The sequence below is a fragment of the Streptomyces sp. NPDC029122 genome (assembly GCF_055569445.1).
Window position 1 is genome coordinate 25,603 of sequence record NZ_JBVHWK010000019.1, and the last position, 98,011, is coordinate 123,613.

The following is a 98,011-nucleotide window of genomic DNA, read 5'->3' on the forward strand; positions in this document are numbered from 1 at the left end:
CCGACCCTCCTTCCCCCACACGACCCTCTTCCGCCCTCGCCCGGGAGCCGCACTGATGCGTCGGCGGGGGCGCGTCCGTGGCGCCCCCCCTCGGCCCCCCCCCGGCCCGCCCCCGAGCGGGTGTCACTCCGCCTTCGCGGCCTCCGGCTGCCAGGGCGGGGTCTGGCCCCAGGACCAGACGGGGACCTTCGCCGCGTCCACCGGCGGCGGGTTCGGGCCCGAGTAGATCAGGGCCATCCGGGTGCCCCACTCGATGTAGTAGACGAACACCGCCCGGAACTCCGGGTCCGCCGGCAGGCCGACCTCGTCGGCCGTGTCCAGCAGCAGGTCCACCCAGCGGCGGCGCTGCCGCTCGGTGATGCCGCGCCCCAGGTGCTTGGTGGCCATGTGCTGGTGGCCGCCGTGGTGCGCCGAGTACGCGGCGGGGCCGCCGAAGACCTCCCCCAGCCAGGCCGCGACGTGCTGGGGGTGTTCCGAGTCCATGCCCGCGAAGACCGGGGCGAGGACCTCGTCGCGCAGCGCGTGGGCGTAGAAGACGCCGGTGAGCCTGCGCAGGGCCTCCGCCCCGCCCATCCACTCGTAGATCGTGGGAGTCGTGCTCATGACTGTCCGGCGGCCTTCCCCGGACCCGCCACGCCGGTCACGAGGTAGTGCTGCATCTCCTCGATGGCCGTCACGTACGGGCGGATCGCGCTGAAGAACGCCGGGAAGTGCTCACCCTTGCGGAAGCCGTTCAGGTGGGCCTCGATCGAGGTCCAGCGGATGCGGAGGATGTAGCGCTCCTTCTCCTCCTCGCAGCGGGCCAGCTCGTAGTCGACGCACTCGGGCGACGCGGCCAGGGCCTCGGAGGCCCTGGCGTACGCGTCCTCGAACGCCTGCTGGTCCTGCGAGGCGATCCGGTAGCGGATGTACTCGACGGTGGTGGTCATGGATTGCGTGCCTCTCCCTGGGATCAGGTCGTCCCGGCTACCTTTCCGCGATCATGCGCACCCGGACAGGTTTTCCGTCACTCGGACCGCGACTTCTGGATGTCCGGGCCCTGGGCGCGGACCTGCCACACCTTGTCGAGGGAGTCCCGCAGCTCGCCGAGCCAGGCGTCGGCGTTCTCCCCGACGAGGCGTACGCACCAGGCCAGGGCGTCGGCCCGGCTGCGCGCCACGCCGCCGGCGACCAGGGTGTCCAGCACCTGGCGCTCGGACTGGCGCAGCCGGGTCATGACGGGGACGGCGAGGTGGGTGAAGAGGACCGTCTCCCCGCCCGACGTCACGCCCCAGGCGACCTTGCGGCGGTAGAGCTCCTCCGCCTCGCGGGCCACCTCCATCCGCCGTTCGCGGGTGCGCTCTCGGAACTCCTTGACCGACTCGGACGCCGGGACGCTGCCGACGACCGTGATCTCCTCCCGGTCGACCGTGACCGAGACGAGTGACTCGTAGACGTCCGCCGGCAGGCGCTCGGCGAACCACGCACGGAGCTGCTCGCTCTGTTCGGCTGTAATCATGTAATCAACGTTGCATCGGTTCTCCGCGTGATCGCAAGGCTCCGGCCGTTCGCCCTCGGCGTCAAAGGACCGCCGCGGCGCGCTCAGCCCATCGAGCGGTAGCGGTGGATCAGGGAGACGGCCATCGCGCCCTCTCCGACGCCCGAGGCGACCCGCTTGACCGAGTGGGCGCGCACGTCCCCCGCCGCGAAGACCCCGGGGACGCTGGTCTCCAGCGGATACGGGGCGCGTTCCAGGCTCCACTCCGCCGGGAGTTCGCCGCCGTTGGCGATCAGGTCGGAGCCCGTGAGGACGAAGCCGTGCTCGTCGCGCTCCACGACCCCGGCCAGCCAGTCCGTGTGCGGGCGGGCGCCGATGAAGGTGAACATGAACCGCGCCGGCTCCTCCCGGTCCTCATCCGTGCCGGCGTCGTGCAGGGTGATCCGCTCCAGGTGCTCCCCGCCGTGCAGGGCGGTGACCGTGGTGCGGACCCTCACCTCTATGTTGGGGGTGCGGTCGATCTCGTCGATCAGGTAGCGGGACATGCTCGCGTCCAGGGAGGCCGCGCGCACCAGGATCGTCACCCGGGCGGCGTACTTGGCGAAGTGGACCGCCGCCTGGCCGGCCGAGTTGGCGCCGCCCACGATGAACACGTGCTGCGAGATGCAGGCCGAGCTCTCCGTGGTCGCCGCGCCGTAGTAGAGCCCGGCGCCCTCGAAGCGGTCCGCGCCGGGCGCTTGGAGCCGGTTGTACGAGACGCCGGTCGCCAGCAGCACCGTCTCCGCGCTGATCTCCGTGCCGTCCGCCAGGGTCAGGACCTTCGCCGGGTCGTCCCGGGTCAGGGAGACCACCTCCACCGGGTGCAGGATCTCGGCGCCGAAGCGGGACGCCTGGATGGTGGCCCGGCGGGTCAGGTCCCCGCCGGAGAGCCCCGAGGGGAAGCCCAGGTAGTTCTCGATCAGGCTGGAGGTGCCGGCCTGGCCGCCCGGGGCGCGGGAGTCCAGCATCAGCGTGGACAGGCCCTCCGAGGCCGAGTACACCCCGGCGGCGAGCCCCGCCGGGCCGGCGCCGACGATGACGCACTCGTAGTGCGGGCGCGAGGCGGTGGTGGCCAGGCCCAGGCGCCGGGCCAGCTCGGTGTCGGACGGGGCCGACAGCACCGACCCGTCAGGGAAGCGCACCAGCGGGAGCGCCGCGTCCGCCTGCGCGGCGGCGATCACCGTCAGCGCCTCGGGGTCCCGCTCGACGTTGAGGAAGCGGAACGGCTGCCCGTTGCGGGTGAAGAAGTCCCGGACGGCATGGGTGCCGGGGGAGACCAGGTGGCCCGCGACGATGATCCCGTCGTACGCCGGCCGGTAGGTGGCCAGCCAGTCGGAGAGCAGGTCGTCCAGCACCGGGAAGAGCCGCTCGTGCGGCGGGTCCCAGGGCTTGAGCAGGTAGTAGTCCAGCCGGACCCGGTTGATGGCGGTGATGGCCGCGTCCGTCTCCGCGTACGCCGTCAGCAGGACCCGGCGGGCGTCCGGGAAGCGGCTGACCGCCTCCAGCAGGAACTCCACCCCGGTGACGTCCGGCATCCGCTGGTCGACGAGGAACAGCGCGGGGTCGTGGCCGCGCTCGTCGAGGGAGTCCAGGATCTTCAGGGCGTCGGCGGCCGAGGAGGCGCCGAGCACCCGGTAGCGGTCGCCGTAGGCGCTGCGCAGGTCGCGGCGGACGGCGCGCAGCACCTGCGGGTCGTCGTCCACGGCCAGGATGACGGGCTTGCGGCTCTCCGCGCGCTCGGCGGCGCTCGTGACGCCCGCGGCGGCCGTCGTGGCGGGCGCGGCGCGCTCCGGTGCCGCGCTCACGCCGGGTCCAGCATCAGCTGGTCGGCGTAGCACCACGCCCACTCCTCGCCGGGCTCGTGCGAGGCCGCGATCGGGTGGGCGGTCGCCCGGTAGTGCCGGGTGGCGTGGCGGTTCTTCGACGAGTCGCAGCAGCCGACGTGCCCGCAGCTCAGGCACATCCGCAGGTGCACCCACCCGTCACCCAGCCGCAGGCACTCCTCGCAGCCCTCGGCGGAGGGCTCGACCGGACGTATCCGGTCGACGTGCGTGCACAACAACTCCATCGTCATCGTCCCCGTCCCTCTCCTCGGCACTTCCACGCCCCGTCGCGCCCGTCCATCACGGCGCGTCCAGACCATAGAGCGGGAATTCGGGGAACGGTTCACCGATCCGGCCGAGGTCAGGAAGTCCGGCGGGTACTTCGTGACCTCGGCGGCCGACTAGGTGAGGTGGTGCCGCCACCTTGCCCGCTACCTCACGAAGTCACCTTCGTGCGCTTTGACGAGGGCACCCGGTGCACGCAGTGTGGGGAACGCAAACGACAACAGGCGGCGCCTGGAGGAATCTGTGAGCAGAAAGATTCTGGTCATTGTCTCCGAACACGGCTACTGGTCCGAGGAATTGATCGGACCCGTTTCCACGTTCGACGAGCGGGGCTACGAGACCGTGTTCGCCACGCCGACCGGAAAGCGCGCACACGCACTTCCGCCGAGCCTCGACGCGCACTACGTCGACCCTCCGCTGGGCCGCTCGGTGACCACCGAGGAGAACGCCCGGCTGGGCCGCGAGTTCGAGCAGTCGAGCCGGCTCGACTCGCCCCTCGACATCGAGGCGTGGGTGCCCGAGCGCCCGTACACGAGCGACGAGGGATACCTGCGGAAGCTGGAGCAGTACCACCGGGACCTGGACCGGCTCGACGCCGACATCGCGGAGTACGACGCGGTCCTCATCGTCGGCGGCAGCGGTCCCATCGCCGACCTCGCCAACAACGAGCGGGTGCACGCCCTCATCCTGGCCTTCAAGAAGGCCGGCAAGGTCGTGGCCGCCGAGTGCTACGGCGTCGCCTGCCTCGCGTTCGCCCGGGACTGGGACGACCGCAGGAGCATCATCTGGGGCAAGCACGTGACCGGCCACTGCAAGGAGTACGACTACAAGGACGGCACCGGATTCCTGGGCACCGATTTCAACATGGGCCCGCCCCCGTATCCGCTCGAGTACATCCTGCGCGATGCGACCGGACCGCGCGGCGCCTATCACGGGAATTTCGGAAAGCCGCTCTCGGTGGTCGTCGACTATCCCTTCGTGACCGGCCGCTCGACCCCCGACTCTTACCTCACGGGGCAGAAGATCGTGGAAGTCCTGGAGGACGGTCTCACCCGCTACGGGTGGTAGGGGAAAAGGGGGGAATCCGATGAACGCCGAAGCCACTCCCGGACGGGAAAGGCTGATCGAACAGTTCAGGGCCGACGGTCTGAACGTCATGTTCGGAAATCCGGGGACGGTGGAACAGGGATTCCTCGACGCGGTGGACGCGGCGGCGGACTTCCAGTACGTGCTCGCCCTCCAGGAGACCGTGGCCGCGGGCATCGCCGACGGCTATGCCCGCGCCACCGGCGGTGCGGCGCTGCTCCAGCTGCACTCCGGCGTGGGACTGGGCAACGGCATCGGCATGCTCTACCAGTCGCTGCGCGGCCACACCCCGCTCGTGGTCGTCGCCGGCGACGCCGGGGTCCGCTACGACGCCATGGACGCGCAGATGGCCTGCGACCTGGTGGCCATGGCCAGGCCCGTCACCAAGTACGCGACCCGCGTCACCGACCCCCGGTCCGTGCTCCGCACCGTCCGGCGGGCCGTCAAAATCGCCCTGACCCCGCCGCGCGGCCCCGTGTTCGTGGCCCTGCCCATGGACGTGCTCGACGAGCTCAACTCCGAGCCGGTGCTGCCCGCCACGGTGCCGCTCACCGACGTGGCGCCCTCGGCGGCCTCGGTCGGCCGGGCGGCCGAGCTGCTCGCCGGAGCCGAGCGTCCGGTGGTCCTCGTCGGGGACGGGGTCGCGCTCTCCGGAGCACAGGCCGAACTCGCCGCCGTCGCCGAGCTGCTGGGCGCCGACGTGTACGAGGTCGACTCGTCCGAGGTGAACATCGCCGCCTCGCACCCGCTGCGCCGGGGCCAGACCGGCCACATGTTCGGCCCGCACAGCAGGGAACTGGTCGCGGGGGCGGACGGGGTGCTGATCGTGGGCACCTACGTCTTCCCGGAGGTGTTCCCCGAGTTGGAGAACCCCTTCCGGCCCGGCGCCAAGGTCGTCCACATCGACCTCAACGCCTACGAGATCGCCAAGAACCACCCCGTCGACCTGGGACTGGCCGCCGACCCGCGGCACGCGCTGCGCGCGCTGGCCGGCGTACTGGAACAGCGGCTGACCCCGGCCCGGCGGGCGGCGGCGGCCGCACGGCTGGACGTACGGATCCGCGAGCGGGCCCGGACGGAGCCGCGGCGGCCGGACGACGGCACGCCGATGGCCGTCTTCCTGCGGACGCTCGCCGAGCGCACCGGCGGGGACCTGATCGTCTTCGACGAGGCGCTCACCACCTCCCCGCTGGTCACCCGCCACCTGCCGCCCGAGCGGCCGGGCGACTACCACCTCACCCGGGGCGGCTCGCTGGGCGTCGGCTTCCCGGGGGCGGTCGGCGCCAAGCTCGCCCGCCCGGACCGGCTCGTCGTCGGCTTCGCGGGCGACGGCGGGTCCATGTACACCTACCAGGCGCTGTGGACGGCGGTCCGGCACGGCATAGCCGCCAAGTTCGTGGTCTGCAACAACCGCAAGTACCGGCTGCTCGACGACAACATCGCCCAGTACTGGCGGGAACGGGACATCGCCGAGCACCCCTTCCCGGGCTCCTTCGACCTCTCCCGTCCCGAGATCGACTTCGCCGGGCTGGCCCGGGCGCTGGGCGCCGACGGCACACGGGTGGAGAAGCCCGACGAGGCCGCGGCCGCCGTCGACCGGATGCTGGCCCACCCCGGGCCGTACCTGGTCGACGTCCAGGTCTGAGCACGGCCCGCGCCCCCGCACCGCCGGGGAACACCACGCGACACACCCACGGACAGGAGGAGACCGCATGCCCGCCGAGCGGCTGACCGAGGACGCGATCCGCGCCTTCGCCGAGAACTGGTACGTGGCCCTGGACCGGCACCTCCCGCTGGAGCAGGTCCTCGCACTCATCACCGAGGACCTGGAGTTCAAGGTCCCCGAGGACACCTTCCTCGGGCACGAGGGCTTCGGCCGCTGGTACCACGCCGTCACCCACCGGTTCTTCGACGAGGTGCACACGGTCACCAAGGTGGAGCCGGTCATCGAGGGCGGCCGGGCCATCGTCCGGGTCCTCGTCAACTGGCAGGCCAAGATCTGGGACCCGCCGGCCGCCCGCAGCCAGTGGCTGGGCTTCGACGCCGACCAGACCTGGACGCTCGTGGCGGGCGGCGACGGACCGCTGATCAAGCAGTACACCGTCAACGAGCTCGCGCCGATGCCCGGTTCGGGCTCGCTCTGAGGAGGCGGCGGCGATGACCGAAGTGACGCGCGAACGCGTCGAGGCCGCCTACCGGGCCCTGGGCTCCGGCGACCGCGCGCGGATCCTCGAGTACTACGCGGAGGACCTGCGCTGGCTCGTGCCGGGCAACCACCCGCTCGCCGGCCGGTACGAGGGCCTCGACGCCTTCCTGGAGCTGATGGGCCGGACCCACAAGCTCACCGGAGGCACCTTCCGGATGGACCTGGAGGCGGTCCTCGTCGGGGAGGACTGCAGCGCCGACGTGTGCCGCAACTTCGCGGTCCGCGACGGCGCGGACCCGGCGAGCACCTCCCCGTACGAGCGGATGGACTATCCGGTCTTCCACTTCATGCGGTGGCACGACGGCCGGATCACCGAGGGCCGCGACGGGCTCTTCGGGGACACGGCGGCCGCCTTCAGCCAGTTCTGGGCACCGTTCGCGCCGGACGGGACCCGCAGGGACCGATAGGGGGATGAGAGACGCGATGGACGCCCGAGAGATCCTGACCAAGTACTACCAGTACGCCAACGCCGGGGACTGGGACCGCTGGTGCGACCTGTTCGCCGACGACCAGGTCATGGACGAGCAGCTCGCCGGACACATCGAGGGCCTGGAGACCCTGCGCTCGATGATGAAGGGCATGGGGACCATGTACCGGGTCTTCCGCAACGAGCCCGTGCACTTCCTGGTCGACGGGACCAAGGCCGCGGCCGTCTCCCGCCTCAGCGCCGTCAGCGCCTCCGGCGAGGCCGTCGAGGCCGACGTGATGAACTTCTTCGAGATCGTGGACGGACGGATCGCCTACATGGCGAACTACCACGACACCGCCCCCTTCCAGGTCCTGAACCAGGGCTGAGGGGACCGGACCCGTGGCCACAGAGCAGTACGACTACGTGATCGTCGGCTCCGGCACCGCCGGAAGCGTCCTCGCCCGCCGCCTCTCCGAGGACCCGGACGTCTCCGTCCTCGTCCTGGAGGCCGGCGGCCCCCGCATCCCGCCCGAGGTGGACGACCCGTCCTCCTGGTACAAGCTGCTCGGCGGGCCCGTCGACTGGGGCTACACCAGCGTCCCGCAGCCGGGCCTCGGCGGGCGCCGCACCTACGAACCGCGCGGCAAGGCCCCCGGCGGCAGCAGCAACCTCTACATCATGATGCACGTCCGCGGCCACGCCTCCGACTTCGACAACTGGGCCTACCAGGGCGCGGCCGGCTGGGCGTACGAGGACGTCCTGCCGTACTTCGCCCTGCTGGAGGACCAGGAGGACGTCACCGCCGCCACCACCGGCACGGCCGGACCGCAGCGGATCACCAACGCGGGCCTGCACGGCCCCAGCCCGGTCTCCCGCGCCTTCATCGACGCCGCCGTCGAGCTGGGCCACCAGGAGATCGCCGACTTCAACACCGACGGCCCCCGGCGCGGGCTCTTCGGCACCGGCTGGCACCACATCGACGTCGCCGACGGCCGCCGCCAGGGCGCCCTGGCCGCCTACCTGGAGCCGGCGCTCGTCCGCCCCAACCTGACCCTGCGCACGAGCGCCCAGTCCACCCGGCTGCTCTTCGAAGGGGACACCTGCACGGGCGTCGAGTACGTCCAGCTCCGGGCCCCCGCCACGCCTTCCGGCGGGGACGCCCCCGGCCGCACCGTCCGGGACCGCCACAGCACCACCGCGGCCACCGGCCCGCACACCGTACGGGCCCGGCGCGAGGTGATCGTGGCGGCCGGGGCCATCGAGTCCCCGAAACTGCTGCTGCTCTCCGGCATCGGCCACCCCGAGCAGCTGCGCGAGCACGGCATCGAGGTCACCGCGGCCCTGCCCGGGGTCGGCGAGAACTTCCACAACCACGTCCTGACCGGGCTGATGGCCGAGGTCACCCAGGAACTCCCGCCGCCCGCGCAGAACCTGTCGGAGAGCGCCCTGTTCCTGTCCTCCCGGCCCGGACTGCCCGCCCCGGACCTCCAGATCGCCTTCGTCCACGTCCCGTTCGACGTGATCGTCGGCAAGGACCACCCGAACACCGTCTCCATCCTGCCCGGTGTCGTACGCCCGGTCTCGCGCGGCTGGATCAGGCTCGCGAGCGCCGATCCGCTGGCCCACCCGCTGATCCACCCGAACTACCTGGGCGACCGCTGGGACCTGGAGCGGATGGTGCAGGGCGTCAGGCTCGCCCGGGAGCTCTTCGCGACCTCCGCCTTCTCGCCCTGGTACAAGCAGGAGCTCCAGCCCGGCCCGGGCACCGCGTCGGACCAGGAGCTGCGGACCTTCGTACGGCAGAAGTCGGAGAGCTACCACCACCAGGCCGGCTCCTGCCGCATGGGCATCGACGACCTCGCGGTCGTCGACCCCGAGCTGCGGGTGCACGGCGTACGGAACCTGCGCGTCGTCGACGCCAGCGTGATGCCCGCCGTCCCGTCGGGCAACTGCCACACCGCCATCGCGATGATCGCCGAGCGCGCGGCGGACTTCCTGAGGGGGATCTCCCGTGCCTGACGTGGTCCTGCGCGAGGGGGCGCTGACCGGGACCAGGATCGCCGTCCTGGTCGAGAGCGACTTCTACGAACCCGAGATCTTCTACTACCAGCGCCGCTTCGCCGAGGAGGGCGCCGAGGTCGACTTCCTGACCCGGCTGTGGGGCAACGACTCCCTCACCTTCACCGGACACGAGTACCGGGCGCCCTTCACCGCCGCGAAATCCGTGGAGGGCCTGGACGACGAGGAGCTGCGCCGCTACGCCGCCCTCGTCGTGCCCTCCGGCATGGTCGCCGACCGGCTGCGCTACACCGACGACGTGGACGTCCTCGCGCCGGCGACGGACCTGCTGCGCCGGGCCTTCGAGGAGCCGGCCGTGCTCAAGGGGATCATCTGCCACGGCATGTGGCTGGCCTCGTCGATCCCGGACAAGGTCCGCGGCCGCAAGGTGGTCTGCCACAACAACCTCGTCGGGGACGTCCGCAACATGGGTGCCCAGTACGTGGACGAGGACGTGGTGGTCGACGGGGACCTGGTCACCGGCCGCACCGGCGCCCACCACCACCTCTTCGCCCGGCGGATCATCGAACTGCTCGCTGCCGGGCGGGGCCGGGGGGCCGGCTGATGCCGGGCGGCGGGGACCGCCCCGTGGTCTGGTCGCACGTGGGCCTCAACTGCGCCGACCAGAAGAGCACCGAGGAGTTCTACACCCGGTACTTCGGCTTCACCCGGGCCCGGGTCGTCGACCTCGGGGAGTCGCGGATCGTGTTCCTGCGCAAGGGGGACGCGTACCTGGAGCTGTTCGCGGCGACCGCCGGCCCGGCCCGGCCCGCACACGAAGACGGTCCGCCGGCCCCCGGCCGCGTACGGCACCTGGCCTTCCGGACCGACAGCGTCGACGGGTTCCTCGCGGACCTCGGCGACGCGGCCGACGTGACCCTGGGGCCGCTGGACTTCGACGACTTCATCTGCGGCTGGCGGACCGTCTGGCTGCGCGACCCCGACGGCGTGATCGTCGAGGTCAGCCAGGGATACGAGGACGACCGCTCACACGACAAGGACGGTGCATGACATGGCGGGCTCACTGGGCTTCTCCTTCTCCGACACGATCGCGGGCCACGTCGTCCGCTTCGACTCCTCGTCCCGGCTGCTGCGGCTGAAGACCCTGGACGAGCGGGAGTTCGAGCTCTCGCTCGCCTCCGGCCCCAGCGCCGAGCTGGTGCGCAACCTGGACGAGCCCTACGTCGACGCCTCCGGCCACATCGACGAGATGCTCTCCCCGGGCCGGTTCCTCTTCGCCTACGGGGTCCACTACCCCGAGGGGGGCGGGCGCTTCGACGCCAAGCGGCTGGTGTTCCTGGGCCGCGGCGCCGACGACTTCCGCTTCGAGGAGGCCGGCTGGTGGATCCGGCAGATCGAGTCGCTGGCCGACTTCTACAAGCGGGCCCAGTTCGGCGACGGGCCGGTGGACTTCACCGAGTACCGCACCGAGATCCGTCTCGGCGGCGACAAGACCGCCAGCCACGTCCAGGAGACCGACACCATCTCCCGGCTGGTCTACGGCATGGCCTCCGCCTACCTGCTCACCGGCAAGGACGAGTACCTGGAGATCGCCGAACGCGGCACCGAGTACCTGCGCAAGCACATGCGGGTCGTGGACGGCGAGGAGGACGTGGTCTTCTGGTACCACGGCATCAGCGTCGACGGCGACAGCGAGCGCAAGCTCTTCACCTCCGAGTTCTCCGACGACTACGACGCGATCCCGATGTACGAGCAGATCTACGCCCTGGCCGGCCCCGTCCAGACCTACCGCATCACCGGCGACGTCCGGATCCGCGACGACGCCGACGCCACCATCCGGCTGTTCGACAAGTTCTTCAAGGACCCGGAGCAGGGCGGCTACTTCTCGCACATCGACCCGATCCTGTTCAGCGCCGACCACGAGTCGCTGGGCGAGAACGCCGAGCGCAAGAACTGGAACTCGGTCGGCGACCACGCGCCCGCCTACCTCATCAACCTCTACCTGGCGACCGGCGAGCAGAAGTACGCCGACTTCCTCGAGTACACCTTCGACACCATCGCGGACCGGTTCCCCGACTACAAGAACAGCCCGTTCGTCCAGGAGCGCTTCTTCCGGGACTGGTCGCACGACACCGCGCACAGCTGGCAGCAGAACCGCGCGGTCGTCGGGCACAACCTGAAGATCGCCTGGAACCTGATGCGGATGAACTCGCTGAAGCCCAAGCCCGCCTACCAGGAGCTGGCCCGGAAGATCGGCGAGATCATGCCGGCCGTCGGCAGCGACCGGCAGCGCGGCGGCTGGTACGACGTCGTGGAGCGGGTGAAGGAGGGGGACCAGGAGGCGTACCGGTTCGCCTGGCACGACCGCAAGGCCTGGTGGCAGCAGGAACAGGCGATCCTCGCCTACCTCATCCTGAACGGCACGGTCGGCGGGGAGGCGAACCTGCGCGAGGCGCGGTGGGCCCAGGCCTTCTACAACACCTTCTTCCTCGACCACGACGAGGGAGCGGTCTACTTCAACGTGCTCGCCGGCGGTATGCCGTACCTGCTCGGCACGGAGCGGCTCAAGGGCAGCCACTCGATGTCCATGTACCACTCGGCGGAGCTCTGCTACCTGGCCGCCGTCTACAACAACCTTCTCGTCAACGGCCGGGAGATGGACTTCCACTTCCAGCCCGACCCGGCCGACCTGCCCGACCGGATCCTGCGCGTCTCGCCCGACCTGCTGCCCGCGGGTTCGGTGCGGATCGCGTCCGTGGAGATCGACGAGAAGCCGTACGAGGAGTTCGACGCCGGCGCGCTGACCGTCCACCTCCCCGACGTCCAGGGGCGGGTGAAGGTCAAGGTCCGGCTCCGGCCGGTGACCAAGCAGTAGTGCCCAACGGGGGGCGCCCCAACAAGAGGGGGAAAGCAGGCCATGAGTCTGACCGTGAAGGAACGCCGGAACAAGACGGCCACCGTGCTCGTCGCCACCGGCGAGATCAACAGCGAGACCTCCGGCACCCTGCTGGAGTCCCTGCTGCCGCTGGTCCGCGAGGGCCGGCCGCTGCGCATCGACCTGACCGCCGTCACCTACGTCTCCAGCGCCGGACTGCGCACGCTGCTCGTCGTCTACCGCGAGGCGCAGCACGCCGGGGTCGCCGTCACCCTGTACGGGGTCAGCGAGGAAGTCCGGTTCGTCATGTCGGCCACCGGCTTCCTCGACTTCTTCGAGACCGGCGAGGCCGCCGCCACCAGGGCCAGGGCCGCGCGATGAACGAGTCCCGCTCCGAGCAGGTGCTGCGCGTGGACGCGTACCCGACCCACGAGGTGGGCGGGTACCGCGTCCGCGCGGGCAAGCCGTTCCCCTTCGGGGCCAACGTGGTCCCCGGCGGGGTCAGTTTCTCCGTCTTCTCCGACCGGGCGACCTCCATGTCGCTGGTCATCTACAAGCGCGGAGAGCCCGAGCCGATGGCCGAGCTGGAATTCCCCGAGGAGTTCCGCACCGGCAGCGTCTTCGCCATGACGGTCTTCGGCCTCGACCACGAGAACATCGAGTACGGCTACCGGGCCGACGGCCCCTACGACCCGGCCGTCGGCCACCGCTTCGACGCCCGGCAGGTCCTCTCCGACCCGTACGCCCGGCTGATCGCCGGCCGCGACGTGTGGGGCGTGGAGCCGGACCGCAGCCGCGGCTACCAGTACCGCTCACGGGTCTGCCTCCAGGACTTCGACTGGGGCGACGACAGCCCGCTGCGGATCCCCGCCGAGGACCTCGTCGTGTACGAGGCCCACGTGCGCGGCTTCACCCGGCACCCCTCCTCGCAGGTCACCGCCCCCGGCACCTTCGCGGGGCTGCGGGAGAAGATCCCGTACCTGAAGGAGCTCGGGATCAACTGCATCGAGCTGCTGCCCGTCTTCGAGTTCGACGAGAGCGACAACCCGCGCAGCAACCCCGAGACCGGCGAGAAGCTCTACGACTACTGGGGCTACAACACGGTCTCCTTCTTCGCGCCGAAGGCCGGCTACGCGGCCACCGGCCGCTACGGGATGCAGGGCGACGAGTTCCGCACCCTGATCAAGGACCTGCACGCCGCCGGCATCGAGGTCATCCTCGACGTCGTCTTCAACCACACCGCCGAGGGGAACGAGCAGGGCCCGACCATCTCCTTCAAGGGCCTCGACAACGCCACGTACTACATGCTCACGCCCGAGGGGTACTACTTCAACTTCAGCGGCACCGGCAACACGGTCAACTGCAACCACCCCGTGGTCCGCAACTACGTCCTGGACTGCCTGCGCCACTGGGTCGCCGACTACCACATCGACGGCTTCCGCTTCGACCTCGCGGCCATCCTCGGCCGGGACCTGGACGGCACCCCGCTGCCCAACCCGCCGCTGCTGGAGATGCTCGCCTTCGACCCGGTCCTGCGGCACACCAAGCTCATCGCCGAGGCGTGGGACGCGGGCGGCCTCTACGAGGTCGGCAACTTCCCGGCCTACGGGCGCTGGGCCGAGTGGAACGGGAAGTACCGCGACACCGTCCGCCGCTTCCTCAAGGGCGACCCCGGGGTCACGGGGGAGCTGGCGACCCGGGTCGCCGGCTCGCCCGACCTCTACTCCGGCCGGGGGACCGCGGCCTCCGTCAACTTCCTGACCGCGCACGACGGTTTCACCCTCGCCGACCTGGTCTCTTACAACGACAAGCACAACGACGCCAACGGCGAGGGCAACAACGACGGCGCCAACGACAACAACAGCTGGAACTGCGGGGCCGAGGGACCCACCGACGACCCCGACGTCAACGCGCTGCGGCTGCGCCAGATGAAGAACGCCCTCGCGATCCTCCTCACCAGCCAGGGCATCCCGATGCTGCTGTCCGGGGACGAGGTCGCACGGACCCAGCAGGGCAACAACAACACGTACTGCCAGGACAACGAGCTGTCCTGGTTCGACTGGGACCAGGTCGACGAGAACGCCGAACTGCTCCGGTTCACCCGCGAGCTGATCGCCTTCCGGGGGCACCACCGCGAACTGCGGTCCACCGCCCATCCCACCGGACGGCTCCGGGAGGGCCTCGGCCTTCCCGACATCAGCTGGCACGGGGAGCGGGCCTGGCAGCCCGACTGGTCGGCGGAGAGCCGGCTGCTGGCGGTGGCCCGCTGCGGCGCCGGTGACGAGGACGTGGTCTACGTGGCCATGAACTCCCACTGGGAGGCGCACGACCTGGAACTGCCCGCGCTGCCCGGCGGCCGCAGCTGGCACCTGTTCGCCGACACCGGCGCCGAGGCACCGTACGACATCCGCACCCCGGGAGCGGAGCAGGCGCTCGACAACGCCGGCAAGTACCTGATCGGCCCGCGCTCGGTCGTGATCCTGGTCGGCCGCGCCGACTCACCCGAGCCCGAGACGACCGACACGCCCTGACCGAAGGAGACCCTGACATGCCGCTTTCCGTGTCCCTGAGCATCGAGGGCGACACCACCGTGATCGAACTGACGGGCGAGCTGGACGCGAAGACCGCGCCGGAGTTCCACCAGACGATCGAGAAGGCCGCCGGGCACGGCACCGGCACCGTCGAGATCCGGATGGCCGGAGTCGCCTACATGGCCAGCGCCGGTCTGCGCTCCCTGGTCTTCGCCCAGCAGAAGGTGGGGGGCGCGGTCACCATCAAGGTGACCGGCGCCATCGAGCCCGTCGCCCGGACCATCCGCACGGCCGGCCTCGACCGCAGCATCGTCCTCTCCGATGACTGAGCACCACGCCCGGAACGGTGACTGAGATGGTGGAACTGGCGAGGAAGCCCGCCGTACTGGAGGTGCCCGCGACGGTGGGGGCACTGGGCGAGATCGCCGCCTTCGTCCTGCGGCTGGCCGGCCGGGCGGGCCTCGGCCAAGGGGCCACGTACCGGATCCGGCTCGCCGTGGACGAGCTGGCCACCAACATCGTGATGCACGGGTACCGGGGCGGCGACGGACGGATCACCGTCCGCGGCCGCTCCGGTCCCGACGGGGTGCGGATCGCCATCGAGGACACCGCCCCCGCGTTCGATCCCGTCGCGGGCCGCCTGCCCCCCGCCCCCGGGGTCCCCCCGGAACGGCGCCGGGTCGGCGGCCTCGGCATCCACCTGGCCCTGACCAGCGTGGACTCGTACGCCTACGCCCGCAGGGACGGCCGGAACATCAGCACGCTGACCGTGAAGGCCGATGAGGGGACGGACGCATGCCCTCCACGACCGTGATCATCCTGGACGTGTACCCGCCGCCGCCCGCCGAACTGCTGGACGCGCTGCGGCGGATGGACGCCGAACTCGTCACCCGCACCCTGGGGGAACTGCTGCGCGGCCGTCTCGAGCTGCTGCCCGTCGCGGACGTGCTGCTCGCCCCCGCCGAAGCCGACGGGGAGACCGTACGCAGCGCCGTGCGCCGGCTGCGGCGCTGGGCCGGCGCCCCCATCGTGGTCGTCTGGACCGCCCGGGAGTTCGCCGCCCTGGAAGGGCACGTCCGCCTCGGCCACGACTACCTCGTCCCGCCCTTCCTGCCCGCCCTGGTCGGTGCCCGGCTGCACAGCTGCGCCGAACGCGCCGGCCTCGGCCGCACCCTGCGCGAGGCGGACGCCCGCGCCGAACTCATGGGGTACGAGAAGGAACTGGAGATCGGCCGCGAGATCCAGGCCGGTTTCCTGCCGGAGGCGCTGCCCGTCCCCGAGGGCTGGGAGATCGACGTGCGCTTCCGTCCCGCCCGGCAGGTCGCCGGGGACTTCTACGACGTCTTCGAGATCTCCCGGGGCCGGCGCCTCGCGGTGGTCGTCGCCGACGTCTGCGACAAGGGGGTCGGCGCGGCCCTGTTCATGGCCCTCATCCGCTCCCTGCTCCGCCACACCGCCGAGAACAGCGGCCTCCAGCACCTGATGGCCGCGGGCCGCACCGGCGGCAGCCGGCGCACCCCGGTCGTCGGCGCCACTCCGCTGCTCAACGCGGTCACCGCCACCAACGGCTACCTCACCCGCAACCACCTCAGGCAGGGCTACTTCGCCACCCTGTTCTTCGGCGTCCTGGACCCCCTGACCGGCAGCCTCGTCTACATCAACGGCGGCCACAACCCGCCCCTGCTGCTCCCCGGCGACGGCTCCGCGCCCCGGGCCCTGGAGGTCACGGGACCGGCGGTCGGGGTACTGCCCGACTGCGTCTACACCCTCGGCTACGCCCAGCTGAACCCGGGCGACACCCTTTTCGTGTTCACCGACGGAGTGCCCGAGGCCCGCTGCCCCGACGGCAGCTTCCTCGGTGACGCGAGGATGCTGGAGCTGCTCGCCGGCCCCCCGGCGAGCGGCAGGGACGCGGTCGACCTGATGGACCGGGCGGTGCGCGAGCACACCGGCGCCGCCGAACAGCACGACGACGTCACCATGCTGGCCGTGCACCGGCCGCGTGCGGCGCGGGGGCCGCACGCGGACGATCCCGGCTACCGGGTGGTGGCGTGATGACCCGGACCATCGTGGTGCACTCGCACCGCGGCGGCACCGGGAAGACCTCGGTGCTGGCGAACCTCGCGCTGCTGCTGGCGGCCGCGGGGCGCCGGGTCGGGGTGGTCGACACCGACCTCCAGTCGCCCGCCGTGGACCTGCTGTTCGGACTCGGGCCGGGCACCGGCTCGCTGGCCGACTACCTGCTCGGCCGCTGCGAGATCGAGGCCGCGGCCCGCGGCACCGCCGTGCCCGGGCTGTACGTCGTACCCGCCCGGAACGGCACGGCGGCCCTGCGGGAGCTGATGACCACCGGGTACGACGTGGGACTGCTCCCGGAGGGCTTCGACCGGCTGGCGCGCAGCCACGCCCTCGACGTCCTGCTGCTCGACACGCACGCCGGGCTCAACAACGAGTCCGTGACCGCCATGGGCAGTGCCGACGCCGTACTGATCATGGCGCGGGCCGACCGGGTCGACCTGTCCGGGGCGGAGGAGACCGTCGCCCTGGCCGGGCGGCTGGCCTGCCGGCGGGCCCTGGTGCTGAGCATGGCGCCCGAGGGCGTGGACCGGGAGGCGGTGGCCCGCAGGGCCGAAGAGGTCTACGGCACACCCCTGGCCGGAATCCTCCCGTACGTTCCGGAAATGGCGGCCCTCTACGGAGAACGCATATTTGCGGAAGCCCTTCCCGACCACCCCCTGGTCGGTGAATTCCGCGCGATCCTCTCGGCGCTGGGCGCACGTGACGAAGTATCACGGGCCTGACGCCGCCCCCTTACGCCCCTCGCGAGCGGCCGTGTTGAATCGGCAGCGATCCAGAACAAGGAGAGAATCATGAGGATTCTCGTCGTCTTGACGGCGAAAGCCACCCTCCATCTGCTGGACGGGGAACAACACCCTTCGGGATTCTGGGCCGAGGAATTCGTCGTTCCCTTCACCCTCTTCAAGGCAGCGGGCCACACCGTCGACGTGGCGACGATCGGGGGCGAGGTCCCCACGGTCGACCGGACCAGCATCGACCCCGGCTTCCTGCGGTGGGTCCGCCCCGAGGGCTCCCCGGACCAGGACGCGGCCAACGCCGCCGAGTACGTCCGCGTCATCGAGCGGACCCCCCAGCTCAAGCAGCCCCTCGCCGTGGAATCCCTCGACGAGAAGGACGTCGCCGCGTACGACGGCATCTACATCAGCGGCGGCCACGGAGCCATCGGCGACCTGCCCAAGTCCGACGAGCTGGCGCAGCTGCTGCGCTGGGCCATCGGCCAGGACAAGCCGCTCGCCACCGTCTGCCACGGCCACACCGCACTCCTGGCCCTGCGGGACGGCGAGGGCCGCTGGCCCTTCGAGGGCTACCGGATGACCGCGTTCTCGCACAGCGAGGAACTCGTCACCAACATGGCAGGCCGGCTCCCGCTGATCCTGGAGGCCGAGCTGACCCGGCTCGGCGCCCGCTACGAGAAGGCCGACGCGATCTGGGACTCGCACGTCGTCGTGGACCGCAGGCTCACCACGGGCCAGAACCCCTACTCCTCCAAGGCCCTCGCCGAGACCTTCCTGCGGCAGCTCGGCGAAGGCTAGCCCCGCGACACCGGAAGGTGCAGCCATGACCAAGCGCGTGCTCAGCGACCACCCCCTGGCCAACCCCGGGAAGCTCTTCATCGGCGGCCAATGGGTCCCCGCCCGGGACGGCCGTACCGAACCGGACATCAGCCCGATCGACGGCCAGGAGATCGTGCCCGTGGCCCAGGCCGCCGCGACCGACGCGGACGCCGCCGTCGCGGCCGCCCGCGCGGCGTACGAGGAAGGTCCGTGGAGCCGGCTGTCCGCCCAGGAACGAGCGCTGCGGCTGAACCGCGTCGGCGAACTCATCGAACGGGACCTGGAGGAGATCGCCCTGCTGGAAACGGTGGACATGGGCAAGCCGTTCGCCTTCTCCAGCACCGTCGACGCCCCCATGGCCGCCCAGCTGATGCACTACTACGCGGGCGCGGTCACCCGGGTCGACGGCTCCTCCCGGGCCCCGGCCGGCGGACAGCTCGCCTACACCCTGCGCGAACCCCTGGGCGTCGTCTGCGCCATCACCCCCTTCAACTTCCCGCTCCTGCTCTCGATGACCAAGATCGCCCCGGCCCTCGCGGCCGGGAACACGGTCGTCCACAAACCCTCCCCGGCCACCCCGCTCACCGCCCTCAAGATCGCCGAGCTCTTCCAGGAGGCGGAGATCCCGGACGGGGTGCTCAACGTCGTCACCGGCCCCGGCGTGGAACTGGGGGAGACCCTCACCGGTCACCCCGACATCGACAAGATCGCCTTCACCGGCTCCACCGCCGTCGGCCAGTCGATCATCCGCAAGTCCGCCGGCACCCTGAAGAAGGTGACGATGGAACTCGGCGGGAAGTCCGCCAACATCGTCTTCGCCGACGCCGACCTCGACGCCGCCGAGGAGCTCGCCTTCTTCGGCATCTACTACAACAAGGGCGAGATCTGCACCGCGGGCTCCCGGCTGCTGCTGCACCGCCCCGTCCACGACGAGATGGTCGAACGCCTGGTCCGCCGGGCCGCCGCCCTCAAGCCCGGAGACCCCCGCGACCCCGCCACCCTCTTCGGCCCCCTCGCCCACCGCGCCCAGTTCGACAAGGTCAGCTCCTACATCGAGGTCGGCGAGAAGGAAGGCGCCCTGCTGCGCACCGGAGGCACCGGCTGGACCCCCGAAGGAGCCTCCAGCCAGGGCCTGTACTTCCTGCCCACCGTCTTCACCGGCGTCGACAACGGCATGCGCATCGCCCAGGAGGAGATCTTCGGCCCCGTCCTGTCGATCATCCCCTTCGACACCGAGGAGGACGCCGTACGCATCGCGAACGACAGCGCGTACGGCCTCGCCGCCGGGGTCCACACCAAGGACCTGCGGCGGGCCCACCGCGTCGCCTCCCAGATCAAGGCCGGGACGGTCTGGGTCAATTGCTACAACCAGTACGACCCCTCCGTGCCCTACGGCGGCTACAAGGCCTCCGGCTACGGGCGCGAGTGCGGACCGGAATCCCTCGAGAGCTACACCCAGACCAAGTCGGTCTGGATCGGCATGGACTGACCCCACCACCATCGAGGAGCCCTTCATGCGGACAGGCATCATCGGCACCGGGCGGATCGGCTCGGCCCTCGCGAGGATCCTGGTGGCGGCGGGCCATCCGGTCGTCCTCGCCAACGCCACCGGGCCCCGCTCGCTCGCCCCGCTCCTGGCCGAACTCGGACCCGACGCGGCGGCGGCGCACCCCGTCGAGGCGGCGGCCGCGGCCGACCTGCTGGTGCTGATGGTGCCCTTCGCCGGCGTGCGCGGGCTGCTGCCCCCGCACGTGGTGCAGGACAAGGTGCTGGTGGACGCCACCAACGCGTTCAACGGCCCCGGCACCCCCGCCGATCCGGGCGGTCGCGGCTCCAGCGAGCTCGTCGCCGAGTGGTATCCCGGCGCCCGGATCGTGAAATCCCTCAACACCATGCACTTCGAAACCCTCGCCGTCGCCGGTACCGCCTCCGGCCGGACGGCATCCGAGCGCCTCGCCCATTACACGGCGGGCGACGACACGAAAGCGAAGGAGATCGTCGCCGGAATCATCACCGACCTCGGATTCGCCCCCGTCGACACCGGCCCGCTGCACTCCGGAGGAATTCTCCAGCAGCCCGGCGGTCCCCTCTTCAACCGGTCGCTCACGGAAGCGCAGGCGCTCGCATGGATCTGACGCGCATCGAACTGACCCTGCACGTGAACGGAAGACCCGAGGAGTTCTCGGCACCGCCCGCCGAACTCCTGGTGGAACGGCTCCGCGACGGACTCGGACTCACCGGCACCAAGGTGGGCTGCGACACCGGCCAGTGCGGGACCTGCGTGGTCCGCCTGGACGGCAGGTCCGTCAAGAGCTGCCTGATCCTCACCGCCTCCGCCGCGGGCTCCGAGGTCACCACCATCGAGGGCGTCACCGCCCCCGGCGGGGAACTGACCCCCCTCCAGGAGGCGCTGCGCCGGGAACACGGCACCCAGTGCGGCTTCTGCACGCCCGGCATGGTGATGGCCCTCGGCGAGCTCGTCGAGACGGCGGCCGACGGGAACAGCGCCGGCGGCGGGGCCCCCACCGAAGCCGAGATCCGGGAATGGCTCGCCGGCAACCTGTGCCGCTGCACCGGCTACCACAGCGTGGTCCGGGGCGTCCAGCGCGCCTGCGCGCCCGCCGAACCCGAGGGGCGGTGACCGGGATGACCACCGCACCGCGGGAGCCGGGCACCGCCGGCGGGGGCGGCGTCCTCGGCCGGCCGCTGGACAGCCGCGAGGACCCGGCGCTGCTGCGCGGCGAGGCCGTCTACGTCGCGGACATCGACCTGCCGGGCACCGCCCACATGGCCATCCTGGGCAGCCCGGTGGCCCACGCCAGGATCCTGTCCCTCACGACCAAGGCCGCCGAGCAGCTGCCGGGCGTACTGAAGGTGGCCACGGCCGCCGACTTCCCCGACGTGATGCCGCTGCCCTGCATCTGGATACCCGGCGGGGTCGAGAGCCACTTCCCGCCCCACCCCTACGGACTCCCCGGCGCCCGCCCGGTGCTCACCGGCGACACCGTCCGCCACGTCGGCGACCCGATCGCCGTCGTCGTCGCCGAGACCCCGCGCCAGGCCGCCGCCGCGCTCGCCGCGATCTCCGTCGAGTACGAGCCGCTGCCCGTGGTCACCCGCGCCGACCTGGCCCTCGCCGAGGGCGCACCCCAGCTGCACGAAGCCGTCCCCGGCAACCTGAACGCGTACTGGACCTGCGGCGACGAGCAGCGCACCGACGCGGCCATCGCCGCGGCGGAGGTCACCGTCGAGCTCGACCTGGTGAACCAGCGCACCGTCAACAGCCCCATCGAACCGCGCGGGGCCGTCGGCGTGTACGACCCGGCGACCGGCGACTACACCCTCCACGCCTCCACCCAGGGCCCGCACAACCACCGCTTCCTGCTCTCCGCGCTGGTCCTCGGCATCCCCTTCAACAAGCTCCGGGTGATCGCCCCGACCGTCGGCGGCAGCTTCGGCACCAAGGGCTACCTCTACCCCGACATGGCGCTGGTCCTGCTGCTGGCCAAAGAGCTCGGCCGCCCCGTGAAGTGGGTCGACACCCGGACCGGCCTGATGAACTCCACCGTCCAGGGCCGCGACCACCGCCAGCACGTCACCCTCGCCGGCACCCGCGACGGCCGCATCACCGCCGTGCGCTGCACCAGCTACGCCAACCTCGGCGCCTACCCCTCCACCATCGGCCCCGGAGTCGCCACCGCCCTGATGGGACGCTCCATCACCGGCATGTACGAGATCCCCGCCGCGTTCTGCGAGGTGTACGCCGCCTTCACCAACACCGTCCCGCTCGGCGCCCAGCGCGGCAGCGGCCGCGCCGAGGCCGCCTTCCTGATGGAACGGCTCGTCGACCGCTACGCCGCGGAGATCGGCATGGATCCGGCGGAGGTCCGGCGCCGGAACCTGGTGCCCAAGGAGAAGTTCCCGTACGACAACGGCCTCGGCTGGACCTACGACTCCGGCGACTACCGGCTGAACTTCGACCGGGCGGTCGAACTGTCCGGCTACGACGACATGCCGGCCCGCAAGGCCGCGGCCCGCGCCCGGGGAAAGCGCCTCGGCGTCGGCATCGCCGCCTACGTGGCCGTCTGCGGCGTCGGGCCCTCCACGCGGATGTCCCAGGAGGGCATGCTCGGCGGCACCTGGGAGAGCGCCAACATCCGCGTCCACCCCACCGGCGAGGTCACCGTCACCGTCGGCTCCGCCTCCACCGGCCAGAGCCACGGCACCGTCTTCGCGCAGGTCGCCGCCGACGAGCTGGGCATCGACCCCGGCCAGGTCCAGGTGTACGAGGGCGACACCCTCAAGGCGCCCTACGGGCAGGGCACCTACGGTTCCCGCTCGTACAGCATGGCCGCCCCCGCCATCGCGCTGACCGCCCGCAAGATCAAGGCCAAACTGGTCCGGGCCGGCGCCGTCTTCCTGGGCGTCCCCGAGGACAGGGTCGTCTACGAGAACGGCGGGGTGCACGAGGAGGGCAACCCGCGGAACGCCAAGACCTTCGCCGAGCTGGCCATGGCCCTGTGGTACGGCTGGGGCCTGCCCCCGGAGATCGAGCCGGCCCTGGACGAGACCACCCACTTCGACCCGCCGGACTTCAACTACCCCTTCGGCACGCACATCGCCGTCGTCGAGGTCGACGAACTCACCGGCGAGACCGAGGTGGTGGACTACACCGCGGTCGACGACGCGGGGCACATCGGCAACCCGAAGGTGGTCCTCGGCCAGATCGAGGGCAGCATCGTGCACGGCCTCGGGCAGGCCCTGATGGAGGCCGCCGAGTACGACGAGAACGGCATCCTCCTCAGTTCCGACCTGGAGCACTACGCCCTGCCCCGCGCCGCCGACGCGCCCTTCTTCACCCTCGGCAGAACCGTCACGCCCTCCCCGCACAACCCGCTCGGCGCCAAGGGCGCCGGGGAGATCGCCACCGTGCCGCCCGCCGCCGCCGTCGTCAACGCCGTCGTGGACGCCCTGTCCGACCTGGGCGTACGGCACATCGACATGCCGCTCACCCCCGAGAAGGTCTGGCGCCGCCTGAGAGGGGAAGCCCCGTGATCCTCACCGAGTTCGACTACGCCCGCCCCGCCGCCCTGGACGAGGCCCTCGCCCTGCTCGCCGAGCCCGGCGCCCGGGTGCTCGCGGGCGGGCAGAGCCTGCTGCCCGGCCTGCGCACCGGCGCGGAACGGGCCCGCCTGCTGGTCGACGTACGGCACCTGGAGGAGCTGCGCGGCGTCGGCCGCAGCGGCGGCGCCGTGCGCGTCGGGGCCCTGACCACCCTCGCCGAACTCGCCGCGCACCCCCTCGTGCTCGCCGAGGCACCGGAGCTGGCCGCCGCGGCCCGCGCCAACGGCGACCCCCAGGTCCGCAACCTCGGCACGGCCGCCGGGAACCTGGCCGCCGCCGGCCGGGCCACCGACCTGCCCGTGGCGGCACTGGCCGCCGACGCCGTGGTGGAGCTCGCCGGACCCGGCGGGCGCTCCACGGTGGGCGCCGAGCGGTTCGCCGCCACGGGGGTGCCCGCCGGATCGGTGGTCACCGCCCTGCTGGTGCCCGCGGCCGGCCCGGCCGCCGCCTTCGAGAAGGCCGCCGACCGGGCCACCCGCTACCCGCTGTGCGCCGCCGCCGTACGGATCACCCCCGACGGGCCGCGCATCGCGGTCACCGGAGCCACCCCCGGCCCCCTGCGCCTGCGCGGGGTCGAGGACCGGCTGCGCGGCGGCCCGTACGGGACGGAGGCGGTGCTCGCGGCCTTCCGAGCCGAGCCCCGCGAACTGTTCGTCCCCGGGCGCGGCACCTCGGCCGAATACCTGGGCCACCTCGCGGGCGTGCTCACCGCCCGCGCGCTGGCCCGGGCGGCCCTGATCACCGCCTGATCGCCCGCAAGGGACGCCAGAGGGGAGTTGACCAGAGTGCCGGAACCGACCGAGACGAGGACCACCGGAGGGACCGGGCGGCGGGGTGCCGCCCGCGCCGCGAGAGCGTCCGGCTTCCGGGTGGTGGGCGCGGTCCTCGTCCTGCTGATGCTGTCCTCCTCCGTGCCCTCGGCCCTGTACGTGCTCTACCAGCAGGAATGGGGGCTGTCCTCCGGCGTGGTCACGGTGGTCTTCGCCGTGTACGCCGTCACCGTGCTCGCCGGCCTCCTGGTCTTCGGGTCCCTCTCGGACACCGTGGGCCGCCGGCCCGTGCTGGCCGCCGCCCTGGTCCTGGCGATCCTCTCCATGGGCCTGTTCGCCGGGGCCCGGGGGCTCGGCCTGCTGCTCGCGGCCCGCGCCGTGCAGGGGCTGGCGGTGGGCCTGGCCACCGGGGCGATGGGCGCCGCCCTGCTGGAACTGAGCCCGCGCTCGCGGCCCGCGCTGGGCGCCCAGGTCAACAGCGCCGGGCCGACCCTGGGCATCGGCCTGGGCGGGCTCGGCGCGGGACTGCTCGTCCAGTACGCGCCCGCGCCCACCGCGCTGAGCTACCTCCTGCTGGCCGGGGCCTTCGCCCTCGCGCTCGCGGGGGTGGCCCGGATGGGCGAGACCGCCCCCGGGGCGGGCGGGCGGCTCAGGGTGGTGCCCCACCGGATCCGGGTGCCGGCCGCCGTGCGGCGCCGCTTCGCCGTGCTCGTACTGACCGTGGTGGCCGTCTGGACCGTCGGCGGCTTCTACCTCTCGCTCGGCCCGCACCTGGCCCTCGCCCTGTTCCACAGCACCAACTACCTTCTCGGCGGGGCCACGGTGGCACTGCTCGCGGGCGCCGCCACCGCCGCACAGCTGCTGCTCGGCCGCACCGAGGCCCTGCGCACCGCCGTCCTGGGCCTGTACGGGCTGCTCGCCGGGCTGGTCCTGGTGCTGCTCTCCCTGGGCACCGGCTCGGCGGGCGTGTTCCTCGCCGCCACCGCCGTCCTCGGCGGTGGCTGGGGGGCCGCCTTCCTCGGCTCCTTCCGCGCCCTCAGCTCGCTCGCCGAGCCGGCGCACCGCGGTGAACTCACCGCCGCCGTCTACGTCTTCGCGTACATCGCCATGAGCGTCCCGGCGGTCCTCGCCGGGATCCTGACCAACGTCCACGGGCTCCAGCGCACCTCGGTCGGCTTCATGGCGGCCGTCGCCGGGCTGTGCGTACTGGCCCTGCTGACGACCCTGCGGCTGGCCGCGCGCACCAGGGCCGGGGGGAGCGACGGATGAACACCGCGGAACTGCGCAAGGCCCTGCGCGAGCTGGAGATCTTCGCACGGATCACCGAGGACCAGCTGGAGTGGCTGGTCTCGGTCTCCGATCCGCACGTCCTCGCCGACGGGGAGGTCCTCTTCCGGGACGGGGAGGAGGCCACCCGCTTCCACGTCCTGCTCTCCGGGGGACTCGTCGTCACCAAGGTCGTCGACGGCCGTGAGGAGGTCCTCACCCGGCACTCCACCGAGGACGGGAGCGCGGCCGCCGAGGAGCACGACGGAAAACCCTCCGCCGCGCACCGCTTCACCGGGGAGCTGCCCCTGCTGACGGACGGCTCCTACGTGGCCACCGCGGCCGCGAGCGGTCCCGCGACCACCGTGGTCGGCTATCCGAAGCCGGTGTTCTTCGACATGCTGACCCGCTGCCACGGAGTGGCGGCGGTCCTGATCCCGGTACTGGCCTGGCGGATCAAGTCCTCCGAGGTCCAGGCCCGCAAACGGGCCACCGTCGAGGCCCTCGGCACCCTGGCCGCAGGCCTCGCCCACGAGCTGAACAACCCTGCCGCGGCCGTCGCCCGCGCCGCCCAGGAACTGGCGCCCGCCCTGGACCGGCTGGCCGCCACCGCCTGCGCGTGGGGCGCGGCCGCCACGGGCGCGGAGCGCCCCGTACTGGACCGCCTCGCCGGGGAACTGGACGCGCTCCCGCCGCCGGACACCACCGACCCGCTTGCCCAGGCGGACGCCGAGGAGGAGATCGCCGACTGGGCCGAGGAGGCGGGGGCAGCGCACTCCGGCCTGCTGGGCTCCGGAGCCGCCGACCTGGGGCTGGGGCCGGGGTGGCTGCGGGAGCGGCTGGAGGGGGTCGGCGCGGCCGCCCTGCCCGCCGCCCTCGACCACCTGGCCGCACTGCTGGAGGCCCGCTCGCTGGCCGCCGAGCTGCGCGCCGCCGGGCCCAGGATCTCCCAGCTGGTCTCGGCCACCCGGGACTACGCCAACCTCGACCGGGCCCCCGAGCAGCGGTTCTCCGTGCCGGACGGGCTGGAGAACACCCTGGTCGTCCTGCGCTCCAAGCTCCCGGGCATCACCATCGTGCGGGAGTACCAGCCGGGGCTGCCCGAGCTGGACGGCTATCCGAGCGAGCTGAACCAGGTGTGGACCAACCTGGTCGACAACGCCGTCGAGGCCATGGAGGGCACCGGCACCCTGACCCTGCGGGTGCGCGCCGAGGGCGCCTGCCTGGTCGTGGAGATCACCGACACCGGGCGCGGGATCCCCGCGGAGTCCCTGCCGCGGATCTTCGAGCCCTTCTACACCACCAAGGACGTCGGCAAGGGGACGGGCCTGGGCCTGCACCTGAGCTACCGCATCGTGACCCAGCGCCACCAGGGGTCGATCACGGCCCGTTCGCGTCCGGGGGAGACCCGGATGGTCGTCCGGCTGCCGCTCACCGGGTCGGCCGCCTGTGCCGAACCGCAGGCCGAAGCCGAAGCCGAAACAGGAACCGCGCGCCGAGACCACTTCCACACCCTCTGAAAGGGAGTCGAACATGGCCAAGTACGACATCGCCGAGCTGCACCCGGTCTTCGTCCGCCAGATGGAGGCGCTGGCCGCCCTGGACATCGAGGCGGTGATGAAGAACTACACCGACGACGCCGTACTGCTGCGCTTCGAGGGGGCGTCGGTGGGCATCGAGGCCGTTCGGGAGACGTTCACCGGCTATCTCACCGTGAAGCCCACCCTGGTCGAACTCCAGGAGTACATCGAGACCGAGGACACCATCTTCTACCGGGCGATCATGAACCTGAACGGCGAGCCGGAGCACGCGTTCGGGACGCTCGTCGTCCGCGATGGCCGGATCTGGCGCCAGACGGCCGGCTTCGGCGGCTGACCGCCCTTTCCTGGGTAGCGTGAGCGGGGAGGGCGGGGTGCGCCCTCCCCGTACACGTGAATGATTTTCACGAAGGGGAGGCCATGGAGCAGGAAACCAACCGGGTGGAGGCGTTCAGCGACGGCGTATTCGCCATCGTGATCACCATTCTGGTGCTGGAGTTAAAGGTTCCGGAAGAGCAGGGGTCGGCGCTGTGGCACGGGCTCTGGGAGCAATGGCCGCACTACGCCGCCTATCTCGTCAGTTTCCTCATCATCGGCGTCATGTGGGTGAACCACCACACGATCTTCAGTCACCTCAAGCGGGTCGACCGCCCGCTGTTGTTCCTGAATCTCCTGGTGCTCATGGTGGTATCGGTCATTCCGTACACGACCAACGTGCTCGCGGAGCACCTCACGGACGGGGAATCGGCCAATGTGGCCGCAATCCTCTACAGCTCGTGGACGGTCGTGTACGCTCTCGCGTTCCTGGCCTTCTGGTGGTACGTCACCCGGGTCGGGCACCTCTTCCACGAAACGGTGGACAAGGAAGGGGCGCGGGCCACCCGCGTGCGGTTCGGGCTCGGCGCGGTCGCCTACCCCTTGACCGTCGTTCTGTCCTTCTTCTCGGCACCTCTCACTCTCGTCGCACACTTCCTGATCGCGCTCTACTACGCGGCGAACCAAATCCCGATCCCGCTCGTGGTAGAAGAAGAGCGGCTCGAGTCTGCCGGCGACCTCAGGAAGTAGCCGCCCGGGCCTACGGCCGTTCTTCGCGGTCCAGTAGGGTCAAGGATCTAGTCTGGTCGCGGGGGAGGCCAAGATGGTTCGCACAGTGCTGCCGGAGGATTCCGCCAGGGAAATCTCCGAATTGATCGACGTACTGATCTCGCTTTTCTTCGAGTCCTTACCCAGGCGGGACCAGCGAAACTGGGCCCGCGTTTATCTGAACGGGCTCGTCCGCACCACGGGAAAGAAAACGATCCGAAACATCGCCGGAACAGGGGCGAGTTCCGTCGAGCAGAGCCTCCAGCAGTTCATCAGCAAATCTCCCTGGGACTGGACCCCCGTACGCCGGTCCCTCGCCCAGCACCTCGAACGCACCGCCCAGCGCCCGCTGGCCTGGGTGGTGCAGCCCATGGTCATCGAGAAGGCCGGCGACCGCTCCGTCGGCGTCGGCAGGCAGTTCGTACCCCAGCTCGGCCGCACCGCCAACTGCCAGCAGGCGTCCGGGATCTGGCTCGCCTCCAGCGAGGCCAGCTTCCCCGTCGAATGGACCCTCACCCTCCCCGCCCCCTGGACCGGCGAACTCCTGCGCCGCCGGAGGGCCGGGATCCCCGACACCGCACGGTCCCTCACCCCCGCGCAGGACGCCGTGCACGCCGTACAGCGCATGGCCGCGTCCTGGCAGCTCCAGCGCCGCCCGGTCGTGATGGAGGTCTCCAACAGCGACCTCCCGCAGACCATCGAGGCCTTCGCCCTCCAGGACGTCCCCTTCGTCCTCAAGGTCGACGGCTCCCTGCCCGTCTCCTTCGGCGGCACCGGCCGCCACAAACCGGGTCCGTGCACCGCACCCGCCCGGGAACTGATCGACTCGCTGCGCTCCCAGCGGCGGGTCGTCGAATGGACCCGCCACGGCCGCACCGAGGGAGCGGTGACCCTGCTCACCTCGGCCGCCATCCTCGCCACGCCCGGTGAGGAACGCCCCGCGGCAGCCCCGCCCGCCCAGACCGCTCCGCTTCTCCTGATGGGCGCCTGGACGGAGACCTCGCTGATGCCGTCCGAGTTCTGGATCACCAACATCGGCGACCGGCCGCTCGCCCAGCTCTTCCTGCTGGCCAAACTCACCGACCGGGTCGCGCTGGACTTCACCGAGACCTGCGAACCGGTCGGCATCCGGGACTTCGAGGGCCGCTCCTTCCGGGGCTGGCACCACCACGCCACCCTCGCCAGCGTGGCCCACGCCGCCAGGCTCCTCGGCACCGGAGGGCGGACCCCCGACCCGGTGCCCCGCGGCGTCCCGGCCCGCTACGGCACCGGCGCCGCCCGGCCGCCGGCCGTACTGCCGCCCCGGCCGCTGATCCCCGGGCAGTCGGCGCGCCGCGCCTACATCCGCTGACGCCCGCCCGCATCCCCTGACGCCCGCCCGTACCGCCGGGGCGGGTCCGGTGCCCGAGCGGCCCGGGCCCGCCCCGGTCACCCCGCGGACGGCTCCGCCGGGGCGGACGCTACCCCGCTCCGCCCTTCACGTGGTCGATGACCTCGCGGAACTCCGCGCTCGGGGAGAACTCCACGAACTCGGTGTCCTCCAGCGCCACCGGAACGTGCCCGGGCCCCCAGTAGTAGGCGTCCCCCGCCGCGTACTCCTCGTCCCCCTGAGCGGTGCGCATCCTGAGGCGGCCCTTGAGGATGTACCCCCAGTGCGGGCACTGGCACATGTCCTCGGGCATTCCCTTGAGGGGCTCGCTCATGTCCGTGCCCTCGGGAAGGCGGAAGAACCCCACGCTGAGGTCCCCGCCGATCTCCTTGAGGCGTACCTCCAGGCCGCCGCCCTCCAGCTCGAGGGGCGTGCCTTCCCGCGTCGTCTTCGCCATGGCGCCTCCCGCCAGACCGGTGAATCGTCCTCCTTCCACTCTCCGCCCGGCCGTCCCCGCCCGCCCGACGGGACGGAGGTCCCGTAGGAAACGACCAGGCGGCCCGGAATGTCCTGGACGATCGGCCCGGGCGGCATGAACGCCAGGTCGTGGGAGAATGAAGTACGTGCGTTTCCTCGGCTGGCTGCCCCGTCGAGGCCGTAGAAAGATCCTTCGATCGACTGGGATGTTCAGCACGTGCGTTTCCTCAATGACCTGAAGCCGCCGTACGACCTGACGTACGACGATGTGTTCATGGTGCCGAGCCGCTCCGCGGTCGGCTCCCGCCAGGGCGTGGACCTCTCTTCGCCCGACGGCACCGGCACCACCATTCCCCTCGTCGTGGCGAACATGACCGCCATCGCGGGCCGCCGGATGGCCGAGACCGTCGCCCGCCGGGGTGGAATCGTCGTCATCCCCCAGGACATCCCGATCGAGGTCGTCACCGACGTCATCTCCTGGGTCAAGACCCGCCACCTCGTGCTCGACACCCCGATCACGCTGGCGCCCACCCAGACCGTCGCCGACGCGCTGTCGCTGCTGCCCAAGCGCGCCCACGGCGCCGGCGTGGTCGTCGACGCGGACAACCGCCCGGTCGGCGTGGTCACCGACCACGACCTCACCGGCGTGGACCGCTTCACCCAGCTCTCCGAGGTCATGTCGAAGGAGCTCCTGCTCATCGACGCCGACATCGACCCCCGCGACGCCTTCAACCAGCTCGACGCGGGCCACCGCAAGCTGGCCCCGGCCGTCGACGAGGACGGCAAGCTGGTCGGCATCCTGACCCGCAAGGGCGCCCTGCGCGCGACCCTCTACACCCCGGCCACCGACGCGAACGGCAAGCTGCGCATCGCGGCCGCCGTCGGCATCAACGGCGACTTCGTGGGCAAGGCCAAGCAGCTGCTCGACGCCGGCGTGGACACGCTCGTCATCGACACGGCCCACGGCCACCAGGAGTCGATGATCAGCGCGATCAAGGCCGTCCGCGCCCTGGACCCGCAGGTCCCGATCGTGGCCGGCAACATCGTCGCCGCCGACGGCGTCAAGGACCTCATCGAGGCCGGCGCCGACATCATCAAGGTCGGTGTGGGCCCCGGCGCCATGTGCACCACCCGCATGATGACCGGCGTGGGCCGCCCGCAGTTCTCCGCGGTGCTGGAGTGCGCGGCCGAGGCCAAGAAGTACGGCAAGCACGTCTGGGCCGACGGCGGCGTCCGCCACCCGCGCGACGTGGCGATGGCGCTGGCCGCCGGCGCCTCCAACGTCATGATCGGCTCCTGGTTCGCCGGTACGTACGAGTCCCCGGGCGACCTCCAGCAGTCCGCCGAGGGCCACCTGTACAAGGAGTCCTTCGGCATGGCCTCGGCGCGCGCCGTGCGCAACCGCACCTCGGAGGAGTCGGCCTACGACCGCGCCCGCAAGGCGCTGTTCGAGGAGGGCATCTCCACCTCGCGGATGTTCCTCGACCCGGCCCGCCCGGGCGTCGAGGACCTGATCGACTCGATCATCGCGGGCGTCCGCTCCTCCTGCACCTACGCCGGTGCCGGCTCGCTGGCCGAGTTCGAGGAGAAGGCCGTCGTCGGCATCCAGTCCGCCGCCGGCTACGCCGAGGGCAAGCCGCTGCACGCCAGCTGGAGCTAGCGGAACCCTTACCCGTGGCCCCCTTCCCCGCCGTGCCGGCGGGGAAGGGGGCCACGGGCGTTTCCCGGCGAAGGAAGGGTCAGTCCTGCCGGGGGCCCGCACGCCCGGGGCCCGGCGCCGAGGTGTGGACCCCCGCCCGGTACTTGGGGATCCGGACGGTGACCTTCATCCCGGCACCGACAGCCGTCTCGACGACGAGCCCGTACGCGTCCCCGTACACCTGGCGCATCCGCTCGTCGACGTTGGGCAGCCCGATCCCCGACGCGGACCCCGCCCGGTCCCCGGCCAGGATCCGCCGCAGCCGCGCCGGATCCATCCCCACGCCGTTGTCCTCGATGGTCAGCACCGCCTCCGAGCCCGCGTCCCGCGCCGCGATGGTGATCCGGCACTCCTCCGTGGAGTCCTCCACCCCGTGCTTCACCGCGTTCTCCACCAGCGGCTGCAGACACAGGAACGGCAGCGCCACCGGCAGCACTTCGGGCGCCACCTGCAAGGTCACCTTCAGCCGGTCCCCGAACCGGGCCCCGGCCAGCGAGAGGTACCGCTCGATCGACCGCAGCTCCTCGGCCAGCGTGGTGAACTCCCCGTGCCGGCGGAAGGAGTAGCGCGTGAAATCGGCGAACTCCAGCAGCAGCTCCCGCGCCCGCTCCGGATCCGTCCGCACGAACGAGGCGATCGCCGCGAGGGAGTTGAAGATGAAGTGCGGGGAGATCTGCGCCCGCAGCGCCTTGATCTCCGCCTCCATCAGCCGGGTCCGCGCCCGGTCCAGCTCCGACAGCTCCAGCTGTACGGAGACCCACCGCGCCACCTCCGTCGCGGCCCGCACCAGCACCGCCGACTCCCGCGACCCGTACGCGACCAGCGCCCCCAGCACCCCGTCCTCACCGGTCAGCGGCGCGAACACCGCCCACTTCAGCGGGCACCCCGGCCGCTGGCACTCCGTACGCAGGCTCTGGCTGCGCCCCGACTCCAGCATCACCGCCACCCGGGCCATCGCCCGCCGCTCGTGGTGGTCGGCGCCCGGCCCGTCCCAGGCCAGCACCGTCTCCCGGTCCGTCAGGCACAGCGCCTCCGTCCCGAGCAGCGACCGCAGCCGCCGCGCCGCCTTGCGCGCGGCGTCCTCCGTGAGACCCGCCCGCAGCGGGGGAGCGGCCAGCGAAGCGGTGTGCAGCGTGTGGAAGGTGGCCCGCTCGACCGGCGTGCCCAGGTCCAGCCCCGCCGCCCGCTCCCCGCGCCGCGCCTGCCACCGGCCCCCGGCCCAGCCCGCCCCCAGCCCCAGCAGCAGCGCAGCCCCCGCCACCGCCGGAACCAGCTCCGCCGCCCCCGCCCCCGTCACCGGGCGCCCCCCGCCGCCCGCTCCCCGGCCACGCCCTCGGGCAGGTGCAGCCGCGCCAGCGCGGCCGCCGTCCCCGCCGGAACCCGGGACCGGGTCACCAGCGACACCAGCACCATCGTCAGGAAGCCCAGCGGCACCGACCACACCGCCGGCCAGGCCAGCAGCGCGTGCGCCCACCCCCTCGGCGCGACACCGCCCCGCGTCACCAGCACCGCGCCCAGCGCGGCACCGCCGCCCGTGAGCAGCCCGGCGACCGCCCCCGGCGGGGTCAGACCCCGCCACCAGATCCCGAGCACCAGCAGCGGGCAGAACGAGGACGCCGACACCGCGAAGGCCAGCCCGACCGCGTCCGCCACCGGCACCCGGGTGCTCACCGCCGCGCCCGCCAGCGGCACCGCCATCGCCACCACCACCGCGAGGCGGAAACTCCCCACCCCGCGCCGGGGCAGCACGTCCTGGTGCAGCACTCCCGCCACCGCCATCGTCAGCCCGGAGGCCGTCGACAGGAACGCCGCGAAGGCGCCGCCGGCCAGCAGCGCCCCCAGCAGCTCCCCGAGCAGCCCGCCCAGCACCCGCTCCGGCAGCACCAGCACCGCCGCGTCAGCGTCCCCGGTCAGCGCGAGCTCGGGCGCGTAGATCCGGCCCAGCGCCCCGTACACCTGGGGCAGCAGGTAGAACACCCCGAGCAGCCCCAGCACCACCAGGGTGGTGCGCCGGGCGGCCCGCCCGTCGGGGCTGGTGTAGAAGCGCACCGCGACGTGCGGCAGGCCCATCGTGCCGAGGAAGGTGGCCAGGATCAGCCCGTACGTGGCGTACAGCCGGTACTCGCCGTCGCCACCGGACAGCGGCTGGGGCCGGCCCGGCGCATCCGGTGCCGCGCCCGCCCGCGGGGCGGTGTCCGGAACCGCCGTCCCGGGCCGGAACTCCAGCCGGCCGCCCGCCTCCACGGTGTGCCGGCCGGGCGTCAGGGTCAGCGGGGCGCCCGCGTGGTCGCGCCCGTCCACCCGGCCCGTCACCGTCACGGTGAGCGGCGCGTCCACCGACAGCCGGACGTCGTGCCCGAGGGTGACGGCGGTGTGCTCCCGGAAGACCGCCGGGGCGTCGAAGGAGGCGCGCGGCGCCCCGTCCCCGGCCCAGGCCGCCAGCAGGAAGAAGGCGGGCACCAGCAGGGCGCAGAGCTTGAGCCAGTACTGGAAGGCCTGGACGAAGGTGATGCTGCGCATCCCGCCCGCCGCGACGGCCGCCGTGACCACGGACGCCACCACCACCCCGCCCGCCCAGTGCGGCGCCCCGGTCAGCACGGTCAGGGTCAGCCCCGCCCCCTGGAGCTGCGGCACCAGGTACAGCCAGCCCACTCCGAGCACGAACACCACCGCGATCCGCCGCACGGCCCGCGACTGGAGCCGGCCCTCCGCGAAGTCCGGCAGCGTGTACGCGCCCGAGCGCCGCAGCGGAGCCGCGACCAGCACCAGCAGCACCAGGTACCCGGCCGTGTAGCCGACGGGGTACCAGAGCATCTGCGGCCCCTGGAGCAGCACCAGCCCGGCGACGCCGAGGAAGGAGGCGGCGGAGAGGTACTCCCCGCTGATGGCCGCCGCGTTCAGCCGGGGGCCGACGGTGCGCGAGGCCACGTAGAAGTCCGAGGTGGTCCGGGATATCCGCAGTCCCAGCGCGCCGACCAGCACCGTCACCACGACGACGGCGGTGACCGCGGTCAGCGCGTACGTCTGGTTCACCTGAGGGTCCTTCGACGGGGGAGGGATCCCGGGGAGTCTACGCAGCGCCCCCGCGCGACAACAGGCCCGTTCCGGCCCGCGCCCCTCCCCGTTCCGCCCGGCGCGCGGGCGCACCGTCACACGGCCGGATCGCGGTGTTCCGCGCAGTCGCGCAGGGCGATCTCGAGCTCCACGTACGACTCCTCCGCGCGCCGGAAGGCCAGGATCAGGGCCGCCTCCGCACGCGGCGGCAGCCGGCGGCGGGTGCCCTCCTGGGCCTCGTACAGCACATCGGCCCAGCGGGCGGCCGCGCTGCGCAGCCCGGCGAGCAGCTCCTCGGCCTCGGCGGGCCCCGAGGGCGTGGTGCGGGGCAGTCCGCTCAGCGCGTCCAACAGCGCCTCGATCTCGGACATATCGCTCCTCCCGGGCCGGATGGTCCACGATATGCCCGCCCGGTTCCCGGGGTGGGCCACTCAGGGAACCCCTGCGGCCGACGGGCCCGGCGGATCGCCGTACGCCCCTCCCGGCGCGACGAACGGCGCGCCGGGCGGTCGCACGCGGCCCGGGGCGGCCCGGGGCGGTCGAGGACGACGCCCCCGGCCGTTCCCCGTCTAGCCCGTCGCCCGGCGCATCAGCAGGTCCCGGAGCTGGCGTGCGTGGCGGCGGCTGACCTGGAGTTCGGCCGGGCCCACGCGGACGCTGGTGGTGCCGGCGTCCAGCCGGAGTTCGTCGATCCGGCCCAGCGCCACCAGATGCCGGCGGTGGATCCGTACGAAGCCGTGCGGCGCCCAGCGTTCCTCCAGGGTGGACAGCGGGATCCGCACCAGGTGGCTGCCCCCGTCCGTGTGCAGCCGGGCGTAGTCCCCCTGGGCCTCCACGTACGCGATGTCCGCGACGGCCACGAACCGGGTGACCCCGCCGAGTTCGACGGCGATCTGCTCCGGGGGCCGGTCGGTGGCGGGCATCCCGGGAGCCGGCCGGCGCGGCGCCGGCACGGCCGCCCCCGCCGGCGCCACCTCCCGGGCCGGCCCGGCGAGCAGCTCGCGGGCCCGCCGGACGGCCTCGGCCAGCCGCTCCGGCCGTACCGGCTTGAGCACGTAGTCCACGGCCTTGAGGTCGAAGGCCTGCACGGCGAAGCCCTCGTGCGCGGTGACGAACACGATCAGCGGCGGCCGGGCGAAGCCGGCCAGCAGCCGGGCGATGTCCAGTCCGGTCAGCCCGGCCATCTGGATGTCCAGGAAGACCACGTCGATGGCGTCGGGCCCGTCCGGCCCGCTCTCCACCGCCCGGGTGATCCGGCGCAGTGCCCCGGTGGCGTCCGAGGCGCCTTCGGCGCTGCGCACCCGGGGGTCGGAGCGCAGCAGGTAGAGGAGTTCCTCCAGGAGCGGCTTCTCGTCGTCGACGGCCAGTACGCGCAGCATGGGCCGAGTCTAGGCACGGGCCGTGCGCGGGCGAACGGGTGCGCGGCCCCCGCCCGGGGGGAGGGAGGCGGGGACCGCGCGGTTCCGGGTGGGGGGTGCGGGCTACGGGGCGGTGATGAGCGCCCCGTCGGGGGCGACGGCGTACCAGGTGCCGCCGACGCCCTGGCCGTTGGTGTCGCCGGGCTTCTTGTCGCCGGCGAAGGTGTAGAGGGGCCAGCAGTTCACCGTCTGCTGCTTCTTGCCGTCCGGGCGGTCCAGGACCAGGTAGTTCTTCTCGGTGATCCCCTTGGCGTCGGCCCGGTCCACCGGCGGTACCACCGGCCACTTGGCCAGGCAGTCCCCGGTGCACTTGGAGACCATGGGCCAGGCGGTGTCCGGCTTGAAGCGGTAGACGGTCATGCCGTTGCCGTCGACGATGTGGTCGCCCAGCACGGGGTCCTTGGCCACGGACAGGGCGGCCGGAGCCGGTTCGGCGGCGGGGGGAGCGGGAGCCGCCGCCTTCGCGGCCTTCTTCCCGTCGGGGGCGAAGGCGAACCAGGTGCCGCCGACGCCCTGTCCGTTCAGGTCTCCGGCCTTGGTGTCCTTGGCGAAGCGGTACACGGGCCAGCCCGCCACCGTCAGCTGCTTGCCGCCGTCCTTGCGGACCACCTCGCCCAGCAGGGCCGGGTCCATGCCGGAGGCGGCCGTGACCTCGCCCGCCGCCACCGCCGGCCAGGCCTTCGCGCAGTCCCCCTCGCAGGTGGAGGCGGGCGGCTTGGCGGTGTCCTTGTCGAAGCGGTACAGGGTGAAGCCGGCGCTGTCGGTGAGCACCGGCCCCAGCTGGTCGGTGGCCGCGATCGCCAGCTGCCCGGCCGGCTTGGCGTCGCCGGCCCCCTGGGCGGCCTGCTCTCCTCCGGCGTAGGGGTCGGCGGCGGGAGCCTGGACGGAGGCGGCCCCGGCCGGCCGGGTCGCGCCGTCCTTTCCGTTCGCGCCGCAGGCGGTCGCCGCCAGGGTGACGACGACCGCGACGGCGGCCAGGGAAGTTCCGCGCTTGATGCCCATGGTGTTCTCTCCCACGTGTGTGTCCGCCGGGTCCGCGACCTGTCCGGTGCGTCCGCGTCGTCGCGTCCTCGGACCCGGCTGCTTGTGGGGGACACGGCGCCGCGGGGGCGCCCTGTTCGGCGGGAGCGGTATGGCGTGTTTCACTCACCCGGCGTCGAACCCGGCCCGCCGCAGGGCCGTGACCACAGCGAGGCCGAGCACCTGGTGCCCGGCGTCGTTGGGGTGCAGCCCGTCCGCGAGGTGCTCGGGTCCGAGCACGTCCCGGCCCGGCAGCAGCGCCAGCCGGCCGTCCCCGGCGGCGATCCGGTCCCGGACGGCCCGCTCCATGGCGTCCCGGAGCGCGCCCAGGGTGGCGCCGAGGCGGTTGGGGGCGCGTTCGGCGTCGGGACGCAGCACGGGGGACAGGAGCAGCAGGGGGGTGCGCGGGTGGCCCTGGCGGACCAGGTCGAGGAACACGCGCGTGGTCTCGTACAGCAGTGGGGCCGTGAAGGGCACCCGGGACCAGCAGTTGGTCCCGAAGGCGAGGGTGAGGACGTCGGCCGGGAGCGCGGCGAGCTGTTCGGCGGTGGCGAGCTCCCCGCGCGCGGCGCCCGCGTAGCCGAGGTTGACGGTGTCGAAGCCCAGCTCGCGGCCCGCGACGGCGGGCCAGCCGTGGGCGGGGCGGGTGGACCACCAGCCCTCGGTGATGGAGTCCCCGTGCACCACCCAGCGCGGGGCCGCGGGGGCGGGGACGAGCTCGCCGCCGATCCCGCGCAGCCCCAGGACCTGCGGGGACTGCTCCTCGGGCGGGTACAGGGTGAACGGGCCCCGCTGCCGGGGCAGGTCGAGGCGCACCACGGACTCCGCGGCGGGCTCGGTGAAGACCTCGGTGAGCGGCCCGTGCCGGTTCCACAGGGCGAAGCCGTGCGCGAGGTCGCGCAGCGCGTCGGTGGGGCCGGGCACGGTGGCCCGGTAGCGGACCTCCACCGCGTGCGCCGTCCGCGTCGTGAACTCGAGCCGCACCCCTATCGGGAGGGCGGCCCGCTCGCCGGTGTCCCAGGGCAGCCGCATGGTGTCGGCCGGGTCGGCGCGCACCGGGCGCCCCTCGTCCAGCCAGGCGACCCCGCGCAGGAAGGGTCCGGGGTCCTGCCACGGCCCCTCGGGGCCCCGTGGTGCTCTCACTCCGCGTCTCCGATCGTCGGGTACGGGGACGGCGCGCCGTCCCCGCCGTCTCCACTGGCGTCTGCCCCGTCACGTCCGGGGACAGCGGCGGGGCGCGGAGGTGCGGGGCGGAGGCGGTGCCGGCGGTCCCGGCGGCCCGGCAGGGTGCGGGGGCGATTCCGTGGAGCAGGTCCGGGTCCACGAGGCACGCTGCGACAGATCTGACGAGGTGTCAATGAAGACCTCCGGAGGGGGCTCGTGCAGCGATCGATCATCCGTGCGCAACAAACGTGCATGCCGGACGGATCCGCGCAACGATCGTCCGCCAATGTGCAAGGATGGTGCATTACGGGCGGTATCACTCTGCTCGTAGGCTCACCCCCTGTACGTGGAGTGGCGCAGACCGCCTGCTCGGCGGTCCCCCCATGCCCAGACGGGCCCGAACCCGTCTGTCAACTGCTCCGGACCGCTGCGGTCGACGCCTGACCGTCCCCATCCGCAGTGTCAAAGGAGTTCCCTCGTGCTCGATCACGGCCAGGCGCCCCCGCTCTCCGAGGAGAAGCGAAAGCCTGTGAACCCGCTGCTCCGCCGCAAGCCCGTGGAACAGCTCGTCGCCGAGGGCGGCCAGGGCGAGGGCGGCGTGCTGCGCCGATCGCTCACCATGTGGCAGCTGACCATGATCAGCATCGGCGCCACCCTGGGCACCGGCATCTTCGTCGTCCTCGGCGAAGCCGCCCCCAAGGCCGGCCCGGCCGTCACGATCTCCTTCCTCATCGCGGGCCTGACCGCCCTCTTCTCGGCCCTCTCCTACGCGGAGCTCGCCGGATCCGTCCCGGTCTCCGGCTCCTCGTACTCGTACTCGTACGCCACCATGGGTGAGTTCATCGCCTGGATCTGCGGCTGGTGCCTGGTCCTGGAGTACGCCGTCTCCGTGTCGGCCGTCGCCGTCGGCTGGGGCCAGTACCTCAACGAGCTCCTCGACGGGACCATAGGTGTCACCCTCCCCGAGAAGCTCTCCGCCGCCCCGCTGGGCGACGGCGGCTGGATCAACCTGCCCTCCCTGGTCGTCGTCCTGCTCGCCATGGTCTTCCTGATGCGGGGCGCCAAGGAGAGCGCCCGCATCAACACGATCATGGTCGTGGTGAAGATCGTCACGCTGGTGCTCTTCATCGGCATCGGCGTCATGGGCATCAAGTCCGGCAACTACGCCCCGCTCGCCCCGCTCGGCATCGCCGGCATCAGCGGCGCCGCCTCCACGCTCTTCTTCTCGTACATCGGTTTCGACGCCGCCTCCACCGCCGGTGAGGAAGCCAAGAACCCCAAGAAGGACCTGCCGCGCGCGATCATGCTCTCCCTGGGCATCGTCACGATCCTGTACGTCCTCGTCGCCTTCGTCGCCGTCGGCGCCATGCCCTGGCAGGACTTCAAGGGCACCGAGGCCGCGCTCGCCCAGATCATGACCGACGTCACGGGCACCAGCGTCTGGGGCGTCGTCCTCGCCGCCGGCGCGGTCGTCGCCATCGCCTCCGTCGTCTTCGCCGTCCTCTACGGCCAGACCCGCATCCTCTTCGCGATGTCCCGCGACGGCCTCGTCCCCAAGGTCTTCGCCAAGGTCGACGAGAAGAGCGGCGCCCCGCGCGCCAACGTCGTGATCGTCTCGATCTTCTGCGGCGCCCTCGCGGCCTTCGTCCCGCTGGGCGAGCTCGCCAACGCCACCAGCATCGGCACGCTCTTCGCCTTCGCCCTGGTCAACGTCGCCGTCGTCATCCTGCGCCGCACCAAGCCGGACATGCCGCGCACCTTCAAGGTGGCGCTGTTCCCGGTCACGCCGATCCTCGGCTTCATCGCCTGCGGCTACATGATGTACAGCCTGCCGATGGCCACGTGGATCGCTTTCGGTGTCTGGATGGCCGTCGGCCTCGTGGTCTACTTCCTGTACGGCATCCGCCGCTCCCGACTGGCCATCGAAGAGGTGGCCACAGCAGAGAAGTGATCCGCCCGCAGTGCGACTGAACGATCTCGACGAACGCATCGTGCACGCCCTTGCCGAGGACGCCCGCCGCTCCTACGCGGACATCGGCTCGGAGGTCGGGCTCTCGGCCCCGGCCGTGAAACGGCGCGTGGACCGGCTGCGGGCCGAAGGCGCCATCACCGGCTTCACCGTCCGCGTGGACCCCGCCGCGATGGGCTGGGAGACCGAGGGCTTCATCGAGATCTACTGCCGCCACAACACCTCGCCGGACGACATCCGGCGAGGGCTGGAGCGGTACCCCGAGGTGGTGTCCGCGTCGACCGTCACCGGCGACGCGGACGCCCTCGTCCAGGTCTTCGCCTCCGACATGAGGCACTTCGAGCGCGTCCTGGAGCGCATCGCGGGCGAGCCCTTCGTGGAGCGCACGAAGTCCGTACTCGTCCTGTCCCCCCTGCTGCGCCGCTTCACCTCGGGCGCACCCGCCTGACCGGGGCCGTCAGCGGGGCTGTCACAGGGCCGTGCCAGGATCCGGCACATGAAGATCCAGATCCCGCCGCCGGCCGACCCGCACACCTCGACCGTCTACGCAGACTGGGCCCGGGCCCACGACCCGGCCGCCGGCCCGGCGGCCGCCGCGCTGCTCGACGAGGTGGGGCGGACGATCCACCGGGCGTACGAGAAGCCCGGACGGTTCGTCGACGGCCTCGAACGGCGGGCACGGGAACTGGAGCCGGCCCACCTCCCCTGGTTCTGGGACACCGTCGGGCACCGGCTGGCCGCCTGGCACCTGCGCTCCGCCGCCCGTGCCTACGCCCTGGCCCGCAAGGCCGAGGACACCCACCGCCTCCCCGTCGACCCCGACTGGCACCGCGCCAACGTCCTGCTGTTCGCCCGCGCCGGGGCCCTGCCCGCCGCCGCGCTCAGCGCCCACCAGGCCTGGCTGGCCGGGGCCCTGGAACCGGTCGCCGCGCACGAGGAGTACGTACGGGTCCTGCGCGCCTGGGCCGCCTCGCCAGGGCAGCTCCCCGCCGACCTGGCCCGCCGCGTCCGGCTCTCGGCCCGCGCCGCCGGCCTGGACGCCGCCGAGGAGGCCCGCGTCCTGGGCCTCGTGCTCGCCGCCGCCCGGGGCAAGGAGATCCCCGACCGGCTGCTGGACGCCGCCATGCCCCTGCTGACCGCCCACCCCCCGGCGCCGGACGCCGCCGCCCTGCTCCTCGACCTGTTCCCCGAGAGCCGCGGCGACGCCTCCTCCTGGCTGCGCCTGCTCCTCGGCTGCGGCGCCGCCGAGGCCGCCGCCGCCGGGCGGATCGTCCCCGAGGGCGGCCTCACCGGCTGGTTCTCCCGGTACGCGGGCCGCTACGCCCACGGCCGCAGCGGCGGCGGGGTCATGCGCCAGCCCATGCCCGCCGAACTCTTCGACCTGCTCGCCCTCTTCGCCCCCCGCATGCGCGCCTCCGGGACCCCGCTGCGGTTGCACGAGGACCGCTACCGCTACCGGGGGCTGGACGCCGACCTCCTCGACGCCTGCCTCGCCGAGGGCATCGCCGTCGAGGACCCCGGCGTCGCCGTCGAGCTGGTGTTCTGGGGCGGCCGCTCCCGGCGCGACCTCAAGGCCCTCGCGGCCGACCCGGTCTTCGGGCCCCGCCTGGAAGGCACCGTCCACGCCGGCCTGCGCGGCTCCGGCACCGCCATCAGCCGCCTCCCGCACAACGCCGGCATCGCCGCCGAGGTGCACGGCCGCGTCGAGAACCTCCTCGGCGCCCTGCGCGGCGGCGGCCTCGCCGCGGCCGACGAAGCCGTCGACGAGCTCCGCACCCTCCTCGACCGGCCCACCGCCCGCGCCCTGGACGGCATCGACGAAGCCCTCGCCGCACTGGACCTGACCGGCCCGCTCGGCCGCGCCCTGCGCGCCGGACTCCCCGAGGAATACGGCTGGCCCGCCCTCGAAGAGGCCGTCGCAGGCCTCGGCGGTCCCGCCGCCGTCACCGGAGTGACCTGCACCTGGCCCCTCCTGACCGTCTACGGCCCCGACCGGGCCGTCACCGTCGACCACGCGGGCCCGCGCGCCTCCTGCTCCTTCCGGGTGCCCGAGGGCGCGAGCGCGCTCACCGTGCACTACGTCGGCGGACGGTTCCTCGTCGCCTGGAGCGACCGGCCCAAGGGCAGCTTCGGCGAGCTCGCCTTCTGGACCGACCGCCCCGACGAGGTCTTCGAGCCCGAGCAGAAGCTCGGCCTGCGCCGCTACGGCGGCATGATCCAGGGCGGCCTCGGCTACCACTTCGAAACCCCGGACGGCGGCGGACGCCACGAGGGCGGCTTCGTCCTGCGCCCCGGCGGCCGGGAGGGCATCGGCTCCTACGACTTCCAGATGACCGACGGCCGCCACTACTGGAGCACCGGCGGCCTCGGCCACCGCCGGGAGGCCCTCACCCGCGTCGACCCGCACACGGGCGAGGCCCGACCGGACACCGCGCTGCCGGACTTCCACGCCCGGGCCGAGCTCCCGCCCGGCACGGAACGCTTCGAGCACTCCTGCCAGACCCTCGCCGCCCTGCCCGCCGGCGCCCCCGCGTCCCCGCTCGGCCAGGACGGCCGCCTCACCGGCTTCCGCGTCCTCAACCGCACCCCCTACGCGGGCCCCTCGCCCACCGAGTTCCTGCTGGAGGGCGTCGACGGCCGCCGCGCCGGCTACCGCAGCGGGCGCCCGGGCCGCAAGCCCTGGGCCGTCCTGCGCATGCCCCGGGGCGGCGAGGACGCCGTGCTCGTCGGCCAGGAGTCCATCCGCTGCCACGCCGCCGAGGACAACTCCCTCCTGTGGCAGGTGCACGGCTTCCCCGGCTCCGACCGGCGCCGCACCCCCGGTTTCGGCGAAGCCGCGGGCCCCGTCCCGCCGCCCGCCTTCTGGCACTTCCTCACCCCGCGCTGCGAGGCCTCCTCCACGACCCTGCGCGCCCTGGACGACACCGCCGTACGGGCCCTGCTCGACGCCGCCGTCGCCGGGGACCCGGCCCCCGCCCTGCCCGGCGGGCTCGAACCGCGCATCGCCGCCGGTGCCGGACGGGCCGCCCTGCTCGCCGCCGACGTCCTGCGGCGCCTGCGCGAGCTCGCCCGGCGGGTCGCCGTGATGCGGGCCGAGCCGGTCGTCTCCCTCTGCGCCGAAGTCCCCGACTCCGTGCTCGTCCCCGCCCTCCACCAGCTCGTCCCGCACCGCCCCCGCCGCTACGACGAGCCCGCGCCCGCCCCGCGGCCCGCGCTGCTCACCGCCGTCGCCGCCGACGGACGCCACCTGCGCGGCGAGATCGGCGACGAGGCGCGCGTCCTGGCCCGGCCCGCCGCCCCCGGGGCCTGGGAGCCGCTGGTCGGCGGGATCGGCGCCGTCGCCTGGCGGGCCGCCGTCGCGAGCACCCCCGACGAGGAGCGGACGGCACTGGCCGCACTGCTGGAGACCTGGAGCGGGCAGCCCTTCGCCGAGTCCGGCGGCACCTGGCGTACCGGCAGGGCCGGGGAGGCGGCGCTGGCGGCCCTCCGTGCCGCCGGGCACACCCTGGCCTCCGGAGCCGCCCGCGACGGCCTGGCCCCGTTCCTCCAGCGGGCCGCGGACCCCGCCCCCGAGGACGCCCGGGACTGCGCGACCGCCACCGTCGAGCACGACGACTCCGTACGCCTGCCCCGGCTGCTGGAGCTGCTCGCCGGGCGCGGCCCGCTGGCGGTGACGCCCGCCGCCCGGGAGGCGTTCGCACGGCTGACCGGCGTCCGGGTCCCGGTAGCGGGCCTGGTCCTCGCCGGCTTCCCCGGCCGGGAGGACCACCGCGCACACCTCGCGCTGCTGGCCTCCGCCCCGTTCAAGGCCGGCCGGACCCTCGCCGAGGAGTACGACGCCCTCTGCCGCCGCCTCGGCGACGCGGGCCGGCGCGCGGTCCTCGCCGCCGGCCTCCCGGGGGACCCGGCCGAGCTGTGGCAGCCGGACGGGACGCTCCGGGCCGCCGAGCGGATGGCCGGCGTCTGGACCGGGCTCCTGGGCGCCGAGGAGTACGTGGACGAGGAACTGGCCGCCTCCCTGGAGGCCGATCTCGGCCTGCCCCCGGCCTGGGCCCGTGCCCTGCCCGCCGGACGGGCCCCCGCCGGGGCGTCCTTCGGCGAGGACGGCCTGGTGCTCGCCGGTACCCGGACCGGCGGGATCCACCTGCACCACGCCGGGCCGGACGGCGCCGCCGGGGAGTGGATCGACGCCGGGCGGCCCGCGCACCGCGAGGCCGCCTCCGTGATCGCGTGGGCCCTGACCGAGCGGCCCGTCGGGGACCCGGCCGCCCGGGGCGCCCTGGCCCTGTACGGGCGGCTGCGGGCCCAGCTGGAGGGCCCCGGCGCCCTCGTCCCCCTGGGCGGCTTCTTCGACGAGCTGGCCGGCATCGCCCGGACCGACCCGGAGTTCACCCCGTACGCGGGAACCGTCCTGCCCTGCCCGCAGCCACCGCGGGAGGGGGCGGCCGCGCCCTCGACCCTCCTGGACGACGGGCTGCTCGTGGTGGCCGTGCCCAGCGGCGACAGCTTCCTGCGGCCGGCCGCGCTCGCCGACCAGCGGCGGACGGCCCGGGCCGAGCGGCTGGCCGCCACGGTGCGGGAGGGCCATCTGCTGACCGTCCTGCGACGGCACCGGGACCTCTTCGACGGCCTCGCCCGGCTGGCGGCCCGCGCCGCGGACACACCGGTTCCCGAGGGCCGCTACGAGGCCGACCCGGCCCTCAGCGCCCCCGAGCTCGTCGCGGAGGCCGCCGCATCCCTCGGGGTCGGGCCTGACGCCGCCGCCCTCTACCTCCAGCTGCTGGCCCTGGCCCGCCCCACGGACCGCGCCGTCCGCCGCTGGAACGGCTGGACGGCGGCGCGGCACAAGGCCGCCCAGGCGGAGCTGGCGGCGTCCGGTGCCGTGGAGAGCGGGAAGCGGCCCCGCGCGGGACGCACCCTGTTCGTCCCCGGCCGGTGGACGGAGCTCAAGGCCCCGCACCTTCCGACGGAGCACGCCAAACTGGCCGCGCACCTGGCAGCGGCCTCGGGTACGACGCTCCACGCCCCGCTGCTGCGCCTGCTCGCGCCGCTGCCCCCGCACGAGCTGTTCGCGCGGGCCTGGGCGGCGGCCGCCGGAGGGCCGCTCACACGGTGACGGGGCGCTGTGCGGCGGGGCCGGTCAGCGCGCGGCGCTCCTCCTCGGTGAGCCCGCCCCAGACGCCGAAGGGCTCGCGGGTGCGCAGCGCGTGCTCCAGGCAGGCCGCGCGGACCGGGCAGCGGGCGCAGATCTCCTTCGCCGCGCGGTCCCGGTCCTCGCGTTCCTCACCCCGCTCACCGGCGGGGTGGTAGAACCGGCTGGGCCCGAGCGCCCGGCAGGCGGCCCGGGACTGCCACTGCCAGTGGTGGAGGGCGGCGCCGGGCAGACGTGAGAGGTCGGTCATGGTGGCTCCTTCCAGTGGCCTCGTCCCGCGTCTGACCGTTCGGAGCCCACTGAAACCCGCGACCGCCACACCGGCGGGAAGCGGGAGCGCGGCGGCGGTCCGGACGACCGCTGATCTGCTGCGTGTTCATCGCCACGGCCGTCTTCCCCCCGCCCGCGCTCCCGTCCCGCCGACGCTACGGGCACCTTGGGCGGGACTCAATGAACCCCGTGTTAAAGCGTGTTACGGATGATCGACTTCTGCCCGGGGAGGGGGAGCCCGCACCGACGAGGACGGGCCCCCGGGGGCGCCGATCCCTTCCACGGAGCGCCTGCCGCGGTTACGTCCCGGGTCCCGTCCGGGCAGCCGGTCCCCCCGGCGATCACGAGCTCCCGCACGGCCCCCACCGGCCCTTCCGGACCCCCTCAAACGCGCCGCGCAACGAATCTCCGTACATCCGGCAGAAAGCGCAACGAATCGATGCGCCCAGCGCAACGCTCACGGCTTGTCCGAGTCGAACGTGCGAACGTACCGTTTTACGACCCCCACCCCACCTGTCACAGAGGTACGCCCATGCCCCCGCTGCGCACCGCACTCCTCCAGAGCTCCGGACGGCTCGGCGACACCGCCGAGAACCTGAAGCGGCTCGACGAGGCCGCGGCGCGCGCCGCACAGGGCGGGGCCGGGCTCCTCGTGACCTCGGAGATGTTCCTGACCGGCTACGCGCTGGACCTCCAGGAGGTGCCGGGGTACGCCGAACCGGCCGACGGCGAGTCCGCCCACGCCATCGCGGGCATCGCCCGCCGCCACGGGATCGCCGTCCTGTACGGCTACCCCGAGCGGGACGGCGACACCGTCTACAACTCGGCGCAGCTGATCGGCTCCGACGGCGTCCGGCTGGCCAACTACCGCAAGACCCACCTGTTCGGCTGCTTCGAGCAGGAGGCCTTCACCCCCGGCGACACCCCCGTCGTGCAGGCGGACCTGAACGGCCTCCGCGTCGGCATCATGATCTGCTACGACGTGGAGTTCCCCGAGAACGTACGGGCGCACGCGCTCGCCGGGACCGACCTCCTCCTGGTCCCGACCGCGCAGATGCACCCCTTCCAGTTCGTCGCCGAACAGCTGGTCCCCGTACGGGCCTTCGAGAACCAGATGTACATCGCGTACGTCAACCGGACCGGCCCCGAGGGCGAGTTCGAGTTCGTCGGCCTCAGCTGCCTGGCCAGCCCCGACGGGGTCACCCGCACCCGGGCCGGCCGCGGCGAGGAAACGGTGTTCGGGGAGGTCGATCCCGAGCTCCTGAAGGCCTCGCGCGAGACCAACCCGTACCTGCGCGACCGCCGCCCCGGGCTCTACGCCTCCCTCGCCTAGGTCCTCCCGCTCCCCCTCCCCGCCCTCCCGCCCCGCCCGCCCTGCCGCAAGGAGACGTGCCCCCATGACGTCCACGGTGCCCACCACCGCCGTTCCGCACAGCGACGGCCAGCCGCCGATCACCATGTTCGGGCCGGACTTCCCGTACGCCTACGACGACTTCCTCGCCCACCCGGCGGGCCTGGGCCAGATACCGGCGACCGAGCACGGCACCGAGGTCGCCGTCATCGGCGGCGGTCTGTCCGGCATCATCTCCGCCTACGAGCTGATGAAGATGGGCCTCAAGCCCGTCGTGTACGAGGCCGACCAGATCGGCGGCCGCCTGCGGACCGTCGGCTTCGAGGGCGCCGGCACCGAGGGCCTGACCGCGGAGATGGGCGCCATGCGCTTCCCGCCGTCCTCCACCGCGCTCCAGCACTACATCGACCTCGTGGGCCTGCACACCCAGCCCTTCCCGAACCCGCTGGCCGAGGCCACCCCCTCCACGGTCGTGGACCTCAAGGGCGAGACCCACTACGCCGAGACCATCGCCGACCTCCCGCAGGTCTACCGCGACGTCGCGGCCGCGTGGAACGCCTGCCTCGACGAGGGCGCCGACTTCTCCGACATGAACACCGCGATGCGCGAGCGGGACGTCCCGCGCATCCGCGAGATCTGGGCGAAGCTCGTCGAGAAGCTCGACGACGAGACCTTCTACGGCTTCCTCTGCAAGTCCGAGGCCTTCCAGTCCTTCCGCAAGCGCGAGATCTTCGGCCAGGTCGGCTTCGGCACCGGCGGCTGGGACACCGACTTCCCGAACTCCATCCTGGAGATCCTGCGCGTCGTCTACACCGAGGCCGACGACCACCACCGCGGCATCGTCGGCGGCTCGCAGCAGCTGCCGCTGCGCCTGTGGGAGCGCGAGCCCGAGAAGATCCTGTACTGGGCCCAGGGCACCTCCCTGTCCTCCCTGCACGACGGCACCCCGCGCCCGGCGGTGACCCGCCTGCACCGCACGGCCGGCAACCGCATCACCGTCACCGACGCCTCCGGGGACATCCGCACCTACCGCGCCGCGATCTTCACGGCCCAGTCGTGGATGCTGCTGTCGAAGATCGAGTGCGATGACACGCTCTTCCCGATCGACCACTGGACGGCGATCGAGCGCACCCACTACATGGAGAGCTCGAAGCTGTTCATCCCCGTCGACCGGCCGTTCTGGCTGGACAAGGACGAGGAGACCGGCCGCGACGTCATGTCGATGACGCTCACGGACCGCATGACCCGCGGCACCTACCTGCTGGACAACGGTCCGGACCAGCCGGCCGTGATCTGCCTGTCGTACACCTGGTGCGACGACAGCCTGAAGTGGCTGCCGCTGTCCGCGAACGAGCGGATGGAGGTCATGCTGAAGTCCCTCGGCGAGATCTATCCCAAGGTCGACATCCGCCGCCACATCATCGGCAACCCGGTGACCGTGTCCTGGGAGAACGAGCCGTACTTCATGGGCGCGTTCAAGGCGAACCTGCCCGGCCACTACCGCTACCAGCGGCGCCTGTTCACCCACTTCATGCAGGACCGCCTCCCCGAGGACAAGCGCGGCATCTTCCTCGCGGGCGACGACATCTCCTGGACGGCCGGCTGGGCCGAGGGCGCCGTCCAGACCGCCCTGAACGCGGTCTGGGGCGTCATGCACCACCTCGGCGGCTCCACGGACGCCGCCAACCCGGGCCCGGGCGACGTCTACGACGAGATCGCCCCGGTCGAGCTCCCCGAGGACTGACCGCCCCGGGACCCATGGCCACGGGCCGCCCCCGCGTACACGGCACGCGGCGGCGGCCCGTCCTCATGTCCCGGCGCGGTGCTCACGGGCTCAGGACCTCATCACCCCATCACCCCATCACCCCATCACCCCATCACCCCAAGGGTTGTCCCCCCGGGCGCCGGAGGCGCAGGACGTACGGGGGTTCCGGCCCGTCGGGGTGAGCAGGCAGCGGCCCACCAGCCCCACCCCCGCGTCGAGGGACTCCTCGAACTCCTCCGCCAGGTCGGGGGAGCGCCGCAGGGTCCACAGCAGACGGGCCGAGGCCCAGGCGCCCGCCCGGGCCCGCTCCAGGCTCCAGGAGCCCAGCAGGTGGGTGAGCGGGTCGGCGACCTCCAGCAGGTCCGGGCCGGGCATCAGGTCCTCCCGGATGCGCTCCTCCAGGGAGACCAGGGTGTCGCCGACCTGGTGGAAGTCGGCCTCGAGGGCCGAGGGCGGGCAGTCCAGCGCGCGGCAGGTGGACACCACCGCCAGCGCCAGGTCGTGCCCGATGTGGGCGTTGATCCCGGCCAGCGCGTGCTGGAGGGGGCGCACCCCCGGGTGGCGGCGGTACTGGAGCAGCGGGCGCCAGCAGGCCGGAGCCCGGTCCGCCTCCACCGCCGCCAGGTACCGCTCCGCGAACCGGACGGCCAGCGTCTCGGCCCGCCGGGGCGCCGGGAACTGCCCCTGCCCGATCCGCCGGTACAGGGTGTGCGTCACGGTCATGTACACGCGGTTGAAGACGGCCACACCGTCCTGCGCGGGGAGCCGCTCGTCCAGGGTGCGCATCCGCGCGAGTACCGCTTCCATGTCAGGCAGCGTCCCAGCCGGAACGGCCCGCGCGGGGAACTTGGCCGTGCGCTTCGCCGGTTCGGGCGAAGACCCGTCAACTCCGCTTGTCGACCTGGGTGTCGTAGTCGGAGGTCCCGGAGTCGAGCAGGGGCTCCTGCTCCTTCAGGTGCGCGGGGGCGAAGTAGCGCAGCGCGTGGTAGCCGGTGATCACCACGATGGTGCCGAGCGCGATGCCGCCCAGCTCGAAGCTGTCGGTGAAGTGCAGCTCGACCCCGCCGACGCCGATGATGATGCCCGCCGCGGCCGGGACGAGGTTCAGCGGATTGCGCAGGTCCACCCGGCCGCTGTGCCAGATCTGCGCGCCGAGCAGGCCGATCATGCCGTACAGGATCACGGTGATGCCGCCCAGCACGCCGCCGGGGATCGCGGCCACCACGGCCCCGAACTTCGGGCACAGGCCGAAGAGCAGGGCGAAGCCGGCCGCCGCCCAGTAGGCCGCCGTGGAGTAGACGCGGGTGGCGGCCATGACCCCGATGTTCTCGGAGTACGTGGTGTTCGGCGGGCCGCCCACCGCCGTGGACAGCATGGACGCCGCGCCGTCGGCGGCGATGGCGGTGCCGAGCTTGTCGTCGAGCGGGTCGCCGGTCATCTCGCCGACGGCCTTGATGTGGCCGGCGTTCTCGGCGATCAGCGCGATCACCACGGGCAGCGCGATCAGGATGGCCGACCACTCGAAGGCCGGCGCGTGGAAGGACGGCAGCCCGATCCAGTCGGCCTTGCCCACGCCGGAGAGGTCGAGCCGCCAGTGGTCCACGGCCTCGGGTCCGCCCACCGTGGAGTGGATCTTTCCGAAGGCCAGGTCGAAGACCCAGGAGACCGCGTACCCGAAGACCAGGCCGAGGAAGATCGCGACGCGCGACCAGAACCCGCGCAGGCACACCACCGCGAGCCCGGTGAACAGCATGGTCAGCAGGGCCGTCCACTGGTCCTGGGGCCAGTACGTCGAAGCCGTCACCGGCGCCAGGTTGAAGCCGATCAGCATCACGACCGCGCCCGTCACCACCGGCGGCATCGCCGCGTGGATGATCCTCGCCCCGAACCGCTGGACGGCCAGACCCGCCAGGAACAGCGCCGCGCCGACGACGAAGACCGCGCCCGTGACCACCGCGCTGTCCCCGCCGCCCGCCCGGATCGCGGCGGCGACGCCCACGAAGGAGAGCGAGCAGCCCAGGTAGGAGGGGACCCGGCCGCGGGTCGCGAGCAGGAAGATCACCGTCGCGATGCCCGACATCATGATCGCCAGGTTCGGGTCCAGGCCCATGAGGACCGGGGCGACGAAGCTCGCGCCGAACATCGCGACGACGTGCTGGGCGCCGAGCCCGGCGGTGCGCGGCCACGACAGCCGCTCCTCCGGCCGCACCACCGCGCCGGGAGCGGGCGTCCGCCCGTCTCCGTGCAGGGTCCAGCCCACGCCGAAGCCCATGTCCCACCACTTCCGTTCCGTCGGCCGATCAAGGATCCTGGCCGCCTGCCGTACGGTCACCGCAGCGGGCCAGCGCATATATTACGGCCGCATAGGGGCTGGTTCGTCCCGATTGGCGGATCCGGCCGCTCCCGCTACCCGCCGGCCCCCCAGGGCCCCCGCCCCCGCCGTCAGCGCGCACGCCAGCAGGGTCACCAGCCCGAACGAGACCACCAGCGAGCTCGCGTCCGCCACCGCCCCGATCGCCGACGGCGCGATCAGCCCCGAGGTGTAGGTGATCGTCGCCACCCCGGCGATGGCCTGCGCCGGAGCCGGGCCGCTGCGCGCCGCCGCGGCGAAGGCCAGCGGCACCACCACCGCGATGCCGAGCCCGATCAGCGCGAAGCCCGCCATCGCCGCCGCCGGATGCCGGACACCGACCACGACCAGCCCGCCCGCGACGGCAAGCGCCCCGCCCGCCCGCACCGTGCGCACCGCCCCGAAGCGGTCGACCACCCGGTCCCCGGCGAGCCGGGCCAGCGCCATGGTCAGCGCGAAGGCGGTGGTGGAGGCGGCGGCCGGACCCGCCGCCGCGCCCAGCACGTCCCGCAGGTACACGGCCGACCAGTCCAGGCTCGCGCCCTCGGCGAAGACCGCGCAGAAGCCCACCCCGCCGATCAGCAGGGCCGCCCTCGGGGGCCGGGCGAAGCGCGGCGGGGCCTCCTCCTCGTGCCCGGCGCGCAGGTCGAGCACCCCCCGTACGGCGAGCAGTCCGGCGACGGTCAGGGCCGCCGCCGCCACCAGGTGGTGGGCCCGGGCGTCGGCACCCGCGTGGGCGGCGGCCGTACCGGCGGCGGAACCCAGCAGCGCCCCCACGCTCCACATGCCGTGCAGCGAGGACATGACCGAGCGGCCGAGCCGGTTCTCCGTCTCGACCCCCAGGGCGTTCATCGCCACGTCCGACATGCCGGAGGTGGCCCCGTAGACGAAGAGCGCCCCGCAAAGGGTCCACAGGTTCGGCGCCAGGGCCGGCAGGACCAGCGACAGGGTCCACAGTGCGAGGAGGACGCGCAGGGCGGGGCGGGCGCCGAAGCGGTGGCTGATCCGCCCGGCCAGCGGCATCGCGAGCGCCGCTCCCAGGGCGGGGAAGGCCAGCGCCAGGCCCAGGGCGCCCGCGCCGAGCCCGGTGTGCTCCTGGATCCAGGGGATGCGGGTGGCGAAGGAGCCGGTGACGGCGCCGTGCACGCAGAAGACGGCGGCGATCGCGAAGCGGGCGCGGCGCAGCCGCGCGGGGCTGAGGTCGGGTTCCCCGGTCATGGGAGATAAACTATCAGGGAGCCTGCCTGATAGTGAGTGGGCCCGCCCTCCCTAGGATGGGCGCCGTGACCCCTGCCAAGGTGCTGACACCCGCCGCGACGGCCGTGCCGTCCCCCGCCTCCCCGAGCACGGCCCGGGCCATCAACGACCGCCTCGCCCTGGAACTCCTCCAGGAACAGGGGCCCCTGACGGCGGCCCAGCTCAAGCGGCTGACCGGCCTGTCCCGCCCCTCCGTCGCCGACCTCGTCGAACGGCTCGGCGCGGCCGGGCTGATCGAGGTCGTGGGGGAGTCCGGCGCACAGCGGCGCGGTCCCAACGCCCGCCTGTACGGGATCGTCGCCGGCCGGGCCCACCTGGCCGCCCTGGACGTGCGGACCGACAGCGCGACCGCCGTGGTCACCGACCTCCTCGGGCACCCGCTGGCGCGGGCGGCGCTGCCGGTCGACGCGGTCGGCGAGGCCGTGGCCCGCCTGGAGGAGCTGGCCCGGGAGGCCGGCGCGCGGCGGCTGCACACGGTGGTCGTCGGCGCCCCCGGACTGGTCACCCCGGCGAGCGGCGACCTGCGCGACACCGGCGGGCTGCCCGCCTGGCACCGGGACCTGGTCGCCGCCCTCCAGCGGAGGCTGCCCGCCAAGGTGGTGGTGGAGAACGAGACCAACCTGGCGGCCCTCGCCGAACAGCGCGTCGGTGCGGCCACCGACCTGGACTCCTTCGTACTGCTGTGGCTCGGCGCGGGCGTCGGCGCCGCCGTCGTCCTGGACGGGCGGCTGCGCCGGGGCGCCTCCGGCGGGGCCGGGGAGATCGGCTTCCTCCCGGTACCCGGCACCGCCGGGCTGCCCTCCGCCACCGACTGCGGCGGCGGCTTCCACTCCCTGGCCGGGCGCGCGGCGGTGGCCGCCCTGGCGGCGGAGCACGGTTTCACCGGGCCGGTGGAGGAGGCCGTGGCCGGTGCGGCCGGGGAGGCCTTCCTGGACGTCCTCGCCGAGCGGCTCTCCCTGGGGGCGGCGGCCGTCGCCGCGGTCCTGGACCCGGGCTGCGTGGTCCTCGGCGGGGAGCTCGGCCGCGCGGGCGGCCCCGGCCTCGCCGCCCGCGTCGAGCACCGCCTGGCCGCCCTGACCCCCGTCCCGACGGCGGTCCGCGCCACCGCCCTCGGCGGCCCGGCCGTCCTGGAGGGCGCCCGCCTCGCCGCGCGGGCGGCCGCGCAGGACGACCTGTTCGGAGGCTGAACGGCCGCCCGCATGGTCGGAAGCCCCGCCGAGCGGCCCGCCGGCGCGGCCTGAGCCCGCTGAACGGCCCGCCGGTGTGCCGGAACCCGGCCGAGCGGCCCGCGCCGGCGCCGCCCGACTCCCCGGAGCTCAGCCCCGCCGCGCCAGGAACTCCGCGTACGTGCCCCGCCCCACCGCGTGCCCCGGCGCCAGATTGGCGCCGCGCCGGAAGGCCGCGTACGCCTTCCCCGCGAGCGGCAGCGGCACCACGCGGCGCCTGCGCCCGGTCGCCGCGAGGTGGAGGCGGCCCCACTCCGCCAGCGTGCGGGTCTCGGGACCGCCCATGTCCGGCACCCGGCCCGCGGCGACCGGAACCGCCAGCCGCGCCAGCCGGTCCGCGACCTCCTCGACGGCGATGGGCTGGACCCGTACGCCCTTCGGCAAGGGCATCACCGGCAGCCTGGCCGCCATCCCCACCACCTGCGCCACCAGGTCGTGGAACTGGGTCGTACGCAGGACGGTCACGCCCAGCCCGGACTCCTCCAGCAGCCGTTCCACCCTGTGCTTCATCCGGTAGTAGCCGAACGGGATGACGTCCACGCCGACGATGGAGATGTAGACGACGTTCGTGACGGTCCCCGCCCGCCGGGCCGCCCGGACCAGGTGCCCGGCGGCCAGGTCGTCGCCCCTGCCCGCGCCGCGCGTGTTGCTCGCGCAGTGGACCACCACCTGCACGCCGGCCATCGCCGCGTCCAGCCCGCTGCCGTCCCTCAGGTCGACGGGGTACTCGGCGGAGTGCCGGCTCAGCGCCCGGACCTCGTGGCCCTGCTCGCGCAGCCGGGTGACGAGCGGGGCTCCGAGGGTGCCGGTGGCGCCGGTGACGAGGATCGTGCTCATGTGCGGGTCCTTCCCTGTCGCGGTGTCTTCGTGCAGGTGACAGGACGGCCCGCCGGAATGTGACGGGCCGCGCGGGAAGGTTCCGTACGCGCGGGGACCCGGTGGCCGCCTTGGCCACCGGGTCCCCGTGTTCACCGCGCTAGGCGGGGAAGGGTCAGCAGGCGCCCTGGTCCTTCCAGACGCCCCACTGGCCGGTGGTGCCGGGCTCCTCGTTCTGCGTCCACCACTGGGCCTTCCAGGTGCGGCCCTTGTGCGAGACCACGCTGCCGGAGTTGTAGACCGTGCCCGCGACGTACGCCGGGCTGGTGCAGGTGCCGGGGGTGGTCGGCGGGGTGGTCGGGGGAGTGGTGGGCGGGGTGGTCGGAGGAGTGGTCGGCGGCTGGGTGCCGCCGGGCTCCGCCGGCGTGGTGCCGCGCGCCAGGTCACCGGCGAGGGCGTAGGTGGTGCCGGAGATGTTCACCGTCCAGTTGGAGGGCGTGGACACCGGCAGGTAGTAGTTGAACGCGAGGTCGACCGAGGCGCCCGGGGCCAGCGTCTGCCAGGCCGGGAGCTTCAGGGAGACCCGCTGGAAGTCGCCCTTGAGGCCGCCGACGTTGTTGCCGCTGTGGCCGGTGGCGATCACCTTGGTGCCGAAGCCGGACTGGTCCGAGGCGTTGGCCGGGGCCGAGGTGCCGTAGTCGAACTGGAACTCGGTGCCGCCGGGCAGCGTCGTCCTGGTGTTGTTGGTGATCTTGAGCTTGGGGGTGATCGGGTAGTTGGAGTCGCCCAGCTTGAACTCGGTGAACTCCGCCTTGATGTCCACGGCCTGCGCGGGCAGCGCGGCGCCCGCCTTCTTCGCGCCGTACGGGGTGGCCGTCCGGAACTTGTCGTACATCAGGGAGGTGAGCGTGTCGCCCATCTCGTACTGGCCCTTGGCCGCGTTGTAGGAGTAGTCGCCGGCCAGCTCCCACACCATCGTGCCGCCGATGCCCTTGTCGATCACGTAGTCGGCCTTGGCCGCCACCGACTGCTCGTCCTCCGTCGACAGGAAGACCTTCTTCTGCGCGTTCCACAGCCACGGCGCCACCAGGGTGGAGTCGTACTTGCGGGCGTAGCTGCCGGTCAGGGTGGTGTTCGCGGGGAAGCCGTACCTGGTGACGTAGTCGCCGACGACGCCCTTCTCCAGGTTCTTGGCGTGCCACATCGGGTTGGAGCCCGCCGGGGACTCGGCCCCGTTGGCGTCCTTGTCGTGCCACAGGTTGTCGATGCCGACGGCGCCGTCACCGCACTTGGTCAGACCGGCGCCCGCCGGGCAGCTGGTGGCCGGGGCCTTGCCCCACAGGCCGTCCGTGCCGCCCTGCACGTTCTTGAAGCCGCGGGTGTAGTACGGCAGGCCTATGTTGATCCGGCCCGACGGCATCGAGCCGCGGAAGTAGTGGTAGGCCCAGTCGGTGTTGAGGTAGCCGACGCCGCCGTACTGGGAGGTGGAGTAGACGCCCGCGGCGGCCAGTTCGGCGTCCTTGCCGTCGTCGAAGAGGGAGGCGTTGGGGCCGACGTACTCGTTCCAGGCGCCGTGCAGGTCGTAGGACATGATGTTGACGTAGTCCAGGTACTTCTGCATCTGGAACGTCTCCATGCCCCGCAGCAGATAGCCGGAGGAGGGGGCGGCGACGGACAGCAGGTAGTGCTTGCCGTCGGCGGCACCCGCGCGGTCGAGCTTCTCGCGCAGGGTCCTCATGAGGACGTCGTAGCCCTTGACCAGGCCGGCGCGGCGGGCGTTGGACAGCTGCCAGTCCAGCGGGTTGCCCGCGTCCTTCATGGTGGTCGGGTACTCGTAGTCGATATCGACGCCGTTGAACCCGTACTTCCGGATGAACTCGACGGAGGAATCCGCGAAGGTCTCGATGCCGGCCGTGTTGACGGAGCCGTCGGCGTTGGTGGCCATCGAGTAGAACCCGCCGGAGGCGACCCGGTTCCCGTCGTCGCCGAAATAGCCGCCGGTCTCGGCCCAGCCGCCGACCGAGATGAGCGTCTTGACGTTCGGGTACTGCTTCTTGAACTTGTTCAGCAGATTGAAGTGGCCCTTGTAGGGGAGGGCCGGGTCCATCTCGGCGCCCGCGACGCCGGGCCAGGTCATCCCGGTGGCGGCGTTGTTCGCGTTGTCCGAGCCGACCGAGAGCTTGTTGTCGGCGCCGACGTGGGCGAAGGCGTAGTTCAGGTGGGTGACCTTGGACCACGGGACGTTGTTGACGAGGTAGGCGGGGCTGCCGTCCTTGCCGGTGCGCCAGCCGGTGAAGTAACCGATGACGCGGCGCTGGTGGTCGGCGCCCATCTTCTCGCGGCCCTCGGAGTCGTAGACCGAGCAGTACGGGACGTCGACACCGGTGGTCCTGTACAGCCCGTCCGGGCGGCAGCTCTCGTTGTCGGCGGCGTGGGACACGCCGGCCGAGAGCCCGCCGGCCAGCAGACCGGCGATCACCGCGCCGGATGCCAGCAGCATCGCTCTCGTACGTGTGGGGGACAGCATGGTGCCTCCTGGGGAGGGGAGGGTGGCGGGGCCAACGTGCGGCAACAGGCAGGAAGGTGGCGCTGGTTGGCCCGTGACGTGCGCACGTCGACAGGCCGGCTCCCGGGGAAGATGAAGGGAACGTTAAGAGGACTAGACCAACCCGTCAATAGGTCTGGACCAAAGCGCTGGGGGTGGGATCCCGGCACCACCGGCGCCGGCGCGGCGCGCTCGAGAACGGCTCGCTTGTGAGTCAGGCCACAGCGCTTCGCCCGCATGGCCGCCGAGAGCCCGTGGCACACTGGCCCTAGTACCAGTAGCAGCGCACTCCGGGGTCGGTGTAATTCCGAACCGGCGGTATAGTCCGCGACCCGTCCGCATCCAGCGGCCGGTTGACCAGGTGAGATTCCTGGACCGACGGTTAAAGTCCGGATGGGAGGCAGTGCGCGGCGGGCCAGTCACCGGTACGCCGCCGTCGGCGGTCCATCGGCGTATCCCCAGCGGATACGTGTCGGACGGACCGATTTCCCGGCCCCGGCGTCCCCGCGTGCCACCCGCTTCATCTGTCGTATCCCGACAGGCCCCGGAGTCCGTGCCCGATGAGGCAGGAGGACCCGGTGGCGACACACGCCGCGCAGGCAGCACCCGACCCGAGCGTCACCGCGATGCGCCGGGCCATCGAGCTGGCCTCCCGCGGACTCGGCTCCACCAGCCCCAACCCCGTCGTCGGCTGCGTCATCACCGACCCCGCCGGCGCCGTCGTCGGCGAAGGCTGGCACGAGCGGGCCGGCGGCCCCCACGCCGAGGTCCACGCCCTGCGCGCGGCGGGACCGGCCGCCCGCGGCGGCACCGCCTACGTCACCCTCGAGCCCTGCAACCACACCGGCCGGACCGGTCCCTGCGCCCAGGCCCTCATCGAGGCCGGCATCGCCCGCGTGGTCTACGCCGTCCCCGACCCGAACCCGCAGGCCAGCGGCGGCGGAGCCACCCTGCGCGCCGCCGGGATCGCCACCGAGGCCGGGTTCCTCGCCGACGAGGCCGAGCAGGGCAACACCGCCTGGCTCACCTCCGTACGGCTCGGCCGCCCGCACGTCACCTGGAAGTACGCCGCCACCCTCGACGGCCGCAGCGCCGCCGAGGACGGCAGCAGCCGCTGGATCACCTCCCCCGAGTCCCGCGCCGACGTCCACCGGCTGCGCGCCGAGGCCGACGCCGTCCTCGTCGGCGGCGGCACCCTGCGCGCCGACGACCCGCACCTGGCCGTACGGGGCATCGAGGGGGCCGTCCAGCCGCTGCGCGTCGCCGTCGACACCCGGGCCGGCCTCCCACCGACCGCCCGCATCCTCGACGACGCCGGCCCCACCCTGATCGTCACCGGCGAGGACGCCGACACCTCGCACCTGCCCGGTGCCGACGTGCTCCGGCTGCCCCTGCACGACGGCCGCGTCGCCGTCCCCGAACTCCTGGAGCGGCTGTACGGGCGCGGAGTGCGCTCCGTCCTCCTCGAAGGCGGCCCCACCCTCGCCGGAGCCTTCCTGGAGGCCGGGGCCGTGGACCGCGTCGTCGGCTACATCGCCCCCGCCCTCCTCGGCGCCGGACCCGCCGCCCTCGCCGGCGCCGGCATCACGAACATCGCCCGCGCGGTCCGCCTCGAGATCACCGAGGCCGTCCGCACCGGCACCGATCTGCGCATCACCGCCGTTCCCGCCAACGCCCCCAAGGAGCACTGAGTGTTCACCGGAATCGTCGAAGAACTGGGCGAGGTCACCGCCGTCGAGCAGCTCGCCGAGGCCTCCCGCTTCCGCCTGCGCGGACCCGTCGTGACCGAAGGCGCCAAGCACGGCGACTCGATCGCCGTCAACGGCGTCTGCCTGACCGTGGTGGACACCGCCGACGGGGAGTTCACCGCCGACGTCATGCAGGAGACCCTCAACCGGTCCAGCCTCGGCGCCCTGACCGCCGGCTCCCGGGTCAACCTGGAACGCCCCATGGCCCTCGGCGGACGCCTCGGCGGCCACCTCGTGCAGGGGCACGTCGACGGCACCGGCCGGATCATCTCCCGCACGCCCTCCGAGCACTGGGAGATCGTCAAGGTCGCGCTGCCGGAGAACCTCGCAAGGTACGTCGTAGAGAAGGGCTCTATCACTGTGGACGGCGTCAGCCTCACGGTGGTCGAGGCCGCCGCCGACTACTTCACCATCAGCCTCATCCCCACCACCCTCGCGCTGACCACCCTCGGCATCAAGCAGAGCGGCGACCCGGTCAACCTCGAGGTCGACGTCCTCGCCAAGTACGTCGAGCGCCTGCTGGCCGCCGGCGTGAACCCCCTCCACGCGAAGGAGACGGAGCAGTGACCGCCCTGACCTGGCTCAACGCCCAGGCCTTCGAGGTCTTCGGGCAGAAGGTCATCTGGTCCGACATGATCGGCAACCTGATCGGCCTGGCCGCGCTCGCCCTCGGCTGGCGCCGCTCCATATGGACCTGGCCCGCGCAGCTCCTCTCCGGCCTCATCCTGGTCGCCGCCTACGCCTCCGCCCACCTCGCGGGCGGCGTCGGCAAGCAGCTCCTGGTGATCTCCGTCGCCGTCTGGGGCTGGCGCGCCTGGCAGCTCGGCCGGCAGAAGGCCCAGGACGGCTCCATCGCCGTGCGCACCGCCACCTGGAGGGAACGCGGACTGCTCCTCGCCGGAGCGGCCGCCGGCACCCTCGCCGTGGGCGGTCTGTTCACCCTCTACCCGAACCTGTCGTGGAGCCCGTGGGCCGACGCCTACATCTTCGTCGGCACGATCGTGGCGATGGTGGCCCAGGCCCGCGGCCTCGTCGAGTTCTGGTTCGCCTGGCTCCTCGTCGACCTGGTCGGCGTCCCCCTCGCCTTCAACAGCGGCCTGGCCTTCTCCGGCCTCGTCTACGTCGTCTACTTCGCGCTCGTCCTGTGGGGCGCCTACGACTGGTACCAGCGCTCGCGCACCACCCCCGCCACGGCCCTCGAAGGAGCAACGGCATGACCACCATCCTCAAGTCCGTGCCGGACCCGGCCTCGCCGGGCGCCCAGGAGACCTTCCTCCTCGACCCCGTCGAGCAGGCCATCCGCGACATCGCCGCCGGCCGTCCCGTGGTCGTCGTCGACGACGAGGACCGCGAGAACGAGGGCGACCTCGTCATCGCCGCCGAGAAGGCCACCCCCGAGATCGTCGCGTTCATGATGAGCGAGTGCCGGGGCCTGATCTGCGCGCCGATGGAGGGCGACGAGCTGGAGCGCCTGGAGCTCCCGCAGATGGTCCAGAACAACACCGAGTCGATGAAGACCGCCTTCACCGTCTCCGTCGACGCCGCCGCCGAGCACGGCGTCACCACCGGCATCTCCGCCGCCGACCGCGCCACCACCCTGCGCCTGCTGGCCAACGGCACGTCGCAGCCGGGCGACTTCGTCCGCCCCGGCCACATCTTCCCGCTGCGCGCCAAGGCCGGCGGGGTACTGGTCCGCAACGGCCACACCGAGGCCGCCGTCGACCTCGCCCGCCTCGCCGGCCTGCGCCCCGCGGGCGCCATCGTGGAGATCGCCGGCGAGGACGGGGTCATGCTGCGGCTGCCCGAGCTGATCCCCTTCGCCCGCAAGCACGGCCTGACGATCATCTCCATCGAGGACCTGATCGCCTACCGCCGCTCCTCCGAGCCGACCGTGCGCCGCGAGGCCGAGGTCAGCCTGCCGACCGCCGTCGGCGAGTTCACGGCGTACGGCTACCGCTCCACCGCCGACGGCGTCGAACACGTCGCCCTCGTCCACGGCGAGGTCGGCGACGGCGAGGGCGTCCTCGTCCGGATGCACTCCGAATGCCTGACCGGAGACATCTTCCAGTCCCAGCGCTGCGACTGCGGCCCCCAGCTCCAGGCCGCCATGGCCCGCATCCAGGCGGAGGGCCGCGGCGTGGTCGTCTACCTGCGCGGCCACGAGGGCCGCGGCATCGGCCTGCTGTCCAAGCTGCGCGCCTACGAGCTCCAGGAGCTCGGCCGCGACACCCTGGACGCCAACCTGGAACTGGGCCTGCCCGCCGACGCCCGCGACTACGGCGCCGGCGCCCAGATCCTCGCCGACCTCGGCGTCCGCAGCGTCCGGCTGCTGACCAACAACCCCGACAAGTCGGCCGCCCTCGTCCGCCACGGCATCGCCGTCTCCGGCCGGGAGTCCATGCCCATCGAGGCAGGCGAGCACAACCTGCGGTACCTGCGCACCAAGCGGGACCGGATGGGCCACGACCTGCCCTGGCTGGAGGGTGCCGTGCACACCTCCGCCTGCGGCAACCAGTAACCACCCAGACACACCACTCGTACACACCAGCGGAACGAAACACCGAGGAGCAGAGCTGTGAGCGGCAAGGGCGCACCCGAACTGAGCGTGAAGAACTGCGGAGACCTCCGGGTGGCCGTGATCGCGGCCCAGTGGCACGAGAAGGTCATGGACGGTCTGGTCGACGGCGCCCTGCGGGCCCTGCACGAGCTGGGCATCGACGAGCCCACCCTGCTGCGCGTCCCCGGCAGCTTCGAGCTCCCGGTCGTCGCGAAGGTACTGGCCGGCCGCGGATACGATGCCATCGTCGCCCTCGGCGTGGTCATCCGCGGCGGCACCCCGCACTTCGACTACGTCTGCCAGGGCGTCACCCAGGGCCTGGTACAGGTGTCGATCGACACCGGAGTCCCCGTCGGCTTCGGCGTCCTGACCTGTGACAACGACGAGCAGGCGCTGGACCGCGCCGGCCTCGAAGGGTCGAACGAGGACAAGGGGCACGAAGCGGTCACCGCCGCCGTCTCCACCGCCATGACCCTGCGCACCGTCAGCGAACCCTGGCGGTAGTCCACGGAGTGAACCCCGGCACCGGGGGCCCCGGGTGAACCCGTACCCTGAAGGCATCATGGCGAACACACCCACCAAGAGCTTCGAAGAGCTCTTCAGTGAACTCCAGCTCAAGGCCGCCAACGGCGACCCCAGCACCTCCCGCACCGCCGAGCTCGTCGGCAAGGGCGTCCATGCCATCGGCAAGAAGGTCGTCGAGGAGGCCGCCGAGGTCTGGATGGCCGCCGAGTACGAGAGCAAGGAAGCCGCCGCGGAGGAGATCTCCCAGCTGCTCTACCACGTCCAGGTGATGATGGTGGCGCGCGGGATCTCCCTCGACGACGTCTACGCGCACCTCTAGGCCGGAGCCCTTCGCACCGGGGCCCCCGGGCCCCGCCCACACTTTCTCACCTACGCACCAAAGGAAGCCCATGCTGCGCATCGCCGTCCCCAACAAGGGTTCACTCTCCGGACCGGCGTCGGCGATGCTCCATGAGGCCGGCTACCGCCAGCGCAAGGAGTCCAAGGAACTCGTCACGGTCGACCCCGACAACGAGGTCGAGTTCTTCTACCTCCGCCCGAAGGACATCGCGATCTACGTCGCCTCGGGCAAGCTGGACATCGGCATCACCGGCCGCGACCTGCTGCTGGACTCCGGCGCCAACGCCGAGGAGATCCTGCCGCTGAACTTCGGCCGCTCCACCTTCCGGTACGCCACCAAGCCCGGCACCGCCAAGGGCCCCGAGGACTTCGGCGGGATGACGATCGCCACCTCGTACGAGGGGATCGTCGCCAAGCACCTCGCCGACCAGGGCATCGACGCCTCCGTCGTCCACCTGGACGGCGCCGTCGAGACCGCCATCGAGCTCGGCGTCGCGCAGGTCATCGCCGATGTCGTCGAAACCGGCACCAGCCTGCGCAACGCCGGCCTCGAGGTCATCGGCGAGCCCATCCTCAAGTCGGAGGCCACCGTCATCCGCCGCACCGGCGCCACCACCGACGACCCCAAGGTCGCGCAGTTCCTGCGCCGCCTCCAGGGCGTCCTGGTGGCCCGCAGCTACGTGATGATGGACTACGACTGCCGCGCCGAGCACCTGGAGCGCGCGGTCGCCCTCACCCCGGGCCTGGAATCCCCGACGGTCTCCCCGCTCCACAACGAGGGCTGGGTCGCGGTCCGCGCCATGGTCCCCGCCAAGGACGCCCAGCGGATCATGGACGACCTGTACGAGCTCGGCGCGCGAGCGATCCTCACCACCTCGATCCACGCCTGCCGCCTCTAGTGCCCCGCCGGCCGGGTCCGGGTCCGTACGCGGACCCGGCCCGCCGCCCCGTACGGCGCACGACCCCCGCGCCCTCCCTCCCGCACGCCCCGTCCAGAAGGCCCAGCGCACCATGAGCGAGTCCGCCGCCCAGCCCGCACCCCCCGCCCTGCCGGTCACCTTCCGGCCGAACCGCACCCGGGCGGTGCTGCTGAGCGTCGGTGCGGCGATGTTCGCCACGATCACGGCGATCGCCCTGCTGCTGGACAACCTCGGCCCGGGCGAGCGGATGAGCTTCGTCTTCACCGCCGTCCTGCTGAGCTCCGTCCTCGTCCTGCTCAGCCGCCCCAAGGTGGTCGCGGACGAGAGCGGCGTCACCGTGGTGAACCTCACCACCACCCGCCGCCTCGCGTGGGCGCAGATCCTGCGCGTCAACCTCCGCCCCGGCGACCCCTGGGTGTTCCTCGACCTCAGCGACGGCACCAGCCTGCCCGTTCTCGGCATCCAGCCCGGTATCGCCAGGGCCCGCGCCATCGCCGACGCCCGCGCCCTGCGCGCCCTCGCCGAAACCCGCGGAACCGGCACGAACGACCACTGACCCCGCCGTGCCGCGCCGCTGCGTCCCATTGCGGCGGCGATCTCAATGACTACCCTGGTGGCGGGGCGCGCCCGTGCGCCCTCCCACCGCCCCGGGACCCCGTGGCCCGTGGGCACACCTGCGACCAGAGGAGTGACTCCCTCCAGCAATGGACGGACCGTCCGGTAGTACCCGCGCCGCCCTCCCCACGGAGGCGGCGGCATGACCATCCCGCTACTGCTGCTCGTGGCGGCATTCGCACTGATCCTCGCCAACGGTTTCTTCGTGGCGGCCGAGTTCGGCCTCGTCACCGTCGAGAAGCCCGAGGCCGAGCGCGCCGCAGCCGAGGGCGACCGCCGTGCCCGCACGGTCGTCGAAGCCCTGCGGGAGCTGTCCTTCCAGCTCTCCGGCACCCAGCTCGGCATCACCATCACCTCACTCGTCGTCGGCATGCTCGCCGAACCGGCCCTCGCGGCCCTGCTGTCGGGGCCGCTCACCGCCACCGGCCTGCCCGCGGGCGCCGTCTCCGGCGTCGCCGTCTTCATCGGCATGCTGCTCGCCTCCGCCGTCCAGATGGTCGTCGGCGAGCTCGTCCCGAAGAACTGGGCGGTCTCCCGGCCGCTCCAGGTCGCCCGTTTCGTGGCCGGCCCGCAGCTGGTCTTCTCCCGGGCGTTCCGGCCCGTCATCGCCGGCCTCAACTCCGTCGCCAACCGCCTCGTGCGGGCGCTGGGCGTCGAGCCGGCCGAGGAGATGGCCTCCGCCCGCACCCCCGGCGAGCTCGTCTCCCTGGTCCGCCATTCGGCGCAGGCAGGCGCGCTCGAACAGGACACCGCCGACCTCTTCGTACGGACCCTCTCGCTGGGCGAGCTCACCGCCCAGCACGTCATGACCCCCCGGGTGAAGGTCAGCGCCCTCCAGGACACGGCCACCGCGGCCGACGTGCTGAACCTGACCCGCGCCACCGGCCTGTCCCGCTTCCCGGTCTACCGCGAGCGCATCGACGAGGTCACCGGCGTCGTCCACCTCAAGGACGCCCTCGCCGTGCCCGAGTCCGAACGCGCCCGTACCTCCGTCGGCCGGATCTGCGTCGCCCCGCTGCTGGTTCCCGGCTCCCTGCCGGTGCAGCCGCTGCTGGAGCGGCTCCGCAGCGAACAGCCGATGGCCGTGGTCGTCGACGAATACGGCGGCACCGCCGGCGTGGTCACCCTGGAGGACATCGTGGAGGAACTCGTCGGAGAGGTCCGCGACGAGCACGACCCGGCCGAGGACGACAGCCCCGAACTGGCCGCCGTACCCGCCGAGGACGGCCGGCCCTCCTGGGAGGCCGACGGCAGCTGCCGTGTGCACACCCTGCGCCGGATAGGCCTCGACGTGCCCGAGGGGCCGTACGAGACCGTCGCCGGGCTCGTGGCCGACCTCCTCGGCCGGATCCCCGCCCCCGGGGACCGCGCCGAGCTGCCCGGCTGGAGGCTGTCCGTACGCCAGGTCCGGCGCAACCGCGCGGAGCGGGTGCGGCTGGTCCGCCTCACGGCGGTGCCGGCCCCCGCGAGCGCCCAGCCGGCCGCCCAGCTCGAAGGTGCCGCCCGGTGAACGCGCTCCAGCTGCTCTTCGCCCTGCTCCTCGTCCTGGCCAACGGCTTCTTCGTCGGCGCCGAGTTCGCGCTCGTCTCCGTACGCCGCAGCCAGATCGAGCCCCTGGCCGGCGAGTCCAAGCGGGCCCGCCAGGTGCTGTACGGCCTGGAGAACCTGCCGCGCATGATGGCCGCCGCCCAGTTCGGCATCACCCTGTGCTCGATCACCCTCGGGGCGGTCGCCGAGCCCACGGTGGCCCGGCTGCTGGAGCCGGCCTTCCACGCCGCGCACGTGCCCGAGGGCCTGATCCATCCCCTCGGCTACGTGGTCGCCCTGTCGGCGGTGGTCTTCCTGCACCTGGTCATCGGCGAGATGGTCCCGAAGAACCTCGCCATGGCCGCCCCCGAGAAGGCCTCGCTGTGGTTCAGCCCCGGACTGGTCGCCTTCGCCCGCCTCTGCGGCCCCGTCACCACGGCCCTCGGGGCGTGCGCGGCGCTCGTCCTGCGACTGTTCAAGGTCGAACCGAAGGACGAGGTGGAGGCCGTCTACACCAGCGCGCAGCTGGGCCGGCTCCTCAAGGACTCCCGCCGGGCCGGGCTCCTCGAACCGGTCGAGCAGGAGCGCCTGGAGGACGCCCTGGAACTGGGCAGCCGCACGGTCACCGACGTCCTGCTCAGGCGGGACCGCCTCGTCACGGTGGACCCGGCCGTCACCCCCCGCCAGATCGAGCAGCTGACGGTGCGCACCGGCTACTCCCGCTTCCCCGTCCGCTCCGAGACCGGGGCCTTCATGGGGTACCTCCACGTCAAGGACGTCCTCGACCTGGAGGACCGCGAGCGGGCGGTCCCGCAGCGCGTGTGGCGCAGGATGACCACGCTGTGCTCCACCCTCCCGCTGGACGACGCCCTCAGCGTGATGCGCCGCGACGCCACCCACCTGGCCCAGGTGGCCGACCCGTCGGGCCGGATCCTGGGCCTGGTGGCCCTGGAGGACGTCCTGGAAATGCTGGTCGGCGAGGTCCGCGACCCGGCCCACCGCACGCCCGCCCGCGCCTGATCCCGTCCGCCCGCCCGCCCGCCCGCGCCTGATCCCTCCGGCGCGGGCGTGCCACGGGCCGCCCCCGGGGCTCAGGCCGGGACGAGCGCCTCCCACTCCTCCCGGCTCGGGCCGTCGTGCGCCGGGGAGAACTCCGGGCGGGCGGCCAGCCAGGCGGTGACGTGCCGGTCCACCTCCTCGGTGGCGTAGGCCTCGGCGGCGGGCCGCAGGAGGTGGCGCACCTGGGCCCGGGCCCTCATGACCACGGGGTCGTCGAAGGCGCAGGCGCCCACGGCCGCGGCCCGCCGGTCCGTGAGCGGTGTGCCCTCGGCGAGGCGCCGCTCGTTGCCCTGGTCGGCCGTGACCTGGGCGTCGAACCACGGGCGCAGGGCCTCCACCGTCCAGGCGTGGTAGCCGGCCGGGTCCGCGGCGATCCGGTCCGCGTGGGCCGCGAGGTGCTGGGCGGCGCGCAGCCCGAGGGCGGCGCCGTGCCCCAGCGTCGGGTTGGTGTGGATCAGGCTGTCCCCGGCGTTGACCAGCCCGGTCACCACGGGTCCGGCGTCGTCGGTCAGGGAGGTCCAGCGGTTGTCCAGGCCCGCCATCGCCAGGACGGGTGACCGCGGCTCGGGGTCCAGGCCGAGCCAGGCGGCCGCGGCGGGGAAGCGGCGGGCGGCGGCCTCGAACACGGCGGGGTCGGTGAGCGCGCCACGGGTCGGATCACCCGTCGAGACGACCAGGTGCAGCGCGAAGGTGTCGTTGTCGGAGGGGAAGACACCCGCGAGCGCGAACGGTGAGGCGGAGCCGGTCTTCACCCTTCCGGGGTGGCGCGGGCCGTCGGCCCGCAGCTCGTACCAGCGGCACAGATAGGCCAGCCCCGTGCGGTGGCTGTCGACCACCGGAGGGCGGCAGCCGGCCGCGGTGAGCCACGCGGGAACCGGCGAGCGCCGGCCCGAGGCGTCGACCACGAGGTCCGCCGGGTGCGTCCGTGCCCCCACCCGCACGCCGGTGACCCGGGGAGGACGGCCCTCCTCGAAGGCGAGGCCGCTCACCCGGGCGCCCTGCCGCACGTCGACCGCGGACTCCCGCCGCACGGCCGCGGCCAGGGCGGCCTCCAGCACGATGCGGCGGGTGCGCAGGGTCACCAGTTCCTCGTCGCCGGCCCGGTGCGGCGGATGCTCGCCGAACCAGTCGAACTCGTGGTACTCCCGGGCGCCGCGCGCCAGCAGGTCCGCGTACACGTCGGGGGTCTCCGTGCGCAGGACGGTGCGCACGGGGGCGAGGAACGAGTGCGGCTGGACGGCTTGCGGGACCCGGGGTCGGTCCCAGTGGAAGAAGTCCCCGTCGAGGTCCTCCCCGGCCTCCCGGGAGTCCTGCTCGAACAAGGTGACCGGATGGCCCCGCCGCCCGAGCATGAGGGCCGTTCCCAGCCCGCTGATACCGCCGCCGATCACTGCAACCCGCGCCATCGAGGCTCTCCTTCGCGCCGTGTTGCGGGTCGAGCCTACCGCCCGGTGATCTTCGGCCGGGCCGGGGTCCCCCTCCCCGGTCCCCACCGGTCGGGCCGGAGCGGCCTCGCGCCGCGGCGCGTCAGGACGGGCTCGGACCGCGGCCCGAGAGGACCTCGCCGTAGGCCTGCATCAGGTCCGGCAGCCGCAGCGTCGCCAGGTCCTCCCGCGAGGGCTCACCGGCGAAACCGGCCAGCCGCAGGTCCCGGTACGCGCAGCTCTTCTCGTACAGGGTCCGCAGGAACCGGCCGTTGCCCAGCTCGTCGATCCATCCCTGCTCCACCACGTGCCCGCTGATGCTGCGCAGCTCCTCCCGCGCCTCCTCGTCCCAGCAGTCCCCGTTCGCCTCCGCCAGCACCCCGCCGATCGCGGTCAGTTCCCCCGGCCGGTAGCTCGGGAAGTCCACGCGGGTCGTGAACCGCGAGGACAGTCCCGGATTGGCGGCCAGCAGCCGGTCCATCCCCGCCGGGTAGCCCGCCAGGATCACCACCAGGTGGTCCCGGTTGTCCTCGGCCCGCTTCAGCAGCACCTGGAGGGCCTCGTCGCCGTACGCGTCACCCTTGCTGTAGCCCGAGTTGGACAGGCTGTACGCCTCGTCCACGAACAGCACCCCGCCGATCGCGGAGTCGATCAGCTCGTTCGCCTTCACGGCGGTCTGCCCGAGGAACTCCCCGACCAGGTCGGCCCGTTGCGCCTCCACCAGGTGGTCCCCGCCCAGCAGACCCAGCGCGTAGAAGACCCGCCCCAGGATCCGGGCCACCGTGGTCTTGCCCGTGCCCGAGGGCCCCGAGAAGACGAAGTGCCGCTTGGGCGGCTGCACCGGGAGCCCCTGGGCAGCCCGCAGCCTGGCCATGTGCAGCTGCGCCGACAGGGCCTTCACCTGCCGCTTCACCGGCTCCAGGCCCACCATCCGCTCCAGCTCCGCCAGGGCCTCGGCGAGCAGGGCCGGATCGGCCGGCCCGGCCGGGATTCCGGGCGGGGCGCCCTGCGGGGGCACCGGCAGCCGGTGCCGTACGCCCTCCACCCGGCCCGTCCCCGGCGGATCCCCGGGCGTCGGCGGATCGGCCTCCGCCTGCCCGTCCGGCGCGATGTCCTGGACCGGCCCCCCGCCGCCGCCCCCGCCGCCCAGCGCGACCGCCGCGTAGTGCCCGGCCGACCCCTCGCTCAGGTGGCCGCCGTAGCCGCCGTACCCGAAGGCGTCGGCCGTCCCCGCCATGTCGTCGGGGTCGGTGCTGTCCTCGATGGCCGTCAGCCGCGCCGCGGTGTCCATGAACGCCGGATCCACCCGGTGCACCGCCCGGTACAGCGGCAGCGCCGCCGCGCTGCGCCCGGTGCCCTCGCGGGCCCGCGCCAGCCAGTACCGCAGCTCCTTGCGCTGGGGCTGCTCGCTGCGGCACCGCATCAGCGCGGCCGACAGCATCGGCTCCGCCTGCCCGTACATTTCGAGCCGGACCCGCGCCATCCCGCCGAAGAGCCCCGCCTCGATCCCGAGGAGCGGGTCGAGCACCAGCGGCTCGGTGTGCCGTACGAGCTGGTCCCAGTCCTTGACCAGGTAGGCCCGGCAGGCGTGCAGGAACCGTACCTGGGGGTCGGTGTCCACCGGCGGCAGCGCGGCGAGGGCCTGGTCCAGCTCGGGCACGTGGCGGCCGTCCAGCCAGTGCGAGGCGTGGGCCAGCAGCAGGTCCCGCCGGCTCTCCAGCACCGGCTGCACCCACCAGCCCAGCCAGTACCAGGAGTTGAGGGTCCGCCGGTGCCGGGCGCGCTGCTCGCCGAAGCGGTCCCGGTGGGCGTACATCCGCAATAAGGCGTTGGTGGTGTCCACTCGCAGCGCGTGCAGTCCCAGCCAGGCGTCGGCCATCGCGGGATCCAGCCCGACGGCCGTGCGGAACTCCTCCTCGGCCTGCGGGTAGGCGCCCATCGTGCAGGCGTCGACCCCGCGCAGCCAGGCGAGTTCGGCCGGAGCGTGTGCGCTGCCCGGCATGCCGAAGTCCATCACATCCCCCACAAGCATGCCCCGTGGTGCGCGCCGAACTCCGCGCCGCGCACGCGAGTTTGCCGACCCCGCCGATGAAATCAGGGCTGCATCGTACCTGCGGTGACGCACCTTACCCAGGGTGCGGTGGACACGGGTCGTGGTCGTGCCCGGGAGGCGCGGGGTGACTCAGGGTGAAGGGCGGTGGGCGGAGCGGCGCGTGCCGCACCGGTCCGGGGCAGAGCGAAGCCCCCGATCACGGGGGAACAACCGGGGGCTTCGCGTCCGCAGCGGCCTTCGCAGACCGCGCATTCAGAACGTACGGCGGTTGCCGGGCCCGGGTCAAGCGGGTCGGGGAAGCCCCGCGCGGCCATCGGCCCGGGCCCGCTCAGGCCTGGGGGAGTTCGTGACGTTCCGTGGTCGAACGGGCCGTTCCCGGGGTCGCAGAAGCCCCGGAAGTCCACTCGTATCCCGTACCGCTCTGGCGTACCAAGGTGTCGGCGAAGGGGCGCGAAGGGTCGTCCGAGAAGTGCGCGCGCTCCGCGCGCTCCCATCCGTCCCAGAAGCCGGACAGTTCGCGCCCGTCCCGGTTCCGTCCGCGTCCCCAGGACTCCTCGCGGGGGGTCTCCATCCACAGCAGCCGCGCCAGATGGGGCCGCAGCGCCCGCCGCCCCGCCCCCACGCCCTCGACGAGCACCACGGGCGCCGGTTCCAGCACCCGCTCCGGACCGAAGCGGCGTTCCACCCAGTCGTACGCGGCCCAGTGCGCGGCCCGTCCGGCGGCGAGCGGCTCCAGCACCTGCGCCCGCAGCCGTTCCGGCCAGCCGAACAGCTGCTCGTGGGTGGCCACGTCGTCCAGGTGCAGCACCGGCGCGCCGCCCAGGGCCGCCGCGAGCCGCTCGGCGAAGGTGCTCTTGCCCGAGCCAGCGTGCCCGTCGATGCCGACCAGCCGGACGGGGCCGAGGGAGGGCGGCAGGGCGGCGATCTCCCGCGCGAGTGACTCGAGTGACTGCTGAGGCTCCACCCGGCCAGGGTAAGGGCCCCCGACACGGGCCCCGGGCTTCGCCGCCGCGCGGCCGGGAACTGGAAAGGTGGAGCAGCCGCACCACCAGACCGACCCCCTGGGGGAACAAGCCGATGACCGCACCCACGCCACGCAGGGCCCTGCTGGCCGTCGCCCTCGCCGCCGCCACCGCGGCCACCGTCCCCGGAGGCCGGGCCTCGGCGGCCTCCGGCCCGACGGGCGCCTCCGATCCGACCGGCGCTTCCGATCCGGCCGGCGCCGGGGCTCCCGAGCGGACCGCCGGGGGAGCCGCGGGCGGCGGCGCGGCCGCGGCCCGGACGGTCGACAACCGGTTCTGGTACGCGTACTCCCACTGGCAGGCCGGCACGCACCGCGGCACCACCGCCGTCGCCGGTGCCCGCCCGGGCCTGGAGATCGCGACCCCGGCCGGCCGCACCGAGTACACCGACCCGCACACCGCCCGCAAGACCACGTGGGAGTACGCCACCTGGACCTCGCCCGTGCACCGCTCCACCGTCCCCGCGACCGAGGCCGTCGCCTCCTGGAACGCCCGCACCCCGGCCGGCACCTGGGTCCAGACCGAGCTGCGCCCCGCCTACGGCGACGGCACCCGGGGCCCCTGGTACGTGATGGGCCGCTGGGCCGCCGGGGACGGCGACATCCGGCGCACCTCCGTCGACGGCCAGACCGACGGCCGGACCACCGTCTGGACCGACACCCTGGCCGTGGACGCCCCGGCCGCGTCCGCCGGCCTGCGCATCACCGGCTGGCAGCTGCGCCTCACCCTCCACCGCAAGCCCGGCGCCGCCCGGGGCCCGAGGGTCTGGCTGGCCGGGGCCATGGCCTCCGCCGTCCCGGACCGGTTCACCGTCCCGGCCACCACCCCCTCGGGCCGGGCGCACGAGCTGAAGGTGCCGCGCTACTCGCAGGAGGTCCACGCCGGCCGGTACCCCGAGTACGACAACGGCGGCGAGGCCTGGTGCAGCCCCACCTCCTCCCAGATGGTCATCGAGTACTGGGGCCGCAAGCCGAGCGCGGCCGCCCTGAGCTGGGTGCGCCCCGGATACACCGACCCCCAGGTCTGCCACGCCGCCCGCTCGACGTACGACGCCGCGTACAAGGGCTGCGGGAACTGGCCCTTCAACGCCGCCTACGCGGCCACCTACCGCGATATGGCCGGGGTGGTCACCCGGCTGGCCTCCCTGGCCGAGCTGGAGACCCTGGTCCGGGCCGGGATCCCGGTCATCACCTCCCAGTCCTTCCTCGCGCAGGAGCTCACCGGGGCCGGCTACGGCACGGCGGGGCACCTGATGGCCGTGATCGGCTTCACCGCGGCCGGGGACGTGATCGCCAACGATCCGAACTCGGCGGACAGCGCGTCGGTGCGCCGGGTCTACGAGCGCCGGGAGTGGGAGAACGTGTGGCTGCGCACCAAGCGCCGCAACGCCGCCGGGAAGACCGTCTCGGGCAGCGGCGGCGTCTGCTACCTCTACGCCCCGGCCCGGCCGGGCGCGGACCAGGTCAGGGCCCTGCGGGAGGTCGGGGTGCTGTGAAGGGCGCGACTCCGGGAAAGCCCCGTAGGTTCGGATGGCTGAATGGGTGAAAAGGGGGCATAAAGGTCATATAAGGCTTCTCTAGGAGGCAGCCCACCATGACCACCCATTCGAGCATCGAACACCACCCGGACCTTGCCGAGATGCGGACTCGGTTCGAGCGGGTGACGAGCACTCCCGCCGCGCAGGCCGTGGAGGCACTGGCCCTGATCACGGGCCTGTACCTGGCGGCTTCGCCATGGATAGCCGGGTTCAGCGTGCTGGGCCCGCTGGCCATCAACAACCTGATCGCCGGTCTGGCCTTCTGCCTGTGCATGGGCGGGCTGGGGACGGCGTACGAGCGCACCCACGCGATGGCCTGGACGGCGGTCGCGATCGGCGCCTGGACCATCGTGGCCCCATGGGTCATGGCCGGTGAGATGGACACGACCCGCAGTGTCGTCAGCAACGTCATCACCGGCGCGGTCGCCCTGTGCCTCGGCCTGGCCATGGTCGCCATGGGCGGTCGCCAGCACACGGGGAACGCGGCCCACGCGGCGCGTACCACTCGTACGACGACCTGACCGGGAGCGCATCCCGTCGCCGGGTCCCGGCGGCGCCTCCGAACTCCGGAGGCCGCCGGGGCCCGGCGGCGTGACCGGCGCCACGAGTGACCGTCGTCATATACCGCGAAAGCCGTGAACGCTGGCACATTGGACGGCATGACCGCACACACCGCAGCCCTCACCGCCCACGCCCGCCGCCTCGTCCGCACCGGCGGCCCCAAGGAAGACTCCGCCTGGCTGGAGCACGTGCTGGGCTGGACCCTGGTCGTGGTCGTGGCCATGTTCGTGACGCAGCTCGGCTGGCTGTAACCGCCGCGTCCCCCCGCCGCGTCCGTCCCCCCGTGCCGCGTCCGCGCTCCCGGCGCCGAGGGCGGCACCGAGCGCGATCGGGGAGTTCGTCCCCGGCTGTCCCACTCCTCCAGCCCCTCCCGAGGAGCCCGCGAGCGCACCGGATGATCATGGCGATCCTGCACCGGTGACGTAAAGCGCCTGATCGGGCATACTCAAGCCGCCGCAGCCGCTGTTCGAGCCCTTCCGCGATCCGGGAGGGCAGCATCGGCTGTAAGAGCACCGAGACCCGGCGGCGCGTCCCACACCTCACGCGTCGCCGCCGTGCCCGACGAGGGAGGAGAGCGCCGCCATGACAGACCGCGCCCCGCAGCCGGTGGACCGTCAGCTGCCCACCGAGGAGTCCCGGGACCTCCTCGCGCTCGTACGAGAGATCGCCCAGCGGGAGATCCGCCCGCACGCCGCCGACGAGGAGGAGACCGGTCGGTTCCCCCGGGAGGTCTTCACCCTGCTTTCCGAGTCCGGCCTGCTCGGGCTCCCGTACGGCGGCGAGTTCGGCGGCGGCGACCAGCCCTACGAGGTCTACCTCCAGGTGCTGGAGGAGCTCGCGGCCGCCCGCCTGACCGTCGGCCTCGGCGTCAGCGTGCACTCCCTGGCCTGCCACGGCCTCGCCGGATACGGCACCAAGGAGCAGAAGGCCGCCCACCTGCCCGACATGCTCGGCGGCGGGCTGCTCGGGGCGTACTGCCTCTCCGAGCCGGCCGCGGGCTCGGACGCCGCCTCGCTCACCACCAAGGCGGTCCGCGACGGCGACGACTGGGTGATCACCGGCACCAAGGCCTGGATCACCCACGGCGGTGTCGCCGACTTCTACACCGTCCTCGCGCGCACCGGAGCCCCCGGCGCCAAGGGCATCACGGCCTTCCTCGTGCCCGGAGACGCCCCCGGCCTCACGGCGGCCGTCCCCGAGAAGAAGATGGGCATGAAGGGCTCGCCCACCGCCCAGCTGCACTTCGACGGCGTCCGCGTGCCCGACGCCCGGCGGATCGGTGAGGAGGGCCAGGGCTTCACCATCGCCCTCGCCGCCCTCGACGCGGGCCGGCTCGGGATCGCCGCCTGCGCCATCGGCGTGGCCCAGGCCGCGCTGGACGAGGCCCTCGCGTACGCGCTCGGCCGCAAGCAGTTCGGCCACCCGATCGCGGACTTCCAGGGGCTGCGGTTCATGCTGGCCGACATGGCCACGAAGATCGAGGCGGGCCGGGCGCTGTACCTCGCGGCGGCGCGGCTGCGGGACACGGGCAAGCCCTTCTCCCGGCAGGCGGCGATGGCCAAGCTCTTCTGCACGGACGCGGCCATGGCCGTGACCACGGACGCGGTGCAGATCCTCGGCGGCTACGGCTACACCGCGGACTTCCCGGTGGAGCGGCTGATGCGCGAGGCGAAGGTGCTCCAGATCGTGGAGGGCACCAACCAGATCCAGCGCATGGTCATCGCCCGCCACCTGGCCGGCCCCGAAACCCGCTGACGCCGGACGCGTGACGGCTCTCGGCCGCCGAGGTGAACCCGCGGGGGTTCTGCCGTGTCGCCGGGAGCCGCCCGGGCCGGGCGGAGAAGATCATGGGCGGTGATCCGTCCCACGCGCTCCGGACCGTCCCTGCCGTACGTGCTGCTGCTCGCTCTGCTCGCCCTCCTCGCCGTGCAGGCTGGAGGAGGAGGGCGGGCCCGGGCCGCCGGGGCGGTGGACTCCTGCCGAGCGGACCAGCTGCGCGGGGCCGAGGTCACCGCATCGGCGGAGTTCGCCCACCGCGGCCGTGACGACACCCTTCTCACCAGCGTGATGGAGGTCCGGGCTCCGACGAGCTGGGAGCGGGCCCCCGACCTGCTCCTGGACGCCCGCTCACCGCGTTACCGCTCCGCGCTGCGCTGCCTGCTGGGGAAGGTCACGCAAGAGAGCACCTACGACGTCTCCGAGCGGCGGCTCAAACCGCTGACCGTGACGGCCGACGGCACCTGGACCACCGTCCACTACGAGGCCGTCGTATGGGTTCAGCAGCTTGCCTCCTACTCCGTGGGGCCCTGGCAGCTCGACGCCGGGAGGAACGAGTGGACCATCGCCTTGCGGCCGCCGCCGAATCTCGCCGGGGCCACCTGGGGGGAGGTGCGGGTCCGGCTGGGCGGCCCCGGTGCCATGTCGGTCACCCGAATTACGAGTCGGGCGTCTGGCTCTTCACCATGCTGGCACTCGGGCTCGTCCTGTGCTTCCTGGGCAGGGTGGGGAAGGCCTTCCTCATCGGGGCGTGCGCCTTCGCCCTCTGTCTGGCGGCAGCCTACGTCTATGCTGAATGGTCTGAGTCCACCCTGTTGACCAGCAGCGACGCCGAGATCCAGCCGCCCGGCTCCTGGATCGTGCCGCTGGTCCTTCTGGCGGTCGTCTTCGTGTGCGTGCTCGGGCTGGTCTCGTCGGGGCAGAGAGTCCTGCTCATGGGCGACGGAGGGCTGCCGCGCCGGCTGATGGCCCCGGTCTCCTTCGTGGTGGCGGCCTCGGTCGTCCTGTGGGCCTTCGTCGCCTTCGAGCGGGAGTGGGAACACCGCACCTGGCTCGCCGACCCCGGCTGGCAGACGTACGGACAGCAATGGGACACCGCCTACGACGGGTGGTGGTGGGGGTTCCCCAACGAGGCTCTCTACTCGCTGACACAGCTGGCTTCCTACCTGACACCGCTGGTCCTGGTGGGGGCGCTCCGGGTCTGCCGTTCCGAACACCGCGAGGAAGACTCGTTCACGCCCGATCAGGCCGAGAAATTCATGCTGGTGGTGCTGTTCGTGCTCACCGCGGTACCCAGCTACGCCTGGTATTACGGTTTCTCGGGCGACATCGTCGTCTTGATCGTCAGCCTCGCCGCGGTCTGGGGGCTGCTCGCTCTGGGACAGGCCAGGTCCGTGCTGGAGCAGCTCTCGGCGGACAACACCCCGCTCGGGAAGAGCGTATCGAGGACCGACCGCTCCGACTTGCTGCGCCTGGCGCGACGCTTCCGGCAGCTCCAGTCGCGGCTACAGCGCGCGGGCGCCGGCCAGTCCGCCGAACGTACCCCGACGCAGGAGTCGATCGAGCGCGAGATCGACGCGTTGGACCGGTGTCTGCCGGAAGGAGTGCGGCCGGTTGACCTGCCGTTCGCCTGCGGGCCCATGCCCACCTGGTGGGGCAACGCCTGCCGGAGTGCACTCGTCGCGTGCTGGGTCGGCCTGCCCGCCACCGCCCTGATGTACTGGACGGAGATGATCCGGAACGAATCGTGGCTCGTGATCACTCAGACCGGCAGCGGCTTCCTCCACATCCTCTCCGAGGTCCTGTTCTGGCAGTCCACCTGGGTGGCCGGAGGGTTCTTCCTCGGGGCTCTGTGGCGCGACCTCCCCGGACGGCACGGGCCGAGCAAGGCATTCGGTGTCGCCGCGGCGTTCGCCGTTCCGGTCGCGGCCCACCAGGTGATCGCCCAGACCATCGGTCAGAGCATGGCGGGGACGACCCCCGCCATGGCCGCCTTCGCCTCGGTCATGACGTTCACCGGCCTGGTCATGGACGTGCAGACGTTCCAGAGCGAGCGGCGCTACTGGCCCACCAGCGCCGGCCTCGTCGCGTACGTCTACCAGATGCGCTTCGCCTCGGTGGCGTTCTGCCTGGCGCAGCTCCTGGCGGTCGCCACGATCTGGAAGACCCTGCGCGAGGGGGGACCGCTGCCACCCCCATCCCGGTAAGCCCGCCGGCACGCGTCCGGTCAGGATTCGTACAGCGGGCCGCTCGGCCAGATCGGGGAGGTGGCGATCCGGGACCACTCCGGGTCGCGCCGCCCCGGCAGGGTGCGGCCGTCGGCGGCCCAGCGGGCCAGCAGGTCGCCGTAGATCGGCGGGTCGGGCTGGCGGGGCCGGCCGTGTTGGCGGGCCGGCTGCGGAACCGCCTGCTGAACCGATTCTTCGTACCCCGGCGGGGTGGGGCGCCGCCTGCGCCCCGCCCTCGCCGACGGCGTTTCGAGGGGGGTCATGCACCGCCAACGCCGGATCCGACGCACGGGTAACCCCTCCCCGCCCGCGCCCATCCGTTCGAGCCGTCCCACACGCGCGGGGTCGTGCGCCCCGCGCCGCCGCCCCGAGGGGCGCGCTGGCCGGGAGTGCCGGACCGTCAGGGTGTGCCACGGCTCTGGCCGGGACCGGGATATCTGACGTACCGTCATATTCGCTCAGCAGCCCTGCCCGCCCCCGTGCTCCAGGAGGTTTGCCGTGCCCGCGGACCGCCCCGTCGCCCTGGACGAATACCCCGTCCACCAGGCCCCGTTGTCGATGAAGCACCACGTCAGCGGGGACCGCAACGCCTACGACCGCTGCATCTTCCACGTCTTCGACCACGCCGGCCGCGCCGTCCTCGTCCTCGGCCTCGGCGTCTACCCCAACGCGGGGGTCATCGACGCCTACGCCACCCTGCGCCTGGGCGACGAACTCCTGGCCGTCCGCGCCTCCGACGCCCTCACCGACGACCGGATGAACCTCTCGGTGGGACCCCTGTCGATCACCGTCGACGTACCGCTCAAGCGCCTCAGCCTGCGCTGCGACCCCGACCCGGCGGACCCGCAGGGGCTGTCGTACGACGTCACCTGGACCGCGGAGTTCCCCGCCGTCTGGGAACCCCACCACGTCCAGCGCCGCGGCGACCGGCTCATGCTCGAAGGCCGCCGCTTCGTCCAGGCGGGCGGCGTCACCGGCACCATCCGGGCCCGGGGCGAGGAGTTCACCCTCACGCCGGGGGAGTGGACCGGCACCCGCGACCGCAGTTGGGGCGTTCGCCCGATACCCGGCGAGGACGGCGGCCGGGCCGCCGAGGAGCACCGTCCCGAGGGCTTCCACTGGCTCTGGATCCCCGTCCGCTTCGAGGACCGCTTCCTGATGGTCATCGCCCAGGAGGACGCCGACGGCCACCGCACCCTCAACGAGGCCGTCCAGGTCTTCCCCGAGGACAGCGGCCGCCACGACGTCCAGCTCGGCTGGCCGCACACCGAGATCCGCTACCGGCCCGGCAGCCGCCACCCCGAGAGCGCCGTCGTCCACCTCACCGAGCCGACCCGCAAGCCCCTCGAACTCGGCGTGCGGATACTCAACTCCTCCCCGCTCGCCATCGGCGCCGGCTACCCGCCCGCCACCGACTGGCAGCACGGCACCTGGCAGGGCCGGGGCTGGACCGACCGCCGCGCGTACGACCTCTCCGACCCGGCCGCGCACCCCATGGCCGCCTTCGGCGTCACCGACCACTCGGCCCGCTTCACCCTGGACGGGCGGACCGGCTTCGGCATCTTCGAACACGGCAGCTTCGGCCGGCACGACCCCAGCGGCTTCGCCGACCACTCCTCCGTCGCGCCCTGACCACCAGAGAGAAGCGTCGTCCATGGCCACGGCACCCCGCCCGCGCACCTCCACCCGCGAGCCCGAGGAACTCGGCCGCCGCCTCGCGGCCTGGCTCGACGGCCGCCTCCCGGGGGCGAAGGTCGTCAACACCTCCGTCCCCGGCTCCAACGGCATGTCCAGCGAGACCCTGCTCCTCGACATCGAACACCCCGACGCCCCCGTACGCGCCTGCGCCCTGCGGCTGGCCGCCGACCCGGCCGCCTACACCGTCTTCCCCACCTACGACATGCCGCGCCAGCACCGGGTGATGAGCCTGGTCGCCGAGCACACCGACGTGCCCGTCCCGCGCGTGCTGTGGCTGGAGGAGGACCCGGCGCCGCTGGGGGCGCCCTTCTTCGTGATGGCCCGCGCCGAGGGCCGCGTACCGCCCGATGTCATGCCCTACACCTACGAGGGGAACTGGCTGCACTCCGCCACCGACGCCGAGCGCGCCGCACTCCAGGAGGCGAGCGTCTCCCTCCTCGCCCGGCTGCACGACCGGTTCCCCGCCGAGGAGGCCGCGTTCCTGCTCCCGGCGGGCGAGGGCAGCCCGCTGCGCCGTCACGTCGACGCGCAGCGCGCCTACTACGAGTGGGTGGTGTCCGGCCTGGCGCGCTCGCCGCTGCTGGAGCGGGCCTTCGACCGGCTGGAGGAGCTCTGGCCGGCCGACGAGGGCGAACCGGTCCTCAACTGGGGGGACGCCCGCATCGGCAACATCGTCTACGACGGCTTCCGGCCGGTGGCCGTCCTCGACTGGGAGATGGCCGCCTACGCCCCGCGCGAGGTCGACCTCGGCTGGACCGTCTACCTGCACCGCTTCTTCCAGGACCTGACCGTGGGCTTCGGCCAGCCTGGCCTGCCGGACTTCCTGCGCCGCGAGGACCTGGAACGCCGCTACGCGGAACTCACCGGCCACACCCCCGCGCACATGGAGTTCCACACCCTGTACGCGGCCCTGCGGCACGGGATCGTCATGCTCCGCATCGCCTACCGGCAGGCGTACTTCGGCGAGGTGGAGGTCCCCGCCGACCCCGACGGCCTGATCCTGCACCATGCCAGCCTGGCCGGCATGGTGCAGGGCACGTACTGGTAGGCGCGGACGGCGGACGCGATCCCTCTCAGGCGGCCTGCGCGTGCTGGCTCTTGCGGGGCAGCGGGGCCGCCTCCGGCCGCACGGGACGCGAGCCCGGCCCGCCGACGTGCGAGAACGGCTGCGTCCGCCAGTCCAGCCCCTGCGGCAGGTCGAGGTGCACGACGGCCTCCAGCTCCTGATGCTCCGGCAGGAGCGCCCCCAGCGTCGGCAGCGCGTCCGCGACCGGGCGGCCCGTGCCGGCGCACACCGTGAGCCCGAACGGGTTCCACGGGGTCAGGCACAGCGCGTGCTGCGGAAGGTGCTCCTCGTCGGCGACGAGGGCGATCGACTGCCCGCAGTCGGGGCAGACCGCGTGGTGGACATCGAAGTCCTCGGCGTCGCCGGGTTCGAGGTACTCCCCGTCGTCCGCGTAACCGGTTCCGACGGATTCCAGGGGCTCCGGTTCGGTACGGCCGGCGCGCTTGGTGTTCTGCATGGATGTATTCCCCCTTGGGTGGGCCGGGCGGGCAGGTACTTCGGCCACGGCCACACCAAGCACTTCCCGCCGCGCGCCACGGGTAACCACCAGAGCGGGATGTACGCCCGTACATGCCTGTGGCTTTGGTCACATGCCCGCCGCAGGTGCCACTTCTGCGTGGACACCGCTGTGCCTGGAGCCGCTCGGGGCAATAGGTTGTGCGGCTATGAGCGCAATGGAGGAGCTGGACCGCCAGATCGTGGATCTGCTCGTGCGGGACGGGCGGATGAGCTACACGGACCTGGGCAAGGCCACGGGCCTGTCCACGTCGGCGGTCCACCAGCGAGTACGCAGGCTGGAGCAGCGCGGCGTCATCCGCGGGTACGCGGCCGTCGTGGACCCCGAGGCGGTCGGGCTGCCCCTGACGGCCTTCATCTCGGTCAAGCCCTTCGACCCGAGCGCCCCCGACGACATCGCGGACCGGCTGGCGGGCGTGCCCGAGATCGAGGCCTGCCACAGCGTGGCCGGCGACGAGAACTACATCCTCAAGGTCCGCGTGGCCAGCCCCCTCGAACTCGAGGACCTCCTCGGCCGGCTGCGCGCCCTGGCCCACGTCTCCACCCGCACCACAGTGGTCCTCTCCACCCCCTACGAGGCCCGTCCGCCCCGCGTCTAGAGCGTCTCCGGCGGATCTCGAGGCGCGGCGCCCCCGCGCGCAAGGCCCCCGTCCCGCCCGGGCCCCCGGTACGACCCGCGCCCGGTCACGGCCGCCCGTCCCCACCCGGGGAAATCCGCGCCGGGCGGAGGGGCGAGACTGGTCCCCATGACCGACCGCACCTCCTCCGCCGACGCCGCCGGAGCCCACGCCCCCGCCGCCGGAACCACCCGCACCGTCCTCCTGCGCGGAGGCGAGGTGCACAGCCCCGCCGACCCCTTCGCCACCGCGATGGTCGTCGAGCGCGGCCGCGTCGCCTGGGTCGGTTCCGAGGGCGCCGCCGACGCCTTCGCGCAGGGCGTGGACGAGGTCGTCGACCTCGGCGGGGCGCTCGTCACCCCCGCGTTCACCGACGCCCACGTCCACACCACCTCCACCGGCCTCGCCCTCACCGGCCTCGACCTCACCGGGGCCCGCTCCCTCCCCGAGGCCCTCGGCCTCGTACGGGCGTACGCCGAACGGCGGCCCGCCGACGCGGTGCTCCTCGGCCACGGCTGGGACGCCGCCCGCTGGCCCGAGCGCCGCGCCCCGCGCCGCGCCGAGCTCGACGAGGCCGCCGGGGGCCGTCCCCTGTACCTGAGCCGGATCGACGTGCACTCGGCCGTGGTCACCACCGCCCTGCTGGACCTCGTCCCCCAGGTGCACCCGCACGGCGACGAGCCGCTGACCAAGGACGACCACCACGCCGTGCGGCGGGCCGCGCTCGGCGCGCTCGGTCCCGCCCAGCGCGCCGAGGCGCAGCGCGCGGCCCTGGACCGGGCGGCCTCCCTCGGCATCGGCTCCGTGCACGAGTGCGGCGGGCCGGACATCTCCTCCGCCGAGGACTTCGCCGGGCTGCTGGAGCTGGCCGCCGGGCACCCCGGCCCGCGCGTCCACGGCTACTGGGCCGACCGCGACCTCGCCCTCGCGAAGGAGCTCGGCGCGGTCGGCGCCGCCGGCGACCTCTTCGTGGACGGCGCCCTCGGCTCGCACACCGCCTGCCTGCACGCCCCGTACGCCGACGCCCCGCACACCGGCACCGGCTACCTGGACGCCGCCGAGGTCGCCGAGCACGTGGCCGCCTGCACCGGGGCGGGACTCCAGGCCGGGTTCCACGCCATCGGCGACGCCGCCGTCGCCGCCGTGGTCGAGGGCGTGCGCGCGGCCGCCGAGAAGGTGGGCCTGGACCGGATCCGCGCCGCCCGCCACCGTGTGGAGCACGCCGAGATGATGACCCCGGACACCATCGCCGCCTTCGCGGAGCTCGGTCTCACCGCCTCCGTGCAGCCCGCCTTCGACGCGGCGTGGGGAGGGGAGGACGGCATGTACGCCGACCGGCTCGGGGCCGACCGCGCGCGCACCCTCAACCCCTTCGCCGCCCTGCTCAAGGCCGGAGTCCCGCTGGCCTTCGGCTCGGACGCGCCCGTCACCCCGCTCGACCCCTGGGGCACGGTCCGCGCCGCCGCCTTCCACCGCACCCCCGAGCACCGGATCTCCGTACGGGCCGCCTTCGCCGCCCACACCCGGGGCGGCTGGCGGGCACTGGGCCGCGACGACGCCGGCACCCTCGTGCCGGGTGCCCCGGCCGACTACGCGGTCTGGCAGACCGGCGAACTGGTGGTCCAGGCCCCCGACGACCGGGTCGCCCGCTGGTCCACCGACCCCCGCTCCGGCACGCCCGGCCTGCCCGATCTGAGCCCGGGCGGCGCCCTTCCGGTGTGCCTGGCGACGGTGGTCGGCGGCCGGGAGGTATTCGTACGGCCACAGGGGTGATCCGGCCCGCCTCGGTGCGGTACCGGCGGCCCGGCCCGGATAGGTTCGGCCCGGTCCCCCCAGGACGTCCCCACCGGACCGCTCCGTCCGCCCCGCGCGCCCGCGCCCGGTGGGCGAGGGAAGGTTTCACCGGCGGGGGCGCCCCCGGCGACAGCCGGGGGAGGGTGGCCCCGGACCGGGCCCGGCGGCCCAGTAGACAACGGTCACGGCGGCCCGCGGCCAGCGGGAGCCGGTCCGGCCCGAAGGACCGCCGGTCCCGGTCGCCGGCTGTTCTAAAATCGTCCTGCTGTGACGGGATGTACGAAGAACACACAAGGGGACCCAGTGAGCGACGGCGGACAGCGGACCTACGGGCCCCTCGGAACCACCCTGGTGATCATTCCGACGTACAACGAGGCCGAGAACATCGGCCTGATCACCGGCCGCGTCCGCGCCGCCGTCCCCGAGGCCCACATCCTGGTCGCGGACGACAACAGCCCCGACGGCACCGGAAAGCTCGCCGACGAACTGGCGGCCGCCGACGACCACGTCCACGTCCTGCACCGCAAGGGCAAGGAGGGTCTCGGTGCCGCCTACCTGGCGGGCTTCGCCTGGGGCCTGGAGCAGGGCTACGGCGTGATCGTGGAGATGGACGCCGACGGCTCCCACCAGCCCGAGGAACTGCCCCGGCTGCTCACCGCGCTGGGCGGCGCCGACCTCGTGCTCGGATCCCGCTGGGTGCCGGGCGGCCGCGTCGTCAACTGGCCCAAGAGCCGGGAGGTCCTCTCCCGCGGAGGGTCCACGTACTCCCGGCTGATGCTGGACGTTCCGATCCGTGACGTGACCGGCGGCTACCGCGCCTTCCGCCGCGAGACCCTGGAAGGGCTCGGCCTGGACGAGGTCGCCTCCGCGGGCTACTGCTTCCAGGTGGACCTGGCCCGCCGGGCCGTCCGCAAGGGGTTCCGGGTCGTGGAGGTGCCCATCACCTTCGTCGAGCGCGAGCTCGGCGACAGCAAGATGAGCAAGGACATCGTCGTCGAGGCCCTGCTCCGGGTCACCCAGTGGGGCCTGAAGGAGCGCGCCGCCAAGCTGGGCGGCAGGCGCCGCGCCTGACCCGCCCCGACCCCTAGGGGAGGCCCGGTACCTCCGGCTGAGACCGCTTTTACGCGGCTCCGGGCACACTGGAGGGTATGACGACCGGCACTTCGACGGCCCCCCGGCGGCGCTCGCCCGCCCGTACCCTCATCCCCCTGGCGGTCGCCGCCTGGCTGATCCTGGAGATCTGGCTGCTCGGCCTCGTCGCCCGGGAGGCCGGCGGTCTCGCCGTCACGGCGCTGCTCGCGGGCGGCCTGGTGCTGGGCGTGGTGGTCATCAAGCGGGCCGGCCGCCGCGCCTTCAAGAACCTCACCCGCAGCTTCCAGCAGGCCCAGGAGCAGGCGATGGCGGGCGGGGCACCCTCCGCCCCGCGGCCCCAGAAGGGCTCGGGCAACGCCATGACGATGCTGGCCGGGCTGTTGCTGATCATGCCCGGCCTGCTCTCCGACGTGGCCGGCCTGCTCCTGCTGCTCCCGCCGGTACGGGCCTTCGCCGGCCGCCGCGCCGAGCGCACGCTGGAGCGGAGGATGGCCGCGGCCACCGCGGGCGGCTTCGGCGACGCCTTCACCCGGGCCCGGATCCACTACCCCGACGGCAAGGTCGTCCAGGGCGAGGTCGTCCGGGAGGACCCGCCCGGGCGGCGGCCCGGCCCGGACACGGACCGCCGGCCGCCGCTGGCCCCGTAGCCCGTAGCCCTTGACGGGCCGGACGAGACCACCGCCGAGGGGACAACGCCGAGGGGCCCCGCCACATCAGTGGCGGGGCCCCTCGGCTATTGCGCTGTGTCCGCGGCTCAGGCGGACTTGCGGCTGTCGCGCGGATGCACGGCAATGTTCATGGCGCCGGAGCGCAGGACGGCCAGCCTCTCGGCCAGCACCTCCTCCAGCTCCTCGCGGGTGCGCCGCTCCATGAGCATGTCCCAGTGCGTTCGCGCAGGCTTGCCCTTCTTCTCTTCGGGCCCGTCCCCGTCCACCAGGAGTGCCATGGCGCCGCACGCCTTGCACTCCCACTCCGGCGGAATCTCTGCCTCAACCGAGAACGGCATCTCAAATCGATGTCCGTTCTGGCATGCGTACTCCACCGCCTGGCGCGGGGCCAGATCGATGCCGCGGTCCGTCTCGTAGCTGGTAACCACGAGCCGCGTACCGCGGAGAGCTCGCTCACTCATGAATCGTGCCTCCCGGGCTTGTCGCCCACAGGACAGGTGTCGCTGTCGTCGTCATCCGGTCAACGTCCGGTCGGCGGTATAGATTCCCGCTCCGGGTCACGCGTCGCCCGTCGTGCCGCCCCTTGTTGTACCCACCAGTGCCCGTTTTGTCACATCTGGCAGCAGATGTCACCCAACGTCTATACTTCTTATGCGCGCAGTAACGGTCCGCCTGGCAGGCCAAAGGCGTACACTACCGGCCCTTTGCCGCAACGTCGAAATTCGTTCGGAATTCGTTCGTGAGTCCGGGGCTCCGGCGGGCGGCGGGCGGGCCGGGCCGGGGCCCGGACGGGCCCCGGTCCGCGTTTCAGAGGCGTACGGGAACAGGATTCCCCGCCGCCTCCACCGCGCGCCGCACCGGCACCCGCGCCAGCAGCACGAAACCCAGTGCGAAGAAGACCACCAACGAGATGATCGCGTCCCGGTAGCTGCCCGTGACCTGGTACGTCAGGCCGAAGACCAGCGGTCCGACCCAGCTCAGCCCCCGGTCGCTCATCTCGTAGGCCGAGAAGTACTCGGCCTCCTTGCCCGCCGGCACCAGGTGGGAGAACAGCGAGCGCGACAGCGCCTGGCTGCCGCCCAGCACCAGCCCGATCATCGCGGCGAGCGCGAAGAACCACATCGGTGTCCTCGCCGGCAGGAAGTACCCGGCCGCCAGCGTCAGCGCCCACGCGGCCAGCGAGCCGAGGATCGTCCGCTTGGCCCCGTACACCCGCGCCAGCCGGCCCATCGCGAGCGCGCCCGCCACCGCCAGCACCTGCACCAGCAGCACCGCGCCGATCAGCGTGGACTGCTCCAGCTCCAGCTCCTCGGAGCCGTAGATCGAGGCCTGCGAGATCACCGTCTGCACGCCGTCGTTGTAGATCAGGTACGCGAGCAGGAACGACAGGGTCAGCGGGTAGCGCCGCATGTCCTTGAACGTGGCCACCAGCTGCTTCCAGCCGCTCACGGCCGGACCACCGCCCGTCCCCTCCCGGACCACCGCCCGGTCCCGCAGCCGGCGCAGCGGGATCAGCGCGAAGGCCCCCCACCACAGGCCCGCCGAGGCCAGGCAGATCCGTACGGCCTCGCTCTGGGAGAGGCCGAAGGAGTCGTGGCCCATGTAAAGGGCCAGGTCCACCACCAGCATCAGCGAGCCCGCGGTGTAGCCGAAGGCCCAGCCCCGCGAGGAGACGGCGTCCCGCTCGTCCGGGGTGGAGATCTGCGGCAGGTAGGCGTTGTAGAGCACCATCGACACCGACAGGGAGGCGTTCGCGACGATCAGCAGCAGCCCGCCCAGCAGATAGCGCTCACCGCCCAGGAAGAACATGGCCGCCGTCGCCGTGGCGCCGGTGTACGCGGCCAGGGCCAGCAGCGGCTTCTTGCGCCCGGTCCGGTCGGCGACCGCCCCCGCCAGCGGCATGACCAGCACGGCGAGGATCACCGAGGCCGAGACCGAGTAGGCGAAGAAGGAACCGGCGCGCACCGGGACGCCCAGCGGGTACACGTAGCCCCCGGCGTCCGCGGCGGCCTTGGCCACCGAGGTCAGGTACGGGCCCAGGAACACCGTGAGCACGCTCGCCGAGTACACGGACACCGCGAAGTCGTAGAAGTACCAGCCGCGCTGTTCGCGCTTGCGTGCGGCGGCCGCCGCGGCGGACGGTCTGCCGTCCTCGGCCCCGGGCTCCGCCTCGTCCGTCGTCTGCGCGCTCATCCGAGAGCCCCCTCGCTGGTCCCCGTACCGCACACGGCCCTCGGCACCGCGCGCGGCGGCCGGGGGTGTCAGGCCCAGGCCCCGCGCCGGTCCAGCACCGTGCGCAAGATGTCGATCCGGTCGGTCATGATGCCATCGACACCCAGGTCGAGGAGAGCCTCCATGCGTTCCGGTTCGTTCACGGTCCACACGTGCACCTGGAGCCCCCGCTCGTGCGCGGTCCGTACGAAGCGCCGGTCCACCACCCGGACGCCCCCCTGGGTCTCCGGGACCTGGGCCGCCACCGCGCCCGCCCGCAGGGCCGCCGGGATCGCGAAGGACCGCAGCCGCAGCCCCACCACCCCGCGGACGCCGTAGGAGGTCGCCAGCCGGGGCCCGGCGATCCTCTGCGCCCGGGCCACCCGGCTCTCCGAGAAGGAGCCCAGGCACACCCGGTCCCAGACCCCGGCCCGGGCGATCAGGTTCACCAGCGGGTGCAGGGCCGACTCGTCCTTGACGTCCACGTTCCAGCGGGCCTCCGGGAACTCCTCCAGGAGGTCCTCGAAGAGGGCCAGCGGCTCGCTGCCCGCCACCCGCGCCTCGCGCACCCGGCTCCAGGGCAGCTCCCGGATCCTGCCCCGCGTGCCGGTGACCCGGTCCAGGGTGGAGTCGTGGAACGCCACCAGCTTCCCGTCCGCCGTCGCGTGCACATCGGTCTCGAAGTACCGGTAGCCCGCCCCGGCGGCCCTGCGGAAGGCGGCGGCGGTGTTCTCCAGCCCGTCCGCCGCCCCGCCCCGGTGGGCGAAGGGGATCGGAGCCGGGTGGTCCAGGTAGGGGTGCCGGAGGCGTACGTGAGTCACGGCGGCAGTATGCCCGCTGCGTCCGGCGCTCCTCCCGGGCGCCCGGCGCGGGTCGGTGCTGCCCGGCTCCGCCCGGTACGCAGGCGCCCACCCGTCTGGCCGGAATGGACCGCCCCATGACAGTCTGGAGCCGCACGAGCAATCCAATACCCGCCCCCGACCCCTCCTCCCGGGGCCAATTCGACGAAGGTGGACCGGACACCATGGCCCAGTGGACCTCAGCGGTCGGCGCCGCGCAGCTCGCCCGGCTCATCGCCTCCCAGCAGGAACGGCCCGCGCCGGCCGGAGCCCGCAAGCCGCCCGCGTACCGCATCCTGGCCGACGGCATCCGGCTGCTCGTCCTCGAAGGCCGCGTCCCCGTCGCCGCCCGGCTGCCCGCGGAACGGGAGCTGGCCGTGGCCCTGTCGCTGAGCCGCACCACCGTCGCCGCCGCGTACGAGGCCCTGCGCGGCGAGGGCTTCCTGGAATCGCGCCGGGGCGCGGGCAGCTGGACCGCCGTACCGGCCGGGAACCCGCTGCCGGCCCGCGGCCTGGAACCGCTGCCCCCCGAGTCCCTCGGCTCGATGATCGACCTCGGCTGCGCCGCCCTCCCGGCCCCCGAGCCCTGGCTGACCAAGGCCGTCCAGGGCGCCCTGGAGGAACTCCCGCCCTACGCGCACACCCACGGGGACTACCCGGCGGGCCTCCCCGCGCTGCGCCGGATGCTCGCCGACCGCTACACGGAGCGGGGCATCCCCACCATGCCCGAGCAGATCATGGTGACGACCGGGGCGATGGGCGCCATCGACGCCATCTGCAGCCTCTTCGCGGGCCGGGGCGAGCGGATCGCCGTGGAGTCCCCCTCCTACGCCAACATCCTCCAGCTCATGCGCGCCGCCGAGGCCCGCCTGGTGCCCGTGGCCATGGGGGCGCGCCTCGGCGGCTGGGACATGGACGTCTGGCGGCAGGTGCTGCGCGACTCGGCCCCCCGCCTCGCCTACGTCGTCGCCGACTTCCACAACCCGACCGGTGCCCTGGCGTCGGAGGACAAGCGCCGGGCGATGGTCGAGGCGGCCCGCTCCGCCGGGACCGTGCTGATCGCCGACGAGACCATGGCCGAACTCCAGCTGGACCCGGACCTCGTCATGCCCCGTCCGGTCTGCTCCTTCGACCCGGCGGGCTCCACGGTGATCACCGTGGGTTCCGCCAGCAAGGCCTTCTGGGCGGGGATGCGGATCGGCTGGGTCCGGGCGGCTCCCGACATCATCCGCAGCCTGGTGGCGGCGCGGGCGTACGCGGACCTCGGCACTCCCGTCCTGGAGCAGCTCGCGGTGAACTGGCTGATGCGCACCGGCGGCTGGGCGGAGGCCGTCGGGATGCGCCGCGACCAGGCCCGGGAGAACCGGGACGCGCTCGTCGCGGCGGTGCGCCGGGAGCTGCCCGACTGGGAGTTCGAGGTGCCGAGCGGCGGGCTGACGCTGTGGGCCCGGGCGGGCGGGCTGTCCGGGTCTCGGCTGGCCGAGGTGGGGGAGCGGGTCGGCGTCCGCGTCCCCTCGGGCCCCCGGTTCGGCGTGGACGGCGCCTTCGAGGGGTACGTCCGGCTGCCGTTCACGGTCGGCGGGGCGCTGGCCGAGGAGGCCGCCGCCCGCCTGGCGGCAGCGGCCCGCCTGGTCGGCACGGGGGCGGGCGGCAGCGGGGCGGAGCCCCCGCGCACCTTCGTCGCGTAGCCCGCTCCCTACGGCGCCTCCGCCGGGACCTCCGGGACCTCCGAGGCGTCGGCCGGGGACGGCTGCGGCCGGACCGCCTGGAGCGGCCGGGCGGGGACCGCCGGAACCTCGCCGCCCTGGACCGGCGCCTGCCGCTCCGGCAGCAGCTCCAGCACCGCCTGGCGGTGCGCGGGGTGCGAGGCGTCGTCGTAGGGGTCCGGCGTGGCCGGTACCTGGAGGCGGTGCACGGGCCCCGTACCGAGCCGCGCGTACCCCCGGCCCGGCGGCAGCTGCGGGGGCGGCGTGGTGTGCGGGGGGAGCCCCAGGACGTCGGCGACCTGCTGGACGGGGGCCGCTCCGAGCACGACCCGGGCGCGGGTGTGCTGCCAGACGGCGTCGTTCAGCAGCTCCAGGTGGTCGAAGTGCTCGGCGACGACCACCGTGACGTGCGCGGCACGCCCGTGCCGCAGCGGCACCTGGAGCTGGGCGAGGGGATCGGGGTGCCCTTCGGCGGCCGCCAGGTGCGCGAGCACGCTGGGCCGGTCCAGCAGGATCCACAGCGGGCGCCGCGCGTCCTCGGGCGCGGGGCGGCCCGCTTCGCGAGCCCGGTGCGTGGCGATCAGCCGCCGCTCGGTCTCGTGCGCCGCCCACTCGACGGAGGCCTCCGCGCCGGCGGGGCCGCACTCGACGGCGAGGACGCCGGCGCGGCCGGCCAGGCAGGCGTACTCACCGCTGCCGCCCCCCTCGACGATCATCACGTCGCCGCCCTGGCGCAGGGCCTGGAGGGCGATCGAGCGCAGCAGGGTGGAGGTGCCGCTGCCGGGCTGGCCGACGGCCAGCAGGTGCGGCTCGGCGGAGCGGGGGCCGGTCCGCCAGATGACGGGCGGCACGTCGGCCGGCTCCTCCCCCTCCAGGACCGGCACGGTGCGCTGGACGCCCCCGGGGTCGGTGAAACCGAGGACGGTCTCGCCCGGCGAGGTCACGAACGGCTGGGCGGCGATGTCGGTGGGCAGGGCCGCCAGCACCCGCAGCTCGAGCCGGTTGCCCTCCTCGTCCCAGTCGAAGCGGTACTCCCGGCCGCGCCCGGACTTGGCGTGCAGCAGGGCCTCGATGCGGGCCCGCGAGGCGGGTTCGCCATCGGTGAAGTAGGCCGGGTAGCGGATGCCGAGCCGGATGACCCGGCCCGCCGCGTCGAACTCGTAGCCGCTGAAGGCCTCCTCCCAGGCTCCGCCGTGGGCGAAGAGCGGGCTGGGGTCCTCCGGGGCGGCGAAGTACGGCACGAGCGCCTCGTACAGCGAGCGCAGCCGCTCGGCCTCGGCGTCGCCGGGTCCGGACGCGGCCGGGGCGCGGTCGCGTCCGTGCCAGGCCGCGACCGCCATGACGGTGATCAGGGCGGCGAGGGGTCCGTAGGGGACGATCGCCACCACGAGCACGCAGGCGGCTCCGAGGAAGAGCGCCGGACCGCGCTTGTCCTTCGGGGTCGAGGCCCATCTGCGCCGCCCGGCGGAGGCCAGGACGCGCAGGCCGCGTCCGATGACGATGAGCGGGTGGAGCACGTCGGTGGCGCTGTCGGCAGCCGTGCGGGCGAGGTCGCGGCCCCGGGTGAGCGACGCGTTGCCGCTGCTGAGGATGCGGGGGAGTGGGCGCCGGGCCACGGTCGTCTCCTGGAGTCGTGGTGGTGCGGGACTGGGGTGTCGGGGCCCGGGCGCTGCCGGACCGGGCGGGATCCGGGGGCAGGGGCCGCGGGACTGGTCGTGGGGGAGGTCTGGTCGTGGAGCGGGTCGGGAGGGGCGGGCCGGTCGTGGAGCGGGCTGAGCGCGGAGGGGCCCGAGCGGGGCCGGAGCCCCGGCGGAGCCGGAGCCGAGCGGGGCCGGAACCCGGCGGGGCCGGAGCCGAGCGGGGCCGGAACCCGGCGGGGCCGGGACCGGCCGTGATCCGCCGGACGGCCCCTACAGCTTGATCCCGCCGAGCAGGCTCGCGAGGCTGGCCGTACTGGCCGTGATGCTCGGTGCGATGGCGGAGCCGGCGAGGAAGAAGCCGAAGAGCCCGCAGACGAACGCGTGCGTGAGCTTCATCCCGTCCTTCTTGAAGAACAGGAAGCAGATGATGCCGAGCAGGACGACACCTGAGATGGACAGGACCATGACGTTCTCCTGATGAGTCGGGGCTCCTGGCGGGTGGGTACGGTCACCATCAGTTGTTCCAGGCTCACAGGAAGTATCAATGCGATAAAAGCTGCATACGGGTGAATCCCGGCTTTTTTCACTTGACCGGACGCGCCTGGCTGGCGCGCCCGGCTCCCCCGGTGTCGCGGCGCCGCCGCCGGGCATCCCCGCCTCGGACCGGCCCCGTCATGTCCCCGGGCGGGCGCTACCCTGGCGATTCACCCGTACGGACGCAGTGCCGTGCGCCGTCCTGCCCTCCCGGCCTGGGGAAACTCCTCCCGGAGGCGGGCCGGCCGCCCGGGCGGCCCGGACGGTGCGCCGCGGGTGGCGCCGACAAGCCAGAGACCGAAAGGCGGTACGACCGATGAGCGAGCACCAGGACGTCCCCGACGAGGACGTCGTCGAACTGGCGGGCAAGATCTTCGACCTCGCCCGCCAGGGTGAGGCCGCGATGCTGGCCGCCTACCTGGACGCCGGGGTTCCGGCCAATCTCACCAACGACCGCGGCGACACCCTCGTCATGCTCGCCGCCTACCACGGCCACGCCGAGGCCGTCACGGTCCTGCTGGAGCACGGCGCCGAGGCGGACCGCGCCAACGACCGCGGCCAGACCCCCCTCGCCGGCGCCGTCTTCAAGGGCGAGGAGGCCGTCATCCGCGCGCTGCTGGCCGGCGGTGCCGACCCGGCCGCCGGTACCCCCTCCGCCGTGGACACGGCCCGCATGTTCAACAAGGCCGACCTGCTGGAACTGTTCGGAGCCAAGTAGTCCGCTTTTTGCGGGGCGCCGCCCGGTCCCGACGGCCCCGCCACCTCACGGCTTGGTCACGGCGCCCTTAAATGTGGTCGCGGCGCACAAAGCGACTGGGTCATCATGGCGTCGGATTCGATTCGCGGACATGACGGACGGGCAGGAGCGGGCTGGACACGACACGGGTGTCCACACCGGCCCTGCCGCACCGGCCGCCGTGGTCACGAAGCACCGACGAGAGTGAGAAGAAGGCAATGGTCTACATCGAGCGGAACCAGACGGCGGACGTCCTCACATGCTGTTACGCGGCTCTGTGAATCCCGATTCCCGGTCGCGTCCCCAGCTTGATTTGAGGCCATTCCCATGTTCGAACCAGTCATAGCGCCGAGCGGTACCCTGCTCGGGCTCCTCCAGCGAGGCCGTGGCGACGGCACCCTGCACGCGCTCGCCGCGCCCAGGCCGGAGGCCCTCGCGGCACTGAACCAGTGCGTGCTGCGCGACCCGCGCCAGGACTGGCAGGTGGAGAACCGCTCCCTGTACTACGCACGCCTGTACCTGGACCTCGACGGCCCCCTCGGCGAGATCGAGGCCCACCTCTTCGGCGCCGACGACCTCGTCGACGAAGAGGAACACCGGACCGGCCTCGCCCTGTCCGTCCTCGGACACCTGGCCTCGTACGGCCGCGACGACGCCCTCATGCTGCTGCGCCGCTACGCCGCCTCCGGGGCCAACTGGGCCTGGGCCCTCGACGAACTCGCCCTGCGCGACGACGACGGCGGACTGCGGTCCCTCGCCGCCCCCGTCCTCGCCCGGTTCCCCGCCACCGCCGGGGGTGAGGCGCGGCTGGCCGCCGCCGTCCGCGACGCCTACGAGCCCCGGCCGTGGGCCCTGTGGGAGGAGCTGCCCGCCTACGCGGAGCGCCTGCGCGCCGCCCGCCAGCAGGGCTCCTTCGACCGCTGGCAGCGCCAGATGACCCCCGGCGGCCCCCGCCCCGGCTGGGGCGTCCAGGCCGTCTTCGACTGGGCCGCCGACGGGCTGCTCCGGGGCACCCCGCTGCACGTGCCCGCCGCGCGCTGCCTGGCGGCCGTCGCCGGCCCCGAAGACCGCTCCGCCATCCTCGCGGCCGCCGCCGGAGCCTGCGGCGAGGCCGCCCGGGCCACCGCCCTGCACCACCTGGTCCTCGCCGAACCGGAGAACCCGGCCGTCCTGGACCTCATCGAAGCCGCCGGGGACGAGCCCGCGGTGGCCGCCTACGAGCGCATGTGCGGCCCGGCGGCCCTCGAACGGGCCCGCCGCTGGGTCCACCGCCCCGACGCCCTGGGAGCGGCCGCCGCCGCCCTCCTGGCCGCGGGCGGCGGCGCCGACGACGCCGGACTCGTCCTCGGAGCCCTCCGCAACACCGTCCGCGCCGCCGGCCCGGACTCCGTCCGCCTCTTCGCCCTCGTGGACGGAGCGGGCCGGCTCTCCATCGGCTGCGCCGCCCCCGTCCTGCGCCACGTCTACCGCGAGACGGCCTCCTCCCACCTGCGCGGCCGCACGGCCCGGGCCCTGGCCGCCACCGACCCCACCTTCGCGGCGGGCTTCGCCGTCGAATGCCTCTGGGACTGCGAGGAGACCACCCGCGAGGTCGCGGCCCGCCACGCGGAGACCGCCGACGCCCGCGTGGCCCCGCGCCTGCGCCGCCTGGCGGCGGACCCGGCGGAGGAGGAGGACGTCCAGTCGGCGGTCCGCAGCCGCATCGCCCCCGAGTCGGCGGTATAGCCCCGGGCGCGTCCGCGGCCACCGGAGCCCGCCACCCCCGGGCCGGCTCGGCCCGGGCCCCGTCAGCGCGCCGGCGCCCGGCGGGGCGGCCGCCGCGCCGCGGGGACGAAGCGGACCGGCAGGCCCGGCCGGGCCTGGGCGGCCGCGTCCAGGCCCGGCCCCGGCGCGACCACCCCGACCACCGGATAGCCGCCCGTCACCGGATGGTCGGCCAGGAAGACCACCGGGAACCCGTCCGGCGGGACCTGCACCGCACCCAGCACCATCCCCTCGCTCGGCAGCTCCCCGCCCCGCGCCCGGGCCAGCGCCGGGCCCGCCTCGGTGCGCAGGCCGATCCGGTTGGACGCCGGGGACACCCGGTACGCCGAGGACAGCAGCGCCGCCAGCGAAGCCCCCGTGAACCAGTCGGCCCGGGGGCCCAGGAGCAGCGGCAGCACCAGTTCCGTGACCGGCGGTCCCGGCGGGGCCACCGCGTCCGCCACGGGCACCGGATCCGGGCCGGCCGGGCCCACCGCCAGCACCGACCCCGCCGCCGGCACCGGCGGCCCGAGCCCCGACAGCAGGTCCGTCGAGCGGCTGCCCAGCACCGCCGGCGCAGCGAAACCTCCCCGCACCGCGACGTAGCCGCGCAGCCCGTGCTCCGCCCGGCCCACGTCCAGCTCCGCCCCCGCGCGCAGCCGCACCGGCGCACCCCAGGCCGCCGGGCGCCCGCAGACGCGTACCGCGCAGGGCGCGCCCGTCACGGCCACCGTCACCGGCGCCAGTGCGCGCAGCCGCACCCCGTCCAGGGTGGTCTCCAGCGAGGCGGCGCCCGGCGGGTTGCCCAGCAGCCGGTTGCCCAGGGCGTGTGACGCCGAGTCCAGCGCCCCCGACCGGGGCACGCCCAGGTGCGCGTACCCGGGCCGGCCCAGGTCCTGGAGGGTGGTCAGCGCCCCCGCCCGCAGCACCAGCAGCCCGCTCACGCGCCCGCCTCCGCGACGAACCGCACCCGCACCCCGGGCGCGAACAGCGCCGCCGGCTCCCGCGCGGGGTCCCACAGCACCGCGTCGGTCGACCCGATCAGCCGCCAGCCACCGGGGGAGGAGCGCGGGTAGACCCCCGCGTACTCGCCGGCCAGCGCCAGCGAGCCCGCCGGGACCGCCGTACGGGGCGTCGCCCGCCGGGGCAGCCACAGGTGCTCCGGGAGCCCGGTGAGGTAGCCGAAGCCGGGCGCGAACCCGCAGAAGGCCACCCGGAAGACGATCCCCCCGACCAGCTCCGCGACCTCACCCTCGGCGACGCCCCACGCGCCGGCCACCTCCGCCAGGTCCGGGCCGTCGTAGCGCACCGGGACGGTCACCAGCGGCCCCCGCGTCTCCGCGAGCGGCGGCACCTCCCAGCTCGCGATCCGCGCCGCCAGCGCGGCCGGCTCCGGCACGCCGTCCAGCAGCACGGTCCGCGCGGCCGGCACGACCTCCCGTACGGCGCCCAGCTCGCCCGCGTCCCGCCGGCGCAGCAGCTCGGCGTGGAGCGCCGCCACCTCCCCGGCCGAGTCCACCTCCACCAGCAGCGCCTCGGAGCCCACCACCAGCGTCCGGCGGCCGCTCACGCGAAGGCCTCCACCCGCACCCCGGCCCCCTCCAGCGCCTCCCGTACGCGCCGGGCCAGCCCCGCCGCCCCCGGGGTGTCCCCGTGCAGGCACAGCGAGCGGGCCGACACCGCCACCGCGGAGCCGTCGGAGGCCGTCACCGTCCGTTCGGCGGCCATCCGCACCGCCCGCCCGACCACCGCGTCCGGATCGTGCAGCACCGCCCCCGGCCCGCCGCGCGGCACCAGCGTCCCGAGCGGGGTGTACGCCCGGTCGGCGAACGCCTCCGGCACGGCCTCCAGCCCGGCCTCCACGGCGGCCGCCAGCAGCAGCGAGCCCGGCAGGCCGAGCACCGGCAGTCCGGCCTCCCCGGCGGCCAGCCGGATCCCGGCGACCACCGCGGCCGCCTGGCCGGCGTCGTGGACCGTGCGGTTGTACAGCGCGCCGTGGGGCTTCACGTACGACACCCGGGAGCCGGCCGCCCGGGCGAACACCTCCAGCGCCCCGATCTGGTAGGCCACCTCCGCGGCCAGCTCCCCGGGAGGCACGTCCATCGACCGCCGCCCGAATCCGGCCAGGTCCCGGTAGGAGACCTGCGCGCCGATCCGTACGCCCCGGGCGGCGGCCAGCTCGCAGACCCGGCGCATGATCGACGGATCGCCCGCGTGGAAGCCGCAGGCCACGTTGGCGCTCGTGACCACCGACAGCAGGGCGTCGTCGTCGGTCAGCGTCCAGCGTCCGAAGCCCTCGCCCAGGTCGGCGTTCAGGTCGATCAGAGGTGTGATCATGGAAGCCATGCGGTGAGCGTAGAACAGCGGCCGCGCCGCGCCGCCCGCCGCCGGGACCCGATCCGGCCGAAACCATGCCGTTTGGGATGTTGTCCCTGACACCGCCTACTCTTTCCGTCGTGACTCTCCCAGCCCCGGCGAAAACCCTCCCGTCCCCGGCGCCGGGCCCCGCCGCCGACGAGGGCCTGGCCCGGCGGCTGCGCGCCCTCGCCTGCACCGCCCCGCTGCACGACCTCGACGTACGCAAGGCCAATCTGGCCGGCGAGTACGGGGTCTACGCGATGGCGGAGGTCGCGCTGTCCGCGATCGACCTGGTCACGCTCAACATGGACTTCGACACCGGCGCCGACCACGAGCAGATAGTGGCCCGGCTGCTGCCGCGCGTCGCCGCCCAGGCCCCCCGGCGGCCCGCCGCCGAACACGAACGGGTCGCCCGCTGGGTCCTGGAGAACCTGATCAACGTCGGCAGCGTGGACCGGGGCTTCCGCGCGATCTACGGCACCTTCGGCCCCGACGGGGTGTACGTCCGCCGGGACTACGACTTCAAGCTGATCGAAGAGGTGCCCGGCCACGGCGGCGCGGTGTACCTGCGGACCACCGACGAGGCGGTCAACGTCCTCGTCGGCGCCCTCGACACGGACGTCACCAGCGCCCAGATCGCCGCCGAGGTCAAGCTGGAGGTGCTGATCAGCCGGGGCCGGCTGGCCGACGCCCAGCTCGCCGCCGAGCAGGCCCGCTACCGGACCGTCCAGTACGCCGAGACCCTGCGCCGCACCCTCGACGCGACGCGGCGCAACGTCCGCGCGGTCGACTGGCTGCAGGCCGTCCCGGACATGATCGCCGAAGCGCTGGAGCACGTCGCCGACCGCTACCGGCACGAGAACGCGATCCTGACGAACATCCGCAAGGCCCGCGACGAGGCCGAGGACCCCGAGAACAAGCGGCGCGCCGCCGAACTCGTCGACATCGTCAAGGACTGCATCCGCCGGCACACCCAGCTCCAGTCCCGGCTGCTGGACGCGGGCCCGCTCTTCCGCGCCGAGCAGGACCGCCAGGCCTTCGCCGCGCCCGCCCGCCGCGCCGGCATCGACCTCTACGGCCAGCTCGTCGCGCCCCTGCTGCCGCTCCCCGTGGAGCACGCCGCCCGGGTCACCGACGCCTTCTTCGCCGCCGGCACCGGTCTGCGCACCCCCGTCTCGGTGCGGGTCGCCGACCTGGTGGACATACTCCTCACCCCGCCCGTGGAACGGGAACACCTCGGCGCCGAGATGCCCGAGCCGGACCTCATCGCCACCCCCGACGACAGCCGCTTCAGCGAGGAGCAGCTCGCCGCCGCCACCCAGCTCCTGGAACTGCCGCACGACGCCCCGCGCAGGCTCTCCGGCCTCCTCGCCGAAGCCCGCCGCGCCGACCCCGAACTGCCCTACCTGGTGGCCCTGCTCGCCGTCCACGCGGCGAGCCCGGCCGTGGGCACGGCGTACCGCCAGGGCGAGGAGCGGCTGCTGTTCGCGGTGGACGACGGCACGCAGCTCGACGACCCGGAGTTCGGCGGCGCCGACCTGATCGTCGGCACGGCCCTCCTGGACGCCGCGGGCATGGCGGCGGCCCGCTCGGAGGCCGTATGACCCCGCCGGTTCCGGTGGCCGGCCCCGCCGCCCGCCCGGCGGCCGGCCCCCGCCTCCCGTCCGGCCCCCGCCTCCCGTCCGGCCCCCGCCTCCCGGCCGCGCACGCTCCCTCCGCGCCCGGCGGCTCCCGGCCCGCCCCCCCGACGCCCCCCCCAGGCGCCCCCGCCCGCAGCCCCCCCCCCGCTCACCCCCATCCCCTCCTCTCTCGACACCGACGTACACACCCACTGAGC

The 98,011-nt window shown here is 73.4% G+C and carries 89 protein-coding genes, 1 pseudogene and 1 riboswitch; of the genes and pseudogenes, 59 read left to right on the forward strand and 31 right to left on the reverse strand.

Annotated features, from left to right (window positions below):
* Positions 1-123: 123 nt before the first annotated feature.
* The 5 genes from ACZ4WZ_RS21825 to ACZ4WZ_RS21845 form a co-directional block, all read right to left on the reverse strand.
* Positions 124-603, reverse strand: a complete 480-nt coding sequence (locus ACZ4WZ_RS21825; protein WP_467892662.1) for a group II truncated hemoglobin — start codon at positions 601-603, stop codon at positions 124-126.
* A complete protein-coding gene (locus tag ACZ4WZ_RS21830) occupies positions 600-929 on the reverse strand; it encodes a putative quinol monooxygenase (RefSeq protein ID WP_467892663.1) in 330 nt (109 codons plus the stop codon). Before ACZ4WZ_RS21830 ends, ACZ4WZ_RS21825 begins: the two co-directional genes overlap by 4 nt.
* Before the next feature lie 77 nt (positions 930-1,006).
* Positions 1,007-1,498 (reverse strand): hypothetical protein, encoded by a 492-nt coding sequence (locus ACZ4WZ_RS21835; protein ID WP_467892665.1) that lies wholly within the window; start codon positions 1,496-1,498, stop codon positions 1,007-1,009.
* Positions 1,499-1,581: 83 nt separating this feature from the next.
* Positions 1,582-3,225, reverse strand: coding sequence for an FAD-dependent oxidoreductase (locus tag ACZ4WZ_RS21840; protein ID WP_467892801.1), 1,644 nt, complete (start codon positions 3,223-3,225; stop codon positions 1,582-1,584).
* A 92-nt stretch (positions 3,226-3,317) separates the two neighbouring features.
* Positions 3,318-3,590, reverse strand: coding sequence for a UBP-type zinc finger domain-containing protein (locus ACZ4WZ_RS21845; RefSeq protein WP_467892666.1), 273 nt, complete (start codon positions 3,588-3,590; stop codon positions 3,318-3,320).
* A gap of 277 nt (positions 3,591-3,867) precedes the next feature.
* Here ACZ4WZ_RS21845 and ACZ4WZ_RS21850 point away from each other — a divergent pair, with 277 nt between their 5' ends.
* The 26 genes from ACZ4WZ_RS21850 (at position 3,868) to ACZ4WZ_RS21975 (ending at position 29,514) form a co-directional block, all read left to right on the forward strand.
* Positions 3,868-4,692, forward strand: coding sequence for a type 1 glutamine amidotransferase domain-containing protein (locus tag ACZ4WZ_RS21850; protein ID WP_467892668.1), 825 nt, complete (start codon positions 3,868-3,870; stop codon positions 4,690-4,692).
* Between the two features lie 19 nt (positions 4,693-4,711).
* The gene (locus ACZ4WZ_RS21855) at positions 4,712-6,355 is read left to right on the forward strand and encodes a thiamine pyrophosphate-binding protein (RefSeq protein ID WP_467892671.1); all 1,644 of its coding nucleotides are present in this window, start codon (positions 4,712-4,714) and stop codon (positions 6,353-6,355) included.
* Positions 6,356-6,422: 67 nt separating this feature from the next.
* Positions 6,423-6,854 carry a nuclear transport factor 2 family protein gene (locus ACZ4WZ_RS21860; RefSeq protein WP_467892672.1) on the forward strand — a complete coding sequence of 144 codons (432 nt, stop codon included), beginning with the start codon at positions 6,423-6,425 and terminating at the stop codon, positions 6,852-6,854.
* A gap of 13 nt (positions 6,855-6,867) precedes the next feature.
* On the forward strand, positions 6,868-7,323 hold the full coding sequence (locus tag ACZ4WZ_RS21865) for a nuclear transport factor 2 family protein (protein WP_467892674.1): 456 nt from the start codon (positions 6,868-6,870) through the stop codon (positions 7,321-7,323).
* A 16-nt stretch (positions 7,324-7,339) separates the two neighbouring features.
* The gene (locus tag ACZ4WZ_RS21870; protein ID WP_467892676.1) at positions 7,340-7,711 is read left to right on the forward strand and encodes a nuclear transport factor 2 family protein; all 372 of its coding nucleotides are present in this window, start codon (positions 7,340-7,342) and stop codon (positions 7,709-7,711) included.
* Between the two features lie 13 nt (positions 7,712-7,724).
* Positions 7,725-9,344 (forward strand): GMC family oxidoreductase, encoded by a 1,620-nt coding sequence (locus ACZ4WZ_RS21875; protein ID WP_467892678.1) that lies wholly within the window; start codon positions 7,725-7,727, stop codon positions 9,342-9,344.
* Complete coding sequence (locus ACZ4WZ_RS21880; protein ID WP_467892679.1) at positions 9,337-9,948, forward strand: DJ-1/PfpI family protein; 612 nt, start codon at positions 9,337-9,339, stop codon at positions 9,946-9,948. The genes ACZ4WZ_RS21875 and ACZ4WZ_RS21880 overlap by 8 nt, the downstream gene beginning before the upstream one ends.
* 23 nt (positions 9,949-9,971) lie before the next feature.
* The gene (locus tag ACZ4WZ_RS21885; RefSeq protein WP_467892681.1) at positions 9,972-10,394 is read left to right on the forward strand and encodes a VOC family protein; all 423 of its coding nucleotides are present in this window, start codon (positions 9,972-9,974) and stop codon (positions 10,392-10,394) included.
* A gap of 1 nt (position 10,395) precedes the next feature.
* Positions 10,396-12,219 carry an AGE family epimerase/isomerase gene (locus tag ACZ4WZ_RS21890; protein ID WP_467892682.1) on the forward strand — a complete coding sequence of 608 codons (1,824 nt, stop codon included), beginning with the start codon at positions 10,396-10,398 and terminating at the stop codon, positions 12,217-12,219.
* A 42-nt stretch (positions 12,220-12,261) separates the two neighbouring features.
* Entirely contained in the window at positions 12,262-12,600 is a 339-nt protein-coding gene (locus ACZ4WZ_RS21895; protein ID WP_467892684.1) for an STAS domain-containing protein, read from the forward strand.
* A complete protein-coding gene (gene glgX / locus ACZ4WZ_RS21900) occupies positions 12,597-14,750 on the forward strand; it encodes a glycogen debranching protein GlgX (RefSeq protein ID WP_467892686.1) in 2,154 nt (717 codons plus the stop codon). The genes ACZ4WZ_RS21895 and glgX overlap by 4 nt, the downstream gene beginning before the upstream one ends.
* A gap of 17 nt (positions 14,751-14,767) precedes the next feature.
* Entirely contained in the window at positions 14,768-15,079 is a 312-nt protein-coding gene (locus tag ACZ4WZ_RS21905) for an STAS domain-containing protein (protein WP_467892687.1), read from the forward strand.
* 26 nt (positions 15,080-15,105) lie between these two features.
* Positions 15,106-15,564 (forward strand): ATP-binding protein, encoded by a 459-nt coding sequence (locus ACZ4WZ_RS21910; RefSeq protein ID WP_467892802.1) that lies wholly within the window; start codon positions 15,106-15,108, stop codon positions 15,562-15,564.
* Positions 15,546-16,805, forward strand: coding sequence for a PP2C family protein-serine/threonine phosphatase (locus ACZ4WZ_RS21915; protein ID WP_467892689.1), 1,260 nt, complete (start codon positions 15,546-15,548; stop codon positions 16,803-16,805). Before ACZ4WZ_RS21910 ends, ACZ4WZ_RS21915 begins: the two co-directional genes overlap by 19 nt.
* On the forward strand, positions 16,805-17,551 hold the full coding sequence (locus ACZ4WZ_RS21920; RefSeq protein ID WP_467892691.1) for a MinD/ParA family ATP-binding protein: 747 nt from the start codon (positions 16,805-16,807) through the stop codon (positions 17,549-17,551). Before ACZ4WZ_RS21915 ends, ACZ4WZ_RS21920 begins: the two co-directional genes overlap by 1 nt.
* 69 nt (positions 17,552-17,620) lie before the next feature.
* Complete coding sequence (locus tag ACZ4WZ_RS21925) at positions 17,621-18,361, forward strand: type 1 glutamine amidotransferase domain-containing protein (RefSeq protein WP_467892693.1); 741 nt, start codon at positions 17,621-17,623, stop codon at positions 18,359-18,361.
* Positions 18,362-18,386: 25 nt separating this feature from the next.
* The gene (locus tag ACZ4WZ_RS21930; protein ID WP_467892694.1) at positions 18,387-19,871 is read left to right on the forward strand and encodes an aldehyde dehydrogenase family protein; all 1,485 of its coding nucleotides are present in this window, start codon (positions 18,387-18,389) and stop codon (positions 19,869-19,871) included.
* A 25-nt stretch (positions 19,872-19,896) separates the two neighbouring features.
* On the forward strand, positions 19,897-20,517 hold the full coding sequence (locus ACZ4WZ_RS21935) for an NADPH-dependent F420 reductase (RefSeq protein WP_467892695.1): 621 nt from the start codon (positions 19,897-19,899) through the stop codon (positions 20,515-20,517).
* Positions 20,508-21,023, forward strand: coding sequence for a (2Fe-2S)-binding protein (locus ACZ4WZ_RS21940; RefSeq protein WP_467892697.1), 516 nt, complete (start codon positions 20,508-20,510; stop codon positions 21,021-21,023). Before ACZ4WZ_RS21935 ends, ACZ4WZ_RS21940 begins: the two co-directional genes overlap by 10 nt.
* Positions 21,024-21,028: 5 nt before the next feature.
* The gene (locus ACZ4WZ_RS21945; protein ID WP_467892698.1) at positions 21,029-23,437 is read left to right on the forward strand and encodes a xanthine dehydrogenase family protein molybdopterin-binding subunit; all 2,409 of its coding nucleotides are present in this window, start codon (positions 21,029-21,031) and stop codon (positions 23,435-23,437) included.
* A complete protein-coding gene (locus tag ACZ4WZ_RS21950; RefSeq protein WP_467892699.1) occupies positions 23,434-24,255 on the forward strand; it encodes an FAD binding domain-containing protein in 822 nt (273 codons plus the stop codon). The genes ACZ4WZ_RS21945 and ACZ4WZ_RS21950 overlap by 4 nt, the downstream gene beginning before the upstream one ends.
* 36 nt (positions 24,256-24,291) lie before the next feature.
* Positions 24,292-25,545: an MFS transporter gene (locus ACZ4WZ_RS21955; protein ID WP_467892700.1), complete on the forward strand. Its 1,254-nt coding sequence runs from the start codon at positions 24,292-24,294 to the stop codon at positions 25,543-25,545.
* Positions 25,542-27,062, forward strand: a complete 1,521-nt coding sequence (locus ACZ4WZ_RS21960; protein WP_467892702.1) for an ATP-binding protein — start codon at positions 25,542-25,544, stop codon at positions 27,060-27,062. The genes ACZ4WZ_RS21955 and ACZ4WZ_RS21960 overlap by 4 nt, the downstream gene beginning before the upstream one ends.
* Before the next feature lie 13 nt (positions 27,063-27,075).
* Positions 27,076-27,417, forward strand: coding sequence for a nuclear transport factor 2 family protein (locus ACZ4WZ_RS21965; protein ID WP_467892704.1), 342 nt, complete (start codon positions 27,076-27,078; stop codon positions 27,415-27,417).
* 83 nt (positions 27,418-27,500) lie between these two features.
* Positions 27,501-28,145 (forward strand): TMEM175 family protein, encoded by a 645-nt coding sequence (locus tag ACZ4WZ_RS21970; protein WP_467892705.1) that lies wholly within the window; start codon positions 27,501-27,503, stop codon positions 28,143-28,145.
* A 73-nt stretch (positions 28,146-28,218) separates the two neighbouring features.
* The gene (locus ACZ4WZ_RS21975; RefSeq protein ID WP_467892707.1) at positions 28,219-29,514 is read left to right on the forward strand and encodes an IS701 family transposase; all 1,296 of its coding nucleotides are present in this window, start codon (positions 28,219-28,221) and stop codon (positions 29,512-29,514) included.
* A gap of 109 nt (positions 29,515-29,623) precedes the next feature.
* Here the strand turns inward: ACZ4WZ_RS21975 and ACZ4WZ_RS21980 are convergent, their stop codons facing one another.
* Positions 29,624-29,989: a cupin domain-containing protein gene (locus ACZ4WZ_RS21980; protein ID WP_467892709.1), complete on the reverse strand. Its 366-nt coding sequence runs from the start codon at positions 29,987-29,989 to the stop codon at positions 29,624-29,626.
* Positions 29,990-30,226: 237 nt separating this feature from the next.
* On the opposite strand from ACZ4WZ_RS21980, the gene ACZ4WZ_RS21985 reads away from it, so the two are divergent.
* On the forward strand, positions 30,227-31,669 hold the full coding sequence (locus ACZ4WZ_RS21985) for a GuaB1 family IMP dehydrogenase-related protein (protein WP_467892710.1): 1,443 nt from the start codon (positions 30,227-30,229) through the stop codon (positions 31,667-31,669).
* A gap of 79 nt (positions 31,670-31,748) precedes the next feature.
* On the opposite strand, the gene ACZ4WZ_RS21990 is transcribed toward ACZ4WZ_RS21985, so the two are convergent.
* The 6 genes from ACZ4WZ_RS21990 to ACZ4WZ_RS22015 all read right to left on the reverse strand — a co-directional run bounded on the left by ACZ4WZ_RS21990 (position 31,749) and on the right by ACZ4WZ_RS22015 (position 38,343).
* Entirely contained in the window at positions 31,749-33,005 is a 1,257-nt protein-coding gene (locus ACZ4WZ_RS21990; RefSeq protein WP_467892711.1) for a sensor histidine kinase, read from the reverse strand.
* Entirely contained in the window at positions 33,002-34,741 is a 1,740-nt protein-coding gene (locus ACZ4WZ_RS21995) for a sodium/solute symporter (protein ID WP_467892712.1), read from the reverse strand. Before ACZ4WZ_RS21995 ends, ACZ4WZ_RS21990 begins: the two co-directional genes overlap by 4 nt.
* A 116-nt stretch (positions 34,742-34,857) precedes the next feature.
* Positions 34,858-35,133: a hypothetical protein gene (locus ACZ4WZ_RS22000; RefSeq protein ID WP_467892714.1), complete on the reverse strand. Its 276-nt coding sequence runs from the start codon at positions 35,131-35,133 to the stop codon at positions 34,858-34,860.
* A gap of 198 nt (positions 35,134-35,331) precedes the next feature.
* Positions 35,332-36,141 (reverse strand): LytR/AlgR family response regulator transcription factor, encoded by an 810-nt coding sequence (locus tag ACZ4WZ_RS22005; protein ID WP_467892715.1) that lies wholly within the window; start codon positions 36,139-36,141, stop codon positions 35,332-35,334.
* 102 nt (positions 36,142-36,243) lie between these two features.
* Positions 36,244-37,182, reverse strand: a complete 939-nt coding sequence (locus tag ACZ4WZ_RS22010; RefSeq protein ID WP_467892804.1) for an SCO0930 family lipoprotein — start codon at positions 37,180-37,182, stop codon at positions 36,244-36,246.
* A 144-nt stretch (positions 37,183-37,326) separates the two neighbouring features.
* Positions 37,327-38,343 (reverse strand): GDSL-type esterase/lipase family protein, encoded by a 1,017-nt coding sequence (locus ACZ4WZ_RS22015; protein ID WP_467892716.1) that lies wholly within the window; start codon positions 38,341-38,343, stop codon positions 37,327-37,329.
* Positions 38,344-38,842: 499 nt separating this feature from the next.
* Between ACZ4WZ_RS22015 and ACZ4WZ_RS22020 the strand changes: the two genes are divergently transcribed.
* Genes ACZ4WZ_RS22020 through ACZ4WZ_RS22030 form a run of 3 tightly spaced genes read left to right on the forward strand, consistent with a single transcriptional unit; the run spans position 38,843 to position 45,449 of the window.
* Positions 38,843-40,315 (forward strand): amino acid transporter, encoded by a 1,473-nt coding sequence (locus ACZ4WZ_RS22020; RefSeq protein ID WP_467892718.1) that lies wholly within the window; start codon positions 38,843-38,845, stop codon positions 40,313-40,315.
* A gap of 10 nt (positions 40,316-40,325) precedes the next feature.
* The gene (locus ACZ4WZ_RS22025; protein ID WP_007262967.1) at positions 40,326-40,781 is read left to right on the forward strand and encodes an Lrp/AsnC family transcriptional regulator; all 456 of its coding nucleotides are present in this window, start codon (positions 40,326-40,328) and stop codon (positions 40,779-40,781) included.
* Positions 40,782-40,829: 48 nt separating this feature from the next.
* Positions 40,830-45,449 (forward strand): hypothetical protein, encoded by a 4,620-nt coding sequence (locus tag ACZ4WZ_RS22030; protein WP_467892720.1) that lies wholly within the window; start codon positions 40,830-40,832, stop codon positions 45,447-45,449.
* Here ACZ4WZ_RS22030 and ACZ4WZ_RS22035 read toward each other — a convergent pair.
* Entirely contained in the window at positions 45,439-45,735 is a 297-nt protein-coding gene (locus tag ACZ4WZ_RS22035) for a WhiB family transcriptional regulator (RefSeq protein ID WP_467892722.1), read from the reverse strand. The genes ACZ4WZ_RS22030 and ACZ4WZ_RS22035 overlap by 11 nt on opposite strands.
* Before the next feature lie 552 nt (positions 45,736-46,287).
* Here ACZ4WZ_RS22035 and ACZ4WZ_RS22040 point away from each other — a divergent pair.
* Positions 46,288-47,088 (forward strand): carbon-nitrogen hydrolase family protein, encoded by an 801-nt coding sequence (locus ACZ4WZ_RS22040; RefSeq protein ID WP_467892724.1) that lies wholly within the window; start codon positions 46,288-46,290, stop codon positions 47,086-47,088.
* A 64-nt stretch (positions 47,089-47,152) separates the two neighbouring features.
* Positions 47,153-48,850: a flavin monoamine oxidase family protein gene (locus ACZ4WZ_RS22045; RefSeq protein ID WP_467892726.1), complete on the forward strand. Its 1,698-nt coding sequence runs from the start codon at positions 47,153-47,155 to the stop codon at positions 48,848-48,850.
* 117 nt (positions 48,851-48,967) lie between these two features.
* Here ACZ4WZ_RS22045 and ACZ4WZ_RS22050 read toward each other — a convergent pair whose 3' ends face one another.
* From ACZ4WZ_RS22050 to ACZ4WZ_RS22060, 3 genes are all read right to left on the reverse strand, one after another.
* Positions 48,968-49,678 carry a DUF5995 family protein gene (locus ACZ4WZ_RS22050; protein WP_467892727.1) on the reverse strand — a complete coding sequence of 237 codons (711 nt, stop codon included), beginning with the start codon at positions 49,676-49,678 and terminating at the stop codon, positions 48,968-48,970.
* 76 nt (positions 49,679-49,754) lie between these two features.
* Complete coding sequence (locus tag ACZ4WZ_RS22055; protein WP_467892729.1) at positions 49,755-51,143, reverse strand: uracil-xanthine permease family protein; 1,389 nt, start codon at positions 51,141-51,143, stop codon at positions 49,755-49,757.
* Between the two features lie 81 nt (positions 51,144-51,224).
* Complete coding sequence (locus tag ACZ4WZ_RS22060) at positions 51,225-52,439, reverse strand: MFS transporter (RefSeq protein WP_467892731.1); 1,215 nt, start codon at positions 52,437-52,439, stop codon at positions 51,225-51,227.
* A gap of 56 nt (positions 52,440-52,495) precedes the next feature.
* Here ACZ4WZ_RS22060 and ACZ4WZ_RS22065 point away from each other — a divergent pair, with 56 nt between their 5' ends.
* The gene (locus tag ACZ4WZ_RS22065; RefSeq protein WP_467892732.1) at positions 52,496-53,665 is read left to right on the forward strand and encodes an ROK family transcriptional regulator; all 1,170 of its coding nucleotides are present in this window, start codon (positions 52,496-52,498) and stop codon (positions 53,663-53,665) included.
* A 129-nt stretch (positions 53,666-53,794) separates the two neighbouring features.
* Here ACZ4WZ_RS22065 and ACZ4WZ_RS22070 read toward each other — a convergent pair whose 3' ends face one another.
* Positions 53,795-54,541 (reverse strand): SDR family oxidoreductase, encoded by a 747-nt coding sequence (locus ACZ4WZ_RS22070; protein ID WP_467892733.1) that lies wholly within the window; start codon positions 54,539-54,541, stop codon positions 53,795-53,797.
* A 154-nt stretch (positions 54,542-54,695) separates the two neighbouring features.
* On the reverse strand, positions 54,696-57,047 hold the full coding sequence (locus tag ACZ4WZ_RS22075; RefSeq protein ID WP_467892734.1) for a chitinase C-terminal domain-containing protein: 2,352 nt from the start codon (positions 57,045-57,047) through the stop codon (positions 54,696-54,698).
* 299 nt (positions 57,048-57,346) lie between these two features.
* Positions 57,347-57,476: riboswitch (FMN riboswitch) on the forward strand.
* Between the two features lie 149 nt (positions 57,477-57,625).
* Between ACZ4WZ_RS22075 and ribD the strand changes: the two genes are divergently transcribed.
* The 10 genes from ribD to ACZ4WZ_RS22125 all read left to right on the forward strand — a co-directional run bounded on the left by ribD (position 57,626) and on the right by ACZ4WZ_RS22125 (position 66,316).
* On the forward strand, positions 57,626-58,756 hold the full coding sequence (ribD, locus tag ACZ4WZ_RS22080; protein WP_467892736.1) for a bifunctional diaminohydroxyphosphoribosylaminopyrimidine deaminase/5-amino-6-(5-phosphoribosylamino)uracil reductase RibD: 1,131 nt from the start codon (positions 57,626-57,628) through the stop codon (positions 58,754-58,756).
* Positions 58,757-59,380, forward strand: coding sequence for a riboflavin synthase (locus ACZ4WZ_RS22085; RefSeq protein ID WP_467892738.1), 624 nt, complete (start codon positions 58,757-58,759; stop codon positions 59,378-59,380).
* Positions 59,377-60,030: a nicotinamide mononucleotide transporter family protein gene (locus tag ACZ4WZ_RS22090; RefSeq protein WP_388943704.1), complete on the forward strand. Its 654-nt coding sequence runs from the start codon at positions 59,377-59,379 to the stop codon at positions 60,028-60,030. Before ACZ4WZ_RS22085 ends, ACZ4WZ_RS22090 begins: the two co-directional genes overlap by 4 nt.
* A complete protein-coding gene (locus ACZ4WZ_RS22095; protein WP_467892740.1) occupies positions 60,027-61,331 on the forward strand; it encodes a bifunctional 3,4-dihydroxy-2-butanone-4-phosphate synthase/GTP cyclohydrolase II in 1,305 nt (434 codons plus the stop codon). The genes ACZ4WZ_RS22090 and ACZ4WZ_RS22095 overlap by 4 nt, the downstream gene beginning before the upstream one ends.
* Positions 61,332-61,388: 57 nt before the next feature.
* Entirely contained in the window at positions 61,389-61,874 is a 486-nt protein-coding gene (gene ribH, locus ACZ4WZ_RS22100; protein ID WP_007262951.1) for a 6,7-dimethyl-8-ribityllumazine synthase, read from the forward strand.
* Positions 61,875-61,932: 58 nt separating this feature from the next.
* On the forward strand, positions 61,933-62,214 hold the full coding sequence (locus tag ACZ4WZ_RS22105; RefSeq protein WP_388943709.1) for a phosphoribosyl-ATP diphosphatase: 282 nt from the start codon (positions 61,933-61,935) through the stop codon (positions 62,212-62,214).
* A gap of 70 nt (positions 62,215-62,284) precedes the next feature.
* The gene (hisG, locus tag ACZ4WZ_RS22110; RefSeq protein WP_467892743.1) at positions 62,285-63,133 is read left to right on the forward strand and encodes an ATP phosphoribosyltransferase; all 849 of its coding nucleotides are present in this window, start codon (positions 62,285-62,287) and stop codon (positions 63,131-63,133) included.
* A 112-nt stretch (positions 63,134-63,245) separates the two neighbouring features.
* Positions 63,246-63,710 (forward strand): PH domain-containing protein, encoded by a 465-nt coding sequence (locus ACZ4WZ_RS22115; RefSeq protein ID WP_467892744.1) that lies wholly within the window; start codon positions 63,246-63,248, stop codon positions 63,708-63,710.
* Positions 63,711-63,911: 201 nt separating this feature from the next.
* Positions 63,912-65,279 (forward strand): hemolysin family protein, encoded by a 1,368-nt coding sequence (locus ACZ4WZ_RS22120; RefSeq protein WP_467892745.1) that lies wholly within the window; start codon positions 63,912-63,914, stop codon positions 65,277-65,279.
* Positions 65,276-66,316, forward strand: coding sequence for a hemolysin family protein (locus ACZ4WZ_RS22125; RefSeq protein WP_467892746.1), 1,041 nt, complete (start codon positions 65,276-65,278; stop codon positions 66,314-66,316). Before ACZ4WZ_RS22120 ends, ACZ4WZ_RS22125 begins: the two co-directional genes overlap by 4 nt.
* Positions 66,317-66,387: 71 nt before the next feature.
* Here the strand turns inward: ACZ4WZ_RS22125 and ACZ4WZ_RS22130 are convergent, their stop codons facing one another.
* The 3 genes from ACZ4WZ_RS22130 to ACZ4WZ_RS22140 all read right to left on the reverse strand — a co-directional run bounded on the left by ACZ4WZ_RS22130 (position 66,388) and on the right by ACZ4WZ_RS22140 (position 70,796).
* Positions 66,388-67,761 (reverse strand): FAD-dependent oxidoreductase, encoded by a 1,374-nt coding sequence (locus ACZ4WZ_RS22130; protein ID WP_467892747.1) that lies wholly within the window; start codon positions 67,759-67,761, stop codon positions 66,388-66,390.
* A gap of 121 nt (positions 67,762-67,882) precedes the next feature.
* The gene (locus tag ACZ4WZ_RS22135) at positions 67,883-69,793 is read right to left on the reverse strand and encodes an AAA family ATPase (RefSeq protein WP_467892749.1); all 1,911 of its coding nucleotides are present in this window, start codon (positions 69,791-69,793) and stop codon (positions 67,883-67,885) included.
* A 367-nt stretch (positions 69,794-70,160) separates the two neighbouring features.
* The gene (locus tag ACZ4WZ_RS22140; protein ID WP_467892750.1) at positions 70,161-70,796 is read right to left on the reverse strand and encodes a uridine kinase family protein; all 636 of its coding nucleotides are present in this window, start codon (positions 70,794-70,796) and stop codon (positions 70,161-70,163) included.
* Between the two features lie 113 nt (positions 70,797-70,909).
* On the opposite strand from ACZ4WZ_RS22140, the gene ACZ4WZ_RS22145 reads away from it, so the two are divergent.
* The 6 genes and pseudogenes from ACZ4WZ_RS22145 (at position 70,910) to ACZ4WZ_RS22170 (ending at position 76,935) form a co-directional block, all read left to right on the forward strand.
* On the forward strand, positions 70,910-72,349 hold the full coding sequence (locus ACZ4WZ_RS22145; RefSeq protein WP_467892752.1) for a peptidase C39 family protein: 1,440 nt from the start codon (positions 70,910-70,912) through the stop codon (positions 72,347-72,349).
* A 98-nt stretch (positions 72,350-72,447) separates the two neighbouring features.
* Positions 72,448-72,912 carry an SPW repeat protein gene (locus tag ACZ4WZ_RS22150; protein WP_467892753.1) on the forward strand — a complete coding sequence of 155 codons (465 nt, stop codon included), beginning with the start codon at positions 72,448-72,450 and terminating at the stop codon, positions 72,910-72,912.
* Positions 72,913-73,050: 138 nt separating this feature from the next.
* Positions 73,051-73,203 (forward strand): SCO1431 family membrane protein, encoded by a 153-nt coding sequence (locus ACZ4WZ_RS22155; protein WP_467892754.1) that lies wholly within the window; start codon positions 73,051-73,053, stop codon positions 73,201-73,203.
* 331 nt (positions 73,204-73,534) lie between these two features.
* A complete protein-coding gene (locus tag ACZ4WZ_RS22160) occupies positions 73,535-74,707 on the forward strand; it encodes an acyl-CoA dehydrogenase family protein (protein ID WP_467892756.1) in 1,173 nt (390 codons plus the stop codon).
* Positions 74,708-74,920: 213 nt separating this feature from the next.
* Positions 74,921-75,372, forward strand: a pseudogene (locus ACZ4WZ_RS22165) (DUF6185 family protein); the annotation flags it as partial.
* Positions 75,286-76,935, forward strand: coding sequence for a DUF6185 family protein (locus ACZ4WZ_RS22170; protein ID WP_467892758.1), 1,650 nt, complete (start codon positions 75,286-75,288; stop codon positions 76,933-76,935). The pseudogene ACZ4WZ_RS22165 and the gene ACZ4WZ_RS22170, both read left to right, overlap by 87 nt.
* A 20-nt stretch (positions 76,936-76,955) precedes the next feature.
* Here the strand turns inward: ACZ4WZ_RS22170 and ACZ4WZ_RS22175 are convergent, their stop codons facing one another.
* Positions 76,956-77,219, reverse strand: a complete 264-nt coding sequence (locus ACZ4WZ_RS22175; RefSeq protein WP_467892759.1) for a hypothetical protein — start codon at positions 77,217-77,219, stop codon at positions 76,956-76,958.
* A 295-nt stretch (positions 77,220-77,514) separates the two neighbouring features.
* Between ACZ4WZ_RS22175 and ACZ4WZ_RS22180 the strand changes: the two genes are divergently transcribed.
* Together ACZ4WZ_RS22180 and ACZ4WZ_RS22185 are read left to right on the forward strand one after the other, a co-directional pair.
* Positions 77,515-78,588 carry an Rv3169 family protein gene (locus ACZ4WZ_RS22180; protein ID WP_467892805.1) on the forward strand — a complete coding sequence of 358 codons (1,074 nt, stop codon included), beginning with the start codon at positions 77,515-77,517 and terminating at the stop codon, positions 78,586-78,588.
* A 22-nt stretch (positions 78,589-78,610) separates the two neighbouring features.
* Positions 78,611-79,702, forward strand: a complete 1,092-nt coding sequence (locus ACZ4WZ_RS22185; protein ID WP_467892761.1) for a phosphotransferase family protein — start codon at positions 78,611-78,613, stop codon at positions 79,700-79,702.
* Between the two features lie 25 nt (positions 79,703-79,727).
* Here ACZ4WZ_RS22185 and ACZ4WZ_RS22190 read toward each other — a convergent pair whose 3' ends face one another.
* Positions 79,728-80,177, reverse strand: coding sequence for a hypothetical protein (locus ACZ4WZ_RS22190; protein ID WP_467892763.1), 450 nt, complete (start codon positions 80,175-80,177; stop codon positions 79,728-79,730).
* 217 nt (positions 80,178-80,394) lie between these two features.
* Here ACZ4WZ_RS22190 and ACZ4WZ_RS22195 point away from each other — a divergent pair, with 217 nt between their 5' ends.
* The 4 genes from ACZ4WZ_RS22195 to fxsA all read left to right on the forward strand — a co-directional run bounded on the left by ACZ4WZ_RS22195 (position 80,395) and on the right by fxsA (position 84,386).
* Entirely contained in the window at positions 80,395-80,835 is a 441-nt protein-coding gene (locus ACZ4WZ_RS22195) for an Lrp/AsnC family transcriptional regulator (protein WP_164721043.1), read from the forward strand.
* 147 nt (positions 80,836-80,982) lie between these two features.
* Positions 80,983-82,626, forward strand: a complete 1,644-nt coding sequence (locus ACZ4WZ_RS22200; RefSeq protein ID WP_467892765.1) for an amidohydrolase — start codon at positions 80,983-80,985, stop codon at positions 82,624-82,626.
* 324 nt (positions 82,627-82,950) lie between these two features.
* Positions 82,951-83,718, forward strand: coding sequence for a polyprenol monophosphomannose synthase (locus ACZ4WZ_RS22205; protein WP_467892767.1), 768 nt, complete (start codon positions 82,951-82,953; stop codon positions 83,716-83,718).
* Positions 83,719-83,795: 77 nt separating this feature from the next.
* Positions 83,796-84,386, forward strand: a complete 591-nt coding sequence (gene fxsA, locus ACZ4WZ_RS22210) for an FxsA family membrane protein (RefSeq protein WP_467892768.1) — start codon at positions 83,796-83,798, stop codon at positions 84,384-84,386.
* Positions 84,387-84,493: 107 nt separating this feature from the next.
* Here fxsA and ACZ4WZ_RS22215 read toward each other — a convergent pair whose 3' ends face one another.
* The 3 genes from ACZ4WZ_RS22215 to ACZ4WZ_RS22225 all read right to left on the reverse strand — a co-directional run bounded on the left by ACZ4WZ_RS22215 (position 84,494) and on the right by ACZ4WZ_RS22225 (position 87,439).
* Complete coding sequence (locus ACZ4WZ_RS22215; protein ID WP_007262928.1) at positions 84,494-84,868, reverse strand: RNA polymerase-binding protein RbpA; 375 nt, start codon at positions 84,866-84,868, stop codon at positions 84,494-84,496.
* A 346-nt stretch (positions 84,869-85,214) separates the two neighbouring features.
* Positions 85,215-86,600 carry an MFS transporter gene (locus ACZ4WZ_RS22220; RefSeq protein ID WP_467892769.1) on the reverse strand — a complete coding sequence of 462 codons (1,386 nt, stop codon included), beginning with the start codon at positions 86,598-86,600 and terminating at the stop codon, positions 85,215-85,217.
* Between the two features lie 68 nt (positions 86,601-86,668).
* Positions 86,669-87,439 (reverse strand): glycerophosphodiester phosphodiesterase family protein, encoded by a 771-nt coding sequence (locus ACZ4WZ_RS22225; RefSeq protein WP_467892770.1) that lies wholly within the window; start codon positions 87,437-87,439, stop codon positions 86,669-86,671.
* 203 nt (positions 87,440-87,642) lie between these two features.
* Between ACZ4WZ_RS22225 and ACZ4WZ_RS22230 the strand changes: the two genes are divergently transcribed.
* The gene (locus ACZ4WZ_RS22230; protein ID WP_467892772.1) at positions 87,643-89,145 is read left to right on the forward strand and encodes an SCO1417 family PLP biosynthesis transcription factor; all 1,503 of its coding nucleotides are present in this window, start codon (positions 87,643-87,645) and stop codon (positions 89,143-89,145) included.
* An 8-nt stretch (positions 89,146-89,153) separates the two neighbouring features.
* On the opposite strand, the gene ACZ4WZ_RS22235 is transcribed toward ACZ4WZ_RS22230, so the two are convergent.
* Positions 89,154-90,779, reverse strand: a complete 1,626-nt coding sequence (locus tag ACZ4WZ_RS22235) for a hypothetical protein (protein WP_467892773.1) — start codon at positions 90,777-90,779, stop codon at positions 89,154-89,156.
* Positions 90,780-91,073: 294 nt separating this feature from the next.
* Entirely contained in the window at positions 91,074-91,268 is a 195-nt protein-coding gene (locus ACZ4WZ_RS22240) for a hypothetical protein (protein WP_125605336.1), read from the reverse strand.
* A gap of 385 nt (positions 91,269-91,653) precedes the next feature.
* Here ACZ4WZ_RS22240 and ACZ4WZ_RS22245 point away from each other — a divergent pair, with 385 nt between their 5' ends.
* A complete protein-coding gene (locus ACZ4WZ_RS22245) occupies positions 91,654-92,055 on the forward strand; it encodes an ankyrin repeat domain-containing protein (protein ID WP_388943766.1) in 402 nt (133 codons plus the stop codon).
* Between the two features lie 345 nt (positions 92,056-92,400).
* Complete coding sequence (locus ACZ4WZ_RS22250) at positions 92,401-93,798, forward strand: HEAT repeat domain-containing protein (RefSeq protein WP_467892775.1); 1,398 nt, start codon at positions 92,401-92,403, stop codon at positions 93,796-93,798.
* 62 nt (positions 93,799-93,860) lie between these two features.
* Here ACZ4WZ_RS22250 and ACZ4WZ_RS22255 read toward each other — a convergent pair whose 3' ends face one another.
* Genes ACZ4WZ_RS22255 through ACZ4WZ_RS22265 form a run of 3 tightly spaced genes read right to left on the reverse strand, consistent with a single transcriptional unit; the run spans position 93,861 to position 96,141 of the window.
* Positions 93,861-94,751 (reverse strand): 5-oxoprolinase subunit C family protein, encoded by an 891-nt coding sequence (locus ACZ4WZ_RS22255; RefSeq protein ID WP_467892807.1) that lies wholly within the window; start codon positions 94,749-94,751, stop codon positions 93,861-93,863.
* A gap of 5 nt (positions 94,752-94,756) precedes the next feature.
* Positions 94,757-95,386 carry a 5-oxoprolinase subunit B family protein gene (locus ACZ4WZ_RS22260; RefSeq protein WP_467892776.1) on the reverse strand — a complete coding sequence of 210 codons (630 nt, stop codon included), beginning with the start codon at positions 95,384-95,386 and terminating at the stop codon, positions 94,757-94,759.
* Positions 95,383-96,141 (reverse strand): LamB/YcsF family protein, encoded by a 759-nt coding sequence (locus ACZ4WZ_RS22265; protein ID WP_467892808.1) that lies wholly within the window; start codon positions 96,139-96,141, stop codon positions 95,383-95,385. Before ACZ4WZ_RS22265 ends, ACZ4WZ_RS22260 begins: the two co-directional genes overlap by 4 nt.
* An 86-nt stretch (positions 96,142-96,227) precedes the next feature.
* Between ACZ4WZ_RS22265 and ACZ4WZ_RS22270 the strand changes: the two genes are divergently transcribed.
* On the forward strand, positions 96,228-97,778 hold the full coding sequence (locus ACZ4WZ_RS22270) for a hypothetical protein (RefSeq protein ID WP_467892777.1): 1,551 nt from the start codon (positions 96,228-96,230) through the stop codon (positions 97,776-97,778).
* The last annotated feature ends 233 nt before the right edge of the window (positions 97,779-98,011 follow it).

Excerpts from the sequence above, each read along its gene's own strand:
- ACZ4WZ_RS22240 (WP_125605336.1), bottom strand. The coding sequence starts at position 91,268 with ATGGTCCTGTCCATCTCAGGTGTCGTCCTGCTCGGCATCATCTGCTTC.
- ACZ4WZ_RS21945 (WP_467892698.1), top strand. The coding sequence starts at position 21,029 with ATGACCACCGCACCGCGGGAGCCGGGCACCGCCGGCGGGGGCGGCGTC.
- ACZ4WZ_RS21925 (WP_467892693.1), top strand. The coding sequence starts at position 17,621 with ATGAGGATTCTCGTCGTCTTGACGGCGAAAGCCACCCTCCATCTGCTG.
- ACZ4WZ_RS22075 (WP_467892734.1), bottom strand. The coding sequence starts at position 57,047 with ATGCTGTCCCCCACACGTACGAGAGCGATGCTGCTGGCATCCGGCGCG.
- ACZ4WZ_RS21960 (WP_467892702.1), top strand. The coding sequence starts at position 25,542 with ATGAACACCGCGGAACTGCGCAAGGCCCTGCGCGAGCTGGAGATCTTC.
- ACZ4WZ_RS22180 (WP_467892805.1), top strand. The coding sequence starts at position 77,515 with ATGAAGCACCACGTCAGCGGGGACCGCAACGCCTACGACCGCTGCATC.
- ACZ4WZ_RS22010 (WP_467892804.1), bottom strand. The coding sequence starts at position 37,182 with ATGGGCATCAAGCGCGGAACTTCCCTGGCCGCCGTCGCGGTCGTCGTC.
- ACZ4WZ_RS22055 (WP_467892729.1), bottom strand. The coding sequence starts at position 51,143 with ATGGGCTTCGGCGTGGGCTGGACCCTGCACGGAGACGGGCGGACGCCC.
- ACZ4WZ_RS21965 (WP_467892704.1), top strand. The coding sequence starts at position 27,076 with ATGGCCAAGTACGACATCGCCGAGCTGCACCCGGTCTTCGTCCGCCAG.
- ACZ4WZ_RS22175 (WP_467892759.1), bottom strand. The coding sequence starts at position 77,219 with ATGACCCCCCTCGAAACGCCGTCGGCGAGGGCGGGGCGCAGGCGGCGC.
- ACZ4WZ_RS22195 (WP_164721043.1), top strand. The coding sequence starts at position 80,395 with ATGGAGGAGCTGGACCGCCAGATCGTGGATCTGCTCGTGCGGGACGGG.
- ACZ4WZ_RS21970 (WP_467892705.1), top strand. The coding sequence starts at position 27,501 with ATGGAGCAGGAAACCAACCGGGTGGAGGCGTTCAGCGACGGCGTATTC.
- ACZ4WZ_RS22150 (WP_467892753.1), top strand. The coding sequence starts at position 72,448 with ATGACCACCCATTCGAGCATCGAACACCACCCGGACCTTGCCGAGATG.
- ACZ4WZ_RS21930 (WP_467892694.1), top strand. The coding sequence starts at position 18,387 with ATGACCAAGCGCGTGCTCAGCGACCACCCCCTGGCCAACCCCGGGAAG.
- ACZ4WZ_RS22220 (WP_467892769.1), bottom strand. The coding sequence starts at position 86,600 with ATGAGCGCGCAGACGACGGACGAGGCGGAGCCCGGGGCCGAGGACGGC.
- ACZ4WZ_RS22155 (WP_467892754.1), top strand. The coding sequence starts at position 73,051 with ATGACCGCACACACCGCAGCCCTCACCGCCCACGCCCGCCGCCTCGTC.
- ribD (WP_467892736.1), top strand. The coding sequence starts at position 57,626 with ATGAGGCAGGAGGACCCGGTGGCGACACACGCCGCGCAGGCAGCACCC.
- ACZ4WZ_RS22200 (WP_467892765.1), top strand. The coding sequence starts at position 80,983 with ATGACCGACCGCACCTCCTCCGCCGACGCCGCCGGAGCCCACGCCCCC.
- ACZ4WZ_RS22190 (WP_467892763.1), bottom strand. The coding sequence starts at position 80,177 with ATGCAGAACACCAAGCGCGCCGGCCGTACCGAACCGGAGCCCCTGGAA.
- ACZ4WZ_RS22000 (WP_467892714.1), bottom strand. The coding sequence starts at position 35,133 with ATGTCCGAGATCGAGGCGCTGTTGGACGCGCTGAGCGGACTGCCCCGC.
- ACZ4WZ_RS22120 (WP_467892745.1), top strand. The coding sequence starts at position 63,912 with ATGACCATCCCGCTACTGCTGCTCGTGGCGGCATTCGCACTGATCCTC.
- glgX (WP_467892686.1), top strand. The coding sequence starts at position 12,597 with ATGAACGAGTCCCGCTCCGAGCAGGTGCTGCGCGTGGACGCGTACCCG.
- ACZ4WZ_RS21835 (WP_467892665.1), bottom strand. The coding sequence starts at position 1,498 with ATGATTACAGCCGAACAGAGCGAGCAGCTCCGTGCGTGGTTCGCCGAG.
- ACZ4WZ_RS22070 (WP_467892733.1), bottom strand. The coding sequence starts at position 54,541 with ATGAGCACGATCCTCGTCACCGGCGCCACCGGCACCCTCGGAGCCCCG.
- ACZ4WZ_RS21830 (WP_467892663.1), bottom strand. The coding sequence starts at position 929 with ATGACCACCACCGTCGAGTACATCCGCTACCGGATCGCCTCGCAGGAC.
- ACZ4WZ_RS21895 (WP_467892684.1), top strand. The coding sequence starts at position 12,262 with ATGAGTCTGACCGTGAAGGAACGCCGGAACAAGACGGCCACCGTGCTC.
- ACZ4WZ_RS22135 (WP_467892749.1), bottom strand. The coding sequence starts at position 69,793 with ATGGACTTCGGCATGCCGGGCAGCGCACACGCTCCGGCCGAACTCGCC.
- ACZ4WZ_RS22005 (WP_467892715.1), bottom strand. The coding sequence starts at position 36,141 with ATGCTGCGCGTACTGGCCGTCGACGACGAGAAGCCGCTCCTGGAGGAA.
- ACZ4WZ_RS21940 (WP_467892697.1), top strand. The coding sequence starts at position 20,508 with ATGGATCTGACGCGCATCGAACTGACCCTGCACGTGAACGGAAGACCC.
- ACZ4WZ_RS21855 (WP_467892671.1), top strand. The coding sequence starts at position 4,712 with ATGAACGCCGAAGCCACTCCCGGACGGGAAAGGCTGATCGAACAGTTC.
- ACZ4WZ_RS22105 (WP_388943709.1), top strand. The coding sequence starts at position 61,933 with ATGGCGAACACACCCACCAAGAGCTTCGAAGAGCTCTTCAGTGAACTC.
- ACZ4WZ_RS22230 (WP_467892772.1), top strand. The coding sequence starts at position 87,643 with ATGGCCCAGTGGACCTCAGCGGTCGGCGCCGCGCAGCTCGCCCGGCTC.
- ACZ4WZ_RS21845 (WP_467892666.1), bottom strand. The coding sequence starts at position 3,590 with ATGACGATGGAGTTGTTGTGCACGCACGTCGACCGGATACGTCCGGTC.
- ACZ4WZ_RS21905 (WP_467892687.1), top strand. The coding sequence starts at position 14,768 with ATGCCGCTTTCCGTGTCCCTGAGCATCGAGGGCGACACCACCGTGATC.
- ACZ4WZ_RS22145 (WP_467892752.1), top strand. The coding sequence starts at position 70,910 with ATGACCGCACCCACGCCACGCAGGGCCCTGCTGGCCGTCGCCCTCGCC.
- ACZ4WZ_RS22160 (WP_467892756.1), top strand. The coding sequence starts at position 73,535 with ATGACAGACCGCGCCCCGCAGCCGGTGGACCGTCAGCTGCCCACCGAG.
- ACZ4WZ_RS22115 (WP_467892744.1), top strand. The coding sequence starts at position 63,246 with ATGAGCGAGTCCGCCGCCCAGCCCGCACCCCCCGCCCTGCCGGTCACC.
- ACZ4WZ_RS22250 (WP_467892775.1), top strand. The coding sequence starts at position 92,401 with ATGTTCGAACCAGTCATAGCGCCGAGCGGTACCCTGCTCGGGCTCCTC.
- ACZ4WZ_RS22185 (WP_467892761.1), top strand. The coding sequence starts at position 78,611 with ATGGCCACGGCACCCCGCCCGCGCACCTCCACCCGCGAGCCCGAGGAA.
- ACZ4WZ_RS21915 (WP_467892689.1), top strand. The coding sequence starts at position 15,546 with ATGCCCTCCACGACCGTGATCATCCTGGACGTGTACCCGCCGCCGCCC.
- ACZ4WZ_RS22040 (WP_467892724.1), top strand. The coding sequence starts at position 46,288 with ATGCCCCCGCTGCGCACCGCACTCCTCCAGAGCTCCGGACGGCTCGGC.
- ACZ4WZ_RS21865 (WP_467892674.1), top strand. The coding sequence starts at position 6,868 with ATGACCGAAGTGACGCGCGAACGCGTCGAGGCCGCCTACCGGGCCCTG.
- ACZ4WZ_RS22060 (WP_467892731.1), bottom strand. The coding sequence starts at position 52,439 with ATGACCGGGGAACCCGACCTCAGCCCCGCGCGGCTGCGCCGCGCCCGC.
- ACZ4WZ_RS21860 (WP_467892672.1), top strand. The coding sequence starts at position 6,423 with ATGCCCGCCGAGCGGCTGACCGAGGACGCGATCCGCGCCTTCGCCGAG.
- ACZ4WZ_RS21890 (WP_467892682.1), top strand. The coding sequence starts at position 10,396 with ATGGCGGGCTCACTGGGCTTCTCCTTCTCCGACACGATCGCGGGCCAC.
- ACZ4WZ_RS22030 (WP_467892720.1), top strand. The coding sequence starts at position 40,830 with ATGAAGATCCAGATCCCGCCGCCGGCCGACCCGCACACCTCGACCGTC.
- ACZ4WZ_RS21910 (WP_467892802.1), top strand. The coding sequence starts at position 15,106 with ATGGTGGAACTGGCGAGGAAGCCCGCCGTACTGGAGGTGCCCGCGACG.
- ACZ4WZ_RS21825 (WP_467892662.1), bottom strand. The coding sequence starts at position 603 with ATGAGCACGACTCCCACGATCTACGAGTGGATGGGCGGGGCGGAGGCC.
- fxsA (WP_467892768.1), top strand. The coding sequence starts at position 83,796 with ATGACGACCGGCACTTCGACGGCCCCCCGGCGGCGCTCGCCCGCCCGT.
- ACZ4WZ_RS22035 (WP_467892722.1), bottom strand. The coding sequence starts at position 45,735 with ATGACCGACCTCTCACGTCTGCCCGGCGCCGCCCTCCACCACTGGCAG.
- ACZ4WZ_RS22045 (WP_467892726.1), top strand. The coding sequence starts at position 47,153 with ATGACGTCCACGGTGCCCACCACCGCCGTTCCGCACAGCGACGGCCAG.
- ACZ4WZ_RS21870 (WP_467892676.1), top strand. The coding sequence starts at position 7,340 with ATGGACGCCCGAGAGATCCTGACCAAGTACTACCAGTACGCCAACGCC.
- ACZ4WZ_RS22065 (WP_467892732.1), top strand. The coding sequence starts at position 52,496 with ATGGGCGCCGTGACCCCTGCCAAGGTGCTGACACCCGCCGCGACGGCC.
- ACZ4WZ_RS22245 (WP_388943766.1), top strand. The coding sequence starts at position 91,654 with ATGAGCGAGCACCAGGACGTCCCCGACGAGGACGTCGTCGAACTGGCG.
- ACZ4WZ_RS21980 (WP_467892709.1), bottom strand. The coding sequence starts at position 29,989 with ATGGCGAAGACGACGCGGGAAGGCACGCCCCTCGAGCTGGAGGGCGGC.
- ACZ4WZ_RS21935 (WP_467892695.1), top strand. The coding sequence starts at position 19,897 with ATGCGGACAGGCATCATCGGCACCGGGCGGATCGGCTCGGCCCTCGCG.
- ACZ4WZ_RS22095 (WP_467892740.1), top strand. The coding sequence starts at position 60,027 with ATGACCACCATCCTCAAGTCCGTGCCGGACCCGGCCTCGCCGGGCGCC.
- ACZ4WZ_RS21975 (WP_467892707.1), top strand. The coding sequence starts at position 28,219 with ATGGTTCGCACAGTGCTGCCGGAGGATTCCGCCAGGGAAATCTCCGAA.
- ACZ4WZ_RS22130 (WP_467892747.1), bottom strand. The coding sequence starts at position 67,761 with ATGGCGCGGGTTGCAGTGATCGGCGGCGGTATCAGCGGGCTGGGAACG.
- ACZ4WZ_RS22050 (WP_467892727.1), bottom strand. The coding sequence starts at position 49,678 with ATGGAAGCGGTACTCGCGCGGATGCGCACCCTGGACGAGCGGCTCCCC.
- ACZ4WZ_RS22215 (WP_007262928.1), bottom strand. The coding sequence starts at position 84,868 with ATGAGTGAGCGAGCTCTCCGCGGTACGCGGCTCGTGGTTACCAGCTAC.
- ACZ4WZ_RS22270 (WP_467892777.1), top strand. The coding sequence starts at position 96,228 with ATGCCGTTTGGGATGTTGTCCCTGACACCGCCTACTCTTTCCGTCGTG.
- ACZ4WZ_RS21920 (WP_467892691.1), top strand. The coding sequence starts at position 16,805 with ATGACCCGGACCATCGTGGTGCACTCGCACCGCGGCGGCACCGGGAAG.
- hisG (WP_467892743.1), top strand. The coding sequence starts at position 62,285 with ATGCTGCGCATCGCCGTCCCCAACAAGGGTTCACTCTCCGGACCGGCG.